Below are 113,515 nucleotides of genomic sequence, written 5' to 3'. Positions count from 1 at the left end.
GGCGCCGCGCAGGTCCACCACGCAGGCCGGGCCGAGCTTGCCCAGCACCGGCAGGTCCTCGTCGGTGAGCCGGCCCAGCGCGGGCGTGCGGATGAGCCGCCCCGCGCGTACCCGACGCCCATCGACCGTCGGCAGTCCACCCAGGTCACGCGCGTTCGGCGCGCCCACCAGCTCCCATTCCCGCCCGGACATCGGCCCTCCCCTGCTCGCCGCCAGTTGGCTATAGGGTGCCCCACATGACGATCGCCGCGGTACGCACCCACCGCCTGTCGGCCCCCTTACATACCCCGTTCGTCACCGCCCTGCGCCACACCACCACTGTGGAAACGCTGGTCGTGGAGGTTGTCGACGGCGACGGCCGCCCGGGTTTCGGGGAGGCGCCGCAGGTCTGGCAGGTCACCGGCGCGTCGGTGGCGGGCGCCGAGGCGTGCGTCCGCGAACTGCTCGCGCCGCTGCTGATCGGCCGCGACGCCGACGACCTCCAGGCGGCCTGCGCGCTGGTGCGCCGTGCCGTGGTGGGCAACGAGTCGGCGAAGGCGGCGCTCGACGTGGCGCTGCACGACCTGGCCGCGCGGCGGCTCGGCGTACCCCTGGTGCGTCTGCTCGGCGGCACGGCGATGCGCGTGCCGACCGACGTCACGCTCGCCGCCGGTGACGCGGTCGACCTGGCCGCGGCGGCGGCCCGGCGCGGCGCCGAGGGCTTCACCGTGCTCAAGCTCAAGGTCGGCACCGACGCCCGCGGCGACCTGGACCGGGTCCGCGCGGTGCGCGCCGCGGTAGGCCCGGGCGTGCGGATCCGGTTGGACGCCAACCAGGGCTGGACACCTCGGGAGGCGGTCCGGGTGATCCGCGCGATCGAGGACGCGGGACTCGACGTGGAGCTGATCGAGCAGCCGGTGCACCGTCGCGACCTGGACGGGCTGGCCTGGGTCAGCGACCGGGTCGACCTGCCGATCCTGGCCGACGAGTCCGTCTTCGACGTGCGTGACCTGGTCGAGGTGATCCGGCGCCGCGCGGCCGACATGGTCAACGTGAAGCTGGCCAAGTGCGGCGGCCTGCAACCGGCGCGCACGCTGCTCGACCTGGCCGCCGCGCACGGCATGGGGGCTATCGTCGGCTCGATGATGGAGGGTCCGGTGGGGGTCGGCGCCGCGGCCAGCCTGGTCGCCGCCTACGGCACCACGGCCGTGTCGGACCTCGACGCCGCCTGGTGGCTGGCCTGGTCGCCGGTCACCGGCGGCATCCGGTACGAGGACGCGAGCGTGCTGCTGCCCGACGCGCCGGGTCTGGGTATCACCGGACTGCGTGAAGCTAAAATTCAGACAGCTGGTTGAGCAACGTCAGAATTTTTCATATGGTCGCCTCGACGACCACCGGAGAGAGGGGTACGCGTGGCGCCTCAGCCCGGCCGGCGAGCCGTCGTACGAGTGCCGGTGGCGACCCTGTGGACCGCCCCCGAGGCGGTACGCCCGGTCGACCGTCCCGCCCTCGCCGGCTCCCCCGACGTCGCCGCCTGGATCGCCGGCATGGACCGCGACCAGCGCGTCGGCGACTGCGTGCTGACCCAGTTGCTGCTCGGCGAGCCGGTGCGTGTCACCGAGACCCGGCCGGACGGCTGGGCCCGGGTGGTGGCCCTGGGCCAGCCCGCGGCGAAACTCGGCGCCGACGGCTATCCGGGCTGGCTGCGGACCGCCCACCTGGCCGACGCCGACCCGGCCGACGCCGACCCGGCCGACACCGACCCGGCCGACACCGACCCGGCCGACACCGACCCGGCCGGCCGCACCGCGTCCGGCACCGTTCCGGCCGGGCCGGCAGCGGCCGGGCCCGGACCGGCGGCCGACGGCCCGCTGACCGTCGACGCCGCCCGCACCGCGTTGCGTGCCGGGTCGGACGGCGACGCGGCGCTCACCGGCGTGGTCCTCGGCACCCGGCTCACGCCGGCCGGGCCGGCGGTGAACGGCAGGCGTCCGGTCCGCGTGCCCGGCCGGGCCGATCCGCTCTGGGCACCGGAGGACGATCTGGTGCCGCTGCCCGCCGAGCGTCCCGAGGCCGAGAAGGTGCTCGCTGTCGCCGAGCGGCTGCGCGACCTGGCCTACGTCTGGGGCGGCATGTCCACCGACGGCATCGACTGTTCCGGGCTGGTGCACCTGGCCTGGCGGCGGTACGGGATCACGCTGCCCCGCGACGCCGACGACCAGGCGGCGGCGACCTCATGGGTGCCGCTGGACGCCGAGCGCCCCGGCGACCTCTACTTCTTCGCCCGGCCCGGCCGGCGCATCCACCACGTCGGGATCGTGTCGGCCGAGCCGCACGGCGGCCGGCGCCGCATGCTGCACGCCTGCTACCTCACCCGCCGCGTGGTCGAGGAGGAGCTGCCCGCCGACCGGACCGCCACCCTCGTCGGCGCGCACCGCGTCTGATCCCGGACACGCTTCGGGGCGCCCCCTGCGCGGGAGCGCCCCGAAGGCGGGTCAGCGGCGGGCCTGCGCCAGTTCCCGGCGCCGGTCCCGCGACGACTTCGCCAGGCTGGCCACAGTGGCCACGGCCAGGGTGCCGAGGATGACCGTGAGCGAGAGCCAGATCGGGATGTGCGGGGCCCACGCCACGTGCTCGCCGCCGTTGATGAACGGCAGGTTGTTCTCGGCCAGCGCCTCCAGCATCAGCTTCACGCCGATGAAGCCGAGCACCACGGCCAGGCCGTAGCTGAGGTAGATGAGCCGGTCCAGCAGGCCGCCCAGCAGGAAGTAGAGCTGCCGCAGCCCCATCAGCGCGAACACGTTCGCGGTGAAGACCAGGTACGGCTCCTGGGTGATGCCGAAGATCGCCGGGATCGAGTCCAACGCGAAGATCAGATCGGTGGTGCCGATCGCGATCATCACGATGAGCATCGGGGTGAACAGGCGCCGCCCGTGCTCCCGGGTGGTCATCCGCGCCCCGTCGTAGTCCCGGGACAGCGGCAGCGCCTTGCGGCTCCACCGGATCAGCAGGTTCTCGCTGAACTCGTCCTCGTCCGGCTCGCCCTGCCGGGCCAGGTTCACCGCGGTGTAGATGAGGAACGCGCCGAAGATGTAGAAGACCCAGGAGAACTGGGAGATCAACGCCGCGCCGGCCGCGATGAAACCACCCCGCATGATCAGCGCCAGGATGATGCCGACGAGCAGCACCTTCTGCTGGTACTGCCGGGGCACCCCGAACCGGGCCATGATGATCACGAAGACGAAGAGGTTGTCCACCGAGAGGCTGTACTCGGTGAGCCAGCCCGTGTAGAACTCGCCGGCCACGCGGCCACCGGCGGTCAGCCAGAGCACCACGCCGAAGACCAGCGCCAGGCCGACGTAGAAGCCCACCCACAGGCTGGACTCGCGGACGCTCGGCTCGTGCGGCCGCCGGCCGATGATGAACAGGTCGACGAGCAGGACCGCGGTCATCGCGATCAGCGTTACCGCCCACACCAATGCGGACACGTTCAAATCCATCCTCCGGCAGACACGCTGCGTCGGTGCACACCGTACGCCGGGTGGGGTCGCGGGGTGCGTCGACGCTGACTGGGGTGACTGTCGGAGGTCTCTTCCGCCGGGGCCCGAGTGCCGGGTTCCGACCGACGGAGCCGGGTCGGGCGCCTGGGGGTACGGGCGCTCTTCCGTGCTGACGACTCCGTCGCGGGGGAATACTCCCCTCCTCGGCCGCCATTGTTCACCATCGCACCCGCATGGCGCATCTCCGGGCCGCCGCCTGATCTCCCGGGGTGCCGCGGCTCACGTCCCGCAGGGCATCCTAGGAGGCTAGCCCTCGCGCTTGCGTGCGGCACGCCGGCACGTCACCCGGGACGCGCCGGCGATCGGCCGGCATGGCAGGCTGCCAGCATGGTTCTTGAGGTTGCGCTCATCGATGTGACGCCCGGACACGAGGACGAGTTCGCCGCCGCCTACGCGCAGGCGCGGCCGATCCTCGCCGGAGCCGAAGGCTGCCGTTCCGTGCGGATGACCCGGGGCGTGGAGTCGCCCACCCGGTTCGTGCTGCTCGTGGAGTGGGACTCGGTCGAGGCCCACGACGTGAACTTCCGCCAGACCGAGCGGTTCGCGCAGTGGCGCGGGCTGATCGGTCCGCACTTCGCCGGACCGCCCCTGGTCGAGCACTTCATCGACGTTCCGGCCTGAACTGTCGTACCCCCGGCGTAGCCTGCGAGCTGCGCGGCCATCGATCCCGACGGGCCTCGGGGGCGCCGGGCCCGGTGGCCGCGCCCGCCCACGGGCCGCGCGGCGCACGGTCGCTCGTGCGGACCACCACTACTCGCGCGGACCACCACTACTCGTGCGGACCACCACTACTTGTGCGGGTCGCGCGGCCGGGGCACCGACGCCGCGCCGAGCCGCCGGGCCACCAGCTCGGCGGAGGCGTCCGGCGGCAGCGCCGCCGCCAGCAGCCGCTCGATGACCCGCTCGTAGTGGGTCACGTCCGCCTCGGCGACCAGCCGCAGGTCGGTGGTGAGCGTCTCCACCAGCACGGTGCGCGGGTCCTCCGGGTCGGGGTAGGCGTAGTAGGAGAACGGCGCCAGCGGGTGCGGCCCGTCGCCGCCCGACGCCGCGGACCGCAGCACCCGGACGCTGACCCGGGGCCGCTCGGCGAGCGCGAGCAGGTGCCGCATCTGGTCGCGCCACACGTCCGCGGGTAGGCCGTCCGGGTCGCAGACGCGCTCGTCGACGAGCGCGGTGTAGTGCGGCGGGTCCGGCCGGATCAACAGCTCCTGGCGTGCCACCCGGGCGCGCACGTCGGCCTCCACGTCCACCTCCCCGGTCAGCGCCGCGCCGGCCGACACCCGCAACCGGGCGTAGGCCGGCGTCTGGAGCAGCCCCGGCACGAGCACGCACTGATACTCCACGATGCGCTCCGCGCCCGCCTCCAGCTCGGCGTACGCCCGCTGACGCTCCCCCATCTCGCCGAGCGCCTTGGACCAGCCCCGGCCGGTGGCGGCGTCGCGGGCGATGACGATCAGCTCGTCGCGCTGCGGTGACGGCACCGCGTAGACGTCGAGCAGGTCGAGCACGTCGGCCAGGTCTGGCCGGCTCTGCCCCAGCTCGATCCGGGACAGCTTCGACGTGGACGCCCAGCCCAGCCGGGCGCAGACCTGTTCGAGCGTGAGCGACTCGCGACGGCGCAGCCGGCGCAGCTCCACACCGAGCCTCGCCCTCCGGACCACAGGACTTGCTGACAACGGCATGCACGCCTCCCGGGAGGGAGCGTACGCATCACCGTCACGCTCGGCAATACCTCCCCCACAGAGCGCAATGGCGCGGATCGCGTGTTCAGGGGCGGCAGGTAGTTCAGGGGCGGTAGGTACCGAACGACCAGACCAGCCCGGCCACGTCGCGGGCGGCGTAGTCACGGGAGCCGTAGTCGGTGTCGAACGGCGCCCGGACGATCTCCGCCCCGGCCGCCCGGGCGCGCTCGTGGTGCGCGTCCACGTCGTCGAGCGCCACGTAGACGCGGTAGTCGTCGTCCGCGGGCCGGGGCTGCGGCGCCGGCCCCGGGCCGAGCATCACCAGGTCGTCGCCGTACGCCAGCTCGGCGTGGCCGGTCGTGCCGTCGGGTAGCTCGTGGGCCTCGCGCACGGTGAAGCCGAACGCGGAACAGAGGAAGTCGACTGCGGCTCGCACGTCGGGATACCGCAGGACCGGATAGATGCTTCGCATGGCGGTCAGTCTGCCGCCCGCCCGGTCAGGCCGGATTGGACGAATGCGATCCGGACGTGGTGAGCGCGGCCGGGGTGACGCCGGCGAACTCGCGGAACTCCCGGATCAGGTGCGACTGGTCGTAGTAGCCCCAGCGGGCCGCCCGCTCCGCCCACCCGGCGTCGTCCGGCACGGCGACCGGCGCGGTGAGCAGGGTGCGGCCCAGGCTCGCGTACGCCCGCTCGAAACGCAGCAGCCGGCCGACCGCCTTCGGCGGCAGGCCGAACTCCCGCCGGAACCGGACCGACAGGTGGCGCCGGGACCAGCCCAGCTCACCGGCGAGCGCGGCCACGCCGACCGCTCCCCCGCTGCCCTCCAGCCGCCGCCACGCCGCCAGCAGGTGCGGGTCCACCGGCGCGGTCACCACCAGCCGCGCGGTCAGGGCGGCGTCGAGCCGGGCGAAGCGCTCCGGCCAGCCCGGCTCGCCGGCCAGCTCGTCGCGCAGCCGGGCCAGCCAGCCCGCCACCGCGTCGACCGGCACCGCCCGGTTGGCCAGCTCGGCCAGCGGCAGCCCGAGCAGGCGGCGGGCCGCCGGGGCGGTCAGCAGCACCTGCACCCCGGTGCCGGTCCCGGCCGTCCGGGTGACGCACCAGCCGTCGAACGGGCCGGCCAGGAAGGCGTTCGCGGCGGACGCGCTCCGGCCGGCGGCACGCGGGTCGGTCACGTCGAGGGGGTCACCCCAGCCGAGGATCAGCACCACGAACGCGCCCGCCACCTCCCGGCGCACCAGCGGGACGGGCGCGTCCTCGCGGTAGCCGAGGTAGCTGCCCACCCACTGACGCAGCCGCGGATCGGGCCGCCCGACGACGGCCTCGGTCAGCATCGCGCCGCCCCGGCCGCCGCGCCGGTCACCGGACCCCTGCGGCGTCCATCCCGCGCAGTTCCTTCTTGAGGTCGGCGACCTCGTCACGGATGCGCGCGGCCAGCTCGAACTGCAGCTCCCGCGCGGCAGCGAGCATCTGGTCGTTGAGTTCCTGGATGAGGTTGGCCAGGTCGGCCCGGGCCATCCCCTCCCGCGACGGGGTGGCCGCGGCGCCCCGGCGGCTGCGCGTCTCCTTGACCGGCGCCTTGCCCCGGGACAACTGCCGCACGGCACCGCCGACGTTGCTGTTCTCGGTGTCCTCCGCCTCGCGGTAGATGTCGTCGAGGATGTCGTGGATCTTCTTGCGCAGCGGCTCCGGGCGGATGCCGTTCGCCTCGTTGTGCGCGATCTGCTTGGCCCGGCGCCGGTTGGTCTCGTCGATCGCGTTCGCCATCGACGGCGTGATCTTGTCGGCGTACATGTGAACCTGGCCGGAGACGTTACGGGCCGCGCGGCCGATGGTCTGGATCAGCGACCGGCCGCTGCGCAGGAAACCCTCCTTGTCGGCGTCGAGGATCGCCACCAGCGACACCTCGGGCAGGTCGAGACCCTCCCGGAGCAGGTTGATGCCCACCAGCACGTCGTAGTCGCCCTTACGCAGCTCGCTCAACAGCTCGACGCGGCGCAGCGTGTCGACCTCGGAGTGCAGGTAGCGCACCCGGATGCCGTTCTCCAGCAGATAGTCGGAGAGGTCCTCGGCCATCTTCTTGGTCAGCGTGGTGACCAGCACCCGCTCGTCCCGCTCGGTGCGCAGCTTGATCTCGTGCATGAGGTCGTCGATCTGCCCCTTGGTGGGCTTGACCACCACCTCGGGGTCGATCAGGCCGGTCGGCCGGATCACCTGCTCGACGAACTCGCCCTGCGCCTTCTCCAGCTCCCACGGGCCGGGGGTGGCGGAGAGGAAGACCATCTGGCCCACCCGCTCCAGGAACTCGTCGAAGCGCAGCGGCCGGTTGTCGGCGGCGCTGGGCAGCCGGAAGCCGTGGTCGATCAGCATCCGCTTGCGGGAGGCATCGCCCTCGTACATACCGCCGATCTGCGGGATGGTCACGTGCGACTCGTCGACCACGGTGAGGAAGTCGTCGGGGAAGTAGTCCAGCAGGCAGTGCGGCGGGCTGCCGGGCAGCCGGCCGTCCATGTGCATCGAGTAGTTCTCGATGCCGGAGCAGAAGCCCACCTGCCGCATCATCTCGATGTCGTACGTGGTGCGCATGCGCAGCCGCTGCGCCTCCAGCAGCTTGCCCTGCCGCTCCAGCTCGGCCAGCCGCTCGGCCAGCTCGGCCTCGATGTCGCGGATGGCCCGCTCCATGCGCTCCGGGCCGGCGGCGTAGTGCGTGGCCGGGAAGATCACCAGGCTGTCGACCTCACGGACCACGTCACCGGTCAGCGGGTTGAGGTAGTAGAGCTTCTCGATCTCGTCACCGAACAGCTCGATCCGGACCGCCAGTTCCTCGTACGCCGGGATGATCTCCAGCGTGTCGCCGCGGACCCGGAACGTGCCGCGCTGGAAGGCCATGTCGTTGCGCGTGTACTGGATGTCGACCAGCCGCCGCAGCAACTGGTCGCGGTCCAGCTCCTGCCCGACCTTCACCCGCACGGCCCGGTCGAGGTATTCCTCCGGCGTGCCGAGCCCGTAGATCGCCGAGACGGTGGCCACCACGATGACGTCCCGCCGGGTGAGCAGCGACATGGTGGCCGAGTGCCGCAGCCGTTCCACCTCCTCGTTGATCGAGGAGTCCTTCTCGATGTAGGTGTCGGTCTGCGGGATGTACGCCTCGGGCTGGTAGTAGTCGTAGTACGAGACGAAGTATTCGACAGCGTTGCGCGGCAGGAGCTCGCCGAACTCCTTCGCGAGCTGGGCGGCGAGCGTCTTGTTGGGGGCGAGCACCAGGGTCGGCCGCTGGAGCCGCTCGACCAGCCACGCCGTGGTGGCGCTCTTGCCCGTGCCGGTCGCGCCGAGCAGCACCGTGTTGCGGTCGCCGCGCCGCACGCGACGCTCAAGCTCGTCGATGGCAGCCGGCTGGTCACCGGCCGGCTGGAAATCACTGACGACCTGGAAGCGGCCGTCGAGCCGGGGAATGTCGAGCGCCATGACCTCAACGGTACGCCCGCGGTCCGACACTTCCGGCCACGACCACTTACCGTCCCTGATCGGCTTCGATATTCGCATTGTGTGGCGCATCTCACTGGTCTACCCTCGTACCGTAGGCCGCTCGCGGCGGCCGACCGGGCACGGTGATCGCCCCCTCGCGGGGCCGGTCGCCCCCGGCGCCAGGGCCGCAGCACCCGGGACGACCGGCGTGCGCGCCGACGGTGGTCGCGCGCAGCGCTGACCGGCCGCCGCGAGCGCCCCTGCTCGTCACCGAAACCCCGCTCTCGCGTTCTCCACTCGTGGGGACCTCTCCCGATCGCCGGCCGCGACGCGAGCCCGACGCCGGCACGCCCCCGCCCGCCGGCGAGCCGGGTCACCGGCGCGGCGTGAGCCGCCTCCACCGGTCGGCCGCGCGTGGCGACGGCGACCAGGCCGTACCCCGGGAGCCGGGGCGCGGCCACCGCCGCGCCCGCACCAGCACACCGGCCCGGCCCGCCACCGTGGCCGGCCGGCGCCGCCGGGCCGGCCTGCTCGCCGGCCATCACCCCGCGCTCACCACCCGGCCGGCGGGTGAGGCGGAACTGGACGGCGCCGACGACCCGCCGGACGGGCCGGACCGGCGCCGGATCGCGCTCGCGGCGCTCGTGGCCGTGGCCGCGATCTCCGCCGTGACGCTCGTCGCCGGCCTGCCGGCCTGGATGCCCGACCGGGCCGGCGAGGCCGGAGCCGAACGCCCGCTCACCGCCGCCGAGGCCGACCGGGTGGCCGCGCTGCGGGTCACCAACCTGCGCGACGTACGCGCCGGCGTCCGGATCACAGTGGGCGCGGACGCCGCCCGTACCGAGCTGGCCGGCTGGGTCGACTGGGCCCGTCCCCTGGTCTACCTGGACGTCGGCGGCCCGGGCGCGGGCGCCGACCGGGGCCTGGTGCAGGCCGTCGCGTCCGCGCTGCTGGTTCGGCCCGGCCCCGCCGCGCTTCCCACCCCGGCCCGGCCCCCGCTGGTGCCACCGGCGGACCGGTGGCGGATGCGCGATCCGGCCGGCGGGCACGGCCTCGGCGCGGTACGCGACCTGCTGCTCGGGCTCGGGGCCGACCGGGTCGACAGGCCCGTCCTCGGCGGGCGGTGGCTGCGCCGCGAGCAGGTCGACGGAGTCCCGGTGGACGTGTTCCAGGCGCCCCTGGCCCCGCTCGGCGACCGGTCGACGCTGTGGGTGGACGCGGACGCCCGGCTGCACCGGCTCACCGGCCGGCTGGCCGACGGCACACCCGTCACCGTCGACCTGATCCGTGCCGACCGGCCCGCCCTGCGCCCGGTGGACGCCCTCGGTGGCCGGCCCGGGCAGCCCAGGGCACTCACCGACGACGAGGCCGCCCGGCTGGCCGCGCTGCCCGCCCGGCTACGGGCACTGCGCGGCACGTCGGTGGACGTGGCCGCTCCGCTCAGCCCGTCCGCCGACCTGCGGGCCGCCGGCACGGTGGACTGGACGAGCCCGTCGGCGTACCTCGTCGTGGCCGAGGAGGGCAGCGGCCGGCGTACCCTGCGGTGGGCCCGGCCGGGCCGGGTGGCCGAGGCGCCGCGCTCCCCCGCTGGGCCCGCGGCGCTTCCGACGCCGATGCCGGCCGCGCTGCTCGCCGCCCCCGCGCGACCGCCCGGCGATGACCTGGACCGGCTGCTCGACGCGGCCCTGCGGGTGGCCCAGCACGCGCCCGGCGCCACCGCCCGGGTCCGGGAGGACCGGCTGGGCGACCGGACGGTCGACGTGTTCGCGCTGCCGGGCAACCGCCGCCTGTGGCTGGACCGCGGCGGCCTGCCGCGCCGGATGGAACTGCGCACCCGGCGGGGCGTGTGGATCCGGCTCGACCTCACGCCGGGCAGCGGCGGATCGTCGGCCCGCTGAGCCGGCGCGGCTCCACGGCCCGCCGAGCCGGCGCGCTCGGGACGGCTCGGTCAGGGCCGCCAGCCGGTCTGCGCCGCCCACTCCTCGGCGCGCAGGTGCTCCTCGTCGAACCAGGGATCGGCCACCGTGCCCCACGCGGCGCGCTCCGGCGCGGCCGCCGCCAGCTCCCGCTTCACCTGGAGGTAGTCGGCCCGCCGCGCCGGGTCGGCGCGCAGGTGCTCGCGCATGAGCAGCGCGTACCGCCAGCCGGGCGAACCGGCCTCCCGCAGGTGCAGGCGCACCGGCCGACCCGGGTCCGCGCCGCCGTGCAGCCGCTTGGCCCAGCGCACCTCCTCCGGCTGACGCGGCGTGTCCCACCACTCGCCCGGCAGCCGCGGGAAACCCGCCTCGGCCAGTCGCTGCGCCAGCGGCCCGTCCGCCTCCGCCAGCGAGGACACCGTCACCTGGATGTCGATCACGTCCGGGGCGGCGATGCCCGGCACGGCCGTGGAGCCGACGTGGTCGACCCGGATGTCGCCGCCGGCCGCGTGGCGGATCCGGGCGGCCAGCCGGGAGTACTGCGCGGGCCAGGTCGGGTCCGGCCCGGCCGGCGCCGGGTCGGGCTGGACGGCGCGGCGCTCGCGGACGTTGCGCTCGTAGGGCAGCAGGCGATCCCGCCAGAGGGCGTCGACCGCGGCATGCAGCTCGGCGAGCGTGCCGTCGTTGGTGAGCAGCACGTCGGCGACCGCGCGGCGGGTGGCGTCGTCGGCCTGCGCGGCGATGCGCCGCTCGGCCTCCGCCGGGGCCATGCCCCGGTCGCGGGTCAGCCGGGCCATCCGGGTGGGCACGGCCGTCTGCACCACGACCACCAGGTGGTACGTCGGCGCCAGTCCCACCTCGACCAGGAGCGGTACGTCGTTCACCACTGTCGCATCGGCGGGGGCGGCGGCGACCAGTTCGGCGCTGCGCGCGCGTACCCGGGGGTGGGTGATCCCTTCGAGCCTGCGGCGGGCGGCCTCGTCGCCGAAGACCACCGCGCCGAGGGCGGCCCGGTCCAGCGTCCCGTCGGCGTCCAGCACCTTGTCGGAGAAGGCGGCGACCACCTCGGCCAGCCCGTCGGTGCCGGGCGCGACGACCTCGCGGGCGATGCGGTCCGAGTCGACGATCACCGCGCCCAGCGTGGCGAGCCGCCTCGCCACAGCGCTCTTTCCCGATCCGATTCCGCCGGTCAGCCCCACTTTCAGCACCCGGACAGTCAACCGGATCGCCGGCCGCATGCCAAACCCGCCCGCCGTACGACGAGAGCCCCGCCCCCGGCGCTCCGCTGGTGCGGAACGCGGGGACGGGGCCCGTCGTCAGAGGCAGTCGCCGATTCGTCCGGTGGGACGATCAGGCGTCAGCGTCCGGTCACTTGCCGCCGGCGAGCTTCTCCCGCAGCGCGGCGAGCGCCTCGTCGGTGGCCAGCGTGCCGGCCGGCTCCTCGGCCTGACGGCTCGGGGCCGAGGTCGAGGTCGAGGTGGTGCCGGTGGTGGGCGGAGCCGGGTTGGCGGCGGCCTCGGCGTCGGCTGCGCGGGAGGTCTGCACCTGCTTGGTGTGGGCCTCCCAGCGCTGACGCGCCTCGGCGTACTGCTGCTCCCAGGTCTCGCGCTGCTTGTCGTAGCCCTCGAGCCACTCGCCCGTCTCCGGGTCGAAGCCCTCGGGGTAGATGTAGTTGCCCTCGTTGTCGTACGTGGCAGCCATGCCGTAGAGGGTCGGGTCGAAGTGCTCCTCGCCCTCGACGAAGCCCTCGTTGGCCTGCTTGAGCGACAGCGAGATCCGGCGGCGCTCCAGGTCGATGTCGATGACCTTGACCATGACCTCGGAGCCGACCTGCACGACCTGCTCCGGGATCTCCACGTGGCGCTCGGCCAGCTCGGAGATGTGGACCAGGCCCTCGATGCCGTCGTCCACCCGGACGAACGCGCCGAACGGCACCAGCTTGGTGACCTTACCCGGCACGATCTGCTGGATCGCGTGGGTGCGGGCGAACTGACGCCACGGGTCCTCCTGCGTCGCCTTCAGCGACAGCGAGACCCGCTCGCGGTCCAGGTCGACGTCCAGGACCTCGACCTCGACCTCCTGGCCCACCTCGACGACCTCGGACGGGTGGTCGATGTGCTTCCAGGACAGCTCGGAGACGTGCACGAGGCCGTCCACGCCGCCCAGGTCGACGAACGCGCCGAAGTTGACGATCGAGGAGACGACGCCCTTGCGGACCTGCCCCTTCTGGAGCTTGTTGAGGAACTCGGTGCGCACCTCGGACTGCGTCTGCTCCAGCCAGGCCCGGCGGGACAGGACCACGTTGTTGCGGTTCTTGTCCAGCTCGATGATCTTGGCTTCGAGTTCGCGGCCGACGTACGGCTGCAGGTCACGCACACGCCGCATCTCCACCAGCGACGCGGGCAGGAAGCCGCGCAGGCCGATGTCGAGGATGAGACCACCCTTGACGACCTCGATGACCGAGCCGCGGACGACGCCGTCCTCGTCCTTGATCTTCTCGATCGTGCCCCAGGCCCGCTCGTACTGCGCCCGCTTCTTGGAGAGGATCAGCCGACCCTCCTTGTCCTCCTTCTGGAGGACGAGGGCCTCGATGTGGTCACCCACCGAGACGACCTCGGCCGGGTCCACGTCGTGCTTGATCGACAACTCCCGAGAGGGGATGACACCCTCGGTCTTGTAGCCGATGTCGAGCAGGACCTCGTCCCGATCGACCTTGACGACGGTGCCTTCGACAATGTCGCCGTCGTTGAAGTACTTGATGGTCTCGTCGATCGCGGCGAGGAAAGCTTCCTCAGAGCCGAGGTCGTCGTGGGTGACCTTGTTGGCGCTCGAGGTGGCCTCGATGCTGCTCGTCATGTGGGCGGTTGCTCCGGTCGGATGGGTTGTCACAGCGGGCATGGGTGTCGCGGTGACTCTTCCGCGCCAACGGATCCGTCGCCGGGCACACCGAACGATCGACGCGAGAAGATCATTAGTGGCTCCGGTGACCGCGCACCTGCTCCCTGCCGAGGCACACGATCCGCGAGCGCATCGTCTAGCCTACCCGCTGCATTACCACAGCGTGCAAGCCCTCCCGGGTACGCGCGAACTCATCCCCTGCGAAAGCGGAGATTTTGCTCGGTAAGGTGCCATCGCTGTCTCGTCCGTCACATCCGCCCCAGCCGCCACCCCACCGCACCGCGTCCCCGCCGCCGGACCTAGCGTGAACCCGTGGACGACGACAGGGTGACCCACCGACGGGTCGACGCCGGGGAGATCCGCCGCGCCAACCGCGGCTGGTGGGACACCGACGCCGACACGTACCAGGCCGAGCACGGCGCGTTCCTCGGCGAGGTCGACTTCGTCTGGTGCCCGGAAGGGCTGCGCGAGGCCGAGGCCCGGCTGCTCGGCGACGTGGCCGGCCGGCGGATCCTCGAACTCGGCGCCGGGGCGGCCGCCGCCGCCCGCTGGCTCGCCGCCCAGGGCGCCCGGCCGGTCGCGCTCGACCTGTCCGCCGGCATGTTGCGGCACGCCGCCGAGGCCGCCGGACGCACCGGGGTACGCGTGCCGCTCGTGCAGGCCGACGCGCTCGCGCTGCCCTTCGCCGACGCCGCGTTCGACACGGTCTGCACCGCGTTCGGCGCGATCCCGTTCGTGGACGAGTCGGCGGCGGCGATGCGTGAGGTGGCAAGGGTGCTGCGGCCCGGCGGCCGGTGGGTCTTCTCGGTCACCCACCCGATGCGCTGGATCTTCCTGGACGACCCGGGCGAGGGCGGGCTGACCGCGGTGCACTCGTACTTCGACCGTTCGCCGTACGTCGAGCAGGACCAGGCCGGCGTGGCCACGTACGTCGAGCAGCACCGCACCCTGGGCGACCGGATCCGGGAACTGGTCGGGGCGGGCTTCCACCTGCTGGACCTGGTGGAACCGGAGTGGCCGGCCGGCCACGAGGGAATCTGGGGCCAGTGGAGCCCGCTGCGCGGCCGCCTGTTCCCCGGCACCGCGATCTTCGTGGCCGAGAAGCCGGCGGACTGAGCTGGAGGATCGCTCACCCTGCCGGACGCCCCCCGGCGTCGAACTCGCAGCCAGAGGCTCAGCAGCGAGGTGATCGAGCTGGCCGAGCCCTTCGCGATCAAGCTGCCGATCGCGGAGATCCGGCCCTGACGACGCCGTTACTCGGTATCCACCGCGGGTAACCGCGCGGCATGGCCGAGAACGAGTTCCGCGCCGGCGACCACGTCTCCTGGGCCAGCCACAGCGGCCGGGCGTACGGCGTCGTCAAGGAGAAGCTGACCGAGCGCACCCACGTACGCGGGCACACGGTGAACGCCTCCCCGGAGCAGCCGCAGTACCGGATCACCAACGACGACTCGGGCCGCGACGTCGCCCACCGCCCGGAGGTGCTGCGTCATGAGTCGCGATGAGGACCCGCAGCAGACGTACCGGGAGTTCACCGACGCGGTGAACATGAAGCCGGGTGAGCTGACCCGCTGGCTGGAGACCGCGGAGTCCAAGCACGTCGGCTGGCACAAGAAGGGCACGCAGGGTGGCGAATCGGTCGGGCACGACTCCGGCCGGCGCATCGTCGACCTGCTGCGCCGCAAGCGCGCCGACCTGACCGCCGCCGACTACAAGCACATGCGCAAGGTGATCGGGTACGTCCACCGGCACCTGGCGCAGCGGCCGTCCGGCGACGTCCGGGACACCAGGTGGCGCTGGTCGCTGATGAACTGGGGGCACGACCCGCTCAAGGGTTGAGCCGGCCGGTCCGCTCGCCGCGTGCACTGCGGCACTACGAGGAACACGGGCTCATCGCCTCGGCCCGGGCGGCGAACGGCTACCGCGAGTACGACGCCGGGGTCGTCACCCGGGTCCGCAACATCCGTCACCTGCTCGACGCCGGGCTGACGCTGGACGACGTGCGGGTCTTCCTGCCCTGCCTGGACGGGGACGTGGCGTCGGCGCCGCCGTCTCCGGCCGGGCTGCGGGTCTGCCGGGACCGTCTGGCCGTGCTGGACGCCCGGATCGCGGCTCAGACGGCCGTCCGGGACCGCTTGGGCGCCACCCTCCAGGCCGCCACCCCACCCTCCGCGCCTCTGCTCTCCCCGCCGCCCTCGTCCCCGCCGCCGCCCCGCTCGCGGTGATCAAGGAGTTCGTGTCACGCCCGGGCCCGTTCGGGGACGCCAACTCCTTGATCACCGCCGGTGAGCTCCGGGGGGACGTGCGGGACGCCAGGTGGCGCTGGCCGGCGGCCGGGAGCCGCAACGGCTCAGTCAGACGTTCCGAATCCCACATCCATCACCGACCATTTCGGCAACTGGCAGGGCACCGAGGACACCTGGCCGACCGCCACTCTGGGACCCGTCTTCCTCCACTCGATTCCCCCGACGGTTATGCAGGTGACCTTCACCCAGACGGTGCCGGTGCCGCCGGTGCAGGTCGCGTGTCCGGCGCCGTTCAAGCTCCAGGCGCTGCACCCGGTCGGGGCCGCCTGCGCGGCCGTGGCGGGCGTGAGGGCCGCCACGGCGGCCAACAAACCGGCTGCCGCCACCCGGCTCACCATCTGACGTACGCCCATCGCCGCCACCTCTTAGAAGTCGATGAATATAGACAACTATAAGGATGGCGACGGGCGCGGGCAAGAACGACTAGTGGTCGGCGCTGTTCCAGTCGCGGCCCTCGCCCACCGACACCTCCAGCGGCACCGACAGCGGGTACGCCTCGCCCATCTCCTTGCGCACCAACGCCTCCAGCGCCTCCCGCTCGCCCGGCGCGACCTCGAAGACCAGCTCGTCGTGCACCTGCAACAGCATCCGGGAGCGCAGCCCGGCGTCGCGCAGCGCGCTGTCGACGTGCAGCATGGCGACCTTGATGATGTCGGCCGCCGAACCCTGGATCGGGGCGTTGAGCGCCATCCGCTCGGCCATCTCCCGGCGCTGCCGGTTGTCGCTGACCAGGTCGGGCAGGTAGCGGCGACGGCCCAGGATGGTGGAGGTGTAGCCGTCCTGGCGGGCGCGGGCCACCACCTCCTGGAGGTAGTCGCGGACCCCGCCGAACCCGGCGAAGTAGTTCTCCATCAGCCCGCGCGCCTCCTCGGCGCTGATGCCGAGCTGCTGGGACAGGCCGAACGCGCTGAGCCCGTACGCCAGGCCGTAGTTCATCGCCTTGATCTTGCGGCGCTGGTCGGCGGTCACGTCGCCGACCTCGACCGTGAAGACCGAGGACGCGGTGGCGGCGTGGAAGTCGTGCCCGGAGTTGAACGCCTCGATCAGCGCGTCGTCCGAGGACAGGTGCGCCATGATCCGCATCTCGATCTGGCTGTAGTCGGCGGTGAGCAGGCACTCGTAACCCTCGCCGACCACGAACGCACGCCGGATCCGGCGCCCCTCCTCGGTGCGGATCGGGATGTTCTGCAGGTTCGGCTCGGTGGAGGACAGCCGCCCGGTCGCCGCCACCGTCTGGTTGAACGTGGTGTGGATCCGGCCGTCGTCGGAGACCGACTTGAGCAGACCGTCGACTGTCGACTTGAGCTTGGCGACGTCGCGGTGGCGCAGCAGGTGGTGCAGCAGCGGGTGCTCGGTCTGGGCGTAGAGCCACTGCAGCGCGTCGGCGTCGGTGGTGTAGCCGGTCTTGATCTTCTTGGTCTTGGGCAGGCCCAGCTCGGTGAAGAGGATCTCCTGCAACTGCTTCGGCGACCCCAGGTTGAACTCGCGGCCGACCACCTCGTAGGCGCCCTGGGCGGCGGCCTTCACCTCGGCGGCGAAGTGCGCCTCCAGCTCGGAGAGGTAGTCGGTGTCGGCGGCGATGCCGGTGCGCTCCATGGTGGCGAGCACCCGCATCAGCGGCAGCTCCACGCCGGCCATCAGCCGGGCCGACTGCTCGCCGTCGCGGGACAGCTCGGCGTCGATCGCGTCGGCCAGGTCGAGCGTGGCGCGGGCCTGGAGCATGAGGTTCTGCTCGGCCACGCTCTCGTCGCCGAGCCCGTCGAGGGTGAGCTGACCGGTTTCCGGCGCGTCGACGCGCAGCTCCCGGTGCAGGTAGCGCAGGGCCAGGTCGGTGAGGTCGTAGGAGCGCTGGTCGGGGCGGGCCAGGTAGGCGGCGATCTGGGTGTCGCGGGCGATGCCCTGCAGCTCCCAGCCGTGCGCGGCGAACGCCAGCACCGCCGGTTTGCTGTCGTGCAGCACCTTCGGGCGCTCGGCGTCGGCGAGCCACCCGGCCAGCGCGGCCTCGTCACCGGCGCCCAGGGCGCTCGGGTCGAACCAGGCGCCCGCGCCGGCGGCGGTGGCCAGCGCCATCGCGGTCACCGTGGCGGTGTGCCGGCGGTTGGGGCCGGTGTCGAGCGTGACCGCCAGGCCCACCGGGGCGCCCGCCGGGGCGTGCGTGTCGAGCCAGCCGACGAGCGCGCCCGGCTCGGTGAGCACCTCGCCGGCCAGATCGAAGCCCGCCTCGGCCTCCGGCTCGACAGCCTCCAGGTATTGGTAGAGCCGGTCGCGCAGGATGCGGAACTGGAGCGTGTCGAAGACCTGGTGCACGGCTTCGCGGTCCCAGCCCTGCCAGCGGGCGTCCTCGGGGCGGACCGGCAGCTCAAGGTCGGAGACCAGGCAGTTGATCTCGTAGTTGCGGATCACGTCGGCCAGCCGCTCGCGCAGGCTGTCGCCGGCCTTGCCCTTGATCTCGTCGGCGCGGGCCACCACGCCCTCGACGCCGCCGTACAGGTTGATCCACTTGGCCGCGGTCTTCGGGCCGACACCCGGTACGCCCGGCAGGTTGTCGCTGGTCTCGCCGACCAGCGCGGCCAGGTCGCGGTAGCGGTCCGGGGTGACGCCGTACTTCGCCTCGACCGCGGCCGGATCCATCCGGGCCAGGTCGGAGACGCCCTTACGCGGGTAGAGCACAGTGACCCGCTCGCCGACGAGCTGGAACGCGTCCCGGTCGCCGGTGGTGATCAGCACGTCCATGCCCTGATCGCGGGCCTGGAAGGCGAGCGTGGCGATGACGTCGTCGGCCTCGTAGCCCTCCCGCTCGACCACCGGCACCCGCAGCGCGGCGAGGACCTCCTTGACCAGGCTGACCTGGCCCTTGAAGTCGGTGGGGGTCTCGCTGCGGCCGGCCTTGTACTCGGCGTACTTGTCCGTGCGGAAGGAGCGGCGGGAGACGTCGAACGCCACCACGATGTGCGTCGGCTGCTCGTCGCGCAGCACGTTGATCAGCATGGAGGTGAAGCCGTAGACGGCGTTTGTCGGCTGCCCCGTGGTGGTGGAGAAGTTCTCCACAGGCAGGGCGAAGAAAGCCCGGTATGCCAGGGAGTGTCCGTCGACGAGGAGCAGGCGCGGCGTCGTAGCTGTCACGGCAGCGACTCTAGTCCGTACGCCCGACAACTCCGGCCTCCGGTGCGGCGCGCGCCGCACCGGAGGCCGAGGTCAGAGAACCTTGGCCAGGAACGCCTTGGTCCGCTCGTGCTGCGGCGCCGAGATCACCTCGCGCGGGTCGCCCTGCTCGACCACCACGCCACCGTCCATGAACACGAGGTGGTCGCCGACCTCCCGGGCGAAGCCGATCTCGTGGGTCACCACGATCATCGTCATGCCGTCGCGGGCCAGGTCCTTCATCGTGTCCAGCACCTCGCCCACCAGCTCCGGGTCGAGCGCGCTGGTCGGCTCGTCGAACAGCATCAGCTTCGGCCGCATGGCCAGCGCCCGGGCGATGGCCACCCGCTGCTGCTGGCCACCGGAGAGCTGACCGGGGTACGCGCCGAGCTTGTCGCCCAGCCCGACCCGGTCCAGCAGCTGCGCGGCGTGCTCCCGGGCCTGCGCCTTCTTGGCCTGGCGCAGCAGCACCGGGGCCTCCATGACGTTCTGCAGCACCGTCATGTGCGGGAACAGGTTGAACCGCTGGAACACCATGCCGATGGCGCGGCGCTGCGCTGCCACGTCCCTGTCCCGCATCTCGTACAGCTTGCCGCCGCGCTCCCGGTAGCCGATCAGGTCGCCGTCCACCCGGATCCGGCCGGCGTCGATCTTCTCCAGGTGGTTGATGCAGCGCAGGAACGTCGACTTGCCGGAGCCGGAGGGCCCGAGCAGGCAGCACACCTCGCCGGAGCGGACCTCCAGGTCGATGCCCTTGAGCACCTCCAGCGGCCCGAACGACTTGTGCACCTGCTCGGCCCGCACCATCAGCCCGGACTCGGCCCCCGACACCTGCGGGGAAGCGGTCATGTCCGTCATTGCGCCGTCCCACTCGTCGTGCTGCCACTCTCGGCGGCGAGCCCGCGCAGCCGCTGCCGAGCCCGCGTACTGCGTCCGACGCCCTTGGAGTAGTGCCGCTCCAGGTAGTACTGCCCCACCAGCAGGACGCTGGTCAGGAGCAGGTACCACAGCGTCGCGGCGACGTACATCGGGAAGGGTTGGAAGGTCCGGGAACCGACGGCCTTGAGCTGGAAGAACAGCTCCATCGACACCGGCACGAAGGCCACCAGCGAGGTGTCCTTGAGCATCGCGATGGTCTCGTTCCCGGTCGGCGGAATGATCACCCGCATCGCCTGCGGCAACACGATCCGCCGCAGGATCTGCGCCCGGCTCATGCCCAGCGCCTGAGCCGCCTCGGTCTGCCCCTCGTCCACCGACTGGATGCCGGCCCGGACGATCTCGGCCATGTACGCGGCCTCGGACAGACCCAGCGCCAGCATGCCGGCGACGAAGCCGGTCAGGATGTCCACCGCGCTGAACCCGAACAGCCGGGCCTCGAAGTCGTGCAACCCGAACAGGGCGCCGATCTGCCGATCGAACGGCAGACCGAACTCCAGCCGCGACCAGAGGATGCCGAGGTTGCCGAAGAGGATCGCCAGCACCAGCCGGGGCACCGCCCGGAAGAACCAGGTGTAGACCCAGGCCACGCTCCGCAGCACCGGGTTGGGCGACAGCCGCATGATCGCGATGACGATGCCCAGGCCGATGCCGATCACCATCGACGTGATCAGCAGCAGGATGGTGCCGCGCAGCCCTTCGATGATCGGCGGGCGGAACATCTCGTCCACCATGAACGACCACTGGAACGCGGAGTTCGTGACCAGCATGTGCACGAACATCGCGACCAGCACGGCGATGACCGCCACACCGGCCCAGCGCCCGGGGTGCCGCACGGGCACGGCCTTGATCGGTTCTGGCCGTGCCCGTCCGGATGTGTCGGCCGACATGGTCAGACCGACGGGTTCAGTTCGGCGTTGGTGATCGCGCCGCCCTCGACACCCCACTTGCTGAGCGCCGCCTTGTAGCTGCCGTCGGCGATGACCGCCTGCACGGCCTCCTTGAGCACCTCGGCGAACGCCTGCTGGTCCTTTTTCACCGCGTAGCCGTACGGCGCCGACTCGTAGATGTCGCCGAGCACCTCAAGCTGGTCGTTGCTCTGCTTCACCGCGTACGCGCCGACCGGGGAGTCGGCCAGCATGGCGTCGTTCTTGCCGCTGCCCACGGCGGCGGTGGCGTCGCTCTGCGCCTGGTACTGGTCGATCTTGATGGCCGGCTTGCCGGCGTCGGTGCACTTCTTCGACCGGGCGGTGATGTCGTCGAGCTGGACGGTGCCGACCTGCACGGCGATCTTCTTGCCGCAGGCGTTCTCCGGGTCGACCCCGGCCGGGTTGCCCTTCTTGGTCGCCCACTGGGTGCCCGCCGAGTAGTAGCTCACCATGTTGACCGTCTTGAGACGGTCGGGGTTGATGGTGAACGACGAGACGCCGACCTCGTACTTGCCCGAACCCACACCGGGCAGGATCGCGTCGAACGGCGCCGACTCGTACTCGGCCTTGAGGCCGAGCTTCTGGGCCACCGCGTTGAACAGCTCCACGTCGAAGCCGACCACGGTCTTGCCGTCGGCGTCGAGGAACTCGGCCGGGGCGTACGTCGAGTCGGTGCCGACCTTGATCACGCCGTCGGCCTTGATGGCGTCCGGCACCTTCGCGGCGAGGGTGGAGTCGGCCGAGGCGGACACCGACGGGCCGTCGCCCGGCTCGGCCGAGTTCTCCTTCTCGCCGCACGCGGCGAGGGAGAGCAGCAGGACGGCCGCACCGGCGACGCCGAGCGCCGCCCGCCGTCCGGGGTTGGGGTGGAACATGGCTGTACTCCTTATTGCGAGGGGTCGGTCGGTCAGGCCACGCCGAGGTAGGCCTCTTTGACCGAGGGGTCGTGCAGCAGGTCCGCGCCGGAACCGCTCTTGACGATCCGGCCGGTCTCCAGCACGTACGCCCGGTGGGCGCGCGCCAGCGCCTGCTGGGCGTTCTGCTCCACCAGCAGGATGGTGGTGCCCTGCTGGTTGATCTCCGTGATGATCGTGAAGATCTGCTGGATCAGCATCGGCGCGAGACCCATCGACGGCTCGTCGAGCAGCAGCAGCTTCGGCCGGCTCATCAGCGCCCGGCCGACCGCGAGCATCTGCTGCTCGCCGCCGGAGAGCGTGCCGCCGGCCTGCTTACGCCGCTCGGCCAGCCGCGGAAACAGCTCCAGCACCCGGGCCAGGTCCTGCGCGATGCCGGCCTTGTCGCGCCGGGTGTACGCGCCCATGTCGAGGTTCTCCAGCACCGACATGCCGGGGAAGATGCCCCGGCCCTCGGGCGCCTGGCACAGCCCGCGCCGGACCCGGAGGTCGGCGCGGAGCTTGGTGATGTCCTCGCCGGCGAACTTGATCCGGCCGGAGGCGACCGGCCGGATGCCGGAGATCGCCCGCATGGTGGTGGACTTGCCGGCGCCGTTCGCGCCGATCAGCGCGACGATCTCCCCCTCGTCCACGGTCAGGCTGATGCCGTGCAGCGCCTGGATCCGCCCGTAGAGCAGGCTCACGTCCTCGATCTCAAGCAGCATCGTCCGGCACCCCCAGGTACGCCGCGACCACCTTCGGGTTGTCCCGCACCTCGGCGGGCAGCCCTTCGGCGATCTTCTTTCCGAACTCCAGGACCACGATCCGGTCGGTCACGCCCATCACCAGGCGCATGTCGTGCTCGATCAGCAGCACCGTCACGCCCTGGTCCCGGATCTGCCGGATGAGCTGGAGCAGTTCCTCCTTCTCCGCCGGGTTGAAGCCGGCGGCCGGCTCGTCCAGGCAGAGCAGTTTCGGATCGGTGGCCAGCGCGCGGGCGATCTCCAACCGCCGCTGCTCGCCGTAGGACAGGTTGCGGGCGAACTCGTGCATCCGGTTGCGGATGCCGACGAACTCCAGCAGGCGCTCGGCCTTCTCCCGGCCCTCGCGCTCCTCCTTCCAGTGCCGCGGCAGGCGCAGCAGGGCGGAGATCACGCTGGTCTTGTGGTGCGCGTCCGCGCCGACCTGGACGTTCTCCAGCGCGGTCATCTCCGGGAAGAGACGGATGTTCTGGAACGTACGGGCCATGCCCATCCGGGTGATCTGGTGGCGCTTCTTGCCACTGATCTTCTGGCCCAGGAACCGGATCTGCCCCTCGGTGGGCTGGTAGATGCCGGTCATCGCGTTGAAGCAGGTGGTCTTGCCGGCACCGTTCGGGCCGATCAGACCGAGGATCTCACCCTTGTAGAGGGTGAAGTCCACGTCGTTGAGGGCCACCACGCCGCCGAAGCGCAGCGTGACGTGGTCGACCTCCAGCAACGGCTCCCGCTCGCTCACCGTCTCGACGGCGGGGGCCGCCGCCTGGACCGGAACCTTCGGGTTCTGCTCGGTGTCACTCACCGACGATCACCTCCTTGCGGCGGTCCTTGAACTCCGCCGCTCGTCGCCGGTTCGGGATCAGGCCCTGCGGCCGGAAGATCATCATCACCACGAGCACCAGGCCGAAGAAGAGGAACCGGTACTCGTACAGCTCGATGCCGAACAGCTCGATGCCACGGAACCGCTCGATCATGTACGCCACCAGGCCGCCGCCGACGATCGCGCCGACGATGTTGCCCGAGCCGCCGAAGATGACAGCGGCCAGGATGATGATCGAGTTGAGCAGCTCGAAGTTCTGCGAGTTGACGAAGTTCTGCTTACCGGCGAACAGCGCCCCGGCCAGGCCGGCGATGGCCGCGCCGGAGGCGAACGCCCACAGCTTGAACTTGAACGTCGGCACGCCCATGAGCTGGGCCGCGTCCTCGTCCTCGCGGATCGAGATCCAGGCCCGGCCGACCCGGCTGTGGGTCAGGTTCCGCACCCCGATCACCACCAGGATGATCAGCGTGAGCACCAGCCAGTAGTACGGGCGGGCGTCGAGCACGCCGAACCACGGCCGGCCGTCGGCGTACTCGCCGGGCGGGTGCGGGATCTGGTTGAAGCCGCGCTGTCCCTTGAGGAACTCCGAGCTGACCGCCGCGATCCGGATCATCTCGGCGAAGCCGAGCGTCACCAGCGCCAGGTAGTCACCGCGCAGGCGCAGCGTCGGTGTGCCGAGCATGACGCCGGAGACCATGGTCAGGCCGATCGCGATCGGCACCACCGCCAGCCACGGCCACAGCGTCTTGAGGTCGCTGCTCGGCGAGGTCAGCACCGCCACGGTGTACGCACCGACGGCGAAGAAGCCGAAGTAGCCGAGGTCGAGCAGGCCGGCGAAGCCGACCACGATGTTCAGCCCGACCGCCAGCAGCACGTAGATCGAGACCGTGAACATCACCTGGGTGAAGTTCGCGCCGGGCGTCGGGATCGGCCCGAGGTACTGGTAGAACTCCTTGTTCGGCAGCGCGTAGAAGAACGCGATGACCGCGACCAGCAGCACCCAGCGCACCCAGCGCGGCGCGTGGTGCCAGCGCTCCGAGATCGCGTGCCGGCCCTGCCGCAGCTTGTCCGCCGCCGTCTCCCGCCGCTCCGGCGGGTCGATGGTGGTCGTCATGCGCGTGCCCTCCCCAGTGATTCGCCGAGCAGACCGGTCGGCCGGAACATCAGCAGCACGACCAGCACCGCGAACGCGGCGAAGTCCTTCCACTGACTGCCGAACAGGCCCGCGGCGTAGTTCTCCACGACGCCGAGCAGAAGACCGCCGACGAGCGCGCCGCGCAGGTTGCCGATACCGCCGAGCACCGCCGCGGTGAACGCCTTGAGGCCCAGCAGGAAGCCGACGCTGTAGGTCAGCGTCTGGATCCGCACGTCGTAGAGCAGGCCCGCGACGCCGGCCATGGTGCCACCGGCGATGAAGACCATCAGGATGATGCGGTCCTTGTTGACGCCCATCAGGGCCGCCGTGTTGGCGTCCTGGGCCACCGCGCGGATGCCGCGGCCGGTACGGCTGCGGTTGATGAACTGGTCCAGCGCGAACATCATCACCAGGGCGGAGCCGACCGTGAGCAGCTGCACCGCGTCGATCGGCACCCCGGCGATGTGGAACAGCGGCTCCGAGCTGACCAGGATCGGCGCGCCCTCCGGACGGCGCCGGGTGTAGACGCCGAACGCCTCGGAGATGGCGATCGAGGCGCCGATGGCGGTGATGAGGAACGCCAGCGGCGGCGCGTTGCGCTTGCGCAGCGGCCGGTACGCCACCCGTTCGATCACCGTCGCGGTGCCCGCCGAGGCGATGGCCGCCACGATCATCGCCACCAGCAGGTAGAACAGGATCGAGCCGAGGCCACTGACCTGCGAGTTCTGGTCGAGCCCGAATCCGTTCCAGGTCCAGATCGCGGCGAACGCGCCGGCGATGAAGACCTCGGAGTGGGCGAAGTTGATGAGCCTTAGCACGCCGTACACAAGCGTGTAGCCGAGCGCGACCAGGGCGTAGATGGCGCCCTGCGTCAAGCCGGTCGTGGTGAGTTCCCCGAAGTTGGAGAACAATCCGTCGAAGTCCAAGGGAGGGACGCTCCGTCGCTCAAGAGAAAAAGAGGGTGCGGCCGGGAGCCAGCTCCCGGCCGCACCCGCGATCACTACTCAATCGCCAGTCCAGCGATCGAACGCTCAGGACTTGGGGATCTCCTGGTCCGGGACGACCTTGCCGCCCTGCACCTTGAACGCCCAGACCTTGACCTGCGCCGGGTCGAGCTCGCCGCCCTCGACGAACTTGTAGGTGGCGGCGACGCCCTCGCCGCTGTAGCCCTTCACGAACTCCAGCAGGTCGGCGCGGGTGCTCTTGCCGGCCTTGATGCCCGCCAGCAGGATGGTCGCCGCGTCGTAGGCGGTGTCGCTGTAGGTGCCCGGGTCGGTGCCGTTGAGCGCCTTGTAGTCGGCGATGAAGGTGCCGCGCGCCTCGGTGGACGGAGCGCAGGGGCAGGTCAGGATGGTGCCCTCGGCGGCGGCGGCACCGGCGGAGGTGATGTACGCGCCGTCGTTCACGCCGTCACCGGCGACCAGCGGGGCGGTGACGCCGGCAGCGGTGAGCTGCTTGCGGATCAGGCCGGCCTCCTGGTAGTAGCCGCCGTAGAAGATCGCCTTGACGTTGGCGGCCTTGACCTTGGTGACCACGCCGGAGAACTCGGTCTGCTTGCCCTCGCCCTGGACCTTGTCGCTGCCCACGACCGAGGCGCCGAGAACCTTCTTGACCTCGTCGGCCAGGCCGGCGCCGTACGCGGACTGGTCGTCGATGACGTAGACCCGGTCGGCCTTCATCACGTTCTTGATGTAGTTACCGGCGCCGGGGCCCTGGCTCAGGTCGTTGCCGACCGCGCGGAAGAACGTCTTCCAGCCCTGCTCGGCAAGGCTGGGGCGGGTCGCGGAGGGGGTGATGGTGACCAGACCGGCCTCGTTGAACAGCGGGCCCGCGGCCTCGGACTCGCCCGAGTAGGCCGGGCCGACGACGCCGAGGATCTTGGAGTCGTCGATCGCCTTCTGGGCCAGACCGGGCGCCTGGTCCGGGCTGCCCTGCGAGTCGAGCTCGGCGAGCTCGACCTTGCAGTCCGGGTTCTCCTTGTTGTACTTGTCGACGGCCACCTTCACGCCGTTCTTCTCATTGATGCCCAGCGCGGCCGAGCTACCGGTCAGCGCGCCGAAGAAAGCGATCTTGCTCCCGCAGGCGCTGCCCCCGGAACCCTCATCGTCGCTGCCGCTGGAACAAGCGGTGCCACCGGCGACGAGCGCCAGCATGGCGACCCCGCCGATCACGCGTGCGAGCTTCTGCCTCAAGTCCCGAACCCTCCTCCGTCCATGATCCGAACCACCTGCCGCTGATTGGCCCTTGCGGGGTGGACGAACCAAGACCGTCGTCGCCGGTCTGGGCCGGGACGTTATCCCACCGTGGGCGGTGGCGTAAGACCTGGAAAGCGGGGTTGACCGAACCGTTACACGCCGTGGCGGTTTCAAGCCGATCCCCGTAAGAACCGTAGGCGCGGCAAGGCTTTCACCGACTATTCATCGGTAATGAGTCAATATCGGTTCACCCGCTACCGATCGACGACTGGCAACGCCCCCCACCAGGCACGGGACGATTTTCCGTCATCGACGACCACAAGGAGCCTGTCATCGCCTACGGCCACCGACAGCGCGGCGTCGCCCCCGTCCGGCACCGGCACCGGCGTGATCACCGGAAGCCACGACGCGCCCCCGTCACGCGACATCCAGAGCCGTCGCTCAGCCCCGTCACCGGTCACCGCGACCAGCCGCCCACCCGACGCCGCGAGCGCGTCCACCGACGACACCCCGGGACCCGACGCGCCGAACCCGCCGACCCGCCGCCACCCCTGCTCCACACCCGCCGACCCGGCGGAGCGCGAACCGCAGTCGTCGCACGCCCGCCACACCGCGAAGCGGTCCCCCACCGGACCGAGGACCACCGGCCCGCCGTCGGCCGAAGCCACCCGCTCCGCCGCCCCGCCCGCCCCCGCCGGCACCGGCAGGGCCACCCGCCGCCACACCCGGCCGTCCGCCGAGAACCACGCCAGCGGCGTCCGGGCCGTCCCGCCGGGCGGCAACAACGACCCCACCACCAGCCAGCCCGACCCCACCGCTGTCGCGTCGTACGCCGCCGTCCGGCCCCGGCCGTCGCCGGCCAGCTCCGCGACCCCCTCACGCAGGGCGAACCCCTCGGCGTCCGGCGACGTCCACACCGCCGCGCCGTCCGCACGGACACCGGCGACCAGCCAACCGCCCGGCCCCGCCGCCAGCCGCGACGCGCTCACCGCACGCGGGCCGCCGAACAACTCGAACGCCGCCGGCACCTCCCGCAACGGCCCGCCCGGCCGCCACACCCACGTTCCGGTACGCGGATTGCCGTGCACGCCACCGGTCTTCGCGCCCAGCGCGGCCATCCCGTCGTCGCGGCACGCCATCGCGTAGAGCACGTGCCGGCGGCCGTAGAACGTCTGCCCGCGCACCGGAATCGGTGACCAGGTCACGCCGTCCGAACTGGACCACGCCGCCGGCCGGGTCTCCCCCGCCGGATCGACCAGCCCGCCCACCACGTACCACCGGCCGGCACACCGCGCGACGTCGCGTGGCACCGCACGCCCCGCGGCGCCGGCGGGAAGGACCAGCTCCACGGGCTGCCACCGCGGGCGCACGGGCTCGGGCAGCGGTCGCGGGGTGGCGTGGCAGGCTGTCAGGAGCAGCGCGGCGGCAGCGAGGACCGGCCGGACGCGCGCGGAAGGCATGGATCCGATCCTATCGATCGGAGGCCTTCCGGGGAGGTCAGGACGCGGGCATCTCCACCTCGCCGCCGGCGGTCTCGGCGAGGATCCGCTCGGCGACCTCCTTCATGGTCATCCGGTGGTCCATCGCGGTCCGCTGGATCCACTTGAACGCCTGCGGCTCGGTCATGCCGTACGTGGTCATCAGCGCGCCCTTGGCGCGCTCGACGGTCTTGCGGATCTCCAGCCGGTCGGTGAGGCCGGCGACCTCCGACTCCAGCGCGGCGATCTCCGAGTAGCGGGACAGCGCGATCTCCACGGCCGGCACCAGGTCGCTCTTCTGGAACGGCTTGACCAGGTACGCCATCGCGCCCGCCGCCCGCGCCCGCTCCACCAGGTCACGCTGGCTGAACGCGGTCAGGATGATCACCGGGGCGATGCGCGCGGCGGCGATCCGCTCGGCGGCGGCCAGCCCGTCCATGATCGGCATCTTGATGTCGAGGATGACCAGATCCGGCTTGAGCTCCTCGGCGAGCTTGACGGCGGTCTCGCCGTCACCGGCCTCACCGACCACCTCGTAGCCCTCTTCGACGAGCATCTCGGCCAGGTCCAGCCGGATGAGCGCCTCGTCCTCGGCGATCAGAACGCGCTTGCGCTCGGCGTCCGCCTGCATCTCGCCCACGAGCCACTCCCACCGGTTCGAGCCCGACACCCGCCCTGCCGGGTGTCGCCGCCCCTAGCCTAGTAGGTAACCTGTTGGAGCCGAACTACAGAAGCCCCTGTAGCCCAACCGGCAGAGGCGCGATTCTCAAAAGATCGACAGTGTGGGTTCGAATCCCACCGGGGGCACAGATTGTCATACAGGCGTTCGAAAATCGCCTGGTGCATCCACCCGAGATACGCGCCCGCGCACGAAGCCTGCACCTCGCCGGAGCGACGGTCGCCGAGGCCGCCCGCGCCGTCGGGTTGTCCTATGCGACCGTCCGGCACTGGTGCAAGGAGCACCCCGAGCCGAGGCAGCGGAGCACGGCGGAGCGGTGTTTCCGCTGCCGGGAAGGTGTCGACAATCCGCCAGATCCGGCGCAGTACGCCTACCTTCTCGGCCTCTACCTCGGCGACGGTCACCTCGTCGTCGGCCGGGTGCCGGTGCTGCGCGTTTTCTGCGCCGACGCCTGGCCGAACCTGATCGCCGCCTGCGAGGACGCGATGCGTGCGGTCCTGGCCACGTCGGTGCAGCGGGTGCAGAAGCGCGGGTGCGTCGCCGTGCAGAGCTACGGAATGCACTGGCCGTGCCTGCTCCCCCAGCACGGGCCGGGCAAGAAGCACGAGCGCCCGATCGTCCTGGCCGACTGGCAGCGGCCCATCATCCAGGCACACCCCGGCGACTTCCTACGCGGCCTGTTCCATTCCGACGGCTGCCGGGTCAGCAACCGGGTGACCGTGCACGGCAAGAAGTACGTCTATCCGCGCTACATGTTCGTCAACGAGTCGGCCGACATCATGGGCCTGTGCCAGCAGGCACTCGACCGGCTCGGCATCGCCTGGCGGATGAACCGCCGAAACTCCCTGTCCGTGGCGCGCCGGGACGCCGTCGCCGCCCTCGACCAGCACGTCGGCCCGAAGTCGTGACTGGCCGACGCCGCGGACGCGGGCGGCCGGCCGCCGTCAGATCCGCGACAGCGCCCGCGCGAGATCCGCCCGCAGATCCTCCGGGTCCTCCAGGCCGACCGAGACGCGCAGCAGCCCGCCGGCGGGCTTGGCTTCGCCCTCGACCGGCCGGTGGGTGAGCGAGGCCGGGTGCTGGATCAGCGTGTCGACACCACCGAGCGACACCGCATGCGTGATCAGTTCGCAGGCGCCGGCGACCTCGGCCGCGGCGGACGCGCCGCCGCGTACCTCGAAGGCCAGCAGGCTGCCGGTGCCGGACATCTGCCGGCCGACCAGCCCGGCCGGGTCGTGCAGCGACGGGTGGTGGACGCGCTCGACGGCGGGGTGCCCGGCGAGCCAGGCGGCGAGCTTCTCCGCGCCGGCCTGCTGGGCGCGGACGCGCAGCGGGAGGGTCTGGATGCCGCGGTGCAGCAGGTACGCGCCGAGCGGGTGCAGGACGGCGCCGGTGACGGCGCGGACCTGGCGGAGCCGTGCGGCCCACTCGGGTCCGCAGGCGACGACGCCGGCGAGGACGTCGCCGTGGCCGCCGATGCTCTTGGTGGCGCTGTGCAGCACGAGCGCGGCGCCGTGGCGGGCGGGCTGCTGGAGCACCGGGGTGGCGACGGTGTTGTCGACCAGCAGCGGGACGTCACCGGCGGCGCGGGCGAGCGCGGCGATGTCGACCAGGTCGAGGCTGGGGTTGGCCGGCGTCTCGACCAGCACCAGCGCGGTGTCGGGGCGGATCGCGGCGGCCACGTCGGCGGGGGTGGCCCAGGTGACCTCGGTGCCGAGCAGGCCGGTGGCGAGGACGTGATCGGTGCCGCCGTAGAGGGGGCGGACGGCGACGACGTGGCGGTTGCCGTCGCGGGTGGCGGCGAGGAGGGTGGCGGTGAGCGCGGCCATGCCGCTGGCGAACGCGACGGCTTCGGCGGTGCCTTCGAGCTGGGCGAGCGCGGTCTCGAACCGGGCCACGGTGGGATTCCAGAGGCGCTGGTAGACGGCGCTGCCGCCGGCCGGGAGGGTGCCGCCGGTGGCGAGCGTCTCGTAGTCGTCACCACCGCCCGCCACCGAGGGCAGCGGGTTCGTGGTGGACAGGTCGATCGGCGGGACGTGGACGCCGAGCCCGGCGAGGTCGGCGCGCCCGGCGTGTACGGCTGCGGTGTCCACGGAAGTCATGCCGGAAGCGTCGAACATGACGCTGGCGGGAGGCAATAGCAGCGAAGAAGATTCTTGTGATCACGCTTTCGTCCGGCGGGGATTCGGTGAAGGATGGTCACATGCCTGCCGCACCGAATGATGTACGGCCGTTCGCCGACCTGGACGACACCGACCGCGCGATCCTCACCGAACTGGCGGCCGACGGCCGGCTGCCGAACAACGCGCTGGCCGAGCGGGTCGGGGTGGCGCCGTCGACGTGCCTGACACGCACCCGGGCGCTGCGCGAGCGCGGAGCGATCCGCGGGTTCCACGCGGAGGTGGACCCGGCGGCGGTGGGCCTGCCGTTGCAGGCGCTGGTCTCGGTGCGGCTGACCGCGCACGAGCGGGCCGCCGTGGACGCGTTCCGGGCCCGGTCGGTACGGCTGCCCGGGGTGGTGTCGGTGTTCCACGTGGCCGGCGCGGACGACTACGTGCTGCACGTGCGGGCCGCCTCCGGAGACGCGCTGCGGGACTTCGTCCTCGACCATCTGGCGGTCGATCCGGCGGTGCAGCACACGCAGACCAGCCTGATCTTCGAGCAGGCCCGGGGTATGGGGTAGCGCACCCGGCGGAACAATTCCGGCACGCGGCCTGTTGCACCACCCTGTGATCGACGTACCCATGTCTGTTCTTGATCTTGCCCCGGTGGCGGCTACCGGCAACGCCGGTGAGGCGCTGCGATACACCACGGAGCTGGCCCGCCGCACCGAGGAGCTGGGCTACCGCCGGTTCTGGGTGGCCGAGCACCACAACATGCCCGCCATCGCCAGCTCCGCCCCGGCCGTGCTGCTGGCGCACCTGGCGGCCAACACCAGCACGATCCGGCTCGGCTCGGGCGGGGTGATGCTGCCCAACCACGCGCCGCTGGTGGTGGCCGAGCAGTTCGGCACCCTCGACGCGCTGCACCCGGGCCGGATCGACCTGGGCATCGGCCGCGCCCCGGGCACCGACCAGGGGACCGCGCTGGCGCTGCGCCGCACCATGGAGGGCCTGTCCGCCGAGCACTTCCCGCGTGAGCTGGCCGACCTGATGAACTACTTCTCCGGCGCCGAGCCGGGCCCGATCACCGCGACGCCGGGCCGGGGCCAGTCGCCGCAGGTGTGGCTGCTCGGGTCCAGCGGGTTCAGCGCGCAGCTCGCCGGCCTGCTCGGGTTGCCGTTCTCGTTCGCGCACCACTTCAGCTCGCAGAACACGATCCCCGCGCTGCAGCTCTACCGGCAGAACTTCCGGCCCTCGCAGTGGCTGGACCGGCCGTACGCGATGGTGGCGGTCAACGCGGTCTGCGCGGAGACCGACGAGCGGGCCGAGTGGCTGGCCGGCCCGGCCGGGCTGTCGTTCCTGAAGCTGCGGTCGGGCCGGCCGGAGCCGCTCGTCACACCGGAGGAGGCGGCGGCGTACCCGTACTCGGAGTTCGAGCGGGAGTTCGTCACCCAGCGCCGCGACGGCCAGGCGACCGGCTCGCCGGAGACGGTGGCCCGGCAGCTCGGTCAGTTGCTGGAGCGCACCGGCGCGGACGAGCTGATGCTCACCACGATGGTCTACGACGTGGCCGACCGGGTCCGCTCGTTCGAGCTGATCGCCGAGAAGGTGGCCGGCGGGCTGCGCCGGGACGCCTGAAACATGCTCTTCATAGCCACGTCACCGCCCCGTCGCGTGGGACGCATAACTTTGTCCCCGGTGGTGGTACGGCATTCCCGGTCGGGACGGGTCGGGAATGCTGCGGTGTGGTGCACCGGGTCGCCGGCGGAGCGGATTCCGCGGCCGGCGACCCGGTGCCTGCCGTTTCAGCGCAGGTAGATGTTCGGCGCGGGCGGTGTGCTCATGCCGTCGCCCAGGAAGAAGCCCGGGTGCGGCGGCTGGTTGTAGGCGGTGTTCTGCCAGGCCACCGCCACCCGGTACTGCGGGTCGTGCATCAGCGTCGGCAGGCGCAGGCCGGTGCTGACCGGCGTGCTGTAGATCCGCAGCGCGGTGCTGTCGGAGGTGCGCCAGACCACCTCCTCGCGCCAGTCACCGAACAGGTCCGCCGACAGCGCCGGGGTTGACTTGGTGCCGTTGTTCGAGGCGACGCCGCTGCCGGTGAGCAGCCGCGTCTCCCCGCCGGTGCCGTACTTGTCGATCTTCGTGGCGTCGAGCAGCTCCCGTACCGGGTCACCGTCCCACCAGATCAGGAAGTTCGCCGACGACGGCTTGCGCCCCACGTTCTGCCCCCTGGTGTTGAGCAGCCCGTCGGCCGCCGACGACCAGGACTCCGCACCCGGGCTGCCCGCCCAGACGTCGCCGGAGACGCCGCGGCCGTTGTCACCGTTGGGTGCGGTCTGCCAGATGATCTGCCCGGTGCGCGCGTCGGCCATCCAGGAGCTGGGCTTGCTGCCGCCCTCGTCGACCTTGAACACCTCCAGGCCGGAACGGGAGGGGTCGAGGTCGCCGACGTGCAGGGCGTCGCCGTGGCCGTTGCCGGTGGAGTACAGCAGCCGGCCGTTGTCGTCGATCGTGGCGGCCCCGTACACGATCTCCTGGCGGCCGTCGTTGTCCACGTCGGCCACCGAGAGCTGGTGGTTGCCCTGGCCGGCGGCGGCGCCGTTGCCGGAGGCGTTCGAGTCGAACGTCCAGCGCTTGCGCAGCGTGCCGTCGCGAAAGTCCCAGGCCGCGACGACGGCGCGGGTGTAGTAGCCGCGCGCCATGATCAGCGAGGGACGCTGCCCGTCCAGGTACGCGGTGCCGGCGAGGAACCGGTCGACCCGGTTGCCGTACGAGTCGCCCCAGGACGAGACGGTGCCGCGCGGCGGGTCGTAGTCGACAGTGGACAGGGCCGCGCCGGTGCGACCGTCGAACATGGTCAGGTACTCCGGGCCGGCGAGCACGTAACCGCTGGAGTTGCGGTAGTCGGCCGAGCCGTTCCCGATCACCTGGCCGGTGCCGGAGCGGGTGCCGTCGGCAGTCTTCATGGCCACCTCGGCGTCCCCGTCGCCGTCGTAGTCGTACACCTGGAACTGCGTGTAGTGGGCGCCGGCGCGGATGTTGCGACCGAGGTCGATGCGCCACAGCCGGGCGCCGGTGAGCGTGTACGCGTCGACGTAGACGTTGCCGGTGTAGCCGGACTGCGAGTTGTCCTTGGCGTTCGACGGGTCCCACTTCAGCACGAACTCGTAGCGGCCGTCGCCGTCGAGGTCACCGACGCTCGCGTCGTTCGCGGAGTAGCTGTATCCCTCCCCGGACGGGGTGGTGCCGCCGGGCGGCGGCTGGATCGGCACGTCCAGCCAGCCGTTGGCGAACTGCAGCGCCGGGGCCGACGCCGCCTGCTCGGCGCCGTTCACCACGGCCCGCACGGTGTACGCCGTGCCGGCCGCCGCGCCGCTGTCCAGGTACGTGGTGGCGCCGGTGATCGGACTGTCGTTGACCTTGGTGCCGCCCCGGTAGAGGTTGAACGCCACACCCGAGGTCTCGGTGCCGAGCAGCCGCCACGAGACCAGGTTCCCGTTGCCGGAGCGGACGCTGACCAGGCCCCGGTCGAGCTTCTCCATCTGCTTGGCCCCGGCCGGCGGGGTGGTCGGCGGCGGCGTGGTGGGTGGTGGGGTGGTCGCCGGTGGCGTGGTGGGTGGTGGGGTGGTCGCCGGTGGCGTGGTGGGTGGTGGGGTGGTCGGCGGTGGCGTGGTGGACGGCGCGCCGGTGCAGGCGGTGCCGTTGAGCGTGAACGCGGCCGGGACCGGGTTCGACGCGTTGTCCCACGAGCCGTTGAAGCCGAAGTTGGCGGTGCCGCCGGTGCCGAGGGCCGCGTTGTAGCCGGCGTCGCGGGCACTCACCTGCGTGCCGGACTGGCTGACCGTCGCGTTCCACGCCTGGACGACCTGCTGGCCGGCGGCGAAGCTCCAGCCGATGGTCCAGCCGTTGACCGGGTCGCCGAGGTTGGTGACTGTCACGTCGGCGCCGAAGCCGCCGCTCCACTGGTTGGTGATCCGGTAGTCGACCCGGCAGGCGACGGCCGCCGCGGCGGCCGTCATCGTCGTGAGCGCGCCGGCCGACAGGGTGACCGCCGAGGCTGCGGCGAGCAGCGCGAGCCGGCGGCGCGGGGTGGTGAGGTGCACGGGGAAGGCCTTTCGCGGAGGTCGGGCACGCGAGGCCGCCGGCCTGCCCGGACCGGCGGATGGGTGCCCTGACGCGAGGGGCGACGTCAACGCATCGACGTCGGTGATTAGGCTCCGCGCTCCGTCAGCCTAGGTCACCGCCGGACACCCCCACAAGCGCCGGCGCGCGGCGGGCGACGGGACGGCCGGCGGCGCGAAGGCCGGCGAGAAGAGGCCGTCTCCGGCGGGCGACACGCCGGGGAGCAGCATCCCGGATGGATCCCCCGACCCAGGAACGGCGAGAGGCTCAGCTTTCGACGGCGGCGGCGAGCTTCCGCGACTCGGCGGACTCCGCCGTCTCGGCGGAGGCGAGGGCCGCGTCGACAGTGGCGCGGGCGCGGCGAGTACGGCGCAGCGCGCGTACCGCCAGCCCGACGGCGACCAGCCAGGCGGCGCCGAGCAGCACGTACACCACGGCCGGCAGCGAACCGCCCACGCCGCCGGCGCTCAGCAGCGTCCGGGCGTTGGTCAGCACGATCACGCCGCCGATCACCGCGCCGAGCAGCTGGGCGGGGACGATGCGCACCAGCCAGGCCGCGATCGGGGCGGCGATCAGGCCGCCGACCAGGAGCGCGGCCACTGTGGGCAGCAGGAAGCCCTCAGAGCCGAGGCCGATCAGGAAGCCGATGCTGGCCGCGCCGGCCACCACGAACTCGGAGGTGTCCACCGAGCCGATGACCTTGCGGGGTTCCATCCGGCCGGAGACCAGCAGCGCCGGGGTGGCGACCGGGCCCCAGCCACCGCCGCCGGTGGCGTCGACGAAGCCGGCGACGAGGCCGAGCGGGGCGAGGAACCGGCTGCGCAGCCGGCCGCCGGCCCGGTGGGCGCGCAGCGGCCGGGAGAACCGCACCAGCAGGTACGCGCCGAGCGTGAACAGGATGGCCGCCATCCACGGCGCCGCGGCCTCGGTGGAGATGGAGCTGAGGAACGTCGCCCCGGCGAACGCGCCGATCGCGCCGGGGAGCGCGATGCGGCCGACCACCTTCCAGTCGACGTTGCCGAACCGCCAGTGCGAGACGCCCGCCGCGAGCGTGGTGCCGATCTCGGCCAGGTGCACCGAGGCGGACGCGGCGGCCGGCGCGACACCGGCGAACAGGAGCAGGGTCGAGGAGGTCAGCCCGTACGCCATGCCGAGCGCGCCGTCGACGAGTTGCGCGGCGAGCCCGACGAGGGCGAGGACCAGCAGCTTGCGCACGAGCGCCCCCTGACTTTTCGGTATCTCCTATCAACTTGGTCGACAATGCGGCACGAGGGCGCCCCGGGTCAAGTCCCCCATCCGGTTGGTAGGAGACGCCGGACGGTGTGCCGGGCGTGCGGAGGCGCCCGTCAGCTCCAGGCGCGCGGGTCGGCGGCCAGTTCGTTGACCCGGCCGGGCAGCGCGCCGGCGGCCACGTCGGCGACGGTGACCAGCTCGAGGATCTCCCGCTCACTGGCCCGCAGCGCGATCCAGACGTCTTGCAACGCGCGGGCCGCGCCCTGGTAGCCGAGCTGTTCCGGGCGCTGCCCGCGCACGTGCGCGAGCGGGCCGTCGATGACGCGGATCACCTCGGCCAGGGAGATCTCCCCGGCGGGCCGGGCCAGCCAGTAGCCGCCCTCGGGGCCACGCTGGGCGTGCACGATGCCGCCCCGGCGCAGTTGCAGCAGGATGCTCTCCAGGAACTTCGGCGGGATGTCCTGCGCGCGGGCGATCTGTTCGGCGGTCACCGGCCGCTGCCGCCCGGTGGTCCCCCCGTCCGCGACCGAGGCCAGCTCGGCAGCAGCGCGGAGGGCATAGTCGACCCGGGCGGAGAGACGCATACGCCCAGCCTAGTACTCCCACAGCTCTCGACTTCGGCGTCGTGGCGCGGGCGTGGAGAAGGCCATCGCGTCGGCGGGCAGCAGCGCGGCTTGATCGGACTCCGCCAGCCGGTTCAGTCGTTGCTGTAGGGCGCCGACACCTGACGGTTCCAGGAACGGACCACGTATCCGCCGGTGAGATCCTGGAGATGCCCCTGCACCTCGATCAAGGTGTTGATGTCATCGAGCACCTCGTCGAGGTCGTCGAACGTCACCTCGAACCGGCGGTCGAAGGTCCTCATCACGGGCAGCGCATACTCGTCGGCGAGCTCGGCCGCCTCGGCGGCGACCTCTGGCTTCGCATTGAAGGTCACCCGCATCTCGGGGCCGTCGGCCCACTGCACGGTCAACCGGCCGTCCTCCTCGGCCACCGGCATCGTGTCCAGCTGGCGCGCGGCATCGGCGAGGGTGGCCTGCCCGGTGAAGTAGACATGCATGTACTCGACGTCCAGGAGCTGCGACAGGTCGAGCGCGGCCTGGAGCTGCGACAGGTCGAGCGCGGCCCGGTCGAAGACGGCGACGGCGGCCTCGATGCGGGACTCGGCGTCGGCCAGTGGCAGCTCGAGCTGAGGGTCGTAACCGGCAAGGCCCGTCGCCTTCGCCACGACCCAGCCGATGCGGTACACGGCCCGGACTACCGACTCGGCCTGCGCGCCGGTGTACCAGTACGGCACGTTGACGGCAGCCTCGCCCGGCTCGTAGCGGACGGTGAGGCCGCTGGGCTCGTGTATGAGCGTGCGGCACCGGCCGTCGTCGCGCACGACCACCTCGCCGGCAATATCCCGCACACCAGCGACGATCTCGTCCCACGCGCGGAGATCGAGAGGTTCATCGGTGCCCTGCCGCTCGTTCTCCAGCGCCTCCTCCCAGGTCTGGCCGGCGGGTTCGGGCAGCAGAATGAGATCGAAACTCATGACAGCACACTATCGTCGCGGTCCCGGAGCGTCGCCGGTGACCCCGGCCGCATGAGAACACTGTGGACGGCCGAACGCCGGCCTCCCGGCCGGGAGGCTTCCCACGCTCGGGTCAGCCCCCGACCCGGCGCAGCAGACCCTCCTGCACGGCGCTGGCGATGTGCCGCCCCTCGACGGTGAACATCCGGCCCGTGGCCAGACCTCGCGCGCCGGAAGCGGACGGACTCCAGCAGTCGTACAGGAACCACTCGTCGGCGCGGAACGACCTGTGGAACCACAGCGCGTGGTCGAGGCTCGCGCCGACCACGCCGCCCGGACCCCACACCTCGCCGTGCACCGACAGCACCGAGTCCAGCAGCGTGAGGTCGGAGGCGTACGTGAGGGCGCACGCGTGCAACAGCGGATCGTCCGGCAGCTTGCCGTCCAGGCGCATCCACACCCGCTGGTGCGGCTCGGCCGGGCGGTCGCCGGGGCGTACCCAGCCGGGCTCGCCGACGTAGCGCACGTCGATCGGGCGCGGGATCATCCCCCAGATGCCGAGCCGCTCCGGGTAGCGGGCGAGCCGGTCGGCCATGGTCGGCACGTCGTCCGGGCCGGGCACGTCCGGCGGCAGCGGGGCGTGGTGGTCCAGCCCTTCGTCCTGCCGCTGGAACGACGCCGACATGAAGAAGATCGGCTTGTCGTGCTGCAGCGCCACCGAGCGGCGCACCGAGAAGGACCGGCCGTCGCGGACGTTCTCCACCTGGTACTCGATCGGCTCGGCCGGGTCGCCGGGGCGCACGAAGTAGCCGTGCAGGGAGTGCACGGCCCGCTCCGCGTCGACGGTGCGGCCGGCCGCCACCAGGGCCTGGCCGGCGACCTGGCCGCCGTAGACCCGCTGCGGGCCGACCTGCGGGCTCATCCCCCGGAAGGTCATCTCCCCGGTACGGGCGAGGTCGAGCACCTCCAGCAGTTGGTCGACCGCCGCCTGCCCGGTCGCCACCGCGCTCATTGGAGAGCTCGGGCCGAGGCCGCGTCGACCAGCGAACCCAACTGGTGCACGCGCAGGGTGTTGGTGGAGCCGGGGGTGCCGGGCGGGCTGCCCGCCACGATCACCACGTAGTCGCCCGGGTTGGCCCGGTTGAGGCCGAGCAGCGCCTGGTCGACCTGGCGGAACATGTCGTCGGTGTGCTGGACGAACGGCATCAGGAACGTCTCCACGCCCCAGGACAGCGCGAGCTGGTTGCGCACCTCCGCCACCGGCGTGAACGCCAGCAGCGGCAGGTCGCAGTGCAGCCGGGCCAGCCGCTTGACGGTGTCACCGGTCTGCGAGAACGCGACCATGGCCTTGGCGCCGATGGCCCGGGCGATCGACGAGGCGGCGACGGTGAGCGCGCCGCCGTGCGTACGCGGATCGTGCTGCAACCGGGGGACGGCGATGGACCCGGCCTCGGTGGTGGTGACGATCTTGGCCATGGTGCTGACGGTGAGCACCGGGTACTTGCCGACGCTCGTCTCGCCGGAGAGCATCACCGCGTCCGCGCCGTCGAGCACCGCGTTCGCCACGTCGGACGCCTCGGCGCGGGTCGGGCGCGAGTTCTCGATCATCGAGTCGAGCATCTGGGTGGCCACGATGACCGGCTTGGCGTTCTCCCGGCACAGCTGCACGGCGCGCTTCTGCACCAGCGGCACCTGGTCCAGCGGCAGTTCGACGCCGAGGTCGCCGCGGGCGACCATGACCCCGTCGAAGGCGAGCACGATCGCCTCCAGGTGGTCGACCGCCTCCGGCTTCTCGACCTTGGCCAGGACCGGGCGGCGCACGCCCTCCTCGTCCATGATCGAGTGGACGAGCTTGATGTCGTCGGGCGAGCGGACGAAGGAGAGCGCGACCAGGTCGACGCCGAGGCCGAGGGCGAAGCGCAGGTCCGCGGCGTCCTTGTCGGACAGGGCCGGGACGCTCACCGCGACGTTCGGCAGCGAGACGCCCTTGTTGTTGGAGACCGGGCCGCCCTCGGTGACCAGGCACCGGATGTCGTTACCGGTGACGTCGCTGACCTCGACCGCGACCCGGCCGTCGTCGATCAGCAGCCGGTCACCCGGCTTCACCTCCTGGGGCAGCTTGCGGTAGGTGCAGGAGACCCGCTCCTTGGTGCCCTCCACCTCGTCCCCGGTGATCACCACCGAGTCGCCGGTGCGCCACTCGTGCGGGCCGTCGACGAACCGGCCGAGACGGATCTTGGGCCCCTGGAGGTCGGCGAGCACGGCGACCGGCCGGCCGGCCGCCTCGGCGGCCTCGCGGACCAGCCGGCAGACCGACTCGTGGTCGGCGTGACTGCCGTGGCTGAAATTGAGCCTCGCCACGTTCATGCCCGCCTCGACGAGTCCGCGGATACGCTCCGGGGACGCGGTGGCGGGGCCGAGAGTACAGACGATCTTCGCGCGGCGTGTCACGCCCATCAGGCTAGTCTCTCCTCCGGGTCGGCCTCCCGGCCGACCCCTTGCGGACTGTGGAACATCTGTCCAACGACGCGCGTCAACCGCGTGGGCGGGCGGTGGGCGTACCCACCGGAACGTCGTGTGGCGGGCATCAGCGACCGCGCGGTGAGAAATCGTACCGCTCCCCGTCACGAGCCGGCCGGGGGCAGGGTGACGCCCGCCGCGCCGGCCGGTGGGCCGGGGGCGGGCAGGGGTACGCGCCAGCGAGCGGCGCCGCGGGCGGGGATGCCGGGACGGGCCTCAGCTCTCCGTCTTGACCAGCGGGAACTCCAGCGAGCCGGCCGGGCACAGGAAGGTGAGCACCTCGACGCGGTAGAGCCCGGCCTGCACCGCCGGGTCGGCCTCCATGACGCCGCGTACGTCGTCCACCGAGCCGGTCCGGGCCAGGCCGAAGCCGATCGGCGGGTCGGGTTCCCGGGCCGGCCCGTCCACCGACCCGTCCACGAGCACGATGCCGCGCCGTTGCAGCGCCCGCATGTGCTGAAGGTGCTCGGCCTGCAACCGCTGCACCGTCTCGTCCGGCAGGGCCCGCCCGGAGGGCCCCGGGTAGAGCACGATGCACTCGTACGTGTCCAGCGCGAAGTCGAGCTGTGGCGTCGCGGCCATGCGCACCTCCTGAGCCCCGTCCCGCCCAGCCTCCCACGGCGGCCGGGTGCGCCGGGGCCGCTCGCCGCAAACCGATCCAGGCTTCGCCGCCACGATTCGGGGAATGTCCAGGGGTCCGGGCGCACGCCGCCCGCGATCGCGCACGAGCACAGGAGGACCACGAAATGGCCACCAGCACCCAGCCCGCCAAGGCGTCGGGCACCTACCGGATCGGTGGCGACCTGCCGGTCGACCGCCTCGGCTACGGGGCGATGCAGCTCACCGGCCCCGGTGTGTGGGGTGACCCGAAGGATCCGGCCGAGGCGGTACGGGTGCTGCGCCGCGCGTACGAGCTGGGCGTCACGTTCATCGACACCGCCGACTCGTACGGGCCGTTCGTCAGCGAGCTGCTGATCCGCGAGGCGCTGCACCCGTACGCCGACGACCTGGTCATCGCGACGAAGGCCGGCCTGACCCGCTCCGGCCCGGACGACTGGCGGCCGGTGGGCCGCCCGGAGTACCTGCGCCAGCAGTGCGAGCTGAGCCTGCGCCACCTGGGCCTGGACTGCATCCCGCTCTACCAGTTGCACCGCATCGACGCGACGGTGCCGCTGGCCGACCAGCTCGGTGAGCTGGCGTTGCTGCGGCAGGAGGGCAAGATCCGGCACATCGGGCTGTCCCAGGTCAGTGTCGAGGAGATCGAGGCGGCCCGGGCGATCGCGCCGATCGTGTCCGTGCAGAACCTCTACAACCTGGCCGACCGCGGCGCGGAGGACGTGCTGGAGCACTGCGAGCGCCACGACCTGGCGTTCATCCCGTGGTTCCCGATCGCCACCGGCAACCTGGCCCGGTCCGGCGGCCCGCTCGACGCGATCTCGACCGCGCACGGCGCCACTCCGGCGCAGCTCGCGCTGGCCTGGCTGCTGCGCCGGTCGCCGGTGATGCTGCCGATTCCGGGCACGTCGTCGGTGGCGCACCTGGAGGAGAACGTGGCGGCGGCCGAGGTGGAGCTGACCGACGACGAGTTCGAGGCGCTGGCCAAGGCGGCCTGAGCGGGTCACCGCGCCTCCCCCGACCGGCCCCTTTCGCGGACTGTGATCGAGCAACTACCGTCAGAAGGATTCTCGCGAGTGGGGGTCCGCTGTGGAGGAGTTCGACTACGTCGTCGTGGGCGCCGGGGCGGCGGGGTGCGTGCTGGCCAACCGGCTCACCGAGGATCCGGGCACCCGGGTGTTGCTGCTGGAGGCGGGCGGCTGGGATCGCAGCCCGTACGTGCGGGTGCCCAAGGCGTTCTCCCGGCTGATGGACGACGAGCGCACCGCCTGGCACTACCCGGCCACCACCGCGCCGGGCCGCCAGGAGATCTGGCAGCGCGGGCGGATGGTCGGCGGCTCGACGTCGGTGAACGGCATGATCTGGAGCCGCGGCGCGGCCCGGGACTGGGACGCCCTCGAACCGCTGGGCTGGGGCTGGTCGACAATGCGGCCGGTGTTCCAGCGGCTGGAGGACCACCCGCTCGGGCCCGCGCCGCACCGGGGCACGGGCGGCCCGGTGCGGCTGTCCATCGCCACCGGCACCGACCCGCTCGCCGAGGAGATGGTGGCCACCGGCGCCGAGCTGGGCTGGCGCCGCGCCGAGGACCTGGACGCCCACGACGACGAGCGGATCGGCTACCCCACCGCCACCATCCACGGCGGACGCCGGGTCAGCGCCGCGGACGCGTTCCTGCACCCGGTCCGGCGCCGGCCCAACCTGACCGTCGAGGCCGGCGCCGTCGTCCTGCGGGTGCTCATCGAGGGCGGCCGGGCCACCGGCGTACGGGTGACGCACGGCGGCCGGGAGGCCGAGTACCGGGCGGCGGGTGAGGTGATCCTCGCCGCCGGCGCCCTCGCCACGCCGCACCTGTTACAGGTCTCCGGCATCGGCCCGGCGGACACGCTGCGCGCCGCCGGGGTGCCGGTGCTGCTCGACCGGCCCCGGGTCGGCGCGGGGCTGCGCGAGCACCGGTCGATGGTGCTCCAGTACCGCCTCGCCGAGCCCGGCGGCCACAACATGACGATCGGCAGCCCGCTCGGCCAGGCCCGGGCGACACTGCGCTGGCTGCTCACCCGGGGCGGCCCGCTCGCCCTGCCGGTGCTGGACGTGGCCGCCCACCTCAAGTCCCGGCCGGATCTGGACCGCCCGGACGCGCACCTGCTGATGGCGCCGTTCTCGGCTGCCCCGCCGCGGCCCGGCAAGGCGCTGGAGCTGGAACGGGAGCCGGGCGTGATGTGCCTGGGCACGGTCACCCGGCCGGACAGCGAGGGCAGCCTGACGATCACCGACGCGGACCCGCGTACGCCGCCGGACATCGTGGCGAACCACCTCGCCACGGAGCACGACCGGCGGGTGGCGGTGGACCTGTTCCGCCGGATGCGGGAGTTCTTCGGCGCCGGGCCGATCGCGAAGCGGATCCGGGCCGAGACGGTGCCCGGAACGGCGACCACCACCGACGCGGAGATCGTCGAGGCGGCGGTGGCGCGCGGCTACTGCGGCTACCACGCGATCGGCACCTGCGCGATGGGCCCCGGCGACGACCACGTGGTCGACACCGAACTGCGGGTACGCGGGGTGGACGGGTTGCGGGTGGTCGACGCGTCGGTGCTGCCGGTGATGGTGGCCGGCTGGACCAGCGCGCCGGTGACCGCGCTGGCCTGGCGGGCCGCCGACGTGATCACGGGACGGGACGCGGACTGAGCGACCGGCCGGACAGGGCCGGACGGGCCGGGCCGCGCGGCGGCGGGGCCGGGCTCAGTTGCCCAGCGCCTGGACCTTCGCGATGGTCTCCTGCACGTGCTGCCGGGCCGGCTCTCCGCCCTGCGCGGCCTGCGCCAGCGCCTGCCGGTAGGAGTCGATGACGCCGATCAGCGGACCCGCGGTGGCCCCCTCCAGCGCGCCCGCCACCAGCGCCCGCGCCTCGGCCGCGTCCTGGGCGGCAGCGGCGGTGCGGGCCTTGGCCTCGTCCAGCTTCTGCGCCGCCGCTGCCAGCCTCGCGATGATCTCCGCAGCGCTCACACGCCCTCCCCCACTCCGCCCGCCCGCCCGCCTCACCCTACCGCCCCACCCCACCCCACCACCCTCGCGATCAAGGGGCGGGCCGGGGTCAGCGGAGGAGGCGGAACAGGAGGAGGTAGAGGCAGAAGAAGGACGGGGAGACCAGGGCGCAGATCACGAAGCCCAGCGGCACGTACCGCCCGGGCGGCGCGTCGCCCTCCAGGGCCGGGCGGCCCCAGCGGGCCAGCACGACCTGACCGGCCACGAAGGACAGCAACGGCACACCCGCACAGGACAACGCCGCCACCAGGTCCAGCCCGGTCACCGGCAGCGACGAACCGATGATCGCGATCAGCATCAGCAGCGAGCCGGCGAGCGCGCAGCCCGCGTACACCACCACCGCCCGGGCCGGCGCGGACCAGGTGGGCAGCAGCACCGGCGTGCGGGCCAGCGTGTCGGCCTGCCGGCCGTACCCGTCGGCCTCCTCGGCGAGCCGCCCCGCCGCCGCCAGCTCCGCCGCCGGGTCACCGGCCCGCGGTGCGGGCACACCCCCCGAGGGGTACGCCCCGACCTCCGGCCGCCCCGGCGCGTCGGCTGCGCCGCCGGTCGCCCCGTCCCCCGGACCGGGGGCGGGATCCGGCGCTCCCCCGGCGGCCACCGCCGCCGGCACCGGCGCCTCCGCCGGCACCGAGGTCATCGGCACGCCGATCGCCTGTCCGAGCCGGTCCAGGTGCTGCCCCTGGACGGCGAGCCGCTGCCCGAGCGAGTCGACGGCAGCCTGGAGGCCACGGCGGCGCTCCGCCTCGGCGGCGATCTCCCGCTCCCCACCCCGCTGCCGGGTGGACAGCTCCCGCAGCAGCGCCGCGTACTCGTCGAATCCACTCATGGGGTGTCGCTCCCACCCGCGAACGGCACTGTCAGCGCGGTGCGGTGCTCGTGCCGGTCGACGAGCAGGGCGCGACCCTCGCGCGGGACGTACGCCAGGTCGTGCACGCCGAGGTGCAGCCCCAGGTCGGCGGCGGGCACGTTCAGCGCCACAAGTCCGGTCACGTCGTCGCGGTGCCCGCTGCCGCCGAGGTCGTCGGCGAGCCGGCGCAGCCCACGCCACCAGCCGAGCACGTGCACACCGCGAGCGGGCCCCTGGCGCAGCACGGCGCGCAGGTCGTCGTATCCGGATCGGAACGTCGCCGGGTCGGAGGCGGCCAGCGTCGTGGCGGCGGCGTCCATTCCGAACACCACCAGGTACGTGCGCCCGGACGCCGGGGCGTTCCCGGCGGCGTCCTCGGCGAACTGGGCGCGCAGCGCGGCGGCGTCGAGGCGCCGGACCGGGTGCCCGGCGGCGGCGAGCGTCATGGCCAGGTCGTCGGCGGCGTCGGTGGTGCCCGGCGCCAGCGGCGCGAACAGGAACCGGGCGGTGCCGGGGGCGTGCTGGCGGGCCAGGGACAGGGCGGCCGACCGGAGCACGTCGGCGCCGATCGCGGCGGTGCCGACCACCGCCAGGTGCCGGCCCGGGCTGGCGTCGAGCGCGAACCCGGCCGGACTGCCGGCCACGTCGACCACCCGGCCGACGAGCGCGTACGGCGGATCGGCGCCGGGCGTCAGCGCCGTCCAGGCGGGGTCGTCGGTGAGCCGGGGCGTCTCGTGTCCCCGGAAGACCGCCGGCGGGCGCGAACCCGCCGGGCGGGCGGCGTGCAGCTCGTGTCGCAGCGCCGCCAGGTCGGCCGAGGCGGCGTGCGCGTCCGGGAACCGCACCTCCACGTCCGCGCCGGGCGCGCCCGCGCCGGTGTTCACCACCGCGACGCCGACGGTGAGCCCGCGTGCGGCGTCGTTGCGCGGGTCCAGCACGGCGTCGCCGCCGGGCAGCGCGATCCGCAGCGGGAACTGCCCGAAGATCGCCTCGGCCCGGCCGTAGAGCGCCTCGATGCCGGTGGTGCTCTGGCTCGCCAGGACCAGGTGCAGGCCGTACGAGCGGCCCTTGCGGGCCAGTTCCTCGATCAGGTCGACGGCCTGCCGGGCCAGCGCGTCGTTGCCGGCGAACAGCACGTGGAACTCGTCGACAACCGTGACGATCCGGGGCGGCCGGGCGTTGGGCGGCAGGTCGGCGAGCCGGCTGACGCCGTGCCGCTTCAGCAGGTCCGCGCGGCGGCCCAGTTCGGCGCGCAGCTCGCGCAGCACCGCCACGCCGTACTCGCGGTCGGACTCGATGCCCACCGCGTCGGCGTGCGGCAGCCACGACGGGTCCCGGTCGGTGGGCACGAACTCGGTGAAGCTGACGCCCTCCTTGAAGTCGAGCAGCATCAGCCGCAGCTCCGCCGGGGAGTAGCGGGCGGCCAGCCCGTAGAGCACGTCGAGCAGCAGCACCGTCTTGCCGGCGCCGGTGCGCCCGCCGATCAGCCAGTGCGGGGTGGCGTCGTCGAACGCCACCGTGAGCGGCCGGCGGCCGGCCCGGCCGAGCACGGTACGCAGCCCGGACGCGGCCGAGTCGGTCCAGCGCTGCGCCGGGAGCAGGTCGGCGAACGCGACGCCGTCCTGGCCGGCCGCCTCGGCGTACCGGCGGGCCAGCGCGGTCACCGTGGCGTGCGACGGGTCGCCGTCGAGCACCACCGGCGCGGCCAGCCCGCTGCCGTCGGTGCTGAACGGGCGGCCGGGCGGGTCTCCGACGAGGGTGTACCGCTCGGTGACGCGAAGCTGGGTGGTGGCGCCCAGCGGCGGCGCGGCGGTCGGCCCGGCCGGTGGGTGGCCGGCGAGCAGCACGCAGACGGCGGCGGCCGGTCCGGCGTGGGTGAGCGCCGCCAGCCGGGCCAGCTCCCGGGGCGGCGGCGCGGACGCGGCGACCACCACCAGCAGCTCGCGGTCCTCCGGCGCGGATCGCTGGGCGGTACGCGCGTGCCGCTCGGCCAGGTCGAGCAGGGCCGTCGTCTCCGCCTCGGTGGTCGCCGCCGCGGCGAGCACCCCGGCGTCCTGCAGCGGGCGCAGCGGCAGGAACGCCGCGCCGAAGGCGGCCTGGTCGATGCCGGCCACCCGGATCGCGCCGGCCGGGGCGGCGGTCAGCAGCCGTACCACCACCGCCCGCAACAGCTCGCCGACGCGCGGGTCACGGGCGTCCACGTCGACCGCCAGGTGCGCGCCCGCCCCCACCGGCACGAGCACCGGGAACGTGCCGTCGACTGTGGTCGCCGCGCCGAGGCGTACCGGCACGGGGTGGGTCGCGACGCGGGCGGTGCCGGGCACCGCGGCGGCCAGCTCACCGCCGAGGCGGGCCAGCCGCGCGACCAGCTCCGGGCTGCCGACGGGCGCCGGGCCGGCGGCGCCCAGCAGCCGCCGGGCCGCCTCCCAGTGCCGCACCGCCCGTCGATGCCGATCGACCGCCTGCCGGTACGCCGCCGCGAGTCTGCCCACCGTCCGCCCTCCGACGTTTGCGATCGAGGGAACCCTAACGGACGCGCGCCACCGCGGCACATGGCGCTCCGCACCGCGGATTCGTCCACTGTTCACCCGGCGGCGGACGCCCGCGCCGCCCGCCGTTCCCCCGGCCCGGCTTGCCTTACCTCAGGCAACCGTGCCTACAGGAAGGCGACGACGTGACCACCTCACCTCTCTCCCGGCGGTCCCTGCTGCGCGGCGGTGCGGCCGGCGGCCTCGGCATCGTGGTGGCCGGCAGTCTGGAGGCCATCGCCGGACCGGCCGCGGCCCGGCCCGCGTGCCGCCCCGCCGTCGGCTACGGCGACCTGGTGCCGGACCCGGCGGGCCTGCTGGCGCTGCCGCCCGGCTTCTCGTACACCATCGTCGCGCAGGCCGGCGCGACGCTGCTGGAGTCCGGGCAGCCCACCCCGAGCGACGCGGACGGCACCGGATGCTTCCGCGGCCCGCACGGCTCGGTGCTGGTGAACAACCACGAGATCGGCGGCGACGAGCCGTACCCGGTGCCGGCGCTGCCCGGCCTCACCTACGACCCGGGCGCCCGCGGCGGCACCACCACCGTCGAGGTGGACCGGCACGGGCGGCGGCTGCGCGAGTACGTCAGCGTGGCCGGCACGCACAACAACTGCGCCGGTGGCATCACCCCGTGGGGCACGTGGCTGACCTGCGAGGAGACCGAGCAGCGGGCCGGTGGGCGATATCTGAAGGACCACGGGTACGTCTTCGAGGTCGACCCGCACGACCGGTCCGCCAACACCGACCCGGTGCCGCTGACGTTCCTCGGCCGGTACTCCCACGAGGCGGTGGCGGTCGACCCGTACACCCACTCGATCTACCTGACCGAGGACGCGAGCGGGCCCAACGGCCTGTACTTCCGGTGGACGCCGCCGCCCGGCTTCCGGGCCGGCAAGGGCGCGCTGCGCGCGCTGGCCCGGCGGCCCGACGGCGGCACCGCCGGGAGCCTCGCCGCGATGCGCTGCCTGCGCGGCGACGCGCACGTGGCCGACCTGTCCGAGGCCACCACGCCCGGCACCCGCTACCGGGTCCAGTGGGTCGAGGTGCCGGACCGCGACGCGCGGACCGTGTCGGTACGCAAGCAGTTCACCGACGCCGAGGTGACCCGCAGCCGCAAGCTGGAGGGCGCCTGGTGGGGCGACGGCGGCGCGTACTTCGTGGCCAGCTACGCCCGCCACGACGACGGCAGCGCGCACGAGCACGACGGGCAGGTGTGGTTCTACGACCCGCGCCGGCAGACCGTGACGTTGAAGACCATCTTCGGGGTGAACACCGACCCGGAGGCCGACAACGGCACCTACGACGGGCCGGACAACATCACCGTGTCGCCGTACGGCGGGGTGATCCTGGCCGAGGACGGCGCGGGCGTGTCGCACCTGGTCGGCGTCACCGAGCAGGGCAGGGCGTACCCGCTGGCGCGCAACGAGTTGAACGACAGCGAGTTCACCGGGCCGACGTTCAGCGCGGACGGGAGGACGTTGTTCGCCAACATCCAGTCGCCGGGGTACGTGTTCGCGATCACCGGACCGTGGGGGCGGCCGGGCAACGGGCACCGCTGAGAAGGCGGCCGGCGGTTCCCGGAGAGGAGCCTCCGGCCCGCCGCCACAACGGCATGTGGACGTGACGGGCCCTCTTCAGCAATCAGATCAACCCGGCAGTCAGGGCTGAGCCCACATCTCCTGCGCTGCTTGACGCGAACGCTCGCGCAGCATCACTCGGCGGCCGAGAGGCCACTGCTGCTCCACCTGAACGCGTTGCTTCCGTGCGCGAGCGCAGCCCTGTGCAGAGACGGCCATCCCCCTCCGGGCCAGTTCGGCATCGACATCCTCAGCCAGCGTCGGTGCTGGTGTCATCGGCGCTCGCTCGCGCCGATGACCTTGGCCAGACTGACGAAGCGCTGCCATGCGGCTGGCTCGAAGGCCAAGGTTCCCCCGGCTCGATCTTTGGTGTCCCGGACCAGTACGACCTCCGCGAGATTGTCGGCGACCTCGACACAGGAGCCGCCGTTGTTGCCGCTCTTCGTGCTCTTGCGCCATCGCGCAGCGGTCATGTCCATGATCCTGCCGCTTCCCCGATCAGGTCTAGTGACTGGGTTCGAGAGAGGGCCTCGCCCCTGATGCGCTCCCACCTACGGCTGAGCGTAGCAACGGCCGCAGGCTCCTTTAGGAGCTGCGCGGACGCCTGACTGTCGACGTGCGCGACATGTTCACCGGTGGGCAGTTCAGCGAGGATGAAGCCACCACCGAGCCCCGGATACATGCCGATGTCCCCCGGCACGACGTGTAGCTGCACACCGGGCAGGGCTGCGCAGCGGAGTAGGTGCTCAAGCTGCTCTCGCATCAGCTCACGGTCGCCGTAGGCCGACTGATGCAGCACGCCCTCGAAGATGACCGCGACGACCAGGGGCGGGCGGTCCCGACGGAGGATCGCCTGTCGTTCGAGCCGCGAGGCGACCAGCTCATCGATCTCCGCCAAGGTCAGCGCCTCACCCGTGAGCGTGGCCCGCGCGTACGCCTCCGTCTGCAACAGTCCGGGCACCCAGGTGTGCTCGAACCAGCGGATCGACACGGCGTCCCGTTCCCAGTCGACCCATTCACGCAACCACGGCGGCTCGCGACGCTTGAGGACATCGGGCCAAAGGTCCCCGACGTCCCGGCCGAGGAGCGCGGCCACCTGCACACGTCGGCGAGGTTGCGGAACTCGTCCCGGAGAGATCCAACGGGCCGCCGTCTTCGGATCCACACCGGTCTGAGCTGCGAGGCTCTCTGCCGTTTCGCCAGCTTCGGTCATCGCCACCTGGAGTGCGTGATTCATCCTTCCTCCCCTACGGACGTCCAGGACACCCCGACACCATACGACAACGCTGTGTATTGGTCCCGTAGCCGTCGGCAAGGTGGGGCACAGGTTGATGCCGCCGATATCCCAAGGGGGAGAACCCATGCCCGACGACAGGCTGAAGGCGAGGCGTGCCGGCGCACCGCCGACCACGCCGACGAACACTCGACCGATCAAGGCGGGCGACCTCCTGCGCCTCGGCCGCGCGGCGAGCGTGCAGTTCTGCCGCCCGATCACGGTGCGCGTCATTCAGGAGATCGCCGAGCGCCACCCGTACGACGGTTGGGCGTGGATCGAGGCGTACGAGTTGAACGGCAAGGGCGTCGCGGTCGCCAAGCGAGAGCTGTTCGTGCGGCTCGCCGGGCTGCGCTGGCTTAATGCCGGTGCCGGGCAGGGGGCGGCCATTGGGCACCGTGTTCGGATCGCCGCCCGGCCACGGGTGCCGGCGTGAGCACCGGCACCCGTCCGCATCTACCGATGCGTCCACTCTGGATCTGCAAGCGCTGCGCTCACCCGTGGCCGTGCGCGGAGGCCCGGCTGGCGCTGCTGGCCGAGTACGCGGGTGACCGCCTCGCCCTGTCGGTCTATCTGTGCGGGCAGCTTTACGACGCAGCTCAGGAGCTGCATCGCCTCAACCCGCACGAGGCACCGAGCCCACAGGCGCTGTTCGCCCGCTTCGTCGGCTGGGCACCGTTGCGCACGCCACCGCTTCCCTGAGGACGGAGCGCTACGCCTCCACGGCTCGATCCTTCGACCTCGACCCGAGCGCGTCAGCGATGGCAGCGAACTCCGCGAGAGCTGCTTGCAGATCGTCGACGATCTCCTGGGCGATCACCTCGGGTGGCAGCAGCGAGTCGGCATCCTCAAGCGAGGCGTCCTTGAGCCAGGTGATGTCGAGGTCGACCTTGTCGCGGGCGATCAACTCGTCGTACGAGAACGCGCGGAAGCGCTCGGTCTCCACCCGCTCGGCGCGGTCCTCGCCGGGCAGATAGCAGTCGACGAAGTCTTGGAGGTGCTCGCGCCGCAGCGGGTTCTGCTTGAGCGTGAAGTGCTGGTTGGTGCGGAAGTCGTACACCCAGAGCTTCTGGGTCCACGGCTCCTCACGGGCACGCTTGCGCTCGAAGAAGAGCACGTTGGCCTTGACACCGCCCGCGTAGAAGATGCCGGTGGGCAGTCGCAGCAGGGTGTGCAGGTCGTACTGCTTGAGCAGCCGGCGGCGGATGGTCTCACCCGCACCGCCCTCGAAGAGCACGTTGTCCGGCAGGACGACGGCGGCGCGACCGTCGATCTCCAGCAGGGAGGCGATGTGCTGGACGAAGTTTAGTTGTTTGTTGGCGGTGGTGGCCCAGAAGTCAGTTCGCTCGATCTCTCGTTCCTCACGGGTGGACCGGCCGTCCTCACCGACAACTCGAATCGAGGAGCTACGACCGAACGGCGGGTTGGCGAGAATCAGGCTCACCCGGCTCGCGGGCTCCTTGCCGAGCGCATCCCGGACGGCGATGAGCGACGGCCCGTTCGGCGTGCCGATGCCGTGCAGCAGCATGTTCATCGCCGCGAGCCGTGCCGTGCCGTCGACCAGCTCGGTACCGGTGATCGCGCCCTGAGCAAGCCGCCGTCGCTGGTCGGGCGTGAGCGCGCTGCCGTGGTGCCGCTGGATGTGCTCGTAGGCGGCGAGCAGGAACCCGCCCGTGCCGCAGGCCGGGTCGGTGATCGTGTCGTCCGGTGTGGGCAACATGCAGTCGACCATGGCGGCGGTCAACGCACGGGGGGTGAAGTACTGGCCCGCGCCGGACTTGGCATCCTCCGCCCCCTTGGCGAGCAGTTCCTCATAGGCGTCGCCCTTGACGTCGACGCCGGTGCCCGACCAGGCCTCCTTGTCGATCAGGTCCACAATCAGCCGCTTGAGCTTCGCCGGATCCTGGATCTTGTTCTGCGCCTTGCGGAAGATCGTGCCGAGCGTGCCGCTCTCCTTGCCCAGCCCGGTCAGGATGTGCCGGTACTGCATCTCCAGCGCGTCGCCTTCGGCATCGAGCAGGGTCTGCCAGCTCAGCTCGTCAGGGACGATCTTCTCGGGCTTCAGCGGTCGGCGGGCCCGTTCGTCGGCCATTTTGAGGAACAGCAGGTAGGTCAACTGCTCGACGTAGTCGATGGTCGAGACGCCGTCGTCACGCAGCACGTCGCAGTAGTTCCACAGCTTCTGCACGAGTCGGCGCGAATCCACAGTGCTCACAGCGGCAGTGCCTCCTGCTGGTAGTCGTCACCGGTCACCCTGGTCGGCGGGGCCACCAGCTCCCGCCGGGCGCGCTCACCTTCCGTACGCTGCTTTGGTCCAGCGATCTTCCGCTCAGCTCGAATCCGCGCAAGAAGCTGCTGCGCTGACTCGTCGTCATCACCTTGGGGCACCAATCGTCCGGCGAACGCCTCCGTAAGCAATGACAAACGGAGCGCTGCCGCACGACGGGCAGCCGAGTCAACAACGGCACGGAGACGTCGGAGCCCGCCGTCTGCCATCTGCCAGCGCAGGAGGATGTCATCCTGGTCGCTCAACTCTGGAACGGGGATTTCCACCTTCGCCATCAGCGCCTGGTTGATCTTAAAAATTCCTGCGGTGGTCCTGGCACTCGCTTCGATCTGTCGTCGCACGTATCGAGAATTCCAGACAAGCGCGAGATACTCTGCCCGAACTTGCGATGGGTCAGTTCTCACTCGAATAAGCGTGTCAGGAAAAGCCACCGGATCTGGATCAGCCGGAACTAAGCCACCTTGACCAACGAGGCGAAGTGAACCATTACCCCGACTAACCAAGAAGTCCCCACCGCGAACAACAAAAGGAGCGGCCGCCGCCGCGTCCCAAGCACCGTGCTTACTCTCATCAAGATCGATCCGGCCGTCCCGCAGAGCTGTCAGACGCAGGACGGGAAACCCTCCAGCCCGAGTCGGCACCGACTTACCATTGATCATTTTGACCAGAAGAAGTGATTCGAGAGTGCGCGGGGATGCCTTACTGGATCTGATCATATGCCCGATGATCGCCGACCGAAGAAGCGGTAGGCGACGCATGGGTGAGGCAACCCGACGCTCAGCTTCAGCAAGCCGAGACAACTTCTCCTCAAGGGCCGCGACGATACGGCGCTGCTCATCTCTGGGTGGAATGGGCAACGGGGTCGCCAACAGAGCCTTTTGCGAAATGTTTCGCATTGAATCCTGCTGCCCGCTGGCTTGCATCGAGATTTGATGTCGCACGAACGGCGACGATAACGCATACAGGAGCCAGGTCCTGTCAATCCCCGCCGCCGGCACTAGGCGCAGACTCTTGTCACTCAAGAGCAATCCTGGTCGACAGGGTCCGACAAGGACCGGCGCACCCACGTACTGCTCTGTATTGGCTCGGCTTACCAGGACATCTCCGGGCCGGATCTCGAAGCGAGAGTCTACTGCCGCACCTTCGGGGACAGCCTTATTCTCCGTTGCGCGAAATTCACCCCAGGTCATTGCGCTGACCTTGATGACTCCCCATTCGCCATCCTCAGCGGGGCGAGGCAGACAGGTGAACGACTTGCCTGCCTCCACTCTACTGACCACGTCACCCAGGGTTCCCCATACCCATGATTCTGGAACGACGAATGGAACCGTCACGCGGACAACTCCTGGTTCAGTTCCGTCAGCAACGGTTCGGCGCGCTCCCCGAATGCGCCCGCGTACCCGTCGATGCCGCCGCGCTCGGTGAACGGCGCGCCCTCCAGGTCGTCCGCGGTGATTTCCACGCTGACCGCTATCACGTCCTTGATCCTCTCCAGCCACCACGCCTGATCGGCAGTGAACGTAGCGCCCGCCTGCTCCTGTCGCAGCAGCCACCCACGGAAGCGCTCCTCGACCAGGCTCCGGTACGGGCGCAGCTCCTGGTCCAGCCCCAACTCATACCGCACGAGGCTGACAAGATCGGTGATGCCCCGGTTGCCGGGGGCCTCGGCGGTACGCCCGAGCAGCACGTACGACTTCCACAGCGACTCGGGCGTCCACGCCTGCGGCGGCCGGGCGATCCGCGCGGCCAGTTCCTTGAGCTGTTCGTAGCCCACCCGGCCCCGGCCCTCGTAGAAGACCTGCAACGCGGTGATCTCGTCGCGGTGCTCCTCCAGGTAGTCGTGCCAGCTCTTCACGGTGACCTGTGCGCGCTCCTCGGCCGGCACGCCCTGCGCCGAGATCAGCCGGTCGGCGTTCACCTCGTCGATGGTGATGTCGTGCGCCCGGCGGATCTCCAGGATGCGTTCCCGCAGCGGCGGGTTCGCGGCGAGTGGGCGCAGCGCGCCGGCCAGCAGGTCCCGTACCGCGGCCGGGCCGGCCTGGGTGGCGGGGTTGAGCTGTTCCGGCGCTACCGCGTCGGTAAGGCCGCGCACGACGTCCTTGAGCGGCTGACCGGCGAGGTCGGCCAGCTCGGCGCGTTCGTCGTCGGTGAGCTGCTGGTTGAGCCGGGACAGCCGCGAGGCGAGCGTGGCCACCTCGTCGGCGTCGGCGGTCAGGGTGCCGGCCTTGCGGAGCAGGTCGCGCAGCGAGATCTGGCGTTCGGTGTGGCGTTGCAGCGGGACCGCCTCGTCCAGGTCGGCCTCGGTGACACCGACCGCGTCGACGATGACGAAGCGGTCCTTGACCTCGGCGTCGGGCGTGACGGCCTGGAAGTCGGCGGCGTCGATGGTCCGGGCGCCGCGTCCCTTCATCTGCTCGAAGTAGGTGGAGCTGCGCACCGGGCGCAGGAAGAAGACGCACTCCAGGGGCCGTACGTCCGTGCCGGTGGCGATCATGTCCACGGTCACCGCGATCCGCAGCTCAGGGCTGTTGCGGAACGCCTGGATCAGCGTGTCCGGGTTGTCGCCCTCGCGCCGTGAGGCGTACGTGATCTTCTTGACGAAGTCGTTGCCCCGGTTGAAGACGAGCCGGACCATCTGCACGATTTCCTCGGCGTGGTTGTCGTCCCGCGCGAAGATCAGCGTCTTGGGCACTGTCGACCGTCCCGGGAATATCTCCTCGAAGAGCTTCTCGCGGAACGTCTCCAGCACCAGTTTGAGCTGCCCCTTCGAGATCACCGACCGGCCCACCTGGCTGCCGCCGTACGTGAAGTCGTCCTCCAGCTCCTGGTAGCGCTCGGCGCGGGTGCGCCGGTCCCGCAGCGGCACGACGGTGCCGGCCTCGATGTCCGCGCCACGCTCGGTGATCTCCGTCTTGATCCGGTAGACGTCGAAGTCGACGTTGACCCCGTCGGCGACGGCCTGCTCGTAGGTGTACTCGGACACCAGGTTCTGCTGGAAGAAGCCGAGCGTCTGCTTGACCGGCGTGGCGGTCAGCCCGACCACGAACGCGTCGAAGTATTCGATGACCGCCCGCCACTTGCCGTAGATCGAGCGGTGGCACTCGTCCACCACGATCAGGTCGAACGTCTCCGGCGGGAGCTGCGGGTTGTAGGCCACCTCGGCCGGCTCGTCCAGGTCGTAACTGTCGTAGTCGCGGTCGTCCAGGTCGACGTCGGGCAGCTCGACGCCGCGCAGGGCGCCGTAGAGGCGCTGGATGGTGGAGATGACCACTGCGGACGAGTCGAGCATGCCGGCGCCGGAGAGCCGGTCGACGTTGTAGAGGTCGGTGAACTTCCGCCCGTCGTCGGGGGCCTGGTAGCCGGCGTACTCGCGCAGCGTCTGCTTGCCGAGGTTGTTGCGGTCGACCAGAAAGAGGATCCGGGCGGCGCGGGCGTGCTTGAGCAGCCGGTAGCTGGCGGTCACCGCGGTGAAGGTCTTGCCCGCACCGGTCGCCATCTGGATCAGCGAACGCGGCCGGTCCTCGGCGAGCGACCGCTCCAGCCCGGCGACGGCGTCGACCTGCGCCGGCCGCAGGCCGAGCCGGTCCAGCGCCGGCATTCGCCGCAGCCGGGACCGCAGCGTCGGCGCGGCCCGGTCGTCGTCCGCCTCCCGCATCCACCGCGCGAACGTGGCCGGCTGGTGGAAGGCGAAGACCTCCCGGGTACGCGGGAAGGGGTCCAGCCGGTTGACGAAGGCGGTCTCCGTGCCGGTGGCGACGTACCCGAACGGCAGTGGCTCGTCCCGTCGCCACGCGCTGAGTTTCTGGGCCGGGGTGAGCCCACTCAGGTAACGGTCGAGCTGCGCCTCCACTCCGCGCGGGGCGGTGCCCTCCCGCTTCGCCTCGATCACTCCGACAAGTCGCTGGTCCACGTAGAGCAGGTAGTCGGCTCGCCCGGTGGCGAGCGTCACCTCGCGGACGGCGACGCCGGTTGCCGCGAACAGGTTGATCTCGTTCTCGTCCTGGACCACCCACCCGGCGGCGCGCAACTGCCTGTCGATCTCGGCCCGGGTCTGCACCTCGTTGAGTGGTTCGTGGGAGGCGCGGCGGGCACGGGCGATGAACTCCTCCCGCCGGGCGGCGGAGACCCGCGCCGGCTTGCGCTGCTCGGCGGCCCGCTGCGCCTCGTGCGCCGCCGGCTCCAGGCTCGCCACCAGGGCGGCGGCCTCGCCCTGACGCGCGCTCGCCGCCCGTACCGCCTGTTCCGCCGCCGCCTGCGCGTCGGCCTTGGCCTGTACCAGCGACAGCTTGCCGTCGAGCAACAGCTTGGTCTGCGCCAGCTCGTTCTTGTAGCGCTCAAGCTCGGCCGCGAGCGCGTCGGCGACGCTCTGGGGCACCTGCTGAGGGGGCGGCGTGGGCGGTACGAAGCCGATCGGTGAGCGGTCGCCGGTCAGGGCGCGGTGGAACCAGACGCCCAACTCGAAGCAGGTCCGCAGCAGTTCCAGCGCGGCGCGCACCTCACCCAGATGATCGTGTACGGCGCGGTTGCCCTGGTCACGCAGCCGATCGAACGCGCGGTAGATCTCCGGGACGAGCGTGCCGTTGGCCTGAAGGGCCTGCACGCGGTGGAAGAACTTGTCACCTTGTGGCCGGGCGTCGGTGCGGCGCACCAGATCCTTCGCCAGCTCGTCGCCGAAGGCGCGGATCTTGAACATCGCCGCCTGCGCGTCGACGTAGACGAGCAGCTCGGCGCCGGCGCCGTACCAGACCAGGAGTGGATGATCCTTGAGGAAGCCGAAGTTGGCGGACTGCTCTGCCAGCCGTCGTACCTGTCGCTGATCCACAGCTCTCCACGCGCGTCGCCGGGGAATGAACACGTCAGGATAGGAACGATCGATGCTTCACGCAGCACAGTCGAACGCCGGAATCAGGTATCCGACAGAATCTCAGGTCCACAGCGCCGGGAACAGCGGAGCCCTCGGCCGACTCACTCACGCCGGCCGAGGGCTCCGCTGTGCCGGATCAGCCGATCGCGGCGGTCAGCGCGGCCAGGTAGCCGTAGCGGTAGCCGTCGGCGTTCGGGTGGTACGCCTCGATGACGCCGCTGACGTCGCGGATCCACGGCTGGGCGGCGCACACGCCGTGCCCGGCGAAGAACGGCCGCGCGTCGACGAAGGTGCCCCCGGCCGCGGCCACCCGGCCGGCGATGACGCCGTTGAGCGTGTCGGCGGCCTGGTTGAGGATGGTGCGCTTGTAGCTGCTCATGGCGAGCAGGCCGCAGGAGCCGGTCTCGAACAGCCGCGGGTAGCCGAGCACCACCAGCCGGGCGTTCGGGGCCCGGTTGCGGATCGCGGTGTACGTGGCGTCGAGCCGGGCCGGCAGCGTGGCGGTGGTGAACGCCCTGGACTCGTTGACGGCGCTCTCGCAGCTGGAGGTGCTGCCGAAACGGCAACTGGTCATCACGTCGGCGAAGCCGGCGTCGTTGCCGCCGATGGTGATGGTGACCAGCGTGGTGCTGCTGCTGAGCTGGCCGACCTGGTTGTTCAGCACGTCGGCGGTCACCGCGCCGCCGCAGGCCGGGAACTTGAAGCTGGTGACCGAGTGGGCAGCGGCCCAGAGCGGGGCGTACGACTTCTGGCTGCGCAGGCAGGTGGACAGGTCGTACGGCGCGGCGCCGACGCCGGAGGAGTAGGAGTCGCCGAGGGCGACGTAGTTGACGGTGGCCGCGCGGGCGGCGCCAGGCAGGAGCACGGCGCCGAGCACGGCCGCCAGGACGGCGGCGAGCGCGGTGTGGACGCGACGGGACATGGCAGAACCTCCACGGGGCAGGGGTGGTGGAGCCCGTTGACCGCGCGCGTGGCCGAGGGATCGGTGCTGTTACTGGGCGGTAATGCTATCGAAACATTTGCCAAAATTGAATAGCAAAGATCAGCCGAACGGGAGCGATATGTTCACATCTGTCGATTAGGTTGGCGGTGACGACACCCGACGGAGGGAGTCCCACCGTGCGACGCGCACTCACCGCGGCCATCGCCGCCCTGACCCTCACCGCGGCCGGCACCACAGTGACCGGCGCACCCGGTCAGGCCGCACCCACCGGCTGGGGCCGGCCGCAGGTCGCGGCGGCCACTCCGACGCCCGGCAGCCCCGGCCTGGGCGACAGCTACTTCCCCGACTACGGCAACGGCGGCTACGACGTCGGCCACTACGACATCCGGCTGCGCTACGAGCCGGCCACCGACCGGCTCAGCGGCACCACCACGATCCTCGCCACCGCCACGAAGGACCTGTCCCGGTTCAACCTGGACTTCGCGCTCGACGTCGAGTCGGTACGGGTGAACGGGTGGGTCGCCGGCTTCGCCCGGGCCGGCGACCACGAGCTGGTGATCACCCCGGCCCGGCCGCTGACCACCGGCCAGCAGCTCACCGTCGTGGTGAAGTACGCCGGCGTGCCGTCGCAGACCACCGTCTACGGCTACACCGGCTGGACCCGTACCGCCGACGGGGCGCTCGCCGTCAACGAGCCCGAGTCGGCCTGGTGGTGGTACCCGAGCAACGACCACCCGAAGGACAAGGCCACCTGGGACGTCTCCGTCTCGGTGCCGACCGGCGTCGAGGTGGTCAGCAACGGCGTGCAGCCGCGCGACCCGCTGCCCGAGGCCGGCAACCGCACCCGGTGGAGCTGGCGCAGCGTCAAGCCCGGTGCCACGTACCAGGCGTTCCTGGCCATCGGCCAGTACGACATCGTCACCGACATCGCGCCGAACGGGCAGCCGGTGGTGAACGCGTACAGCACCACGCTCGGCGAGCGCCTGCCGGCCGCCCGGGCCAGCATCGAGCGCACCGCCGAGATCGTCGACTGGGAGAGCGGGCTGTTCGGCCCGTACCCGTTCGAGGCGCAGGGCGGCGTGGCCGGGCCGATCGACGGCATCGGCTTCGCGTTGGAGACGCAGACCCGCCCGGTGTACGGCCCCGGCTTCTGGCGGCGCGGCGCCAACCCGTACGTGGTGGTGCACGAGAACGCCCACCAGTGGTTCGGTGACTCGGTGTCGGTGGCGGACTGGCGGCACATCTGGCTCAACGAGGGCTTCGCCTCGTACGCCGAGTGGCTCTGGTCCGAGGAGCAGGGCGAGGGCACCGCGCAGGAGCTGTTCGACTTCACCTACGACAGCTACCCGGCCGATTCCGCGTTCTGGCAGGTGCTCCCCGGCGACCCGGGGGCCGCGCGGGTGTTCGACGACGCGGTCTACGACCGGGGCGCGATGGCGCTGCACCAGATCCGGCTCGCCGTCGGCGACGCCGCGTTCTTCCGTATCCTGCGCACCTGGACCGCCGACCGGCAGTACGGCAACGGCACCGTCACGCAGTTCCAGGCGCTCGCCGAGCAGATCTCCGGACGCGACCTCGACGCGGTGTTCACCACCTGGCTGTTCACGCCCGGCCGGCCCGTCGTGGCCGCCGCCGCGCGGAGCGGCGCCGCACCGGCGCAGCCGGCCTCCTGGACGAAGATCCGCGCGGCGCACGACCTGCTCGACCGCTGAGCGAGGCCGCCGCGCGGGCGGCGGATGTTAAGAAGGGCCCCCTCCTCTACCCGAGGCGTTAAGAGGGGGCCCTTCCTCTCATCTGGCGGCGAGCGGCTGGCGGGCCGGGTCGACCGGGGCGGGCAGGTCGCCCACCCCACCCAGGTACGTGTGGATCGCCGCCGCGGCGGCGCGTCCCTCGGCGATCGCCCAGACGATCAACGAAGCACCCCGGTGCATGTCACCGGCGACGAAGACGCCGTCGGCGGCCTGCCAGTCCGGACGGGCGTCGACAGCGCCCCGGCCGTTGCGGGTCACCCCGAACTGGGCCAGCAGCGGCTGCTCCTCGGTGCCCTCGAAGCCGATGGCGAGCAGCACCAGGTCGGCCGGGATCTCCCGCTCGGAGCCGGGCAGGGCTGTGACGATACGGCGACCGTCCACCTTCTCCACTGTCACCTCGGCGATGCGGACCGCGCGGACCTGGCCGGTGCCGTCGTCCACGAACTCCTGCACCGCCACCGCGAAGACGCGGTCGCCGCCCTCCTCGTGCGCCGGGTAGTTGCGCAACACCCACGGCCAGGTCGGCCACGGGTCACGGGCCGCGTCGCGCTCGGTCGGCGGCTGCGGGTAGAGGTCGAGCTGGTGTACGCCGGCCGCGCCCTGCCGGTGCGCCACGCCGAGGCAGTCCGCGGCGGTGTCGCCACCACCGATGATCACCACGTGCTTGCCGGCGGCGTCCATCGGCGTACCGTCCGGCAGGGTCGCCAGGGCGGGCCGCCCGTCCCCGGCGGCGGCGACCACCCGGTTCGCGGCGACCAGATGCGTCATCGCCTGGTGCACGCCGCGCAGCGCCCGGCCCGCCGTCTCCGGGGTGTCCCGGCCCTGCAACGCGCCACAGGCGAGCAGCACCGCGTCGTGCTCGGCGCGCAACTGCTCGGCGGTCACGTCGACGCCGACCTCGACGCCGGTCCGGAACCGCACACCCTCGGCGGTGAGCTGGGCCAGCCGCCTGTCGATGTGCTGCTTCTCCAGCTTGAAGTCGGGGATGCCGTAGCGGAGCAGGCCGCCGATCGCGTCGTCGCGCTCGTACACGGTGACCGTGTGACCGGCGCGCGCGAGCTGCTGCGCGGCGGCCAGCCCGGCCGGGCCGGAACCGACCACGGCGACCGACCGGCCGGTCGGGGCGGAGGCGGGCCGGGGGCGCAGGCCGTCGCGGGCCACCGCCGCGTCGGCGATCTCCACCTCGACCTGCTTGATCGTGACCGGCTGCTGGCCGCCCAGGCCGAGCACGCAGGCCGCCTCGCACGGCGCCGGGCAGAGCCGGCCGGTGAACTCGGGGAAGTTGTTGGTGGCGTGCAGCGACTCCACGGCGGCGTCCCAGTTGCCGGTGCGGACCAGGTCGTTCCAGTCCGGGATGCGGTTGCCCAGCGGGCAGCCGTCGTGGCAGAACGGGATGCCGCAGTCCATGCAGCGGGTGGCCTGCTCGCGGATCAGCTCCGCACCGGCCGGCGGGTAGACCTCCCGCCAGTCGGAGATGCGCACCGGCACCGGACGGCGGGCCGGCAGCCGCCGGTCGTAGCGCAGAAAACCGTTCGGGTCAGGCACGAGCCACCTCCTGGGCGACCACCCGGGGCGCGGGTGGCAAGGACGCGGCAGGCTGAGCCGGCGGGGCGGCTGTCGCCGCCAGTGCGCTCATCACCGCGTCGTCGACGTCTCGGCCGGCGGCTTCGGCGGCCCGCATGATCTCCATGACCCGGCGGTAGTCCCGGGGTACCACGGCGGTGAACTCCTCCACCGCCTGCGGCCAGCGCTTGAGCAGGTCCTCGGCGACCGCCGAGTCCGTCTCGGCGAAGTGCCGTTGGAGCAGCTCGTGCAGCCGTTCACGCTCCTCGTCGCGCAGCGGCGACAGGTCGACCAGCTCCGCGTTCACCAGCCGCTCGTCGAGCCGGTGCACGAACGCGGTGCCGCCGGACATGCCGGCGGCGAAGTTGCGCCCGGTCGGCCCGAGCACCACGACGGTGCCGCCGGTCATGTACTCGCAGCCGTGGTCGCCGAGTCCCTCGACCACCGCCACCGCGCCGGAGTTGCGCACCGCGAACCGCTCCCCCACCCGGCCGCGCAGGAACACCTCGCCGCCGGTGGCGCCGTACAGGATGGTGTTGCCGGCGATGATCTGGTCCTCGGCGCGGCGGCCCGGCGCGGCGTCCACGCCGACGAACGGCGCGGCGCCGTCCGGCCGGACCACGATCCGCCCGCCGGACAGTCCCTTGCCGACGTAGTCGTTGGCGTCGCCGTACAGGCGCAGCGTGACCCCGCGCGGCAGGAACGCGCCGAACGACTGGCCGGCGGTGCCGCGCAGCAGGAACTCGACGGTGTCGTCGGGCAGCCCGGCACCGCCGAAGCGGCGGGTCACCTCGCCGCCGAGCATCGCGCCGACGCTGCGGTGCTCGTTGCGCACCTCGACCTCGACCCGGACCGGGGTACGGTCGCGCAGCGCCGGCCCGGCCAGCTCGATGAGCCGGTTGTCCAGCGCCGCGTCGAGGCCGTGGTCCTGGGCGCGTACGCCCCGGCGGGCCGCGCCCTCGGGCAGCTCCGGCAGGTGCAACACGCGGCTCAGGTCCAGCCCGTGGCCCTTCCAGTGGTCGATCGCGCCGACCACGTCGAGCAGCTCGGTGTGGCCGATCGCCTCCTCGATGCTGCGGAAGCCCAGCTCGGCCAGGTAGCCGCGGACCTCCTCGGCGAGGAAGAGGAAGAAGTTCTCCACGAACTCGGGGCGGCCGGTGAAGCGCTCGCGCAGCACCGGGTTCTGGGTGGCGATGCCGACCGGACAGGTGTCCAGGTGACAGACGCGCATCATCACGCAGCCCTCGACGATCAGCGGCGCGGTGGCGAAGCCGAACTCCTCGGCGCCGAGCAGCGCCGCGACCAGCACGTCCCGGCCGGTCTTGAGCTGGCCGTCGACCTGCACTGTCACCCGGTCGCGCAGCTTGTTCAGCAGCAGCGTCTGCTGCGCCTCGGCCAGGCCCAGCTCCCACGGGGTGCCGGCGTGCTTGAGCGAGTTGAGCGGGGACGCGCCGGTGCCGCCGTCGTGCCCGGAGATCAGGATGACGTCGGCCTTGAGCTTGGCCACACCCGCCGCGACGGTGCCCACGCCCACCTCGCTGACCAGCTTGACGTGCACCCGGGCGGCCGGGTTGACGCACTTCAGGTCGTGGACGAGCTGGGCCAGGTCCTCGATGGAGTAGATGTCGTGGTGCGGCGGCGGGGAGATCAGGCCGACGCCGGGGGTGGCGTGCCGGGTCCGGGCGATCCACGGCCAGACCTTGTTGCCGGGCAGCTGCCCGCCCTCGCCGGGCTTCGCGCCCTGCGCCATCTTGATCTGCAGGTCGTCGGCGTTGACGAGGTATTCGCTGGTCACGCCGAACCGGCCGCTGGCGATCTGCTTGACCGCCGAGCGCCGCTCCGGATCGTGCAGCCGCTCGACGTCCTCGCCGCCCTCGCCGGTGTTGGACTTGCCGCCGAGCCGGTTCATCGCGATGGCGAGCGTCTCGTGCGCCTCCGCCGAGATCGACCCGTACGACATGGCGCCGGTGGCGAAGCGCTTGACGATCTCGGTGGCCGGCTCGACCTCGTCCAGGGGCACCGCCGGGCGTGCGCCGGTGCGCAGCGTGAACAGCCCGCGCAGTGAGCCCGCCTGCGCGGCCAGCTCGTCGACCTTGGCGGTGTACTGCCGGAACACGTCGTACTGGCGGCTGCGGGTGGCGTGCTGGAGCAGGAAGACGGTCTCCGGGTTGAACAGGTGCAGCTCGCCCTCGCGGCGCCACTGGTACTCGCCGCCGACCTCCAGCCGGTCGTCGCCCTGCGCGCCCGGGGCCGGCCAGGCCCGCGCGTGCCGGGCCGCGACCTCCGCGTGGATCTCGTTCAGGCCGATGCCGCCGATGGTGCTCGGCGTGCCGCGGAAGTATCTGTGGACAAGGCGGGTGTCCAGGCCGACGGCCTCGAAGACCTGCGCGCCGCAGTACGACGACACGGTCGAGATGCCCATCTTGGACATGATCTTCAGGACGCCCTTGCCGAGCGCCTTGACGTAGTTGCGGACCGCCTTCACCGGGTCCACGCCGGTCAACGCCCCGGTGGAGGTCATGTCCTCGACCGACTCGAAGGCCAGGTACGGGTTGACCGCCGCCGCGCCGTACCCGATCAGCACCGCCGCGTGGTGCACCTCGCGGCAGTCGCCGGACTCGACGATCAGCGCCACCTGGGTGCGGGTCTGCTCGCGGACCAGGTGCTGGTGCACCGCGGCGGTGAGCAGCAGCGACGGGATCGGCGCCAGGTCGGCGTTGGAGTCCCGGTCGGACAGCACCAGGATGCGCACGCCGTCCTCGATCGCCTCGGAGACGTGCCGGCAGATCTCGGTCAGCCGGGCCTTGATGCCGGCGCCGCCGTCGCGGATCCGGTACAGGCCGGACACCCGGACCGCCTTGAAGCCCGGCAGGTCGCCGTCCTCGTCGATGGACAGGATCTTGGCCAGCTCGTCGTTGTCGATCACCGGGTGGGGCAGCACGATCTGGCGGCAGCTCGCCGCACCCGGGTCCAGCAGGTTGCCCTCCGGCCCGATGGTGGACGCCAGGCTGGTCACCAGCTCCTCCCGGATGGCGTCCAGCGGCGGGTTGGTGACCTGGGCGAAGAGCTGATGGAAGTAGTCGTAGAGCAACCGCGGCCGGGTGGACAGCGGCGCGATCGGGGTGTCGGTGCCCATCGAGCCGATCGGCTCCGCGCCGCTGCGGGCCATCGGGCCGAGCAGGATCTTCATCTCCTCCTCGGTGTAGCCGAAGGTCTGCTGCCGGCGGCGTACCGAGTCGTGGGTGTAGACGGTGTGCTCGCGCGGCGGCAGGTCGTCCAGCTCGATCAGGCCGGCGTGCAGCCACTCCTGGTACGGCTGTGCGGCGGCCAGCTCGGTCTTGATCTCGTCGTCGGAGACGATCCGGCCGTTGACGGTGTCGACCAGGAACATCTTCCCGGGCTGGAGCCGGCCCTTGGCGACCACGGTGGCCGGGTCCAGGTCGAGCACGCCCGCCTCGCTGCCGAGCACCACCAGGCCGTCGGCGGTGTGCCACCAGCGGCCCGGGCGCAGGCCGTTGCGGTCCAGCACCGCGCCGACGATCTCGCCGTCGGTGAACGCGACCGACGCCGGGCCGTCCCACGGCTCCATCAGGCTGGCGTGGAAGCGGTAGAACGCGCGCTTGTCGGCGCGCATGTCCGGGTCGTTCTCCCACGCCTCGGGGATCATCATGAGCACCGCGTGCGGCAGGCTCCGCCCGGCCAGGTGCAGCAGTTCCAGCACCTCGTCGAAGTTGGCCGAGTCGGACGCCGCCGGCGTGCACACCGGGAAGACCCGGCGGATGTTGCCCGGAATGCTCGGACTCCGGAGCAGGGCCTCGCGGGCCTGCATCCAGTTGCGGTTGCCGCGGATCGTGTTGATCTCGCCGTTGTGCGCGATGAACCGGTACGGGTGCGCGAGCGGCCAGGACGGGAACGTGTTCGTGGAGAAGCGGGAGTGCACCAGCGCGATGGCGCTCTCCACCCGCTCGTCGGTCAGCTCCGGGTAGAACGCCGGGAGCTGGTCCGGGGTGAGCATGCCCTTGAACACCATCGTGCGGCCGGACAGCGACGGGAAGTACGCCGGCACGCCCCGCTCGGCGGTCTCCCGCTCGACCTGCTTGCGCAGGCAGAACGCCACCCGGTCCAGGTCGAGCCCGGACAGCGGGGAGCCGGCCGGACCGGCCGGCGAGTCGGTCAACCGGTGCGCGGCCAGGAAGAGCTGCCGGACCCGGGGCATCGCCGCGAGCGCGGTCTCCCCCAGGCCGGACGCGTCGGTCGGCACGTCCCGCCAGCCGAGCACGTCGGCGCCCTCGACGAGCGCGTACTTGTCGACCACCTGCCGGGCCCGGGCCTCGGCCGCGTCGTCGTCGGGCAGGAACACCAGGCCGGTGGCGTACTGGCCGGCCGGGGGCAGCGGGAAGTCGACGGTGGCGCGCAGGAACGCGTCCGGCACCTGGATCATGATGCCGGCGCCGTCGCCGGTGTTGTGCTCCGCGCCCCGGGCGCCCCGGTGGTCCAGCCGGCACAGCGCCCCGAGGCCGTTGGCGACGACCTGGTGCGAGCGCCGCCCGTGCAGGTCGGCCACGAAGGCCACGCCGCAGGCGTCGTGCTCGTACGCGGGGTCGTAGAGCCCGGTCGTCTGCGGGGCCGACTGCGGGCTGTGAGGGTACGGAAAGGCCACCGGGCCTCCTGTCGTCACTCAGGATGGATCATGATGGGGACGACGTCGGCCCTCTGCGGTTTATTGAGTCTACGTTAGGGCTTCCGACGCAAGGCCAGTTCAGATTGATCACACTTCCAGATGCTGGGACGTGTAGTCTCGCGCGGTGGATCTCGCACGCGCTGACGTACTCGCCCGGTTGGAGCGGTTCTACGACGCGGTGCCCCGCGACGGGGCGCGGACCGAGGAATACGGCGCCCTGGTGCTGTTCGTCCGGGACGGCGCCGGGTGGCCGTTCTACGCCCGCCCCCGCCTCGACGCCACCGAGCCGCCGACGCTCGCCGACGTGACAGCCGTCCGCGCCCGGCAGCAGGAGCTGGGCCTGCCGGAGACGTTCGAGTGGGTGCACGAGCACCAGCCGAACCTGCTCGCCGTGGCCCGCTCGGCCGGGCTCGGCGTGCTGGAGGCGCCGCTGATGCTGCTGGAGCCGGAGCGGCTGCCCGAGCCGGGGACGTTCAGTGACGTACCGGTGCGGGTGCTGGACCCCGGCGACCCCGGCTTCGCCGCGGACATCGCGCTGCGGCGGGCGGTCGCCGCTGTCGGCTTCGCCAACGGCGGCACCGCGCGCGGCGACGCCGGACCGGCCGAGCGGGACGCCGCCCTCGCCCAACTGGACGTGGCGGCGCTGGAGGAGGAGGCGACCCGGTTCGCCGACGGGCGGCGCATCTCGGTGCTCGCCGAGCTGCCCGAGGAGGGCGCGGTCGCCAGCGGGATGGCCATGCGGGTGGACGACGTGGCGGAGATCGCCGGCGTGGCCACGCTGCCGTCCGCCCGGCGCCGCGGACTGGGCGCGGTGGTGGCCGCCACGCTGGCGCGGGAACTGCTCGCCGCCGGCACCGCCCTGATCTTCCTGAGCGCCGGCAGCGAGGACATAGCCCGCGTCTACCTGCGGGTCGGGTTCCGCCGGGTCGGCACCGCCTGCATCGCCGAACCGGCCGCCGTCATCTGAGCGCCGGCGTGGCCCGCCCACCGGAGACCGGGCCGCGGGGGCCCGCCCTCCGCACCGAAGCGGGCCGCGTCAGGACGGCGGCTGCCAGGCGGCGGCCGCCGCGGCGGCCGTGTTGCGCAGTCGCGGGCTGATCGTGCCCAGTGCGGCGTCCCGGGCCCGCAGCGCCAGGCGTCCCCGGGCCTGCAGGACCGCCGACATCCGCCGGGTCTGCCGGACCATGGTGGCCGCGCGGGGGCGGCGCAACCTGTCGTACGCGGTCACCGCGTCCGGCAGCCGAGACTCCCGCAGCAGCCCGGCCAGCGTCGCCGCGTCCTCGAACGCCAGGCAGGCGCCCTGCCCGAGGTGCGGCGGCATGGCATGCGCGGCGTCGCCGAGCAGCACCACGCCGCCCGGGCCGGCCGGAAAGCCGTACGCCTTGGGCAGCGGGCGCAGCTCGCGGATCTCCTGCTGGACCACGTCCTCCGGGTCGGTCGCCTCCAGCAGCGTGCCGATCGGCGCGGGCCAGCCCGCGAACCAGCGCTTGAGCAGCGCGAGCTGGGTCTCCGGCGGCTCCGGGCGGGGCGCGCCGGCCGCGGTGGCGACCCAGTAGACGCCGCCCCGGCGGGACGCGCCAGCGGCGCCCCGCTCGCCGAGCGAGGCGGCCAGGAAGCGGTATCCGGCGCCGAGCGTCTCGCCGTGCACCGGCTGGTCGTCCGGCAATTGGGGAGCCCGGTACCAGGGGATGACCGCCCGCCAGGCGGCGCACCCCGAGCTGACCACAGCGGTCTCCGGGGCGAGGTGCCGGCGGATCTCGCTGTCGGCGCCGTCGGCGGCCACCACCAGGTCCGCCTCGTAGGTGTGCCGGCCGTCGCCCACCGCGGGTCGCTCACCGGAGGCCGCCCGCACCGTCCGCACCGTCACGCCGGTGCGCAGCTCGACCCGTTCGCCCAGGCCGGCGATGAGCGCGTCGTGCAGATCCTCCCGGTGCACCACCACCGGCATCCGCTCGGCCGGCGTGGACCGGGGCTGCACCAGCCAGTGGCCGTCCGGGCGGCGCACGCCACCGTCGGGCAGCGGGGTGGCGATCGCGTCCAGCCCGTCGCCCAGCCCGAGGGCGCGCAGCGCGCGTACCCCGTTGGGCCAGAGCACCACGGCGGTCGGCTCCGGGCGGAACCGGTCGGCGTGTTCGAGCAGCGTGACCTGCCAGCCCGACCGGGCCAGCACACCAGCCGCCGCCATTCCACCGAGGCCGGCGCCGACCACCACCGCGCTGCGCATGACTCCCCCGCTCAGCTGTCCCGGTCCGCCGGACGCCCGCCGGCATCGGCGCGGCCGGCGTTCGTGCGTTCCGGGCTCCCGCCGGCGTCGTCCGCGCTCCCGCCGGCGTCGTCCGCGCTCCGGGTGACGTCCTCGTTCTTCGCGCGTCCGGCGTCGTCAGTGACGTCGGTGACGTCGTCGGCCTTCGTGACGTCGTCCGGGGCTTCCGGGCGTTCGTCGTCGCCCTCCGGATCCGCCGGGGGCAGCACGCCGGTCTCCCGGTACGCGTCGAACTGTTCCTCGGTCACCACCCGATAGCCCTCGGGCACGGCCGGCTGCGCGGCGGCCTCCCGGGCGGAGAGGTCGACCTGGGACACGTCGCCGGCCGGGACGGTCACGGGGGCGGGCTCGCCCACCGGCACCAGGTATTCGCGGGGCCCGCGGACCCGGACGAAGTAGGCGAGCGCGCCGAGGAAGACGAGCACGGCGGTCCAGACGTTGAGCCGGACGCCGAGGATCAGGTTCGCCTCGTCGGTGCGCATCAGCTCGATCCAGAACCGGCCCACCGTGTAGCCCATCACGTAGAGCGCGAACGCCCGGCCGCGCCCGAGCCGCAGCTTGCGGTCGAGGACCAGCACCAGCGCGGCGACACCGACGTTCCACAGCGCCTCGTAGAGGAACGCCGGGTGGTAGAGCCCCGGCTGGAGCACCGGGTTGCCGGCGTCGTCACGCAGCGCATGACCCGGATTGTCCGGGTCCATCACGTGCACCTCCAGGCCCCACGGCAGCGTGGTCCGCCCGCCGTACAGCTCGTTGTTGAACCAGTTGCCCAGGCGGCCGACGGCCTGCGCCAGCGGCAGCCCCGGCGCCAGCGCGTCGGCGATGACGGTGAACGGGATGCCGAGTTGCCGGGCGGCGAGCCACGCACCGACCGCGCCACCGGCCACCGCGCCCCAGATGCCGAGCCCGCCCTCCCAGATGTAGAGCGCCTTGATCGGCTCACCACCGGCGCCGAAGTATTTCTCCGGCGAGGTGATCACGTGGTAGATCCGCGCGCCGATGATGCCCGCCGGCACGGCCCAGACGGCGATGTCGAGCACCGCGCCCGGCGCCACACCGCGACGGCGCAGCCGGTACTCGGTGACCACGCAGGCCACCACGATGCCGAGGATGATGCAGAGCGCGTACGCCCGGATCGGAACCGGACCGAGCTGCCAGACGGCGGTGCTGGGGCTGGGCATGGCCGCCAGTGGGGTCATCGGGGCGAGGGTCACGGGTGCACACGGTACCGGTGCGGACCGTGTGCGCGGCACCCCGGGCCGCCTGCCACGCGGGTCGGCATCTTCTGCTTCGCCCGGGTCACCGGACGGGGGCGCGGACTCCCTCGGCCAACTCGGCGCTGAGCTTGCGCAGGGCCGTCAGGCCGGCGGCCTGGTCCGGGGCGTCCAGCACGCAGCGGACCAGGGCGCTGCCCACGATCACCGCGTCGGCGTACCCGGCGACGGTGGCGGCCTGCGCGCCGGTGCCCACGCCCAGCCCCACCCCGACCGGGATGTCGGTGACCTCGCGCAGCCGGGAGACCAGCACCGGGGCCGCCTCGGAGGTCTGCGCGCGGGCGCCGGTGACGCCCATGATCGCCGTGGCGTAGACGAAGCCGCGGCAGTGCCCGGCCGTCATCCGCAGCCGCGCGTCGGTCGAGGACGGGGAGACCAGGAACGTCCGGTCCAGACCGTGCGCGTCGGAGGCGGCCAGCCACTCGGCGGCCTCGTCCGGGATCAGGTCCGGCGTGATCAGGCCGGTGCCACCGGCGGCGGCCATGTCGCGGGCGAACGCGTCCACGCCGTACTGCTCGATCGGGTTCCAGTAGGTCATGGTGACCACGCTCGCCCCGGTCGCGGCGACCGCCTCGACGACGCGCAGCGCGTCGGCGACGCGGACGCCGCCGGCGAGCGCGATGTCGCTGGCCTTCTGGATGACCGGGCCGTCCATCACCGGGTCGGAGTACGGGATCTCCACCTCGATGACGTCCACGCCCGCCTCGACCATGGCCCTCATGGCGGCGATGCTGCCCTCGACGGTCGGGAAGCCGGCCGGCATGCAGCCGACCAGGACGGCCCGTCCGTCCGCCCGCGCCTTGTCGAAGGCGACCCCGATGCGGCTCACGCTGTCACTCCTTGTCGAGGATGCCGAAGTACGCGCCGGCGGTGTGCACGTCCTTGTCGCCCCGGCCGGACAGGTTGACCACGATCAACGGTTCCCGGCCCAGCTCCTCGGCGAGCCGGGGGGCGATGGCGCGGGCGCCCGCGAGGGCGTGCGCGCTCTCGATCGCCGGGATGACGCCCTCGGTGCGGCACAGCAGCTCGAACGCGGCCATCGCGTCCGCGTCGTCGACCGGCAGGTAGGTGGCCCGGCCGGTGTCGTGCAGCCAGGCGTGCTCCGGCCCGACGCCCGGGTAGTCCAGGCCGGCCGAGATCGAGTGCGACTCGATGGTCTGCCCGTCGGCGTCCTGCAGGACGTACGTGCGGGTGCCGTGCAGCACGCCGGACGAGCCGCCGGTGATGCTGGCGGCGTGCCGGCCGCTGTCGACGCCCTCGCCGCCGGCTTCGAAGCCGTAGAGGCGGACCCCGGCGTCCGGCACGAACGCGTGGAAGATGCCCAGCGCGTTGGAGCCGCCGCCGACACACGCCGCGACCGCGTCCGGCAGCGTGCCGGTCAGGTCCAGGCACTGCTGGCGGGCCTCCACGCCGATGCCGCGCACGAAGTCGCGGACCATCTCCGGGAACGGGTGCGGGCCGGCGGCGGTGCCGATCAGGTAGTGGGTCTCCTCGACGTTGGCGACCCAGTCCCGCATCGCCTCGTTCATCGCGTCCTTGAGCGTGCGCGAGCCGGCGGTCACCGGGACGACAGTGGCGCCGAGCATCCGCATCCGGGCCACGTTCAGCGCCTGCCGCTCGGTGTCCACCTGGCCCATGTAGACGACGCATTCCAGGTCGAACAGCGCGGCGGCGGTGGCGGTGGCGACGCCGTGCTGGCCGGCGCCGGTCTCCGCGATGACCCGCCGCTTGCCCATCCGCTTGGTGAGCAGCGCCTGGCCCAGCACGTTGCGGACCTTGTGCGCGCCGGTGTGGTTGAGGTCCTCCCGCTTGAGCAGGACCCGCGCGCCGATCTGCGCGGAGAACCGCCGGGCCTCGTACAGCAGCGAGGGCGTGCCCGCGTAGTCGCGCAGCAGCGCGTCGAACTCGGCGAGGAACCCCTCGTCGCCCATCGCCTTGCGGTATGCCGCGTCCAGCTCGTCGAGCGCGGCGACGAGCGCCTCGGGGACGAACCGGCCGCCGAACCGGCCGAAGTGACCGGCGGCGTCGGGGACCTGGCCGGCTGCGGGTGCGGCGCTCATCGCGGGCGTCCTCTCGGATCGGGTGGCCCGGCGGCTCAGCGCACCGGGCGGGGCGTGGCCGGGTGGTTACCGGCGTTCACCAGCTCGGCGACCGCTTCGCGCGGGCTCTTCTGGGTGACCAGGCCCTCGCCCACCAGCACGGCGTCGGCGCCGGCGGAGGCGTACCGGATCAGGTCGTGCGGACCGCGCACCCCGGACTCGGCGATCTTGACGACGCTGCTGGGCAGGCCGGGCGCGATCCGCTCGAACACCGAGCGGTCGACCTCGAGCGTGCGCAGGTCGCGTGCGTTCACGCCGATCACCCGCGCGCCGGCCTCCAGGGCGCGGTCCGCCTCCTCCTCGGTGTGCACCTCGACCAGCGCGGTCATGCCCAGCGACTCGATCCGCTCCAGCAGGCCGACCAGCGCGTTCTGCTCCAGCGCGGCGACGATCAGCAGCACCATGTCGGCGCCGTGCGCGCGCGCCTCGTGCACCTGGTAGCTGGAGACCACGAAGTCCTTGCGCAGCACCGGCACGTTCACCGCGGCCCGCACCGCCGCCAGGTCGTCGAGCGACCCGCCGAACCAGCGGCCCTCGGTCAGCACGCTGATCGCCCGCGCGCCACCTGCCGCGTAGTCACCGGCCAGGTCCGCCGGGTCGGCGATCTCGGCCAGCCGCCCCTTGGACGGCGACGAGCGCTTCACCTCGGCGATCACGGCCACGCCGGGCCGGCGCAGGGCCGCGTACGCGTCGAGCGGTGGTGGCGCGGCGGCGGCCAGCTCACGGATCCGCTCCAGCGGAATCTGCTCCTGGCGCCGGGCCACGTCCTCGCGCACGCCGGCCAGGATCTCGTCGAGCACCCCTGCGGACGGCGCCGCTCCGGCGTCGTCCCCCTCCGCGTGCGCATGCTCAGCAGTCACCAACGGACTCCCCTCTCCGGGCGTCATGGGCCGATGCTAGGGGGCGCCACCTGGCGACGAGTGCCGGGGGTATGGCGCACCTCACGACATGGGCTGTGGCATGATGGCCGACTTGCGGTGAACACCATGTCACGCAGCGCCACCGATGGCATCGACCGTCACCCATCCCTATCTCACCACGATCGTTCCGGGCCCGCAGGACGGGCTCCGGCGGGCGGCTGTGACCAAGGTCAAGGACCTCCGGCCCTGCCCAGGTCGTACCCGGTGCCACACCGTTGACCTGTGCTTCACGACGGCGAAACGTGTGCCCGGAAGCATCGTCGTCGGGCACACTCGACGCCGGCGGCTGCCGACCGTCGCAAACGATCTCGTGTGGGGTGACCATGAGCGCCAACGGGCCGACCCAGGGCATCGACTTGACCACCATCTCCCGTACCGTCGCCTCCCTCGCCGTCGGCGTGGTGGAGACGCTGGAGCGCGCGGTGGCCGGTGACGGCCGGATGCGCACCGCCCGGGGCAACGCCTGGGAGGCGGTCTGCGCCGACCGGGCCCGCGCCGAACAGCGCCGCGAGCTGGAGCGGCTGGTGGCCGAGCTGACCGCCGCGCGCGCCGCGGCCCGGCGGCGCCGCGACGCCCGCGAGGCGCAGCCGGTCAGCTGACCGTCGGGTCCTCGCCCCGGTCCAGCGCGTCCCACGCGTCCCGGGTGCCGCGCTCGACCGCCGGACGGCCGGGCTCGTCCGCCCGGGCGGGCCGCCGCTCGTACCGGGCGCCCATCGCCGGCCAGCCGTCGCCGCGCAGCGCGGTGAACGCGCCGCCGGCCGCCAGGGCCAGGCCGCCGGCCAGCACCAGCGCCGGCCACTGCCGGCTCACCCCGGCCTCGGTCAGGCCGATCCCGCCGCCGACCGCCACCGCCACGCCGATTCCGGCCAGCAGGACACCCAGCAGGCGGCGCAGCCGCCCCCGGGTGGCGAGCACCGCGCCACCGCCGGCGAGTCCGACGTACGTCAGCGCCAGCACCCAGGGCAGCAGGTCCGTGCCGGTGCGCTCGGCCCGCCCGGACGGCAGCGACCCCCGGGCGGTCACCTCGACCGACCAGGTCCGGGTCACCGCCCAGCAGGCCAGGCCCGCGCCGGCCAGGCAGAGCAGCACCGCGTACGCCAGTTCGCGCCGGCCGCGGGCCGGCGGCGCGATGGCGCCGGGCGCGCTCACCGGGCCGCCCGCAGGGTCTCGGCGGCCGCGATGGCGGCGAGGACGGCGGCGGCCTTGCTCCGCGTCTCCCGGTCCTCGGCAGCGGGGTCGGAATCGGCCACGATGCCGGCCCCGGCCTGCACGTAGGCGCGGCCGTCGCGGATCAGCGCGGTACGGATCGCGATGGCCATGTCCAGGTCGCCGCCGAAGGCGAAGTAGCCGACGGTGCCGCCGTAGACGCCGCGCCGGACCGGCTCCAGCTCCTCGATGATCTCCATGGCACGCACCTTGGGCGCCCCGCTGAGCGTCCCGGCGGGGAACGTCGCGGCCAGCGCGTCGAACGCGGTGCGGTCGTCGCGCAGCTCGCCGACGACTGTGGAGACGATGTGCATGACGTGGCTGTAGCGCTCGATGGTGGCGAACTCGGGCACCTCGACGGTGCCCGGCCGGCACACCCGGCCCAGGTCGTTGCGGCCCAGGTCGACGAGCATCACGTGCTCGGCGCGTTCCTTGGGGTCGGCGAGCAGTTCGGCGGCGAGCCGGGCGTCGCCGTCCGGGGAGCCGCCGCGCGGCCGGGTGCCGGCGATCGGGTGCAGCAGCGCCCGCCGCCGCCCGTCCGGGCCGGCGCTGACCTTCAGGTGCGCCTCCGGAGACGAGCCGACGATGTCGAAGCCGTCGAAGCGCAGCAGGTACATGTACGGACTGGGGTTCGTGGTGCGCAGCACCCGGTAGACGTCGAGCGGGTCGGCGTCGGTGGGGCGCTCGAAGCGCTGGCTGAGCACGATCTGGAAGCACTCGCCGGCCCGGATCGCCTCCTTGGCCGTCTCCACCGCCTTCGGGTAGCCGCCCTCGGGGGTGCGGCTGACCACCTCGCCGACGCCGGGCCGGCCGACCGTCGAGACCATGGGCGGAATCGGTCGGGACAGCGCTGAGGTCATCGCGTCCAGGCGGCCGACGGCGTGGTGGTACGCGGCCTCGACCCGCTCGGCCCGGCCGGGGGTGTCCAGCGGCGGCAGCACCGCGTTGGCGACCAGGATCGCCGATCCCTCGTAGTGGTCCAGGACCACCAGGTCGGTCGCGAGCATCATGCCCAGCTCGGGCACGTCCAGCTCGTCCTCGGTCAGCTCGGGCAGGCGCTCGAAGCGGCGCACCAGGTCGTACGCGAGGTAGCCGACCAGGCCGCCGGTCAGCGGCGGCATGTCACCGGCGGGGTCGAAGGCCGGCCCGGCGAGCGCCGCGACCGACTCGCGCAGCACGGTGACCGGGTCGCCGGAGGTGGGCACGCCGGCCGGCGGCGTGCCGGTCCAGCTCGCGGCGCCGTCGCGCTCGGTGAGCGTGGCGCTGCTGCGTACGCCGATGAACGAGTAGCGCGACCAGGCCGTGCCGGCCGAGCCGACGCCCTGTTCGGCGGACTCCAGCAGGAACGTGCCGGGACCGCCGGCCAGCTTGCGGTAGACGCCGACCGGCGTCTCCGCGTCGGCGAGCAGCCGCCGGGTCACCGGCACGACCCGCCAGCGGGCGGCCAGGTCGGCGAAGGTGGACCGGTCCGGATGGACGGTGCCGTCGGTCACGGGGTCGCCTCCGGGGAGCTGACCGGCAGCTCGGTGAAAAAGCAGGTGCGCTGCCCGGTGTGGCAGGCCGCGCCGACCTGCTCCACGCCGACCAGCAGCGCGTCGCCGTCGCAGTCCAGCGCGACCGAGCGCACGTACTGGTGGTTGCCCGAGGTGGTGCCCTTGACCCAGTACTCGCCGCGGCTGCGCGACCAGTAGGTGGCCCGCCCGGTGGTGAGCGTGCGGTGCAGCGCCTCGTCGTCCATCCAGGCGACCATCAGCACCTCGCCCGAGTCGTGGGCGCGGACCACGGCGGCGACCAGGCCGTCCGGGGTGCGGCGGAGCTTCGCGGCGATGGCCGGGTCGAGCCGGGACGGGCGGGCCGGTCCGGGAGCGGGGGCGCCGGTCAGCGGCGCGTCAGGGGCGGGCACGGTTGACCATTCTCCCGCACGCGGCCCGGGCCGCGCCGACGTGTCCCGGGAGACGGGCCACTCGCACCCCCGGCAGAGGCGTTCAGCCGGATTCCTCCTCGGCCCGGCGGTACGCGTCGATCTTGTATTCGAGCACCTTCAGGTCCTCCGACAGCTCGGCCATCCGGGCGAGCACCCGGGCCCGGTGCGCCTCGAACAGCGCCCGTCGCGCGCCGAGCGTGCTGTCCCCGTGCCGGGCCAGCTCGGCGTAGCGGCGCATGTCGCGCACCGGCATCCCGGTGCGCCGCAGCCGGGTGAGCAGGAACAGCCAGTTGACGTCGGACTCGGTGTAGCGCCGGCGGCCGGACGAGTCCCGCCCGACGCGGCCCACCAGGCCCTCCTGCTCGTACCAGCGCAGCGTGTAGGTGGTCAGGCCGACCCGTTCCGCCGCCTCACCCACGGTGAGGCTCATCTCCCGCGTGCTGATGTCCACGCCCTCCAGGCTTCCAGTTCGAGCACGCTCGAAGTCAAGTCCCTCATTGCCGTGGACGCGGAATTCACCTACCGTTGAGTTCAACGGATGATGAATTGACGGAGGCGAGCATGGACGACGCGGTGTCGGTCCGCGAGCTGGTGGTCGACCGGGGCGGGCGGCGGGTGCTGCACGGCATCACCTGCGCGGTGCCCCGGGGCAGCGTCACCGGGCTGCTCGGGCCCAGCGGCAGCGGCAAGACCACGCTGATGCGCGCGGTGGTCGGCGTGCAGACCATCGGCGCCGGCGCCGTGGAGGTGCTCGGCCGCCCGGCCGGCTCGGCCGAGCTTCGCCGCCGGGTGGGCTACCTGACCCAGGCGCCGAGCGTCTACGCCGACCTGACGGTGCGGGAGAACGCCCGCTACTTCGCGGTGCTCCAGGGCCGGGGCCGCGCCGAGGCCGACCGCGCGGTCGCCGACGTCGGCCTGGCCACCGCCGCCGGCCAGCTCGTCGGCACGCTCTCCGGCGGCCAGCGCAGCCGCGCCTCGCTGGCCTGCGCGCTCGTCGGCGAACCGGAGCTGGTCGTCCTCGACGAACCCACCGTCGGCCAGGACCCGGTGCTGCGGGCCGACCTGTGGGCCCGGTTCCACGCCATGGCCGCGAACGGCACCACGCTGCTGGTCTCCAGCCACGTGATGGACGAGGCCGCCCGCTGCGACCGGCTGCTGCTGATCCGCGAGGGCCGGCTGATCGCCGACGACACCCCGGCGGCGGTCCGCGCCGCCACCGGGACCGACGACCTGGAGGAGGCGTTCCTGCGCCTGATCCGCGACGCCGAGGGAGAGGCGCGATGAACGGACGGATCCTGGCCGCCACCACCGGGCGCATCCTGCGCCAGCTCCGGCACGACCGGCGGACCGTGGCGCTGCTCGTGGTGGTGCCGTCGGTGCTTCTCACGCTCGTCTACTTCATGTACGTCGACCAGCCCGCCCCGCCCGGCGCGCCCGGCACGTTCGACCGGGTGGCCCTGATCATGCTGGGCTTCTTCCCGTTCATCATCATGTTCCTGGTGACCAGCATCGCCATGCTCCGCGAGCGCACCACCGGCACGCTGGAGCGCCTGCTCACCACGCCGCTGGGAAAGCTCGACCTGCTGTTCGGGTACGGCATCGCGTTCGGCCTGGCCGGGGTGCTCCAGTCGACTGTGGCATCGGTGGTCGCGTACCAGGTGTTCGGTCTGGAGACCGCGGGCAGCGCGTGGCTGGTCGTGCTGATCGCCGGGGTGAACGCGGTGCTCGCGGTGGCGCTCGGGCTGTTCTGCTCGGCGTTCGCCCGCACCGAGTTCCAGGCGGTCCAGTTCATGCCGGTGGTGGTGGCCCCGCAACTGCTGCTGTGCGGCCTGTTCGTGCCGCGCGGCGAGATGGCCGGCTGGCTCCAGGCGGTCAGCGACGCGCTGCCGCTGTCGTACGCGGTCGAGGCGTTGCAGGAGGTCGGCGCGCACGCCGAGCCGACCGGGACGATGTGGCGGGACGTGGCGATCGTGGCCGGCGCGGCGGTGGCGGCGCTGGTGCTGGCCGCCGCGACGCTGCGCCGGCGCAGCGGGTGAACGCGCGGCGCACCGGGCGGCGGCCCGGCAACCCGGACACCCGCGAGGCCATCCTCGCCGCGGCACGGGAGGCGTTCGCCGAGCGCGGCTTCGACGCCGCGTCGATCCGGGCCATCGCCACCGCGTCCGGCGTGGACCCGGCGCTCGTGCACCACTACTTCGGCGGCAAGGAGGAGCTGTTCCGGGCCGCGACGGCGTTCCCGGCCGACCCGGGGCGGCTGCTGCCGGCGGTGCTGGCGGGCGACCCGGACGGCGTCGGCGAGCGGCTGGTCCGGGTGTTCCTGCAGGTCTGGGACTCCCCCGCCGGCAGCGCCGGGGTGGCGCTGCTGCGTTCGGCGGTGAGCAACGACTGGACCGCCCGGCTGCTGCGCGAATTCCTGGTCACGCAGGTGCTGCGCCGGGTGCTCGACCATCTCGACGCCGACCCGGCGCAGCGCGCGCTGCGCGGCGGGCTGGTCGCCACCCAGCTCGCCGGGCTGGCCATGATGCGGTACGTGCTCCGCCTCGACGCGGTGGCCACCGCCGAGCCGGCGACGCTGGTGGCCGCCGTCGGCCCGACGGTCCAGCGTTACCTCACCGGCGACCTGACCTGACGGACCCGCCAGGATCAGCGGGTCTGCTCAAGCCAGGACGCGTACAACAGCGCGTACACCGAGTCCGGGTCGCGGACCAGCTCCTCGTGCGGGCCGCGCTGCACGATCCGGCCCCGGTCCACCACGATCACCTCGTCGGCGGCCTGCGCGGTGGACAGCCGGTGCGCGATGGCGAGTGTGGTCCGGCCCCGGGTCACCGCGTCGAGCGTCCGCTGCAGGCGGACCTCGGTGGCCGGGTCGACGGCGCTCGTCGCCTCGTCCAGCACCAGGAGGTCCGGGTCCGCGACGTACGCCCGGGCCAGCGCCACGAGCTGCCGCTCGCCGACGCTCAGTGCCTCCCCGCGCTCACCGACCGGCGTGTCCAGCCCGGACGGCAGCCCGTCCAGCCAGTCGGACAGGCCCAGCTCGGTGAAGGCGGTGGTGAGCCGCTCGTCGGTCAGGTCCGGGCGGGCGAAGCGGACGTTCTCCCCGACCGTGGCGTCGAACAGGAAGCCGTCCTGCGGCACCATCACCACCCGGGAGCGCAGCGAGTCGAAGCGCACCTGGCGCAGGTCCACCCCGGAGAGCAGCACCGCGCCCTCGGTGGGGTCCATCAGCCGGGTGAGCAGCTTGGCGAACGTGGTCTTGCCGCTTCCGGTCTCGCCCACCACCGCCACCCGGCTCTTGGCCGGGATGTCCAGCGTCACGCCGTGCAGCACCGGCGGCCCGCCCGGATAGGCGAACGTCACACCGGCGAACCGGGCGTCCAGCGGCCCGGACGGCAGCTCCCGACCCTGCTCGCCCGGGTCGGCCACGTCCGGGGAGACGTCCAGCACGTCGAGCACCCGGCGCCAGCCGGCGATCGCGTTCTGCGCCTCGTTCAGCACCTCGGTGGCGATCTGCACCGGCTGGATGAACAGCGTGACCAGGAACAGGAACGCGGTGAGCTGGCCGACCGTCAGCGTGCCGTCGACGCCGAGGCTGACCCCGACCACCACCACGCCGGCCAGCGCCAGCCCGGCGGCCAGCTCCCCCACCGAGCTGCCCATGATGCTGATCCGGATGGCCCGCTGCTGGGCCACCCGCTGCCCGTCGATGGCCGTGTCCAGCCGCCGCGCGGTGCGCCCGGCGACGCCGTACGCCCGGATCACCGGGGCGCCCACCACGCTCTCGCCGATCGCGCCGAGGAGTGTGCCGGTGCGCTGCCGCACCAGCCCGTACGCCCCGGCGAGGCGGCTCTGCAACCGCCGGATCACCAGCACCGCGGGCGCGAACGCGACGAGCACCACGAGCGTCAACTGCCAGGAGTACGCGAGCATCACGACGGTGGTGACCAGCAACTGGCCCAGGTTGACGATCAGGATCACGCCGCCCCACTGGAGGAACTGGGTGATCTGGTCGACGTCGCTGGTGACCCGGGAGACCAGCGAACCGCGCCGCTCGGACTGCTGGTGCAGCATGGACAGGTCGTGCACGTGCCGGAACGCCCGGGTGCGCACCCCGGCCAGCGCGGTCTCGCTCACCGTGAACAGCCGGCGCATCATGAGGTAGCCGCACGCGGTGGTGATCACCAGCACCCCGGCGGTGATCGCCACGGTGAGTGAGATGACGTTCAGGTCGGGGCCGCCGACGATGCCGTGGTCGATGCCGCGCTGCACCGCCACCGGCACGGCCACCCGGCCGACCATGTAGACCAGCGCCAGCGCCAGCGTGCCGGCGAGTCCGGTGCGCAGCTCCGGAGAGAGTGCCAGCCCACGCCGCAGCGTCTGCCAGGTGGTCTCGGTGGCCTCGGCGTTCTCCCCCGTGGTCGTGCTCACCGGTCCACCTCCAGGCCCGAGGTCATCGGCGTGACCTCGTCGTACGTCCGATTCTGCTCGCGTTCCTGCTCGGCCTGCTCGTACGCGGTGACCAGGTCGGCGTAGCCGGGCACGCCGGCCAGCAGCTCGGTGTGGGTGCCGCGCGCCACCACCCGGCCCTGCTCCACGTAGATCACCTCGTCGGCGAGCGCGATCGTCGCCCGGCGGTACGCCACCACCAGGATGGACGCCGGGGCGCCGCCGTCTGTCGGCGCGCGCAGACCGGCCAGGATGGCCGCCTCGACCCGTGGGTCGACGGCGCTCGTGGCGTCGTCGAGCACCAGCAGCCGGGGCCGCCCGGCGAGCGCCCGGGCCAGCGTCAGCCGTTGACGCTGTCCGCCGGACAGCGACGTGCCCCGCTCACCGACCATGGTGTCCAGCCCGTCCGGCAGCGCGGCCACGAAGCCGTCCGCCTCGGCCAGCCGCAGCGCCGCCCACACCTCGTCGTCGCCGATACCGGCCCGGTCCAGCGCGATGTTGGCCCGGACCGTGTCGTCGAAGACGAACGGCACCTGCGCCACGAGCGCCACCGTCTCGGCCAGCGACGCGGCGGCCAGCTCCCGCACGTCCACGCCGTCCAGCGTCACCCGCCCGGCGCCCGGGTCGACCAGGCGCACGGCCAGCGAGGTGATCGTGGACTTGCCCGCGCCGGTGGGGCCGACCAGGGCGACCGTCTTCCCGGCCGGCACGGTGAACGTCACCTCGCCGAGCACCTGGGCACCGGGCAGGTGCGCCTCTGCCGGCTCGTACGCGAAGTGCACGTCGTCGAAGGCGAGCGTGGCCGGTTCCCGGGTGGCCGGGTCGAGCGTCCTCGTGCCGTACGGCATCTCGCCGGTCGCGTCCAGCACCCGGCGGACCCGGTCCCATCCGGCGACGCTGCGCGGCAGCTCGGCCAGCACCCAGCCGATGGCGCGGACCGGGAAGGCCAGCACGGTGAACAGGAACGCGACGCTGACCAGCTCGGTCACCGTGATCGCGCCCTGCCGCAGCCGCACCGCGCCGACCACCAGCACGGCGAGCGTGCCGAGGCTGGGCAGCGTCTCCAGCATCGGGTCGAACACGCCCCGCAGCCGGCCGACCGAGATCAGCGCGTCGCGCAGCTCACCGGCGCGGGAGGCGAAGCGGGCCGTCTCCTGGGCCTCCCGGCCCATCGTCTTGACCACCAGCGCGCCGTCGAAGCTCTCGTGGGCGATGCCGCTGACCTCGGCCCGCAACCGCTGCGCCCGGGCCTGCCGGGGCGCCATCCGGCGGGAGTAGACCACGTTGAGCGCGAACAGCGCGGGGAACACCGTCAGGCCGACCAGGGCCAGCGCCCAGTCGGTGAAGAACAGCGAGGCCACCGCGCCGACGAGCATCACCAGCGTGCCGACCGCGAACGGCATGGGCGCGATCGGGTACCAGGCGGCCTCGACGTCGGAGTTGGCGTTGGACAGCAGCGTGCCGGTGGAGTTGCGGTGGTGCCAGGCCAGCGGCAGTTCCAGGTAGCGGCGGGTGACCCGGCGGCGGTAGGCGGCTTGGAGGCGGTACTGCATGTAGCCGGCGCCGAGGCGGCGGCCGAAGATGCCGACGACCCGCAGCACGCTGATGCCGAACAGTGCGGTCGCGGCCAGCGCCAGCGCCCCGCCCGCCACCTCGCCGCGCTCCACGGCCGGCACGACCACCTCGCCGATCACCGCGCCGACCACGTACGCGCTCGCGATCACCAGGAGGCCGAACAGCACGCTGCCGCTGACCGCGACCGCGAAGATCCGCGGCTGTTCCCGGATGGCCCGGCCGAGCACCCGTATCCCTCTGCCGAGCACGTCCCGACTTGTCCCGCTCGCCACGCTCTCCCCCGCCGTAAGCCGCAGTTTTCTCCCCCATCCTTACCGCTCCTCGGCGCTCGCGCCGACCCGGCCGGGGTATGTCCGCCGTCACGTTCGCACAGAGCTGGGCGGACGGCGGCTGGATCGGTTGCGCGGCGTGGTCCGGCCGGGCGTGGCGCGCCGATCGGCCGGGACGGGCCTACGATCAGGGGATGCCGCGGTACGCCCGAGCGGAGCGCGACGCGCTCGCCGACCTGATGCTGGAACTGGGACCGGACGCACCGACTGTCAATGAGGGGTGGACCACCCGTGACCTGGCGGCGCACCTGCTGGTGCGGGAGCGCCGGCCGGACGCGGCCGGCGGCATCCTGCTGCCCCCGCTGCGCGCCTACGGCGAGTCGGTCCGCAAGCGGATCGCCGCCGGGCCGTACGCCGACCTGATCGCCCGGGTACGCCGTCCCCCGGTATGGAGCCCGGTGAGCAACCCCCTCACCGACGAGCTCGCCAACGGGATGGAGTTCTTCATCCACCACGAGGACGTGCGACGGGCGCAGCCGGGCTGGCACCCGCGCGACCTGCCGGCCGGGCAGCAGGCGGTGCTGTGGAAGCACGCGTCCCTGCTGGCCCGGATGGCGCTGCGGCGGTTCCCGGCCGAGGTGCTGGTGCAGGCGCCGGGGCACGGCGAACTGCGGGCCGGCGGTGGCGGCGAACGGCTGCGGGTGGTGGGCGCGCCGGGCGAGCTGGTGCTGTTCCTCACCGGACGGCAGCGGGTGGCCCGGGTGCAGGTGGACGGCCCGGCCGGGAGCGCCGAGCGGCTGCGTACCGCCGAACTGGGCCTGTGACCGGAGTGCGGTGACCGTTCACCCACCGACAGTCGAAAGTGGACGCCGATACATCGGCAGCCGTCACGCCCTCCCTGGCCGCGTACGCGGAGCGGGACGCGGCACCGAGCGCCCGCGCCGACGAGGGGACGCGGGCCCTCCGGGACACCCGCCGCGACCGGGTCCGGGCCACCGACGACTGGCCCCGTGCCGCCGGCCGGTACGCCTGAGTCGCTTCCAGCACGCGGGACCGGGGACTACCCGGCCGATCAGGGCTAGCCGCTGGCCGGGTGCAGGCAATACCCTTCGGTAACCGCAGACCGACGTGACCCCCGTCACGTCCCTCCACCCCTGAAGGCGGCTACAGCGATGGCTCTCGATGTACCGTACCGTTCCGTACCCGACATGTTCCTCAAGCGCGTGGCGGACTCCCCCGACCGGCACGCCTTCGCCCACCCCGCACCCGACGACTCGGGCCCGGTCTGGCTGACGTGGGAGCAGGTCGGGCAGCGCGCCAAGGCGATCGCCGCCGGGCTGCACGGGCTCGGTGTCGGCCTGGAGAACCCGGTGGCGATCCTGGCCAACACGCGCCTGGAGTGGGTGCTCGCCGACTTCGGCATCATGTGCGCCGGTGGTGCCACCACCACCGTCTACCCCACCACCGAGCCCGAGGACGCGGTCTACATCATCGCCGACTCCGGCTCGAGGGTGCTGTTCGCGGAGAACCCGGCCCAGGCGGCGAAGATCGCCGGGGCGGACCTGCCCGCGCTGACCCACGTGGTGCTCTTCGACGGCGCCCCCGACCCGGCGGCGCCCGTTCCGCAGCTCACCCTGGCCGAGCTGGAGGAGCGCGGCGCCGCGGCGCTGAGCGCCGAGCCCGACCTGATCGACACGCTGGTCGCCGGCATCGGCCCGGACCACCTGGCCACGCTCATCTACACCTCGGGCACCACCGGCCGCCCGAAGGGCGTGGAGCTGCTGCACGGCGGCTGGTGCTGGGAGGGCGTGGCGCAGGCCGACCTGGGCCTGCTGCGCGTCGACGACCTGCAATACCTCTGGCTGCCGCTGTCGCACTCCTTCGGCAAGACGCTGCTCTGCGGCGCCACCCACGTCGGCCTGCCCACGTACGTCGACGGCCGGGTGGACAAGCTCGTCGACCTGCTGGGCGTGGTGCAGCCGACGCTCATGTGCGGCGCGCCCCGGGTCTTCGAGAAGGTCTACAACAAGGCGGTCACCACCGCGCAGGGCGCGGGCGGTGCGAAGGCCAAGATCTTCGCCTGGGGCGTCGGGGTCGGCAAGGAGAAGGTCGCGCTGGAGCAGGCCGGCAAGCCGGTCCCGGCCGGGCTGCGGATGAAGTACGCGCTGGCCGAGAAGCTCGTGTTCAGCAAGCTCCAGGCCCGGCTCGGCGGCCAGATGCGGGTGCTGGTCTCCGGCGCGGCGCCGCTGAGCAAGGAGATCGCCACCTTCTTCGCCGCCGCCAACCTGCCCATCTCCGAGGGCTACGGGCTGACCGAGACCAGCGCCGGCGCGTTCGTGAACCCGCCCGACGGGCTGAAGATCGGCAGCGTGGGCCGGGCCATGGGCGACCTGGAGTGCCGGATCGACACCGACGGTGAGGTCCTGCTGCGCGGCAAGCCGATCATGCGCGGCTACCACAACCTGCCGGAGGAGACCGCCGCCGCGTTCACCGAGGACGGCTTCTTCCGCACCGGCGACATCGGCACGCTCGACGCCGACGGCTACCTGCGCATCACCGACCGGAAGAAGGACCTGGTCAAGACGTCCGGCGGCAAGTACGTCGCGCCGTCGCACATCGAGGGCATGTTCAAGGCGGTGTGCCCGTACACCTCGCAGGCGGTGGTGATCGGGCAGGCGCGCAACTACTGCACCATGCTCGTCACGCTCGACCCGGACGCGATCAAGGGCTGGGCCGCCGGCACCCCGCTGGAGGGCAGCGACTACACCACGATCGTCACCTCGCCGCAGGCGCGGGAGATGGTCGAGGGACACGTGGCCGAGCTGAACGCCAGGCTCAACCGCTGGGAGACGATCAAGAAGGTGACGATCCTCCCCCGTGACCTGACCATCGAGGACGGCGAGGTCACGCCGTCGCTGAAGATCAAGCGCCGCAGTGTGGAGACGAACTTCTCCTCCGAGATCGACAAGATGTACGAGGGCACGCTCGCCGAGCTGTAGCCCGCACCGTCACCCGGTCGCGCCGGCCGTGCCCCACCGTCCCGGGGCACGGCCGCGCCGGTCACAGGTGTTCCTGGCGCCAGTGGCTCTGCTCGGCCTCGGCGGCGACCTGCTCCTCCAGCGCGAGCCGGCGCACCCGGCCCCGGCGCCCACCCTCGCCCCGGGTCTCCCAGGCGATGCCGGCGCCGGTGAGCACCGCCAGCACGACGAGCGCGTTCAGCTCGTGGAGCCGGGCGACGGCCGGTACGGCGGCGACGAGCACCAGCACTGTCACCAGCAGCGGCATCCGCACCCGGCGCTCCGCCAGCCACCAGCACGCGGCGAGGCTGAGCAGGTAGAGCCCGATGCCACCGAACAGGATCCCGCCCCAGAAGGTCCCCAGTGGCGGGCCCCACTCGGGCGTCGCCGGTGAGGCGGCCTCGGCCAGCAGGTCCTTGAGCCCGAGGGCGAACAGGATGATCCCGGCGACCATCGGCAGGTGCAGGAACGTGTAGGCGGTGCGCGCCAGCCGCAGTCGCGCGTCCCGGTCCCGGGCCTGGTGCAGCGCCTGTTCCAGCGCGAACGCGAGCGTGTCGAAGTACGCCCACCACAGTGCCGCCACGATCACCACGCCGAGCAGCGCGGCGACCGCCACCGGGCCGGTGAGCGGCAGTCCGCGCTTCGGACCGAGTCCGAGCGCGATGATCGACTCGCCGAGCGCGACGAGCACGATCAACGCGTGCCGCTCCGCCCAGTGCCCGGCCGAGAGCACCACCCACCACTGGTGGCCCAGGATCGTCCCGGCGAGGTACTCGACCAGCAGCGCCACGGTCCAGAGCGCCAGCTGCAGCCCCACCGCGAACCGCTCCTGCGACAGCCGCCCGGGCAGGGTGCCGGCGACGACCAGCAGCACCGTGGCCACGGTCGGGGCCAGGAAGCGTATCCGCAGCCCTCGGCGCCGGGCCGGGTCGGCGCGGTCGGCCCAGGCGAAGACGGTGAGCTGGGCGGTCCGGATCACGAAGTAGCACCCGGCGAAGACCAGCGGCCCGGGCAGCCAGTCCCCGCGGGTGGCGAACGCGCTGGGCGTACTGAGCACGAGGAGGAACGTCGCCGCGACGGTGACGACGCCGACCAGCGGCAGCAGTCCCTGGTCGGCGCGGAACGCGTTGCCCATCCGGGCGAAGCCGGTCCACGACCACCAGAGCAGCGCCAGCACCAGCATGAAGCGGTAGAGGTTGACCGGCGTGAGCTCCGAGGCGGTGAGCGTGGTGACGCTCAGGAACGCGAAGACGAAGACCAGGTCGTAGAAGAGTTCAAGCCGGGTCGTGCGGGAGCCCGGCGCGCTGCGCCGCACCGTCCACGGCCGGCGGACTCCCCTCCCGTTCCCCACCCGCGCAGTCTGCGGGCAGCGGCCCCCCGGAGCCGGGGTTCGGACCTTTCACCACCGGATCGGGCGGACCGGGTCAGGCGATGACGCTCGGCTCCCGCCACTGCGGGCGGCTGGTGCGGTCCAGGTCGTAACGGACCGCGGCGAGCCGCCCGACCGCCTCCACCAGCTCACCGGCGGGCAGGGTGAAGGGCAGCCGCAGGAAGCGCTCCAGCGTCCCGTCCAGGCCGAAGCGGGGTCCGGGCGCCAGTCGTACGCCGACCTCCTCGGCCGCACGGGCCAGCGCGCTGGAGATCGGGCCGTCCATCTCGGCCCAGAGCGTGACGCCGCCGCCGGGCACCCGCACCCGCCAGTCGGGCAGGCGCTCGGCGAGCGCCGCGACCAGGGCGTCGCGCTGTGCGACGAGCTGGGCCCGGCGGGCGGCGACGATGGCCTGCGCCTCGGTGAGCAGGTGCACGGCGACGAGTTGGTCGAGCACCGGGCTGGCCATGTCGACCCCGACCCGGGCCGCGGCCAGCCGCTGCACCTGGGGCGCGGAGGCGCGTACCCACCCGATCCGCAGCCCACCCCAGTAGGGCTTGCTCATGCCGCCGATGCTGATCACCCGGGAGTGCCTGTCGAAGACCGCCACCGGTGGCGGCAGCGTGGTGTCGTCGAGCGGCAGGTCGACGAAGGACTCGTCGACCACCAGGTCGGTGCCGGCCGCGTGGGCCGTGCCGACCAGCCGCTCGCGCAGGTCGGCCGCCATCAGGTGGCCGGTCGGGTTCTGGAACTCGGGGATGACGTACGCGAGCTTCGGCCGGGTCTGCCGCAGGCTGCCCAGCAGCAGTTCGGCGTCCCAGCCCTCGTCGGACAGGCCGTGCGTGGCGATCCTGGCCCGCCGGGCGGAGAGCGCGGCCAGCGCGTTGGGGTAGGTGGGCGACTCGACGAGCACCGCGCCGCCGGGCGACAGGGCCAGCCGCAGCACCAGGTCCAGCGCGTGCTGGGTGCCGTTGGTGACCATGATCTGCTCCGGGCTGGTGGGCAGGCCCCGTTCGGTGTACCCGCGGGCCACCGCCTCGCGCAGCTCGATGATGCCGGTCGGGTGGTAGCCGGCGCCGCTGAGGTAGCGGGGCAGGTCCTCGGCCGCGGCCCGGGCGGCGGGGACGAGCTGCGGGGGCGCGGACAGCGCGGCCACCCCGAGGTCGATCATGTCGCGGTCGTCGAGCGGCGTCCACAGCCCGGTGCTGGCCACCCGGTGCCCGCCGGGCAGCATGGTCCAGCTGCCCGCGCCCCGGCGGCTGGCCAGGTGGCCGCTCTCCCGCAGTTCCCGGTACGCGGCGGTGACGGTGGTCCGGCTGATCCGCAGCGCCTCGGCCAGTTCCCGCTCGGCCGGCAGGCGTACCCCGAGGGGGAGCCGCCCGTCGGCGAGCAACCCGCGGACGGCGCCGGCGAGCGCGGCGTAGTCAGGGCTGCGCCGGCGGCCCGGCAGCGCGTGCCACTGACCGAGGAGTCGCGCCAATTGGGCGCCGCGCACCTGACTGGTCATGCCACACCCCCGAAATTGGCACCCTTGATGACCATGATTGGCACCTAGGGTGGCATGCGTGGCACAGCTTGGCAATCTCCGGCACCGGCCGGCACGACGGCTCACCCAGCTCTACGCCGGGCTGGTCCTCTACGGCCTGAGCATGGCGCTGATGATCCGCTCGGAGCTGGGGCTGGACCCGTGGGACGTGTTCCACCAGGGGCTGGCCCGGCAGACCGGCCTGTCCTTCGGGACCGTCACCATCGCGGTCGGCGCCCTCGTGCTGCTGCTCTGGATCCCGCTGCGGCAGCGACCCGGCCTCGGCACGGTCAGCAACGTCGTGGTGATCGGGCTGGTCGTCGACGCCACCCTGGCCGTGCTGCCGCCCGAGGAGGGCATGCCGGCCCGCGTCGCGCTGCTCGTCGCCGGGATCGTCGCCAACGGCGCCGCGACCGGGCTCTACCTCGGCGCCGGGCTCGGTCCGGGGCCGCGCGACGGCCTGATGACCGGCTTCGTCGCCCGCCGTCCCCGCTTCTCGGTCCGGCTGGTCCGCACCGGAATCGAGGTCACCGTGCTGGGCCTCGGCTGGCTGCTCGGCGGCACCGTCGGTCTCGGCACCGTGGCGTACGCGCTGACCATCGGCCCGCTGGCCCAGTTCTTCATCCCGGTCTTCGCGCTGCCGCCGCGGCCGGTGGATGGCGCCTACGCTACGTGACCGACGCCGGGCCGACCGCCACGGACCGGGACGCCGCACAACGCGTTGAGCTGCGGCGACACACAAGCGGGAAACCAGGTGTTTCCTCCGCCGTCGAGGCCGGGCATCATTCCTGCATGGGGGAGAACGGATGGCGTTGGAGCGACGCCTGGATCTTCGTCGCGTTGGTCATCGCCAGTGGCGCCGGCCGGCACCGACGGGCCGCCGCGACACGCAGGCCGGAGGGTGTCCGGCTGGCCGACATCCTCTCCACCGCCGACCACCTCAACCAGGCGATCCCGGAACGGCACGAGGTGGAGGGTGCGGTCCGGCGGCTGGTCGGCGCGGGTCTGGTCAGCGTCGCCGACGGCTGGTTCCGGGTCACCCCCGACGGTGAGCGGCTCTGGCGCACCCGGCCCAGCGCCGGGCTCGGCACCACCGTGGACACGGTGCAGGGCGTGCTGACCCGGCGGCACCCGCCCGCCGAGTCCGAGTGGCACCTCGACGAGGACGACCACGCCGCCGCCGTGCAGGAGTATGTGGTCCGGTCGATCCCGATGCCGCGCCGCTCCCCCGAGGAGCACTCCGGCCGGTAAGGGACCGCCGCCTCAGCGCACCGGGTGCCCGGCGCCGCGCAGCGCGTCCTTGACCTCGCCGACGGTGAGCTCGCCGAAGTGGAAGACGCTCGCCGCGAGCACCGCGTCCGCACCCGCGCCGATGGCCGGCGGGAAGTGGGCCACCTCGCCCGCGCCGCCGCTGGCGATCACCGGCACGTCGACCACCTCGCGAACCGCCTGGATCAGCGGCAGGTCGAACCCGGCCTTGGTGCCGTCGGCGTCCATCGAGTTGAGCAGGATCTCGCCCGCACCCAGCTCGGCGCCGCGCGCCGCCCACTCGACCGCGTCCAGGCCGGTGCCCCGCCGCCCGCCGTGCGTGGTCACCTCGAAGCCGCTCGGCGTCGTGCCGTCCGGTGCGCGGCGCACGTCCAGCGAGAGCACCAGCACCTGCCGGCCGAACCGGTCGGCGATCTCGGCGATCAGCTCCGGACGGGCGATGGCGGCGGTGTTCACGCCGACCTTGTCCGCCCCGGCACGCAACAGCGTGTCGACGTCGGCGACCTGGCGGACACCACCGCCCACGGTGAGCGGGATGAAGACCGACTCGGCGGTACGCCGTACCACGTCGAGCATGGTGCCCCGGTCGCTGGACGAGGCGGTGACGTCGAGGAAGGTCAGCTCGTCCGCGCCGGCCCGGTCGTACGCCGCCGCCAGCTCCACCGGGTCGCCGGCGTCGCGCAGGTCGAGGAAGTTGACCCCCTTGACCACGCGCCCGGCGTCCACGTCCAGACACGGGATGACCCGTACCGCCACCGTCATGCCCCGAGCCTAACGAACGCGCGGGCGGTGGCGACCCGCCGGTGAGGCCGGTCACCACCGCCCGAAGCGGTGTGCGTTCGCGCCGGTCAGAGACGGACCAGCATCTTGCCGAGGTTCTCGCCGCGCAGCAGGCCGAGGAACGCCTCGGGCGCCTGCTCGATGCCGTCGACGATCGTCTCGTCGTACGACAGCCGGCCCTCGCGCAGCCAGCCCGCCACCTCCCGCACGAACTGCTCCCGCAGGTGACCGTGGTCACTGACCAGGAAGCCACGCAGCGTCAGCCGCTTGCCGATGACCAGCGCCAGGTTGCGCGGCGCGGCGGGCGGCTCGGTGGCGTTGTACTGCGCGATCATGCCGCAGACGGCGGCCCGGCCGTGCAGGTTCATCGCCCCGATCGCCGCCTCCAGGTGCTCGCCGCCGACGTTGTCGAAGTACACGTCGACGCCGTCCGGGGCGGCGGCCTTGAGCTGCTTGGACACCGGCCCGTCGTGGTAGTCGAAGGCCGCGTCGAAGCCGAGCGCGGCGAGCCGTTCCACCTTCGCCGCCGAACCGGCGCTGCCGATCACCCGGCCGGCGCCGCGCAGCTTCGCGATCTGGCCGACCATGCTGCCCACCGCGCCGGCCGCGCCGGAGACGAACACGGTCTCCCCCGGCTTCATCGCGGCCACGTCGAGCAGCCCGGCGTACGCGGTCAGCCCGGTCATGCCGAGCACGCTCAGGTGCGCGGTGACCGGCGCCAGGCCGGGATCGACCTTGCGTACGCCCTTGGCGTCCACGAGCGCGTACTCGCGCCAGCCGAGCCCGTGCAGCACCGTGTCACCGGGCTTGACGCCCTCGGCCTCACCGGCGACGACCTCACCGATCGCGCCGCCGTCCAGCGGAGCGTCGAGCGCGAACGGCGGCACATACGACTTGACGTCGTTCATCCGCCCGCGCATGTACGGGTCGACGGACATGAACCGGTTGCGGACCACCACCTGTCCCGGGCCCGGCGTCGGCACCTCGGTGGTGACCAGCCGGAAGTTCTCCGCGGTCGGCCAGCCGTCCGGCCGGGACGCCAGGTGGATCTCCCGGTTGACGCTCGCCTCACTCACTGGGCCTCCTCGGTTCGCACTGCGGGGCTCCGCTGCGCTGCACTCCTCGTACTCACAGGGCCTCGCGGACCGTGCGGGTCACCTCGACGTTGCCACGGGTCGCGTTGGAGTAGGGGCAGACCTGGTGGGCCGCGTCGACGAGCTGCTCGGCGGCCGAGCGCTCGACCGCGGGCAGGTCCACCACGAGCGTCACGGCGAGGCCGTAGCCGCCGCTGCCGTTCGGCCCGATGCCCACCTCGGCCTCGACGACGGAGCCGGAGACGTCCGCCTTGGCCTGGCGGGCCACCACGCGCAGCGCGGAGTGGAAGCAGGCCGCGTAGCCGGCGGCGAAGAGCTGCTCCGGGTTGGCCGCGCCGCCGGCGCCGCCCATCTCCTTCGGTACGGCCAGGTCCAGCTCGACCGTGCCGTCGGAGGTCCGGACGTGACCGTCGCGGCCGTCGCCGGTGGCGCGGGCGGAGGCGGTGTAGAGCACCTGCATGTCACTGCTCCTTCTGTCGGTGGATCGTCTCGGTGACCCGGGTGAGGATGCCGTGGAGGGAGACCAGTTCGGCCTCGGTGAGCCCGGTCGCGGCGGCCACCCGCCGTGGCACGTCACCCATCCGCTCCCGCAGCGTCCGGCCCCGATCGGTGAGCCCCACCTCGACCCGGCGCTCATCTGCCGCCGAGCGGGTTCGCACCACCAGACCGGCCGCCTCCAGCCGCTTGAGCAGCGGGGAGAGGGTGCCGGAGTCGAGCCGGAGCTGACCGCCGAGCTCGGAGACCGTGGGGGCGTCGTCGTCGCGCTCCCAGAGCACCAGCAGCACCAGGTACTGCGGGTAGGTCAAGCCGTGCTCGTCGAGGATGGGCCGGTAGACGTCGGTCAGGGCGCGCGACGCCGCGTAGAGCGCGAAGCACACCTGCCGGCGCAGTACCAGATCATCGGTCACGCCTGGAACCGTAGCGCGCAATTAAGTTGTGCACAACTCATATGGCGGGCGGGCACCGACGAAGCCCGCCGCAGCGCAGCGGCGCGGTCAGCGGTCCGGGAGGTACGCCTCCAGCTCGACCTCGACCAGCAGGCCCGGGTCGATCAGCCCGGCCACCACCACCATCGTGGCCACCGGGCGCACCGGGCCGAACACCGCGTTGTGCGCCCGGCCCACCTCGTCGGCATAGATCCGGTCCGTCACGTACATCCGGGTCCGCACCACGTCACCCGGCCCGGCGCCGACCTCGGCCAGCGCGTCCAGACCGATCCGGATCGCCTGCGCGGTCTGCGCCGCCGCGTCACCGGCGTGCGCGACCCGGCCGTCCACCGTGGAGGTGCAGCCGGCGGTGATCGCGAGCGCACCGGCCCGCACCACCCGGGAGTAGCCGTACAGCGCCTCCCACGGGCCGCCCGAGCCGAGCCGGGTCACCACCCCGGGGTCGGCCGGCGGCTCGGTCGTCACGCGCCGGCCCGCAGCGTCGCCAGTGCCTCGGCGACGGTGAACGCGCCCGCGTAGAGCGCCTTGCCGGCGATCACGCCCTCCACGCCCACCGGCTCCAGCGTGGCCAGCGCCCGCAGGTCGTCCAGCGTGGACACGCCACCGGAGGCGATCACCGGGGCGTCGGTGCGGGCGCACACCTCGCGCAGCAGGTCCAGGTTCGGCCCGCGCATGGTGCCGTCCTTGGTGATGTCGGTGACCACGTAGCGCGCCGCGCCCGCGGCGTCGAGCCGGGCCAGCACCTCGTAGAGGTCACCGCCGTCGCGGGTCCAGCCGCGCGCCGACAGGGTACGGCCGCGCACGTCCAACCCGATCGCCACCCGGTCGCCGTACTCGCCGCAGATCCGGTCGCACCACTGCGGGTCCTCCAGCGCGGCGGTGCCGATGTTGACCCGGGCCGCCCCGGTGCCCAGCGCCGCCCGCAGCGACTCGTCGTCGCGGATCCCGCCGGACAGCTCCACCTTCACGTCCAGCTTGCCGACCACCTCGGCGAGCAGCGCGGCGTTGGAGCCCCGCCCGAACGCGGCGTCCAGGTCGACCAGGTGGATCCACTCCGCGCCGTCGGACTGCCAGGCCAGAGCCGCGTCCAGCGGGTCGCCGTACGCGGTCTCGCTACCGGCGGCGCCCTGCACGAGCCGGACGGCCTGGCCGTCGGCGACATCCACGGCGGGCAACAGGGTGAGGCTCAACGCATCTCTCCTCGGGTCCTCAACGACGGTCCAGTGCGATCACCACGATCGCGGGCAGGACCAGCAACAACAACACGACCAGCACCAGCCGCAGCGCGAGGTCGTCCACCAGACTCCAGATGGCGACCACCGCTGCCGCGGTGAGCACCAGGATCGTCGCCCGCTCGCGGCGGGTGTGCCGGCGCAGCCGGCCGGTACGCCCGCGCCGCAGCGACGGCGTCAGCCGGCGTACCAGAGAACGACGCCGCTCCCGGCGCGCCGACCGGCGGGCGCGGACGGCGCGCGCCCGCTCCTGCTCGGCCTCGCGCGCCGCCCGGCGGCGGGCCCGCTCCTTGCTCACGCCGACGCCCGCGGGCCGACGCCCGCGGCCGGTGCGCTCACAGCGTGCCGAGCCAGTTGCGCAGCAGCGCGGCGCCGGCGTCGGCCGACTTCTCCGGGTGGAACTGCGCGGCCGACAGCGGCCCCCGCTCCACCGCCGCGACAAAGTCCGCGCCGTGGTGCGCTGTCGTCACCGTCGCGCCCGCCTCGGCCAGCGCCGCCGGGTCGGTCACCCCGTAGGAGTGGACGAAGTAGAACCGGGTGCCCTCCGGCAGCCCGGCGAACAGCGCCGAGCCGGCCGGCGGCTGCACGGTGTTCCAGCCCATGTGCGGCAGCCGCCGCGCGGGCAGCCGGGTCACGCCCCCGGGCAGCAGCCCGAGCCCTTTGGTGACCACGCCGTGCTCCTCGCCGTGCCCGAAGAGGATCTGCATGCCGACGCAGATGCCCAGCACCGGCCGCCCGGCGGCGACCCGGTCGGCGATGACCGGCCCGGCGCCCGACGCCTCGATCCCGGCCATGCACGCGGCGAACGCGCCGACGCCCGGCACCACCAGGCCGTCGGCCGACGCGGCGGCGTCCAGGTCGTCGGTCACGGTCACGTCGGCGCCGGCGCGCGCCACCGCGCGCTCGGCCGAGCGCAGGTTGCCCGAGCCGTAGTCGAGCACCACCACCCGTGCCATCAGCTCTCCCCCGGCAGCAGCCAGAGCACCCCGGCGGCGGTGGCCAGCACCGCCAGCAGGCCGGTGATCACCACGGCGGCGCGGGGAGCGCCCTGCTTGAGCAGCGACCACGTCCCGCCGAGCAACAGGCCGGCCACGATCAACAGAAGTGTGGGCAGCACCTTCATCAGAACCGCCCTTCATTCGCGACTGCGGGACTCCGCTGCGCTGCGTTCCTCGCGCTCATCAGAGGGCGCCCTTCGTGGACGGCACCACGCCCGCGTTGCGCGGGTCGAGCGCGGTGGCCTCGCGCAGCGCGCGGGAGACGGCCTTGAACTGCGCCTCGACCACGTGGTGCGCGTCCGGGTGGCCGCCGGGGCGGGCCGCGCGCAGCACGTCCACGTGCAGCGTGATCCGGGCCGACTGGCCGAACGACTCCCAGATGTGCCGGGTCATGCTCGTCGGGTAGACCGGCCCGATGTACGGGGCCAGCGCCGGCTCGTCGTGCACCACGTACGGGCGGCCGGACAGGTCGACGGCGGCCCGGACCAGCACCTCGTCCATCGGGACGGTCGCCGATCCGTACCGCCGGATGCCGGCCTTGTCGCCCAGCGCCCGGTCGAACGCGGCGCCCAGCGCGAGCGCCGTGTCCTCCATCGTGTGGTGCGCGTCGATCTCCAGGTCGCCGACGGTGTGCACGGTCAGGTCGAAGCCCCCGTGCCGGGCGATCTGGTTGAGCATGTGGTCGTAGAAGCCGACGCCGGTCTCGATGTCCGCCTTGCCGGTGCCGTCGAGGTCGATCTCGACGAGCACCTTCGTCTCGTTTGTGACCCGCTCGATCCGGGCGATCCGGCTCATGAAACTCTCTCCATCGCGGTGAGGAAGGCGTCGGTCTCGGTCGGGGTGCCGGCGGTGACGCGCAGCCAGCCGGGCAGGCCGACGTCGCGCACCAGCACGCCGGCATCGAGCAGGGTACGCCAGGCCACCGCCTGGTCCCCCTCGACGGCGAACAGCACGAAGTTGGCGTCGCTGTCGGCCACCCGGTGGCCCCGGGCGCGCAGCTCGGCGACGATCCGGTCCCGCTGCGCCATGATCGCGGTCACGGTGCCGAGCAGGGCGTCCCGGTGCGCCAGCGCCGCGCGGGCCGCGGCCTGGGTGAGCGCGGACAGGTGGTACGGCAGCCGGACCAGTTGCACCGCGTCCACCACCGCCGGGTCGGCGGCCAGGTAGCCGAGCCGGCCCCCGGCGAAGCCGAACGCCTTGCTCATGGTGCGGGTCACCACCAGCCGAGGGTGGCCGGGCAGCACGGCGAGGGCACTGACCGTGCCGGGACGGGCGAACTCGGCGTACGCCTCGTCCACGATCACCATGCCGGGCGCCTCGTCCAGCACGGCGGCGACCACCGCCGGGTCGAGCGCGGTGCCGGTCGGGTTGTTCGGCGAGCAGAGGAACACCACGTCCGGCCGGTGCTCGCGGACCTGGGCCACCGCCTGGTCGGCGGTGAGCCCGAAGTCCTCGCCGCGCCGGCCGGGCACCCACCGGGTGCCGGTGCCGAGCGCCAGCAGCGGGTGCATCGAGTACGCCGGGGTGAAGCCGAGCGCGGTGCGCCCGGGACCGCCGAACGCCTGGAGCAGTTGCTGCTGGATCTCGTTGGAGCCGTTCGCCGCCCACACGTGGTCGGCGGTGAGCCCGTGGCCGAGGTAGGCGGCCAGGTCGGCGCGCAGGGCCACCGCGTCCCGGTCCGGGTAGCGGTTGAGGTCGCGCAGCTCGGCGGCGACCGCCTTGCCGATCGCCTCGACCACCGGCTCGGGCACCGGGTAGGAGTTCTCGTTGGTGTTCAGCCGCACCGGCACGTCGAGCTGCGGCGCCCCGTACGGCGTACGCCCGCGCAGGTCGTCGCGGATCGGCAGGTCGTCGAGCGTGGTCACGACGCGCCGCCCTCGCCGAACCGGACGCTGACCGCCTGGCCGTGCGCCGGCAGGTCCTCCACCGTCGCCAGCGTCACCACGTGCGGCGCCACGTCGCGCAGCGCGTCGCGGGTGTATTCGACCAGGTGCACGCCGCGCAGGAACGACTGCACCGACAGCCCCGAGGAGTGCCGCGCGCAGCCACCGGTGGGTAGCACGTGGTTGGAGCCCGCGCAGTAGTCGCCGAGCGACACCGGCGACCAGGCGCCCACGAACACCGCCCCGGCGTTGCGGACCCGCAGCGCCCACTCGCGGGCGTTCTCGGTCTGGATCTCCAGGTGCTCGGCCGCGTACGCGTCGACCACGCGCAGCCCGGCCTCCAGATCGTCGACCAGGACCACGCCGCTCTGCTCGCCGCGCAGCGCGGTGCCGATCCGCTCGGCGTGCTTGGCCGCCGGCGCCTGCCGGGCCAGCTCCGCGTCGACCGCGTCGGCCAGCGCGGTCGACGGGGTGACCAGCACGCTCGCCGCGAGAGGGTCGTGCTCGGCCTGGCTGATCAGGTCCGCGGCGACGTGCGCCGGGTCGGCGGTGTCGTCGGCCAGGATCGCGATCTCGGTCGGGCCGGCCTCGGCGTCGATGCCGACCACGCCGCGCAGCAGCCGCTTCGCGGCGGTGACCCAGATGTTGCCCGGACCGGTGATCATGTCGACCGGCTCGCAGCGCTCGTCCCCGGCCGGGTCGACGCTCGCGCCGTAGGCGAGCATGGCGACCGCCTGGGCGCCGCCGACCGCGTACACCTCGTCCACGCCGAGCAGCGCGCACGCGGCGAGGACCCGCCGGTCGGGCAGGCCGTCGTTGTCCTTCTGCGGCGGGCTCACCACGACCAGCGAGCGCACCCCGGCCGCCTGGGCCGGCACCACGTTCATCACCACCGTCGACGGGTACATGGCCAGGCCGCCCGGGACGTAGAGGCCGACCCGGTCGACCGGCACCCACCGCTCGGTCACCGTGCCGCCGGGCACGACTGTCGTGGTGTGGTCGGTACGGCGCTGGTCGGCGTGCACCTTGCGGGCCCGGGTGATCGACTCCAGCAGCGCGGCGCGTACCTGCGGGTCCAGCTCGGCCTCGGCGGCGCGGATCGTCTCGACCGGCACCCGCAGCCGCTCCGGGGAGACGCCGTCGAACCGTTCGCTGGCTTCCCGGACCGCCGGGTACCCATGGTCCCGGACCGCCTCCACGAGCGGGCGGATCCGCTCGACCGCCACGGAGACGTCGAGCTGGGCACGGGGCAGCAGGCGGCGCGGGTCACGGACCCCGCCGCGCAGGTCGATCCGATTCAACACGCCTGCGAGTCTAGGCCGCCGCCGGCGCCGCCGGCCGGGCCCGCCCGCACGCCGGGACGGTGAGCCGGGACACGCGCGGGCGGGCGCGTTGGCGATACGCTCGATCACGTGAGCGCACGGCTGCCGGTGTTCCCGCTCGGGACCGTCCTCTTCCCCGGGCTGGTCCTTCCGCTGCACATCTTCGAGGAGCGCTACAAGGCGCTGGTGCGCCACCTCGTCGGGCTGCCCGAGGACGCGCCACGCGAGTTCGGCGTGGTGGCGATCCAGGCCGGCTGGGAGGTGGCGCCGGCCGGGCCGCCGGGGCGTTCCGGGCCGGCCGGCGGAGAGGTCACGCTGCACGAGGTCGGCTGCACCGCCGAGCTGCGGCAGGTCACCGAGCTGGCCGACGGCGGCTTCGACATCGTCACCGTCGGGCGGCGACGGTTCCGGGTCGCCGAGGTGGACGCCTCCGCCGAGCCCTACCTCACCGCCGAGGTGGAGTGGCTGCCCGAGCCGGACGGCCCGGACGAGACCGCCGACCTGCTGGCGGCCCGGGTGATCTCGGTGTTCCGGCACTATCTGGGCCTGATCCGGCCGGACCAGCAGGAGATCACCGAACAGCTGCCGGAGGATCCCACGGTCCTGTCGCACCTGGTCGCGGCGACCGCCGCGCTGACCGTCGCCGACCGGCAGCGGCTGCTCGCCGTCGACGACACGGCCGGCCGGCTGCGCGCCGAGCTGCGCCTGCTCAACCGGGAGACGGCGTTGCTGCGGCGGGTGCGCGCGGTGCCGGTGCCGCTCAGCGAGCTGGCTGGTCCCCCGGCGCCGAACTGAAACCGGGCGGAGGCGGCGGCCAGGCGGCGTCGGGCTCCGGCTCCGGCCGCAGCGACGGCCACCGCGACCAGCCCGCCAGCAGCGTGTACGTGACGGCCGCACCGAACGCGGCGAGCAGCAGGTTCCCGTGCGGCAGCGGCAGCGGGCCGTACCAGTCGACGCCACCGGCGCGCAGGTCGACGGGCTTGGTGAACGCGGTGCCCGGCGGCGCGGTCTCCACCAGCCGCTGGAACGTCGACAGCCCGATCCGGCGGCCGACCTGCCAGGCCACCACCGCCGCGCCGAGGCCGCCGAGCGTCACCGTGAGCAGGCCGGCCGGGCCACGCCGGCGGCGCAGCAGCACCCACAGGGCGACGGCGGCGAGCACGCCGAAGCCGAGCGTCAGGAGGCTGAACCAGCCGTCCGCGGCGATCGGCTGTTCCGGCTGGGTGGTCGCGTAGACCGTGCCGGCCGGGGTCTGCCGCACCGGGGTGGCTGGGGCCGCCCACACCCACAGCAGCCCCAGCGGGGCGCCGAGCGCGGTGAGCAGCGCGACCACGCCGAGCACGGTGAGCAGCGGGCGGCCGGACCGGGTGGCGCCGGGCAGCTCCGCCGCCATGAACGGATGCCCGGCGAGCGGGTCGGCGCCGGGCGCGGTGACCGGTGTGCCGGCCGGCACCGGCAGGCCGCCGGGCCAGCCGGGCGGCTGAGCGGGCTCGGGCCGGGCGACGCCGTCGGGGCGCGGGCCGGGACCGCCGGTACGCGCGTCGGCGCCGTCGCTGCGCTCGCGCGCCCGCTCGGGCTCACTGGTGTCCGGACTCACGCGTTGATCCTCTCAGGCCCGGGCACGGTGCGGGGCGGTGGTCGGCGCTCAGCGCGCGAACGGTTCCAGCATCACCGCTGCCGCCTTGAGCCAGGCGTTGCGGGTCTCCGCCTGGAGCTGGTGGTACTCGATCGAGGAGCCGGTCTCCAGCGCCGGGTCGTAGGGCACCACGGCGACCACGCGGGTCCGGGTGGCGAAGTGCCGTTCCAGGTCGTCCTGCAACGAGGTACGCCCCGGGGTGGGGCACGAGATCAGCGTGACCGCGTTGTCGGCCAGCTCGCCCATGCCCTCCTCGTGCAGCAGGTCGAGCATCCAGTCCGCGCTGAACGCCGCGTCCTCGCGCGGCACCGTGGTCACCACGAGCTGGTCGGCGGCCTGCATGACGGTGCGCCAGTTGGGGCTCTCCACGTTGTTGCCGGTGTCCACGCAGACCACCTCGTGGGTGCGGCGCAGCAGCTCCAGCACCCGCTTGACGGTGAACTGGTCGAGCCGCTGGGCGAAGCGCGGGCTCTCCTCGCCGGCCAGCACGTCGTACGAGCCGTCGGAGGCGTGCCGCAGGTAGTCGTCGAGGTGCGACAGCAGCGTGTTGCCGTCGAGGATCTCGATCTGCGCCAGGTCGTGGATCAGGTGGCGGATGGTACGGGCGTGCCGGGCGCTGCCGGCCCGCAGACCGAGCGTGCCGCGCAGCTCGTTGTCGTCCCAGGCGAGCACGCCGCGCCCGCGTACGCTGCCCACCGTCGCGGCGGCGAGCACCGTCGCCGTGGTCTTGTGCACCCCGCCCTTGGGGTTGGCGAAGGCGAGCACCCTCGGGGTGCCCAGCTCGCGGCGGAGAACGCTGGTCGCCCGTTCCACCTCCGGGTCCGGCTCCGGGGCACGCCACTGCACCTGGGCCGCCTCGACCCGGCCGGACCGCCCCTCGGGCGGACGACGGGGCGCGGGCACCACCGGCTCCGGGACGGGCGGCGTGTCGGGCCGGTAGCGGCCCCGGTCGAGCAACGCGTAACGGGACTCGGCCGGCGGCGCGGGCCGGTAGCCGCCGTCGAGAAGGGAGTACCGGGACTCGACCGGCGCCTCGGCCCGGCCGAGCGGCTCCGCGCGGGCGGGCTCGGTCCGGCCGAGCGGCTCGGGGCGGGCGGGCTCGGTCCGGCCGAGCGGCTCGGGGCGGGCGGGCTCGGTCCGGCCGAGCGGCTCCGGGCGGGCGGGCTCGGGCCGCCAGGACCGTTCCGGGCGTGGCTCGGCGGTGAAGGGCTGCTCAGGGCGTGGGTCGGGCACGAAGGACGGGCCGGCACGCCAGGACGGGTCGGGCGGGTAGGGCTGCCCGGCCCGCCAGGACGGCTCCGGGTCGCTGCGGTACGCCGGTTCGGCCCGGTAGGCCGGCTCGCCGTCGTGCCGGGGGTCGGCGCGGAAGGCCGGGTCGACCCGGAACGTGGCCTCGGCCCGGTAATCGGGCTCGGCGCCGTACGACCCGTCAGGGGCACGACCGACGGGTGTGGCGCGACCGGTCCAGCCGGTGCCCGCGCCACGACGCGGCAGCGGGTCGGGCGGCGGGGCCGGATGCTCCTCGACGTGCCGGTCGGCGTCGGCGTGCTCCGCGCCGCGACCGCCGAGCCGGGCCCGGTCGAGCAGCGCACGCCACCGCGGCGCCGGCTCGCCCTGCCGACCCCAGCCGGTCTCGCTGCCGTCCAAGGATTCGCCCTCCCCCAGCCCATCGATCTCCGCCTGACAGGCTACGAACGAAACCCTATTCGGACCACTCCCCGCGCCGCGCATCGCCCATCGACCCGCCGCACGATGGGATCGGCCGGGTCACCGCGCGCCTGGACGTCTCAGGAGGTGGGAGCGGGATTGGGCGCCCCGGAGCCGGCGGCCGGGGCGGGGGCGGTCGGTGAAGGTCCGCTCACTGTCCGTGCGGCTTCCGACGAATCGCCCATTCCGCCTGCCTCGTCCGGGCCGGTGTCGGCCGGCGGCCGCACCACGTCACGTTGCTCGGGCAGCGGCGGGGTGAACACCGTCCGGTCCAGGCGGCGCACCTCCGGCGCCGGGTCCACCACCCGCACCCCCGCACGCCCGGCGAGGGCCCGCAGGGCGTCCGGCGCGGCACTCACCACCGCGGCGTAGACGCAGGCGCAGCCCGTCCGGTACGCCGCCGCCTCGCGGACGGCGACCTCGGCGCCGCTGTCGTACACCCGGCGCAGTTCCGTGTCGGCGGTGGCGGCGGCGCGGGAGCGGTAGTCGGCGGCCTCCCGGTCCTTGCGCCCGGCGACGCCGGCCATCCCGGCCACCACGTCCTGCGGCAGCCGCAGCGCCGCGATCCGGACGATCTCGGTCTGCCGGCCGGGCAGCGGCACCCGCGCGACCACCGCCGAGACCCGCGTGCCGTCCAGCGCGGCGGCCGCCCGCGCCGGGGTCAGGTAGTCGGCGAACGAGACGAGCGCGTAGCCGTCCGGCGCGTCGAGGCGGGCCAGTTCGTCCCCGGCGGCGCGCAGGTACTCCGGGATGCTCGCGCCGCCGGTCACGCCGACCCTGGTGACCTCGCCGACCGTGCGGTCGCTCACCGGCCGGTCCCGCCGCTGCGCCACCGCCACCACCAGCACCACGAGCGCGCAGGCCAGCGCGAGCCAGGTCAGCGCGGCGGACCGGGACCGGCGCGGCGGCGCGGGATGGTCGCTCACGTCAGTCGCGCAGGATCTCCAGCGCCCGGGCCAGGTCGTCCGGGTACTCGCTGACGAACATCACCTCGTCGCCGGTGCCCGGGTGCGCGAAGCTCAGCGAGCGGGCGTGCAGCCACTGCCGGGCCAGCCCCAGCCGGGCCGACAGCGTCGGGTCCGCGCCGTAGGTCAGGTCACCCACGCAGGGGTGCCGCATGCTGGAGAAGTGCACCCGGATCTGGTGCGTCCGCCCGGTCTCCAGCCGCACGTCGAGCAGGCTGGCCGCGGGGAACGCCTCCAGCGTGTCGTAGTGGGTGATGCTCGGCTTGCCGCCGGAGACCACCGCCCAGCGGTAGTCGTGGTGGGGATGCCTGTCGATCGGCGCGTCGACGGTGCCGCTCGACGGGTCCGGGTGGCCCTGCACCACGGCGTGGTAGCGCTTCTCCACCTCGCGGTACTTGAACGCCCGCTTCAGCGCGGTGTATGCGCGCTCGCTCTTGGCCACCGCCATGATCCCGGTAGTGCCCACGTCGAGCCGGTGCACCACGCCCTGCCGCTCGGCGGCGCCGCTGGTGGAGATCCGGTGGCCGATGCCGGCCAGCCCGCCGATCACGGTCGGGCCGGTCCAGCCCGGGCTCGGGTGCGCCGCCACCCCGACCGGCTTGTCCACCACCACGATGTCGTCGTCGGCGTACACCACCGTGAGGCCGGGCACCGCCTGCGGCACCACTGTCGGCGGCGCGGCCGGCGCGGGCAGGGTGACCTCCAGCCACGAGCCCGCCTTGACCTTGTACGAGTTGGGCCGGGCCACGCCGTCGACGAGCGCGTCGCCGGCGTCGATCAGACCGGCGGCGGCGGTGCGGGAGAGCCCGAACAGCCGGGACACGGCCTGGTCCAGGCGCATGCCGTCGAGGCCGTCGGGGACGGGCAGGGAGCGGGTGTCGCCGCCGGCGGCGAAGGCGGAGGTCACGCGGTCTCCCGCTGCTCGGCCGGGGCAGCGGCGTCGCGGTTGCCGGCGCGCTTCTCGTCACGCAGCCGGGAGCCGTCGCGCTGCCGGCCGGTCAGCTCCAGGAAGACCGCGAGCACCACGCCGCACACCAGCGAGCTGTCGGCCAGGTTGAACACCGGCCAGACCTGGCCGTACGGGTCGAAGAGGCTGATCATGTCGACCACGTGGCCGACGAAGTGCCCCGGCGCGCGGAAGATCCGGTCGATCAGGTTGCCCAGCGCGCCGCCCAGCACCAGGCCGAGCGACACCGCCCACGGCAGTGAGCGCAGCCGCACCGCCATCCAGGCGATCCACCCGATCACCACGAACGTGATGATCGGGAAGACCCAGGTGTGGTCGGAGCCGATGCTCCAGGCCGCGCCGCTGTTGCGGGTGAGGCTGAAGTAGACCGCGCCGCCGAGCACCGACACCGGCTCCCGGCCGGTCAGCTCGGCGAGCGCGAGCTGCTTCGTGCCGAGATCCGCCAGCAGCGAGAGCACGGACACGCCCAGCAGCAGGCCGACGGCCCTGCGGCGGGGCGCGCCGGCGCCCGACTCGGTGGTGCCGGCCCCGGCGGGCGGTGCTGCGGTCATCTGCTCCCCATCGACGTTCGCGACGGCGTGGTCACCGTCTGCCGTACGGCCGCCGGGGAGCGGTGATCAGCGCCGCTCCTCCAGCTGCTTGCACGTCACGCAGAGGGTGGCCGACGGGAACGCGGCGAGCCGCTCCACCGGGATCGGGTTGCCGCACCGCTCGCACCAGCCGTAGCCACCCTCGTCGAGGCGCTCCAGCGCGCGCTCGACCTGCGTGATCCGTTCCTTGATGCTGTTGGCGAGAGAGATCTCCTGCTCACGCTCGAACGTCTTGGTCCCGGTGTCGGCCTGGTCGTCCCCGGCCGAGTCGGTCAGCCGGTCGCGCTGCAGCTCGGTGATCTCGCTCAGCGTCTGATCGTACTCGGCGTTGAGCTCGTCCCGCCGCGCCGCCAGGGCGGCCCGGATCTTCTCGGTCTCCGCCGCGCTGCGGGTGGCCTTCGCCACCGGCTTGCGACCGGCGGTCCTGGTGTCGGCTGGCTTCGCCATCGTCAGCTCCCTCAGCCGCATGGCGCGGCGGTCAGCGGTACGTGGGCGGGGACGCCCTCGTCGGCGTCTCCGCGTACGGAAGGGTGCACGGCGAACGGGACCGCCGTGCACTCCGGAGGTTGGCAAGAATACGGAACGTACAGGCGTCCGACAATGTGCCGCACCGTCATCCCACGTATCCGCCCCGGACTGCCATCAATCGGGGCAAAAGGAACGGTAGCAGATCAGGGGGTCGATTCCTCGCCGTACTCCCCGAACCACCTCGCCAGCCGGCCCCGGCGGCTCACCGCCCGCAGCCGCCGCTCGGTCTCGTCCCGCACGCCCGCCGTGGCGACGATGAGCAGGCTGTCCCCGATCTTGAGCCGGGTGTCCGGGCCGGGCACGAAACCGACGCCGTCGCGCAGCACCAGGGTGACGGCGGCACCGACCGGCAGCCGCAGCTCGTCCACGTGCACCCCGGCCATCCGCGACCCGGCCGGCACCTCCAGCTGGAGCAGGTCGGCGCGCATCCGTTCCAGCGGGGCGGTCTCCAGCAGGATCTCGCTCGCCTCGGCCGGCGCGGTCACGCCCAGCCGGCGGGCCGCCGACGCCAGCGTGCCCGCTTGGAGCAACGTGAAGATCACCACCAGGACGAAGACCGCGTCGAACAGCCGGCCCGCCCCCGGCACGTGCAGCGACAACGGGATGGTCGCCAGCACCACCGGCACCGCGCCGCGCAGCCCGGCCCAGGACAGGAAGAGCTGCTCACGCAGGTTCACCCGGAACGGCAGCGCGGAGATCGCCACCGACAGCGGCCGGGCGAGCAGCAGCAGCGCCAGCCCGGTGATCACGGCCGGCAGCACCGCCGCATCCAGCCGGCTCGGCGACACCAGCAGGCCGAGCAGCACGAACAGGCCGATCTGGGCCAGCCAGGCCAGCCCGTCGGCGAAGCCGAGGATGGCCTGCCGGTGCGGCAGCCTGGAGTTGCCGAGCAGCACGCCCGCGACGTAGACGGCGAGGAAACCCGAGGCGTGCAGCACCGACCCGGCCGCGTACGCCAGCACGGTGAAGCCGACCACAGCGATCGGGTACAGGCCGGCCGACGGCAGCGCGGCCCGGCGCAGCGCGTACCGGCCGGCCAGCCCGGCACCGACCCCGACCGCCACGCCCGCGCTCAGCTCGTAGCCGACCAGCAGCACCTCGTACCACCAGGCGTGGGACGACTCGGCGCCGGCGCGGGAGAGCAGCAGCACCAGCAGCACGACCGGGGCGTCGTTCACCCCGGACTCGGCCTCCAGCGCGGCCACCAGCCGGGGCGGCAGGCGCAGCCGGCGCAGCGTGGCGAACACGGCCGCCGCGTCGGTGGAGGAGAGCACCGCGCCGTAGAGCAGCGCCAGCCGCCAGTCCAGGCCGAGCAGCAGGTGCACCACCACGCCGACGACCACGATGCTGACCACGACGCCGACCGTGGACAGCGCCGCGGCCAGGCCGAGCACCGGCCGCAACGTGCTCCACCGCGCGGTCAGGCCCCCCTCCGCGATGATCACGATGAGCGCGCAGAAGCCGAGCACCCGGGTCAGCTCGACGTCGTCGAACCGGATACCCAGGCCGGCCTCGCCGAGCAGCACGCCGAGCGCCAGGTAGACCAGGAGACTCGGTACGCCGAGCCGGGTGGAGAACCGCACCGCGCCCACCGCGACCAGCAGCACGGCGGCGCCCACGAGCAACGCGACGTCGAGCCCCGGGGTCATCGCCGGCCGGCCGGACCGGATCTCACGCCGTGCTGCCGTCACGCAGCCGGCGCAGCACCTCGGGCAGCCCGTCGTGCGGGCGCTCCACCAGGAAGAGCTTGTCCCGACTGGCCGCGCCGGAGCGCAGCGACACGGTCGCCGGCCGGACGCCGAGCGCGTCGGCGAGCGCCCGGCGGGCCGCCTCGGTGGCGCGGCCGTCCACCGCGGGCGCGTGCACCGCGACGACGAGCGCGGGACCGTACGGGCCGTCGAACCGTCCGCCCACCCGGGCACGGGCCGCGCCGGGCTTCACCCGCACCGCGACGGTGAGCGTGTCGTCCGCGATCGCCATGGTCAGCGCGGAGCCTCGGCGAGCAGGGTGGTGGCGGCGGCGCAGTGCGCGCACGGGGTGAAGCCCAGCCCGACCGCCTCGGCCACCGGCAGCGGCTCGTCGTCGCGGCCCACCAGGTGCGGGCAGTCGGGCAGATGGAAGCGGGGGTGCCCGTCGACCACCAGGACGTCGGCGGGCAACCGGACCAGCCGGGCGACCTCCCCGGCGGAGAGGAACTCGGCCGGCGGATCGCCGTCGAACGCCTCGCCGGGTGCGGGCGAGGTGGGGCGGGGGGCCTGCGGAACGCGCGGGCCGGGCGGCGAGTAGGGCGCGGGTTCCTCGTACGGCCCGGCGGCGGCTCCGGCGTCGGACGGCGGCGGGTACGGCGCGGTGGCGGCGGGCTCGTACGGGTCGGTTTCGAACGGCTCGGCTGGCGGCGAGTACGCGGCCGGCGGCGGTGCGTCGTCCGGCTCGGTCACCGGCGACCCGGGCGGTTGCCGCCACCCGGATCCGCCGGTGCCGGCGGTGGACGTGTGGTGCGGGACCGGGCTCACCGTTTCGTCAGGGGACGAGACGGTGTGCGGGGTCCGCAGCCGCGGCCCGGTCTCCCGGCCGGCCGTGGCCCGCGCCGCGGCGGCCTGGCGGGCGAACGCGACGAAGGCGACGGCGGACAGCAGACTGGCCGCGATCGAGACGATGAGCAGGAGGCTGGATCCGCCGACGAGGCCGGCGATCAGCAGCACGACCGCGACGAGGATGAGCAGGATGCTGGCGGCTACCACGGCTCACCCCCGGCCGCGTCGTGTCGGTCTGGGCGGTCGGTGGCCGTCCCGGGGGGACGGCCACCGATGCGGGATCAGCGGCCGGACTCGAGCGAGCCCGCGCGGCCACCGCCGTAGGAGCCGGCCGTGGCGAGACCGTTGCTGCCGGTGGCGCGGTTGCCCTCGCGGTTCATCTCGACCTCGAGACCCTGACCGCGACCGTCGAGGTCACGCAGCTGGCTCTCCAGGTACGCCTTGAGGCGGGTGCGGTACTCGCGCTCGAACTGCTTGAGCTCCTCGATGTGCTTCTGCAGCGCGGTGCGCTTGGCGTCCAGGCCGCCCATGGCCTCCTGGTGCCGCTGGCGGGCGTCCCGCTCCAGGGCGTCGGCCTTGGCGCGCGCCTCCCGGGTGACCTCCTCGGCCTTGGAACGGGCCTCGGAGAGCAGCTGGTCGGCCTCGCGACGGGCGTCGGAGACGTGGTCGTCGGCGGTGCGCTGGGCCATCATGAGCACCCGCAGCGCCTGCTGCTCGCCGTCGCCGGTCACCCCGGCCGGGCCACCCTGCGTGCGCACCTGCTCCAGCTCGGCCTGCATCGCACGGGCCGCCTGCTCGGCGGCCGCCTTGTCGCGCTGCACCCGGTCGAGCTGGGCCTTGACGTCGTTGAGCTCCGCCGCGAGGCGGGCGTCACCGCCGGGGCCGGCGGGAGCGCCACCCCGACCGCCGCGCTCCACCTGGGCGCGCAGCTCGTTGTTCTCCTCGATCAGACGGGCCAGCTCGCGCTCGACCTCGTCCAGGAAGGCGTCGACCTCCTCCTCGTCATACCCCCGCTTGCCGATCGGCGGCTTTTTGAAGGCGACGTTGTGAACGTCGGCCGGGGTCAGCGGCATCGAAACTCCTCGGGTCAGTTGCGGCCGCGAAAGCGCTCTGGTCAGGCAAACGCGAAGATCAGGCGCCTAAACACGAACTCCATCAGCACGAACAGGATAACCAGGAGCACAAGGGAGGCCAGGTCGATGCTCACGGTACCAATTCGCAGTGGCGGGATCACACGCCTCAACGCTCGCAGGGGCGGATCAGTGACGCTCCACACGACTTCCAGGCCCGCCGACGCTCCCCGGCCCGGTTGCCAGCGGCGACCGTAGGCCAGTACCGCGCCCAGAACGAATCGCCCCAAAAGGACAATTAGGAAGATATACAGCAACAGGTAGAGCACCTGGAACAGGATCGACAACACGGCAGGCGACGTCCCTCGGTCATGGTCAGCTCAGGCTGAAGAAGCCGCCCTCAGCGATCTTGGCCTTGTCCTCCGCGGTGACCTGGACGTTGGCCGGTGAGAGCAGGAACACCCGGTTGGTCACGCGCTCGATCGTACCGCGCAGGCCGAACGCGAGCCCGGCGGCGAAGTCGACCAGCCGGCGGGCGTCCGCCTCGTCCATCTCGGTGAGATTGATGATCACCGGTACGCCGTCGCGGAAGTGCTCGCCGATGGTCCGCGCCTCGCGGTACGTGGTCGGGTGCAGCGTGGTGATCTGATACCGCTGCTCGTCCTCCGGCGCCACCGCCCGCTCGCGCGGCTGGACCTGCGGCGCGAGGGCGAGATTGTCCCGGGTGTGGTACGACAGGGCGCCCGACGTGTCACCGCCGGAGGACCGGGTGATCGACCGCACGCTGGAGCGCTCGACCCGCTCCGGGCGCTCGGACTCGCCCCGGTCGGTGTCGACCGAGCGGCTGGAGGCGCGCTCGGACAGCCGGCCGCGGTCGCCGAGCCGGCTGCGCGTCGTCGGCGGCTCCTCGGCCTCGTCGTCGTCCTCGTCGGCGAACTCCTCGGCGTACCGGCTCGACCGGTAGCGCGACGAGTCCCGGTAGCTGCCCTTGTCGTAGCCACCGTCCTCGTACGCCCGCTCGTCGTCCTCCTCGACGAGACCGAGCCAGACCCCCGCCTTGCGCAGTGCACCCATCCCCGCGCCCTTCCGTCCGCCGTGCGGCACGCGCCCCCGTGCCGTGTCGCTTGATCACAAGTGGACGATCATGCCCACCGGACTGGATCGGCAATCCCCTGACGCGCGGTTCGCGGTCCGCCCGTCACGGCCCCCGGCTACGGGAACGCCGTCCTGAACAACACTGATGTAATTTGCTTCCGTCTTCGTGAGGCTACCGCAGCGCAGGGCGCATTCCGAGCAACGCGCTGCCGACACGGACATGTGTCGCGCCGTACCCGATCGCGCTCTCCAGGTCTCCGCTCATGCCCGCCGACAGCGCCGTGGCGCCCGGATGGTCGGCCCGCAGCGCCGCCACCACCTCGGCCAGCCGGGCGAACGCCCGGTCCGGCTCCCAGCCCAGCGGCGCCACCGCCATCAGGCCGGCCAGCCGCAGCCCGTCGGCACCGGCCACCGCCGCGGCCACCGGGCCGAGCCCGCGCTGCGGATCGGCCGCGCCCGGCAGCGCCCCGCCCCGGGCCGCGTCGCCGTCGATGCTCACCTGCACCAGCACGTCCAGCGGCCGGTCCCGGAGGGCGCCGGCCGCGGCGTCCAGCGCGGCGGCCAGCCGGACGCTGTCCACCGACTGGACCACGTCGGCGTACCGGACCACCGAACGGGCCTTGTTGCGCTGCAGCTGGCCGATGAAGTGCCAGCGCGGCGCCACCCCGGCGGCGGCCACCGTCTCGGCCTTCGGCGCCGCCTCCTGGTCGCGGTTCTCGCCGACGTCGGTCACGCCCAGACCGGCCAGCGCGACCACGTCCGCCGCCGGGTACGTCTTGGTCACCGCGACCAGGGTGACCTCGTCGCGCTGCCGTCCGGCCGCCACGCAGGCGTCGGCGATGCGGGCCCGGACCCGGGCCAGTCCGGCCGCGAGTTCGGCGCGCCGCTCGGGACGCACCGCCGTCTGTGACTCCGTCATCGGCGCGGCTCAGGACCCGTTCTTGAGGAAGTCGGGCACGTCGACGTCGTCGAAGAGCACCCGGCGCGACGGCTGCTGCGGCGCCGGCATGGTGGACGGCGGGCTCACCGGCGCGTTCGGCTGGGCCGGCGGGTTCTGGTTGCTCTTGCGCGGCGGCTCCACCGCCTTGTACGCCGGCGTGCCCCCGTCGAAGCCGGCCGCGATCACGGTGACCCGCACCTCGTCGCCGAGCGCGTCGTCGATGACGGCGCCGAAGATGATGTTCGCGTCCGGGTGGGCCGCGTCGGTGACCAGTTGCGCCGCGTCGTTGATCTCGAACAGGCCGAGGTCCGACCCGCCGGCGATGGACAGCAGCACGCCGCGCGCGCCGTCCATGCTCTGCTCCAGCAGCGGGCTGGAGATGGCCGCCTCGGCCGCCTCCACGGCGCGGTTCTCGCCGCGGGCGCTACCGATGCCCATCAGCGCGCTGCCGGCGCCACTCATCACGCTCTTGACGTCGGCGAAGTCCAGGTTGATCAGGCCCGGCGTGGTGATCAGGTCGGTGATGCCCTGGACACCGGAGAGGAGCACCTGGTCCGCGGTCCGGAACGCGTCCATCATGGAGATGTTGCGGTCGCCGAGCGCGAGCAGCCGGTCGTTCGGGATCACGATGAGCGTGTCGCACTGGTTGCGCAGCTCCTCGATGCCCGCCTCGGCCTGGACCTGCCGGCGCTTGCCCTCGAACGAGAACGGCCGGGTGACCACGCCGATGGTGAGCGCGCCGAGCTTGCGGGCGATGTTCGCCACCACCGGCGCGCCGCCGGTGCCGGTGCCGCCGCCCTCGCCACAGGTCACGAACACCATGTCCGCGCCCTTGAGGACCTCCTCGATCTCGTCGCGGTGGTCCTCGGCGGCGTTCTTGCCGACGTCCGGGTTGGCGCCCGCGCCCAGTCCCCGGGTCAGCTCCCGGCCCACGTCGAGCTTGACGTCGGCGTCACTCATCAGCAGCGCCTGCGCGTCGGTGTTGATCGCGATGAACTCGACGCCCTTGAGCCCAACCTCGATCATCCGGTTGACGGCGTTGACGCCGCCGCCCCCGATGCCGACGACCTTGATGACCGCCAGGTAGTTGTGCGGAGGTGTCATCTCCGGTCCTTTCCCTTCGAGATTGGCATGGGCCGACCCCACACGGCTTGGCCGGATCAGCGGTCGAACATGTCCCTCGTCGCCTCCGACGGCTGAACTCTCACCCTCTACTAGAGGCTTACAGTTATGTCAACCACTGATCTCTTCCGGGCAACGTATGCGCCGCCGCGCCAGGAGCCAAGGACCTGTTCCGGCGTGTCGCCGACCGAGCGACAGGGGACACATCACCTGCCCGCTGAGCCGAGGGTCACTCGAACGTGACCACGTCCGGCGCGCTGACGTCGATCCGGTCCGCCTTGCGGCTCAGCAGGGCGGTGGCCACCGTCGACTTGTCCGCGCCCCGGGAGGCGTCGCCCCAGAAGACCTGACGCTCGCCGCGCAGCAGCAGCGTGATCCGCGCCAACCCGGCCACGTCCACCGCGACCAGCTCCGCACGCAGCTTCTCGCCCAGCGCGGCGAGCACCGCCAGGCCGGCCCGCGTACCCGGGTCGTCGGGGCCGGGCCGGGCGACCCGGACCTGCGGCAACCCGTCCGGCGCCCGGTCCAGGCGCTGGAACACCACGCCGGAGCCGTCGACGACCACGAAACCGTCACCCTGCGGCACCGCCGCCACCGGCGTGCGCTCCTGCACCCGGATCACCAGCGTGCCCGGCCACTCCCGCTCCACAGTGGCACGGGCCACCGGCGGCAGCGTGCCGACCCGGCGCGCGGTCGCGTCCAGGTCCACCCGGGCCAGCGGCTCGTCGTCCGGCACCGCCGCCGCGTCGCGGATCTGCACCGGAGTGACCAGCCGCGCGCCGACCACCCGTACCTCGCGCACGCCGAACAGGCCGGTGCCCAGCACCGTCCACGCGACCAGGCCCGCGACGGCCAGCACCGCGGCGGCCACCGCCCAGGGCAGCGCGGCCCGCATCCGCCGCTGCCGGGCCCGGGCCATGAACCGGCGGGTCGACGGCGGCACGGCGTCCGCGTTGGCCCGCACGAGCTGCCAGCGCCGGGCCGGGCTTCGCCGCCCGGCGCCGCCGTCCGGTCCGGGGGTACGGCCGCGGGCCGGACCGGGACTCATCCGGCGGGGGTCGCCGCGCCGTCCGGGTCGACGCCGGCGCCGAGCCCCGCGCCCTCGCCGGAGCGGGCGAGCAGGCCGTCGAGCAACTGGTCACCCATCAGCGAGATCGGCGGCGCCCCCATGGTCACCACGACGTCGCCGGCACGCGCCCGCCGGGCCACCTCGCCCGGCACGTCGTCCCACGCCTCCACGAACACCTTGCGCTCGGCCGGCAGCGGCACCACCTCGATCAGCGCGGCCGAGCCCTCGCCGGGGCGGCGTGTCTCGCCGGGACCGAAGACCTCCAGCAGCACCACCTCGTCGGCGATGCCGAGCGCGGCGGCGATCTCCGCCTGGTTGTCGCGCGTGCGGTAGAGCCGGTACGGCTGGAAAACCACGATCAGCCGGCCGTCGCCGGCGACCTCGCGCAACGTCTGCAACGCCAGCGTCATCGAGGTCGGGTGGTAGGCGTACTCGTCGTAGACCAGCACGCCGTCCGCCGCGCCCTTGCGCTCGAAGCGGCGCCGCACGCCGGGGAACGCGCCGAGCGCGGCCTCCGCGGCGGCCACCGGCAGTTCCAGCAGGTACGCGGCGAGCACCGCGGCGGCGCTGTTGAGCGCCATGTGCCGGCCCGGTACGGGCAGCCGGATCTCGCCCAGCGGCCGGCCCTCGATCTCGGCCTGGAAGCGCACCCCGTGCGCGGAGGAGACGACCTCGCTCATCCGCAGGTCCGCGTCGGCGGACTCGCCGTAGGTCCAGACCCGGCGGCCCTCGGCGCGCAGCGTCTCGGCCAGCCGGCGCCCGCCCGCGTCGTCGGCGCAGGTGATCACGAACCCGGCCGGGTCGGTGAGCCGGGCGAACTCGGCGAACGCCGCCTCCAGGGTGGCCAGGTCGCCGTAGGTGTTGAGGTGGTCCGCCTCGACGTTCGTGATGATCGACACGAACGGCCGGTAGATGAGGAAGGAACGGTCGCTCTCGTCCGCCTCGACCACGAAGTGCTCGCCGGTGCCGTGGTGCGCGCCGGAACCCACCTCGGAGATCTCGCCGCCGATCACGAACGACGGGTCGGTGCCGGCCTGCTGGAGCACCATGGTGACCATCGAGGTGGTGGACGTCTTGCCGTGGGTGCCGGCCACCGCCACCGTGCGGCGGCCGGTCATCGCGGCGGCGAGCGCCTCGGAGCGGTGCAGCACCCGCAGGCCCCGCCGACGCGCCTCGACCATCTCCAGGTGGTCCTGCGGGATGGCGGAGGAGTAGACCACCGTGTCCACCCCGTCGAGGTTGGACGCCTCGTGGCTGGAGTGGATGGTGCCGCCCAGCGCCCGCAGGCCGGCCAGTGACGGCCACTCCCGCAGCTCGCTGCCGGAGACCGGCAGGCCCCGGGTGAGGAAGAGCCGGGCCAGCCCGGCCATCCCGACGCCGCCCACCCCGATCAGGTGGATCCGGCCCAGGTCCTCCGCCGTCATGGTGCCGGCGGGCGTGAACTGCGCGGTGTTCATCAGACGTACCTTCCCGTCGCGGCGCCCTTCATCAGCGGGCCACCGCCTCGTAGACGAAGTTCAGCAGCGCCACGTCGCCGTCCCGGCGGCCGTACCCGGCCGCGGCGGCGCCCATCGCGTGCAGTCGCTGCGGGTCCCGGATCAGCGGGATCACCGTCCGCTCCAGCCACGCCGGGGTCATCTCGGCGTCGTCGA

108 protein-coding genes, 1 tRNA gene and 1 pseudogene (2 of these 110 cut by a window edge) are annotated in these 113,515 nt (G+C 73.0%); 30 read left to right on the top strand and 80 right to left on the bottom strand.

All coding sequences use genetic code 11. The annotated features are described in order from the left end of the window. Nucleotides 1-192, bottom strand: the start of a protein-coding gene (locus ACFYON_RS00795; protein ID WP_354872726.1) for a tyrosine-protein phosphatase. Its footprint begins 606 nt before the window's first position; 192 of the gene's 798 nt are visible here — the first part of the coding sequence; it begins with the start codon at nucleotides 190-192; the stop codon falls past the left edge of the window. A 44-nt stretch (nucleotides 193-236) separates the two neighbouring features. Here ACFYON_RS00795 and ACFYON_RS00790 point away from each other — a divergent pair, with 44 nt between their 5' ends. Then, nucleotides 237-1,334 (top strand): dipeptide epimerase, encoded by a 1,098-nt coding sequence (locus ACFYON_RS00790; protein ID WP_354872729.1) that lies wholly within the window; start codon nucleotides 237-239, stop codon nucleotides 1,332-1,334. A 99-nt stretch (nucleotides 1,335-1,433) separates the two neighbouring features. Further along, nucleotides 1,434-2,423, top strand: a complete 990-nt coding sequence (locus ACFYON_RS00785) for a C40 family peptidase (protein WP_354872731.1) — start codon at nucleotides 1,434-1,436, stop codon at nucleotides 2,421-2,423. A gap of 51 nt (nucleotides 2,424-2,474) precedes the next feature. Here the strand turns inward: ACFYON_RS00785 and ACFYON_RS00780 are convergent, their stop codons facing one another. Beyond that, entirely contained in the window at nucleotides 2,475-3,473 is a 999-nt protein-coding gene (locus tag ACFYON_RS00780; protein ID WP_354872839.1) for a TerC family protein, read from the bottom strand. 393 nt (nucleotides 3,474-3,866) lie between these two features. Between ACFYON_RS00780 and ACFYON_RS00775 the strand changes: the two genes are divergently transcribed. After that, on the top strand, nucleotides 3,867-4,160 hold the full coding sequence (locus tag ACFYON_RS00775) for an antibiotic biosynthesis monooxygenase (RefSeq protein WP_013287496.1): 294 nt from the start codon (nucleotides 3,867-3,869) through the stop codon (nucleotides 4,158-4,160). A 167-nt stretch (nucleotides 4,161-4,327) separates the two neighbouring features. On the opposite strand, the gene ACFYON_RS00770 is transcribed toward ACFYON_RS00775, so the two are convergent. From ACFYON_RS00770 to uvrB, 4 genes are all read right to left on the bottom strand, one after another. Next, the gene (locus ACFYON_RS00770) at nucleotides 4,328-5,221 is read right to left on the bottom strand and encodes a DUF5753 domain-containing protein (RefSeq protein WP_354872733.1); all 894 of its coding nucleotides are present in this window, start codon (nucleotides 5,219-5,221) and stop codon (nucleotides 4,328-4,330) included. A 103-nt stretch (nucleotides 5,222-5,324) separates the two neighbouring features. Then, nucleotides 5,325-5,693, bottom strand: a complete 369-nt coding sequence (locus tag ACFYON_RS00765) for a VOC family protein (protein WP_354872735.1) — start codon at nucleotides 5,691-5,693, stop codon at nucleotides 5,325-5,327. Nucleotides 5,694-5,718: 25 nt separating this feature from the next. Then, on the bottom strand, nucleotides 5,719-6,555 hold the full coding sequence (locus ACFYON_RS00760) for an AraC family transcriptional regulator (RefSeq protein WP_355095972.1): 837 nt from the start codon (nucleotides 6,553-6,555) through the stop codon (nucleotides 5,719-5,721). Between the two features lie 25 nt (nucleotides 6,556-6,580). Beyond that, nucleotides 6,581-8,686: an excinuclease ABC subunit UvrB gene (uvrB, locus tag ACFYON_RS00755; RefSeq protein WP_354872740.1), complete on the bottom strand. Its 2,106-nt coding sequence runs from the start codon at nucleotides 8,684-8,686 to the stop codon at nucleotides 6,581-6,583. A gap of 386 nt (nucleotides 8,687-9,072) precedes the next feature. Between uvrB and ACFYON_RS00750 the strand changes: the two genes are divergently transcribed. Then, nucleotides 9,073-10,584, top strand: a complete 1,512-nt coding sequence (locus ACFYON_RS00750) for a hypothetical protein (RefSeq protein WP_354872742.1) — start codon at nucleotides 9,073-9,075, stop codon at nucleotides 10,582-10,584. Nucleotides 10,585-10,634: 50 nt separating this feature from the next. Here ACFYON_RS00750 and coaE read toward each other — a convergent pair whose 3' ends face one another. Both coaE and rpsA read right to left on the bottom strand, forming a co-directional pair. Further along, on the bottom strand, nucleotides 10,635-11,810 hold the full coding sequence (gene coaE / locus ACFYON_RS00745; RefSeq protein ID WP_354872745.1) for a dephospho-CoA kinase: 1,176 nt from the start codon (nucleotides 11,808-11,810) through the stop codon (nucleotides 10,635-10,637). Nucleotides 11,811-11,970: 160 nt separating this feature from the next. Further along, the gene (gene rpsA / locus ACFYON_RS00740; protein ID WP_355015104.1) at nucleotides 11,971-13,500 is read right to left on the bottom strand and encodes a 30S ribosomal protein S1; all 1,530 of its coding nucleotides are present in this window, start codon (nucleotides 13,498-13,500) and stop codon (nucleotides 11,971-11,973) included. A gap of 312 nt (nucleotides 13,501-13,812) precedes the next feature. Here rpsA and ACFYON_RS00735 point away from each other — a divergent pair, with 312 nt between their 5' ends. The 5 genes and pseudogenes from ACFYON_RS00735 to ACFYON_RS00715 all read left to right on the top strand — a co-directional run bounded on the left by ACFYON_RS00735 (nucleotide 13,813) and on the right by ACFYON_RS00715 (nucleotide 16,148). Next, nucleotides 13,813-14,616: a methyltransferase domain-containing protein gene (locus tag ACFYON_RS00735; protein WP_357707412.1), complete on the top strand. Its 804-nt coding sequence runs from the start codon at nucleotides 13,813-13,815 to the stop codon at nucleotides 14,614-14,616. Between the two features lie 170 nt (nucleotides 14,617-14,786). After that, complete coding sequence (locus tag ACFYON_RS00730; protein WP_013287506.1) at nucleotides 14,787-15,005, top strand: DUF2945 domain-containing protein; 219 nt, start codon at nucleotides 14,787-14,789, stop codon at nucleotides 15,003-15,005. Next, a pseudogene (locus ACFYON_RS00725) lies at nucleotides 14,992-15,336 on the top strand (DUF3140 domain-containing protein); the annotation flags it as partial. The gene ACFYON_RS00730 and the pseudogene ACFYON_RS00725, both read left to right, overlap by 14 nt. Continuing rightward, nucleotides 15,336-15,725, top strand: a complete 390-nt coding sequence (locus tag ACFYON_RS00720; protein WP_354872753.1) for a MerR family transcriptional regulator — start codon at nucleotides 15,336-15,338, stop codon at nucleotides 15,723-15,725. The pseudogene ACFYON_RS00725 and the gene ACFYON_RS00720, both read left to right, overlap by 1 nt. A 255-nt stretch (nucleotides 15,726-15,980) precedes the next feature. Continuing rightward, the gene (locus tag ACFYON_RS00715; RefSeq protein WP_354872756.1) at nucleotides 15,981-16,148 is read left to right on the top strand and encodes a hypothetical protein; all 168 of its coding nucleotides are present in this window, start codon (nucleotides 15,981-15,983) and stop codon (nucleotides 16,146-16,148) included. Between the two features lie 81 nt (nucleotides 16,149-16,229). Here ACFYON_RS00715 and polA read toward each other — a convergent pair whose 3' ends face one another. The 11 genes from polA to ACFYON_RS00660 all read right to left on the bottom strand — a co-directional run bounded on the left by polA (nucleotide 16,230) and on the right by ACFYON_RS00660 (nucleotide 28,731). Then, nucleotides 16,230-18,929: a DNA polymerase I gene (gene polA / locus ACFYON_RS00710; protein ID WP_355015105.1), complete on the bottom strand. Its 2,700-nt coding sequence runs from the start codon at nucleotides 18,927-18,929 to the stop codon at nucleotides 16,230-16,232. Between the two features lie 72 nt (nucleotides 18,930-19,001). Further along, nucleotides 19,002-19,796, bottom strand: a complete 795-nt coding sequence (locus ACFYON_RS00705; protein WP_355015106.1) for an amino acid ABC transporter ATP-binding protein — start codon at nucleotides 19,794-19,796, stop codon at nucleotides 19,002-19,004. Nucleotides 19,797-19,801: 5 nt separating this feature from the next. Further along, entirely contained in the window at nucleotides 19,802-20,773 is a 972-nt protein-coding gene (locus tag ACFYON_RS00700; RefSeq protein ID WP_355095039.1) for an amino acid ABC transporter permease, read from the bottom strand. A 2-nt stretch (nucleotides 20,774-20,775) separates the two neighbouring features. Continuing rightward, complete coding sequence (locus tag ACFYON_RS00695; RefSeq protein WP_355095037.1) at nucleotides 20,776-21,687, bottom strand: ABC transporter substrate-binding protein; 912 nt, start codon at nucleotides 21,685-21,687, stop codon at nucleotides 20,776-20,778. Between the two features lie 32 nt (nucleotides 21,688-21,719). Then, on the bottom strand, nucleotides 21,720-22,430 hold the full coding sequence (locus ACFYON_RS00690) for an ABC transporter ATP-binding protein (protein WP_354872766.1): 711 nt from the start codon (nucleotides 22,428-22,430) through the stop codon (nucleotides 21,720-21,722). Continuing rightward, nucleotides 22,420-23,265, bottom strand: a complete 846-nt coding sequence (locus ACFYON_RS00685) for an ABC transporter ATP-binding protein (RefSeq protein ID WP_387188737.1) — start codon at nucleotides 23,263-23,265, stop codon at nucleotides 22,420-22,422. The genes ACFYON_RS00690 and ACFYON_RS00685 overlap by 11 nt, the downstream gene beginning before the upstream one ends. Further along, a complete protein-coding gene (locus ACFYON_RS00680; protein ID WP_135241218.1) occupies nucleotides 23,258-24,397 on the bottom strand; it encodes a branched-chain amino acid ABC transporter permease in 1,140 nt (379 codons plus the stop codon). The genes ACFYON_RS00685 and ACFYON_RS00680 overlap by 8 nt, the downstream gene beginning before the upstream one ends. After that, nucleotides 24,394-25,344, bottom strand: a complete 951-nt coding sequence (locus ACFYON_RS00675; RefSeq protein ID WP_354872769.1) for a branched-chain amino acid ABC transporter permease — start codon at nucleotides 25,342-25,344, stop codon at nucleotides 24,394-24,396. The genes ACFYON_RS00680 and ACFYON_RS00675 overlap by 4 nt, the downstream gene beginning before the upstream one ends. Nucleotides 25,345-25,449: 105 nt before the next feature. Continuing rightward, nucleotides 25,450-26,610: a branched-chain amino acid ABC transporter substrate-binding protein gene (locus tag ACFYON_RS00670; protein WP_354872771.1), complete on the bottom strand. Its 1,161-nt coding sequence runs from the start codon at nucleotides 26,608-26,610 to the stop codon at nucleotides 25,450-25,452. Nucleotides 26,611-26,867: 257 nt separating this feature from the next. Further along, nucleotides 26,868-28,073, bottom strand: coding sequence for a hypothetical protein (locus ACFYON_RS00665; protein ID WP_354872774.1), 1,206 nt, complete (start codon nucleotides 28,071-28,073; stop codon nucleotides 26,868-26,870). A 37-nt stretch (nucleotides 28,074-28,110) separates the two neighbouring features. Next, nucleotides 28,111-28,731 carry a response regulator gene (locus ACFYON_RS00660; protein ID WP_354872776.1) on the bottom strand — a complete coding sequence of 207 codons (621 nt, stop codon included), beginning with the start codon at nucleotides 28,729-28,731 and terminating at the stop codon, nucleotides 28,111-28,113. Between the two features lie 93 nt (nucleotides 28,732-28,824). On the opposite strand from ACFYON_RS00660, the gene ACFYON_RS00655 reads away from it, so the two are divergent. Together ACFYON_RS00655 and ACFYON_RS00650 are read left to right on the top strand one after the other, a co-directional pair. Then, nucleotides 28,825-28,898 (top strand) — tRNA-Leu (locus tag ACFYON_RS00655). A 33-nt stretch (nucleotides 28,899-28,931) separates the two neighbouring features. Continuing rightward, nucleotides 28,932-29,678 carry a transcriptional regulator gene (locus tag ACFYON_RS00650; protein ID WP_354872779.1) on the top strand — a complete coding sequence of 249 codons (747 nt, stop codon included), beginning with the start codon at nucleotides 28,932-28,934 and terminating at the stop codon, nucleotides 29,676-29,678. Between the two features lie 36 nt (nucleotides 29,679-29,714). On the opposite strand, the gene ACFYON_RS00645 is transcribed toward ACFYON_RS00650, so the two are convergent. Then, nucleotides 29,715-30,890 (bottom strand): PLP-dependent aspartate aminotransferase family protein, encoded by a 1,176-nt coding sequence (locus ACFYON_RS00645; RefSeq protein WP_354872781.1) that lies wholly within the window; start codon nucleotides 30,888-30,890, stop codon nucleotides 29,715-29,717. A gap of 83 nt (nucleotides 30,891-30,973) precedes the next feature. Between ACFYON_RS00645 and ACFYON_RS00640 the strand changes: the two genes are divergently transcribed. Further along, nucleotides 30,974-31,453: an Lrp/AsnC family transcriptional regulator gene (locus tag ACFYON_RS00640; RefSeq protein ID WP_354872783.1), complete on the top strand. Its 480-nt coding sequence runs from the start codon at nucleotides 30,974-30,976 to the stop codon at nucleotides 31,451-31,453. Nucleotides 31,454-31,487: 34 nt separating this feature from the next. After that, nucleotides 31,488-32,510 carry an LLM class flavin-dependent oxidoreductase gene (locus ACFYON_RS00635; protein ID WP_387189534.1) on the top strand — a complete coding sequence of 341 codons (1,023 nt, stop codon included), beginning with the start codon at nucleotides 31,488-31,490 and terminating at the stop codon, nucleotides 32,508-32,510. A gap of 167 nt (nucleotides 32,511-32,677) precedes the next feature. Here the strand turns inward: ACFYON_RS00635 and ACFYON_RS00630 are convergent, their stop codons facing one another. The 7 genes from ACFYON_RS00630 to ACFYON_RS00600 all read right to left on the bottom strand — a co-directional run bounded on the left by ACFYON_RS00630 (nucleotide 32,678) and on the right by ACFYON_RS00600 (nucleotide 40,845). Then, entirely contained in the window at nucleotides 32,678-34,975 is a 2,298-nt protein-coding gene (locus ACFYON_RS00630; RefSeq protein ID WP_387189531.1) for a cellulose binding domain-containing protein, read from the bottom strand. Nucleotides 34,976-35,261: 286 nt separating this feature from the next. Further along, nucleotides 35,262-36,209, bottom strand: a complete 948-nt coding sequence (locus ACFYON_RS00625; protein WP_387189528.1) for a sulfite exporter TauE/SafE family protein — start codon at nucleotides 36,207-36,209, stop codon at nucleotides 35,262-35,264. Between the two features lie 131 nt (nucleotides 36,210-36,340). Next, nucleotides 36,341-36,811, bottom strand: a complete 471-nt coding sequence (locus ACFYON_RS00620) for an Rrf2 family transcriptional regulator (RefSeq protein WP_354872794.1) — start codon at nucleotides 36,809-36,811, stop codon at nucleotides 36,341-36,343. Nucleotides 36,812-36,924: 113 nt separating this feature from the next. After that, a complete protein-coding gene (locus ACFYON_RS00615) occupies nucleotides 36,925-37,764 on the bottom strand; it encodes a hypothetical protein (RefSeq protein WP_354872796.1) in 840 nt (279 codons plus the stop codon). A gap of 112 nt (nucleotides 37,765-37,876) precedes the next feature. Continuing rightward, the gene (locus ACFYON_RS00610; protein WP_354872798.1) at nucleotides 37,877-38,755 is read right to left on the bottom strand and encodes an acyl-CoA thioesterase II; all 879 of its coding nucleotides are present in this window, start codon (nucleotides 38,753-38,755) and stop codon (nucleotides 37,877-37,879) included. Continuing rightward, entirely contained in the window at nucleotides 38,752-40,200 is a 1,449-nt protein-coding gene (gene pyk, locus ACFYON_RS00605; protein ID WP_354872800.1) for a pyruvate kinase, read from the bottom strand. The genes ACFYON_RS00610 and pyk overlap by 4 nt, the downstream gene beginning before the upstream one ends. Before the next feature lie 279 nt (nucleotides 40,201-40,479). Then, nucleotides 40,480-40,845 (bottom strand): YciI family protein, encoded by a 366-nt coding sequence (locus ACFYON_RS00600; protein WP_354872802.1) that lies wholly within the window; start codon nucleotides 40,843-40,845, stop codon nucleotides 40,480-40,482. Between the two features lie 164 nt (nucleotides 40,846-41,009). Here ACFYON_RS00600 and ACFYON_RS00595 point away from each other — a divergent pair, with 164 nt between their 5' ends. Further along, nucleotides 41,010-41,876 carry an aldo/keto reductase gene (locus tag ACFYON_RS00595; RefSeq protein WP_354872805.1) on the top strand — a complete coding sequence of 289 codons (867 nt, stop codon included), beginning with the start codon at nucleotides 41,010-41,012 and terminating at the stop codon, nucleotides 41,874-41,876. A 91-nt stretch (nucleotides 41,877-41,967) separates the two neighbouring features. After that, nucleotides 41,968-43,560 (top strand): GMC family oxidoreductase N-terminal domain-containing protein, encoded by a 1,593-nt coding sequence (locus ACFYON_RS00590; protein WP_355095671.1) that lies wholly within the window; start codon nucleotides 41,968-41,970, stop codon nucleotides 43,558-43,560. A gap of 54 nt (nucleotides 43,561-43,614) precedes the next feature. Here ACFYON_RS00590 and ACFYON_RS00585 read toward each other — a convergent pair whose 3' ends face one another. The 3 genes from ACFYON_RS00585 to ACFYON_RS00575 all read right to left on the bottom strand — a co-directional run bounded on the left by ACFYON_RS00585 (nucleotide 43,615) and on the right by ACFYON_RS00575 (nucleotide 47,256). Beyond that, on the bottom strand, nucleotides 43,615-43,878 hold the full coding sequence (locus ACFYON_RS00585) for a DUF6244 family protein (RefSeq protein ID WP_013287536.1): 264 nt from the start codon (nucleotides 43,876-43,878) through the stop codon (nucleotides 43,615-43,617). Between the two features lie 88 nt (nucleotides 43,879-43,966). Then, nucleotides 43,967-44,743 (bottom strand): hypothetical protein, encoded by a 777-nt coding sequence (locus ACFYON_RS00580; protein WP_354872812.1) that lies wholly within the window; start codon nucleotides 44,741-44,743, stop codon nucleotides 43,967-43,969. Next, nucleotides 44,740-47,256, bottom strand: coding sequence for an FtsK/SpoIIIE domain-containing protein (locus ACFYON_RS00575; protein ID WP_387320425.1), 2,517 nt, complete (start codon nucleotides 47,254-47,256; stop codon nucleotides 44,740-44,742). Before ACFYON_RS00575 ends, ACFYON_RS00580 begins: the two co-directional genes overlap by 4 nt. A gap of 182 nt (nucleotides 47,257-47,438) precedes the next feature. On the opposite strand from ACFYON_RS00575, the gene ACFYON_RS00570 reads away from it, so the two are divergent. After that, nucleotides 47,439-48,851 (top strand): alkaline phosphatase PhoX, encoded by a 1,413-nt coding sequence (locus ACFYON_RS00570; protein WP_354872815.1) that lies wholly within the window; start codon nucleotides 47,439-47,441, stop codon nucleotides 48,849-48,851. Nucleotides 48,852-49,141: 290 nt separating this feature from the next. Here ACFYON_RS00570 and ACFYON_RS00565 read toward each other — a convergent pair whose 3' ends face one another. Both ACFYON_RS00565 and ACFYON_RS00560 read right to left on the bottom strand, forming a co-directional pair. Continuing rightward, nucleotides 49,142-49,342: a DUF397 domain-containing protein gene (locus ACFYON_RS00565; protein WP_355015107.1), complete on the bottom strand. Its 201-nt coding sequence runs from the start codon at nucleotides 49,340-49,342 to the stop codon at nucleotides 49,142-49,144. Further along, a complete protein-coding gene (locus ACFYON_RS00560) occupies nucleotides 49,339-50,106 on the bottom strand; it encodes a DUF5753 domain-containing protein (RefSeq protein WP_355015108.1) in 768 nt (255 codons plus the stop codon). The genes ACFYON_RS00565 and ACFYON_RS00560 overlap by 4 nt, the downstream gene beginning before the upstream one ends. Before the next feature lie 124 nt (nucleotides 50,107-50,230). On the opposite strand from ACFYON_RS00560, the gene ACFYON_RS00555 reads away from it, so the two are divergent. After that, on the top strand, nucleotides 50,231-50,578 hold the full coding sequence (locus ACFYON_RS00555; RefSeq protein ID WP_355015109.1) for a hypothetical protein: 348 nt from the start codon (nucleotides 50,231-50,233) through the stop codon (nucleotides 50,576-50,578). A gap of 26 nt (nucleotides 50,579-50,604) precedes the next feature. Further along, nucleotides 50,605-50,844: a hypothetical protein gene (locus ACFYON_RS00550; RefSeq protein ID WP_355015116.1), complete on the top strand. Its 240-nt coding sequence runs from the start codon at nucleotides 50,605-50,607 to the stop codon at nucleotides 50,842-50,844. Between the two features lie 10 nt (nucleotides 50,845-50,854). On the opposite strand, the gene ACFYON_RS00545 is transcribed toward ACFYON_RS00550, so the two are convergent. From ACFYON_RS00545 to ACFYON_RS00530, 4 genes are all read right to left on the bottom strand, one after another. Continuing rightward, on the bottom strand, nucleotides 50,855-52,357 hold the full coding sequence (locus ACFYON_RS00545; protein WP_387320423.1) for an N-6 DNA methylase: 1,503 nt from the start codon (nucleotides 52,355-52,357) through the stop codon (nucleotides 50,855-50,857). Then, the gene (locus tag ACFYON_RS00540) at nucleotides 52,354-53,763 is read right to left on the bottom strand and encodes a hypothetical protein (protein ID WP_387320421.1); all 1,410 of its coding nucleotides are present in this window, start codon (nucleotides 53,761-53,763) and stop codon (nucleotides 52,354-52,356) included. Before ACFYON_RS00540 ends, ACFYON_RS00545 begins: the two co-directional genes overlap by 4 nt. Further along, a complete protein-coding gene (locus tag ACFYON_RS00535; RefSeq protein WP_387320419.1) occupies nucleotides 53,760-57,251 on the bottom strand; it encodes a DEAD/DEAH box helicase family protein in 3,492 nt (1,163 codons plus the stop codon). The genes ACFYON_RS00540 and ACFYON_RS00535 overlap by 4 nt, the downstream gene beginning before the upstream one ends. Nucleotides 57,252-57,429: 178 nt before the next feature. Then, a complete protein-coding gene (locus ACFYON_RS00530) occupies nucleotides 57,430-58,215 on the bottom strand; it encodes an SGNH/GDSL hydrolase family protein (protein WP_354870276.1) in 786 nt (261 codons plus the stop codon). Between the two features lie 197 nt (nucleotides 58,216-58,412). Here ACFYON_RS00530 and ACFYON_RS00525 point away from each other — a divergent pair, with 197 nt between their 5' ends. Continuing rightward, complete coding sequence (locus ACFYON_RS00525) at nucleotides 58,413-59,948, top strand: M1 family metallopeptidase (protein WP_387320417.1); 1,536 nt, start codon at nucleotides 58,413-58,415, stop codon at nucleotides 59,946-59,948. A gap of 78 nt (nucleotides 59,949-60,026) precedes the next feature. Here ACFYON_RS00525 and ACFYON_RS00520 read toward each other — a convergent pair whose 3' ends face one another. Next, nucleotides 60,027-61,532, bottom strand: a complete 1,506-nt coding sequence (locus tag ACFYON_RS00520; protein ID WP_354870272.1) for a glutamate synthase subunit beta — start codon at nucleotides 61,530-61,532, stop codon at nucleotides 60,027-60,029. Then, nucleotides 61,525-66,210 carry a glutamate synthase large subunit gene (gene gltB, locus ACFYON_RS00515; protein WP_354870270.1) on the bottom strand — a complete coding sequence of 1,562 codons (4,686 nt, stop codon included), beginning with the start codon at nucleotides 66,208-66,210 and terminating at the stop codon, nucleotides 61,525-61,527. Before gltB ends, ACFYON_RS00520 begins: the two co-directional genes overlap by 8 nt. A 145-nt stretch (nucleotides 66,211-66,355) precedes the next feature. Here gltB and ACFYON_RS00510 point away from each other — a divergent pair, with 145 nt between their 5' ends. Next, nucleotides 66,356-67,198, top strand: coding sequence for a GNAT family N-acetyltransferase (locus tag ACFYON_RS00510; RefSeq protein ID WP_354870267.1), 843 nt, complete (start codon nucleotides 66,356-66,358; stop codon nucleotides 67,196-67,198). A 69-nt stretch (nucleotides 67,199-67,267) separates the two neighbouring features. On the opposite strand, the gene ACFYON_RS00505 is transcribed toward ACFYON_RS00510, so the two are convergent. From ACFYON_RS00505 to trpC, 5 genes are all read right to left on the bottom strand, one after another. Next, nucleotides 67,268-68,455, bottom strand: coding sequence for an NAD(P)/FAD-dependent oxidoreductase (locus tag ACFYON_RS00505; protein ID WP_354870265.1), 1,188 nt, complete (start codon nucleotides 68,453-68,455; stop codon nucleotides 67,268-67,270). Between the two features lie 11 nt (nucleotides 68,456-68,466). Further along, a complete protein-coding gene (gene lgt / locus ACFYON_RS00500; protein ID WP_354870263.1) occupies nucleotides 68,467-69,708 on the bottom strand; it encodes a prolipoprotein diacylglyceryl transferase in 1,242 nt (413 codons plus the stop codon). An 85-nt stretch (nucleotides 69,709-69,793) separates the two neighbouring features. Continuing rightward, on the bottom strand, nucleotides 69,794-70,597 hold the full coding sequence (gene trpA, locus ACFYON_RS00495) for a tryptophan synthase subunit alpha (protein ID WP_354870260.1): 804 nt from the start codon (nucleotides 70,595-70,597) through the stop codon (nucleotides 69,794-69,796). A 4-nt stretch (nucleotides 70,598-70,601) separates the two neighbouring features. Beyond that, nucleotides 70,602-71,828 (bottom strand): tryptophan synthase subunit beta, encoded by a 1,227-nt coding sequence (trpB, locus tag ACFYON_RS00490; RefSeq protein ID WP_354870258.1) that lies wholly within the window; start codon nucleotides 71,826-71,828, stop codon nucleotides 70,602-70,604. Nucleotides 71,829-71,863: 35 nt separating this feature from the next. Beyond that, nucleotides 71,864-72,667, bottom strand: coding sequence for an indole-3-glycerol phosphate synthase TrpC (gene trpC / locus ACFYON_RS00485; protein ID WP_354870319.1), 804 nt, complete (start codon nucleotides 72,665-72,667; stop codon nucleotides 71,864-71,866). Between the two features lie 443 nt (nucleotides 72,668-73,110). On the opposite strand from trpC, the gene ACFYON_RS00480 reads away from it, so the two are divergent. Continuing rightward, the gene (locus ACFYON_RS00480) at nucleotides 73,111-73,386 is read left to right on the top strand and encodes a hypothetical protein (protein WP_354870255.1); all 276 of its coding nucleotides are present in this window, start codon (nucleotides 73,111-73,113) and stop codon (nucleotides 73,384-73,386) included. Here the strand turns inward: ACFYON_RS00480 and ACFYON_RS00475 are convergent. From ACFYON_RS00475 to ACFYON_RS00460, 4 genes are all read right to left on the bottom strand, one after another. Beyond that, complete coding sequence (locus ACFYON_RS00475) at nucleotides 73,379-73,936, bottom strand: Trp biosynthesis-associated membrane protein (protein WP_354870253.1); 558 nt, start codon at nucleotides 73,934-73,936, stop codon at nucleotides 73,379-73,381. The two genes, ACFYON_RS00480 and ACFYON_RS00475, sit on opposite strands and share 8 nt — an antisense overlap. Beyond that, nucleotides 73,933-75,486 carry an anthranilate synthase component I gene (locus tag ACFYON_RS00470; RefSeq protein WP_354870250.1) on the bottom strand — a complete coding sequence of 518 codons (1,554 nt, stop codon included), beginning with the start codon at nucleotides 75,484-75,486 and terminating at the stop codon, nucleotides 73,933-73,935. Before ACFYON_RS00470 ends, ACFYON_RS00475 begins: the two co-directional genes overlap by 4 nt. Continuing rightward, the gene (hisI, locus tag ACFYON_RS00465) at nucleotides 75,483-75,896 is read right to left on the bottom strand and encodes a phosphoribosyl-AMP cyclohydrolase (protein ID WP_354870247.1); all 414 of its coding nucleotides are present in this window, start codon (nucleotides 75,894-75,896) and stop codon (nucleotides 75,483-75,485) included. The genes ACFYON_RS00470 and hisI overlap by 4 nt, the downstream gene beginning before the upstream one ends. A gap of 82 nt (nucleotides 75,897-75,978) precedes the next feature. Further along, the gene (locus tag ACFYON_RS00460) at nucleotides 75,979-76,368 is read right to left on the bottom strand and encodes a MerR family transcriptional regulator (protein ID WP_354870245.1); all 390 of its coding nucleotides are present in this window, start codon (nucleotides 76,366-76,368) and stop codon (nucleotides 75,979-75,981) included. Between the two features lie 110 nt (nucleotides 76,369-76,478). Between ACFYON_RS00460 and ACFYON_RS00455 the strand changes: the two genes are divergently transcribed. The 3 genes from ACFYON_RS00455 to ACFYON_RS00445 are packed head-to-tail and all read left to right on the top strand — an operon-like array spanning nucleotide 76,479 to nucleotide 78,546. Continuing rightward, nucleotides 76,479-77,201, top strand: coding sequence for an ABC transporter ATP-binding protein (locus ACFYON_RS00455; RefSeq protein ID WP_354870242.1), 723 nt, complete (start codon nucleotides 76,479-76,481; stop codon nucleotides 77,199-77,201). Then, nucleotides 77,198-77,953 carry an ABC transporter permease gene (locus ACFYON_RS00450; protein WP_354870240.1) on the top strand — a complete coding sequence of 252 codons (756 nt, stop codon included), beginning with the start codon at nucleotides 77,198-77,200 and terminating at the stop codon, nucleotides 77,951-77,953. The genes ACFYON_RS00455 and ACFYON_RS00450 overlap by 4 nt, the downstream gene beginning before the upstream one ends. After that, complete coding sequence (locus tag ACFYON_RS00445; protein WP_354870237.1) at nucleotides 77,950-78,546, top strand: TetR family transcriptional regulator; 597 nt, start codon at nucleotides 77,950-77,952, stop codon at nucleotides 78,544-78,546. Before ACFYON_RS00450 ends, ACFYON_RS00445 begins: the two co-directional genes overlap by 4 nt. Nucleotides 78,547-78,560: 14 nt before the next feature. Here the strand turns inward: ACFYON_RS00445 and ACFYON_RS00440 are convergent, their stop codons facing one another. After that, nucleotides 78,561-80,342, bottom strand: a complete 1,782-nt coding sequence (locus ACFYON_RS00440; protein ID WP_354870235.1) for an ABC transporter ATP-binding protein — start codon at nucleotides 80,340-80,342, stop codon at nucleotides 78,561-78,563. Further along, the gene (locus tag ACFYON_RS00435) at nucleotides 80,339-82,207 is read right to left on the bottom strand and encodes an ABC transporter ATP-binding protein (protein WP_387320415.1); all 1,869 of its coding nucleotides are present in this window, start codon (nucleotides 82,205-82,207) and stop codon (nucleotides 80,339-80,341) included. Before ACFYON_RS00435 ends, ACFYON_RS00440 begins: the two co-directional genes overlap by 4 nt. 191 nt (nucleotides 82,208-82,398) lie before the next feature. Between ACFYON_RS00435 and ACFYON_RS00430 the strand changes: the two genes are divergently transcribed. The 3 genes from ACFYON_RS00430 to ACFYON_RS00420 all read left to right on the top strand — a co-directional run bounded on the left by ACFYON_RS00430 (nucleotide 82,399) and on the right by ACFYON_RS00420 (nucleotide 85,203). Continuing rightward, on the top strand, nucleotides 82,399-83,028 hold the full coding sequence (locus ACFYON_RS00430; protein WP_354870232.1) for a TIGR03085 family metal-binding protein: 630 nt from the start codon (nucleotides 82,399-82,401) through the stop codon (nucleotides 83,026-83,028). A gap of 38 nt (nucleotides 83,029-83,066) precedes the next feature. Beyond that, nucleotides 83,067-83,237, top strand: coding sequence for a hypothetical protein (locus ACFYON_RS00425; protein WP_387320413.1), 171 nt, complete (start codon nucleotides 83,067-83,069; stop codon nucleotides 83,235-83,237). A 139-nt stretch (nucleotides 83,238-83,376) separates the two neighbouring features. Beyond that, nucleotides 83,377-85,203, top strand: a complete 1,827-nt coding sequence (locus tag ACFYON_RS00420) for a long-chain fatty acid--CoA ligase (protein ID WP_354870227.1) — start codon at nucleotides 83,377-83,379, stop codon at nucleotides 85,201-85,203. Between the two features lie 61 nt (nucleotides 85,204-85,264). Here the strand turns inward: ACFYON_RS00420 and ACFYON_RS00415 are convergent, their stop codons facing one another. Then, a complete protein-coding gene (locus ACFYON_RS00415) occupies nucleotides 85,265-86,536 on the bottom strand; it encodes a low temperature requirement protein A (RefSeq protein ID WP_354870315.1) in 1,272 nt (423 codons plus the stop codon). Between the two features lie 109 nt (nucleotides 86,537-86,645). Continuing rightward, nucleotides 86,646-88,097, bottom strand: a complete 1,452-nt coding sequence (locus tag ACFYON_RS00410) for a PLP-dependent aminotransferase family protein (RefSeq protein ID WP_354870225.1) — start codon at nucleotides 88,095-88,097, stop codon at nucleotides 86,646-86,648. A gap of 58 nt (nucleotides 88,098-88,155) precedes the next feature. On the opposite strand from ACFYON_RS00410, the gene ACFYON_RS00405 reads away from it, so the two are divergent. Beyond that, complete coding sequence (locus ACFYON_RS00405) at nucleotides 88,156-88,791, top strand: hypothetical protein (RefSeq protein ID WP_354870222.1); 636 nt, start codon at nucleotides 88,156-88,158, stop codon at nucleotides 88,789-88,791. A 116-nt stretch (nucleotides 88,792-88,907) separates the two neighbouring features. Then, on the top strand, nucleotides 88,908-89,366 hold the full coding sequence (locus tag ACFYON_RS00400; RefSeq protein WP_354870219.1) for a hypothetical protein: 459 nt from the start codon (nucleotides 88,908-88,910) through the stop codon (nucleotides 89,364-89,366). Nucleotides 89,367-89,378: 12 nt separating this feature from the next. Here ACFYON_RS00400 and hisF read toward each other — a convergent pair whose 3' ends face one another. From hisF to hisD, 12 genes are all read right to left on the bottom strand, one after another. Further along, the gene (gene hisF / locus ACFYON_RS00395; protein ID WP_091420714.1) at nucleotides 89,379-90,146 is read right to left on the bottom strand and encodes an imidazole glycerol phosphate synthase subunit HisF; all 768 of its coding nucleotides are present in this window, start codon (nucleotides 90,144-90,146) and stop codon (nucleotides 89,379-89,381) included. Nucleotides 90,147-90,232: 86 nt separating this feature from the next. Beyond that, entirely contained in the window at nucleotides 90,233-91,240 is a 1,008-nt protein-coding gene (locus ACFYON_RS00390) for an NADP-dependent oxidoreductase (RefSeq protein WP_354870216.1), read from the bottom strand. Between the two features lie 52 nt (nucleotides 91,241-91,292). After that, complete coding sequence (locus ACFYON_RS00385) at nucleotides 91,293-91,718, bottom strand: organic hydroperoxide resistance protein (protein ID WP_354870213.1); 426 nt, start codon at nucleotides 91,716-91,718, stop codon at nucleotides 91,293-91,295. A gap of 1 nt (nucleotide 91,719) precedes the next feature. Further along, on the bottom strand, nucleotides 91,720-92,166 hold the full coding sequence (locus ACFYON_RS00380; protein ID WP_354870211.1) for a MarR family transcriptional regulator: 447 nt from the start codon (nucleotides 92,164-92,166) through the stop codon (nucleotides 91,720-91,722). A gap of 87 nt (nucleotides 92,167-92,253) precedes the next feature. Continuing rightward, the gene (locus ACFYON_RS00375; RefSeq protein WP_354870209.1) at nucleotides 92,254-92,670 is read right to left on the bottom strand and encodes a Rid family hydrolase; all 417 of its coding nucleotides are present in this window, start codon (nucleotides 92,668-92,670) and stop codon (nucleotides 92,254-92,256) included. Continuing rightward, nucleotides 92,667-93,395 (bottom strand): bifunctional 1-(5-phosphoribosyl)-5-((5-phosphoribosylamino)methylideneamino)imidazole-4-carboxamide isomerase/phosphoribosylanthranilate isomerase PriA, encoded by a 729-nt coding sequence (gene priA, locus ACFYON_RS00370; RefSeq protein WP_018785235.1) that lies wholly within the window; start codon nucleotides 93,393-93,395, stop codon nucleotides 92,667-92,669. The genes ACFYON_RS00375 and priA overlap by 4 nt, the downstream gene beginning before the upstream one ends. Nucleotides 93,396-93,414: 19 nt before the next feature. After that, the gene (locus tag ACFYON_RS00365) at nucleotides 93,415-93,735 is read right to left on the bottom strand and encodes a hypothetical protein (protein ID WP_354870206.1); all 321 of its coding nucleotides are present in this window, start codon (nucleotides 93,733-93,735) and stop codon (nucleotides 93,415-93,417) included. Nucleotides 93,736-93,772: 37 nt separating this feature from the next. Continuing rightward, nucleotides 93,773-94,393 carry an imidazole glycerol phosphate synthase subunit HisH gene (gene hisH, locus ACFYON_RS00360; protein WP_354870204.1) on the bottom strand — a complete coding sequence of 207 codons (621 nt, stop codon included), beginning with the start codon at nucleotides 94,391-94,393 and terminating at the stop codon, nucleotides 93,773-93,775. Next, a complete protein-coding gene (locus tag ACFYON_RS00355; protein ID WP_354870202.1) occupies nucleotides 94,393-94,560 on the bottom strand; it encodes a hypothetical protein in 168 nt (55 codons plus the stop codon). The genes hisH and ACFYON_RS00355 overlap by 1 nt, the downstream gene beginning before the upstream one ends. Nucleotides 94,561-94,618: 58 nt before the next feature. Further along, a complete protein-coding gene (gene hisB, locus ACFYON_RS00350; protein ID WP_030500263.1) occupies nucleotides 94,619-95,230 on the bottom strand; it encodes an imidazoleglycerol-phosphate dehydratase HisB in 612 nt (203 codons plus the stop codon). Further along, nucleotides 95,227-96,300 (bottom strand): histidinol-phosphate transaminase, encoded by a 1,074-nt coding sequence (locus tag ACFYON_RS00345; RefSeq protein WP_354870198.1) that lies wholly within the window; start codon nucleotides 96,298-96,300, stop codon nucleotides 95,227-95,229. Before ACFYON_RS00345 ends, hisB begins: the two co-directional genes overlap by 4 nt. Further along, the gene (gene hisD, locus ACFYON_RS00340) at nucleotides 96,297-97,622 is read right to left on the bottom strand and encodes a histidinol dehydrogenase (RefSeq protein WP_355015113.1); all 1,326 of its coding nucleotides are present in this window, start codon (nucleotides 97,620-97,622) and stop codon (nucleotides 96,297-96,299) included. Before hisD ends, ACFYON_RS00345 begins: the two co-directional genes overlap by 4 nt. A gap of 108 nt (nucleotides 97,623-97,730) precedes the next feature. Between hisD and ACFYON_RS00335 the strand changes: the two genes are divergently transcribed. After that, a complete protein-coding gene (locus tag ACFYON_RS00335) occupies nucleotides 97,731-98,435 on the top strand; it encodes an LON peptidase substrate-binding domain-containing protein (RefSeq protein ID WP_387189829.1) in 705 nt (234 codons plus the stop codon). Here the strand turns inward: ACFYON_RS00335 and ACFYON_RS00330 are convergent. From ACFYON_RS00330 to murG, 17 genes are all read right to left on the bottom strand, one after another. Next, a complete protein-coding gene (locus ACFYON_RS00330) occupies nucleotides 98,401-99,237 on the bottom strand; it encodes a DUF2567 domain-containing protein (RefSeq protein WP_354870191.1) in 837 nt (278 codons plus the stop codon). The two genes, ACFYON_RS00335 and ACFYON_RS00330, sit on opposite strands and share 35 nt — an antisense overlap. 48 nt (nucleotides 99,238-99,285) lie before the next feature. Beyond that, nucleotides 99,286-100,923: an ATPase gene (locus ACFYON_RS00325; protein WP_387189832.1), complete on the bottom strand. Its 1,638-nt coding sequence runs from the start codon at nucleotides 100,921-100,923 to the stop codon at nucleotides 99,286-99,288. A gap of 140 nt (nucleotides 100,924-101,063) precedes the next feature. Then, entirely contained in the window at nucleotides 101,064-101,909 is an 846-nt protein-coding gene (locus ACFYON_RS00320; protein ID WP_354870187.1) for a hypothetical protein, read from the bottom strand. 1 nt (nucleotide 101,910) lies between these two features. Beyond that, nucleotides 101,911-102,855 (bottom strand): RluA family pseudouridine synthase, encoded by a 945-nt coding sequence (locus ACFYON_RS00315; RefSeq protein ID WP_354870185.1) that lies wholly within the window; start codon nucleotides 102,853-102,855, stop codon nucleotides 101,911-101,913. Continuing rightward, the gene (gene lspA / locus ACFYON_RS00310; protein WP_354870183.1) at nucleotides 102,852-103,466 is read right to left on the bottom strand and encodes a signal peptidase II; all 615 of its coding nucleotides are present in this window, start codon (nucleotides 103,464-103,466) and stop codon (nucleotides 102,852-102,854) included. Before lspA ends, ACFYON_RS00315 begins: the two co-directional genes overlap by 4 nt. 66 nt (nucleotides 103,467-103,532) lie before the next feature. Next, the gene (locus ACFYON_RS00305) at nucleotides 103,533-103,952 is read right to left on the bottom strand and encodes a TraR/DksA C4-type zinc finger protein (RefSeq protein ID WP_018785248.1); all 420 of its coding nucleotides are present in this window, start codon (nucleotides 103,950-103,952) and stop codon (nucleotides 103,533-103,535) included. Nucleotides 103,953-104,176: 224 nt separating this feature from the next. Further along, nucleotides 104,177-105,682 carry a potassium/proton antiporter gene (locus tag ACFYON_RS00300; RefSeq protein WP_354870181.1) on the bottom strand — a complete coding sequence of 502 codons (1,506 nt, stop codon included), beginning with the start codon at nucleotides 105,680-105,682 and terminating at the stop codon, nucleotides 104,177-104,179. Nucleotides 105,683-105,704: 22 nt separating this feature from the next. Further along, a complete protein-coding gene (locus ACFYON_RS00295; RefSeq protein WP_354870179.1) occupies nucleotides 105,705-106,013 on the bottom strand; it encodes a DUF167 domain-containing protein in 309 nt (102 codons plus the stop codon). Between the two features lie 2 nt (nucleotides 106,014-106,015). Continuing rightward, nucleotides 106,016-106,774, bottom strand: a complete 759-nt coding sequence (locus tag ACFYON_RS00290; RefSeq protein WP_354870176.1) for a hypothetical protein — start codon at nucleotides 106,772-106,774, stop codon at nucleotides 106,016-106,018. Between the two features lie 74 nt (nucleotides 106,775-106,848). Next, on the bottom strand, nucleotides 106,849-107,640 hold the full coding sequence (locus ACFYON_RS00285; RefSeq protein WP_354870173.1) for a DivIVA domain-containing protein: 792 nt from the start codon (nucleotides 107,638-107,640) through the stop codon (nucleotides 106,849-106,851). Between the two features lie 41 nt (nucleotides 107,641-107,681). Beyond that, nucleotides 107,682-107,987 carry a YggT family protein gene (locus ACFYON_RS00280; RefSeq protein WP_354870170.1) on the bottom strand — a complete coding sequence of 102 codons (306 nt, stop codon included), beginning with the start codon at nucleotides 107,985-107,987 and terminating at the stop codon, nucleotides 107,682-107,684. A gap of 25 nt (nucleotides 107,988-108,012) precedes the next feature. Next, nucleotides 108,013-108,711, bottom strand: coding sequence for a cell division protein SepF (locus ACFYON_RS00275; RefSeq protein ID WP_354870167.1), 699 nt, complete (start codon nucleotides 108,709-108,711; stop codon nucleotides 108,013-108,015). A gap of 193 nt (nucleotides 108,712-108,904) precedes the next feature. Continuing rightward, a complete protein-coding gene (locus ACFYON_RS00270) occupies nucleotides 108,905-109,651 on the bottom strand; it encodes a YggS family pyridoxal phosphate-dependent enzyme (RefSeq protein WP_387320410.1) in 747 nt (248 codons plus the stop codon). 9 nt (nucleotides 109,652-109,660) lie between these two features. Continuing rightward, complete coding sequence (ftsZ, locus tag ACFYON_RS00265) at nucleotides 109,661-110,776, bottom strand: cell division protein FtsZ (protein WP_354870162.1); 1,116 nt, start codon at nucleotides 110,774-110,776, stop codon at nucleotides 109,661-109,663. A gap of 247 nt (nucleotides 110,777-111,023) precedes the next feature. Further along, complete coding sequence (locus ACFYON_RS00260; protein WP_354870159.1) at nucleotides 111,024-111,842, bottom strand: FtsQ-type POTRA domain-containing protein; 819 nt, start codon at nucleotides 111,840-111,842, stop codon at nucleotides 111,024-111,026. After that, nucleotides 111,839-113,320: a UDP-N-acetylmuramate--L-alanine ligase gene (gene murC, locus ACFYON_RS00255; protein WP_387189841.1), complete on the bottom strand. Its 1,482-nt coding sequence runs from the start codon at nucleotides 113,318-113,320 to the stop codon at nucleotides 111,839-111,841. The genes ACFYON_RS00260 and murC overlap by 4 nt, the downstream gene beginning before the upstream one ends. Before the next feature lie 31 nt (nucleotides 113,321-113,351). Next, nucleotides 113,352-113,515, bottom strand: the 3' portion of a protein-coding gene (gene murG, locus ACFYON_RS00250) for an undecaprenyldiphospho-muramoylpentapeptide beta-N-acetylglucosaminyltransferase (RefSeq protein ID WP_354870154.1). Its footprint extends 943 nt past the window's final position; 164 of the gene's 1,107 nt are visible here — the last part of the coding sequence; its start codon lies beyond the right edge, outside the window; its stop codon occupies nucleotides 113,352-113,354.

The sequence above is a fragment of the Micromonospora sp. NPDC005686 genome (assembly GCF_042871665.1).
GTDB lineage: Bacteria > Actinomycetota > Actinomycetes > Mycobacteriales > Micromonosporaceae > Micromonospora.
Note: the sequence above shows the minus strand (reverse complement) of the source record. Positions and strands in the feature narration are given on the sequence as shown.

Bases quoted from the DNA above. Each gene is read 5' to 3' on its own strand.
- ACFYON_RS00275 (WP_354870167.1), bottom strand. From the start codon at position 108,711: ATGGGTGCACTGCGCAAGGCGGGGGTCTGGCTCGGTCTCGTCGAGGAG.
- ACFYON_RS00565 (WP_355015107.1), bottom strand. From the start codon at position 49,342: ATGACCGCTGCGCGATGGCGCAAGAGCACGAAGAGCGGCAACAACGGC.
- ACFYON_RS00530 (WP_354870276.1), bottom strand. From the start codon at position 58,215: ATGTCCCGTCGCGTCCACACCGCGCTCGCCGCCGTCCTGGCGGCCGTG.
- ACFYON_RS00730 (WP_013287506.1), top strand. From the start codon at position 14,787: ATGGCCGAGAACGAGTTCCGCGCCGGCGACCACGTCTCCTGGGCCAGC.
- murC (WP_387189841.1), bottom strand. From the start codon at position 113,320: ATGAACACCGCGCAGTTCACGCCCGCCGGCACCATGACGGCGGAGGAC.
- ACFYON_RS00595 (WP_354872805.1), top strand. From the start codon at position 41,010: ATGGCCACCAGCACCCAGCCCGCCAAGGCGTCGGGCACCTACCGGATC.
- ACFYON_RS00480 (WP_354870255.1), top strand. From the start codon at position 73,111: ATGAGCGCCAACGGGCCGACCCAGGGCATCGACTTGACCACCATCTCC.
- ACFYON_RS00420 (WP_354870227.1), top strand. From the start codon at position 83,377: ATGGCTCTCGATGTACCGTACCGTTCCGTACCCGACATGTTCCTCAAG.
- ACFYON_RS00410 (WP_354870225.1), bottom strand. From the start codon at position 88,097: ATGACCAGTCAGGTGCGCGGCGCCCAATTGGCGCGACTCCTCGGTCAG.
- ACFYON_RS00430 (WP_354870232.1), top strand. From the start codon at position 82,399: ATGCCGCGGTACGCCCGAGCGGAGCGCGACGCGCTCGCCGACCTGATG.
- ACFYON_RS00695 (WP_355095037.1), bottom strand. From the start codon at position 21,687: ATGTTCCACCCCAACCCCGGACGGCGGGCGGCGCTCGGCGTCGCCGGT.
- ACFYON_RS00260 (WP_354870159.1), bottom strand. From the start codon at position 111,842: ATGAGTCCCGGTCCGGCCCGCGGCCGTACCCCCGGACCGGACGGCGGC.
- ACFYON_RS00355 (WP_354870202.1), bottom strand. From the start codon at position 94,560: ATGAAGGTGCTGCCCACACTTCTGTTGATCGTGGCCGGCCTGTTGCTC.
- ACFYON_RS00640 (WP_354872783.1), top strand. From the start codon at position 30,974: ATGCCTGCCGCACCGAATGATGTACGGCCGTTCGCCGACCTGGACGAC.
- ACFYON_RS00555 (WP_355015109.1), top strand. From the start codon at position 50,231: ATGCCCGACGACAGGCTGAAGGCGAGGCGTGCCGGCGCACCGCCGACC.
- ACFYON_RS00455 (WP_354870242.1), top strand. From the start codon at position 76,479: ATGGACGACGCGGTGTCGGTCCGCGAGCTGGTGGTCGACCGGGGCGGG.
- ACFYON_RS00705 (WP_355015106.1), bottom strand. From the start codon at position 19,796: ATGACCGCTTCCCCGCAGGTGTCGGGGGCCGAGTCCGGGCTGATGGTG.
- ACFYON_RS00775 (WP_013287496.1), top strand. From the start codon at position 3,867: ATGGTTCTTGAGGTTGCGCTCATCGATGTGACGCCCGGACACGAGGAC.
- ACFYON_RS00285 (WP_354870173.1), bottom strand. From the start codon at position 107,640: ATGCCGCTGACCCCGGCCGACGTTCACAACGTCGCCTTCAAAAAGCCG.
- ACFYON_RS00790 (WP_354872729.1), top strand. From the start codon at position 237: ATGACGATCGCCGCGGTACGCACCCACCGCCTGTCGGCCCCCTTACAT.
- pyk (WP_354872800.1), bottom strand. From the start codon at position 40,200: ATGGGCGTGACACGCCGCGCGAAGATCGTCTGTACTCTCGGCCCCGCC.
- ACFYON_RS00550 (WP_355015116.1), top strand. From the start codon at position 50,605: ATGCGTCCACTCTGGATCTGCAAGCGCTGCGCTCACCCGTGGCCGTGC.
- hisH (WP_354870204.1), bottom strand. From the start codon at position 94,393: ATGGCACGGGTGGTGGTGCTCGACTACGGCTCGGGCAACCTGCGCTCG.
- ACFYON_RS00620 (WP_354872794.1), bottom strand. From the start codon at position 36,811: ATGCGTCTCTCCGCCCGGGTCGACTATGCCCTCCGCGCTGCTGCCGAG.
- ACFYON_RS00580 (WP_354872812.1), bottom strand. From the start codon at position 44,743: ATGAGTGGATTCGACGAGTACGCGGCGCTGCTGCGGGAGCTGTCCACC.
- ACFYON_RS00645 (WP_354872781.1), bottom strand. From the start codon at position 30,890: ATGTTCGACGCTTCCGGCATGACTTCCGTGGACACCGCAGCCGTACAC.
- ACFYON_RS00600 (WP_354872802.1), bottom strand. From the start codon at position 40,845: ATGGCCGCGACGCCACAGCTCGACTTCGCGCTGGACACGTACGAGTGC.
- ACFYON_RS00760 (WP_355095972.1), bottom strand. From the start codon at position 6,555: ATGCTGACCGAGGCCGTCGTCGGGCGGCCCGATCCGCGGCTGCGTCAG.
- trpB (WP_354870258.1), bottom strand. From the start codon at position 71,828: ATGAGCGCCGCACCCGCAGCCGGCCAGGTCCCCGACGCCGCCGGTCAC.
- ACFYON_RS00690 (WP_354872766.1), bottom strand. From the start codon at position 22,430: ATGCTGCTTGAGATCGAGGACGTGAGCCTGCTCTACGGGCGGATCCAG.
- ACFYON_RS00505 (WP_354870265.1), bottom strand. From the start codon at position 68,455: ATGCGCAGCGCGGTGGTGGTCGGCGCCGGCCTCGGTGGAATGGCGGCG.
- ACFYON_RS00300 (WP_354870181.1), bottom strand. From the start codon at position 105,682: ATGACCCCGGGGCTCGACGTCGCGTTGCTCGTGGGCGCCGCCGTGCTG.
- lspA (WP_354870183.1), bottom strand. From the start codon at position 103,466: ATGACCGCAGCACCGCCCGCCGGGGCCGGCACCACCGAGTCGGGCGCC.
- hisB (WP_030500263.1), bottom strand. From the start codon at position 95,230: ATGAGCCGGATCGCCCGGATCGAGCGGGTCACAAACGAGACGAAGGTG.
- ACFYON_RS00610 (WP_354872798.1), bottom strand. From the start codon at position 38,755: ATGAGCGCGGTGGCGACCGGGCAGGCGGCGGTCGACCAACTGCTGGAG.
- hisF (WP_091420714.1), bottom strand. From the start codon at position 90,146: ATGACGGTGGCGGTACGGGTCATCCCGTGTCTGGACGTGGACGCCGGG.
- ftsZ (WP_354870162.1), bottom strand. From the start codon at position 110,776: ATGACACCTCCGCACAACTACCTGGCGGTCATCAAGGTCGTCGGCATC.
- ACFYON_RS00305 (WP_018785248.1), bottom strand. From the start codon at position 103,952: ATGGCGAAGCCAGCCGACACCAGGACCGCCGGTCGCAAGCCGGTGGCG.
- ACFYON_RS00765 (WP_354872735.1), bottom strand. From the start codon at position 5,693: ATGCGAAGCATCTATCCGGTCCTGCGGTATCCCGACGTGCGAGCCGCA.
- rpsA (WP_355015104.1), bottom strand. From the start codon at position 13,500: ATGCCCGCTGTGACAACCCATCCGACCGGAGCAACCGCCCACATGACG.
- ACFYON_RS00450 (WP_354870240.1), top strand. From the start codon at position 77,198: ATGAACGGACGGATCCTGGCCGCCACCACCGGGCGCATCCTGCGCCAG.
- ACFYON_RS00270 (WP_387320410.1), bottom strand. From the start codon at position 109,651: ATGACGGAGTCACAGACGGCGGTGCGTCCCGAGCGGCGCGCCGAACTC.
- ACFYON_RS00615 (WP_354872796.1), bottom strand. From the start codon at position 37,764: ATGAGTTTCGATCTCATTCTGCTGCCCGAACCCGCCGGCCAGACCTGG.
- ACFYON_RS00295 (WP_354870179.1), bottom strand. From the start codon at position 106,013: ATGGCGATCGCGGACGACACGCTCACCGTCGCGGTGCGGGTGAAGCCC.
- uvrB (WP_354872740.1), bottom strand. From the start codon at position 8,686: ATGGCGCTCGACATTCCCCGGCTCGACGGCCGCTTCCAGGTCGTCAGT.
- ACFYON_RS00700 (WP_355095039.1), bottom strand. From the start codon at position 20,773: ATGTCGGCCGACACATCCGGACGGGCACGGCCAGAACCGATCAAGGCC.
- ACFYON_RS00560 (WP_355015108.1), bottom strand. From the start codon at position 50,106: ATGAATCACGCACTCCAGGTGGCGATGACCGAAGCTGGCGAAACGGCA.
- ACFYON_RS00385 (WP_354870213.1), bottom strand. From the start codon at position 91,718: ATGCAGGTGCTCTACACCGCCTCCGCCCGCGCCACCGGCGACGGCCGC.
- ACFYON_RS00680 (WP_135241218.1), bottom strand. From the start codon at position 24,397: ATGACGACCACCATCGACCCGCCGGAGCGGCGGGAGACGGCGGCGGAC.
- ACFYON_RS00770 (WP_354872733.1), bottom strand. From the start codon at position 5,221: ATGCCGTTGTCAGCAAGTCCTGTGGTCCGGAGGGCGAGGCTCGGTGTG.
- ACFYON_RS00400 (WP_354870219.1), top strand. From the start codon at position 88,908: ATGGGGGAGAACGGATGGCGTTGGAGCGACGCCTGGATCTTCGTCGCG.
- ACFYON_RS00665 (WP_354872774.1), bottom strand. From the start codon at position 28,073: ATGCCTTCCGCGCGCGTCCGGCCGGTCCTCGCTGCCGCCGCGCTGCTC.